Source organism: Streptomyces sp. NPDC014894 (genome assembly GCF_043080985.1).
Taxonomy (GTDB): domain Bacteria; phylum Actinomycetota; class Actinomycetes; order Streptomycetales; family Streptomycetaceae; genus Streptomyces.
Genome location: NZ_JBIBWD010000001.1, coordinates 228,979 through 324,582, shown reverse-complemented (window position 1 = coordinate 324,582; position 95,604 = coordinate 228,979). Strand labels below are relative to the sequence as shown.

The window sequence follows — 95,604 nt, the reverse complement described above, 5'->3', positions numbered from 1 at the left end:
CACGTATGTTGGCCGTCCTCATTTTTTTTTGGGAGGTCTATACCCCCCCCCGGGGCGGGGGGGGGGGGGGCGGGGCGGGGGCGGGGGGGGGGGGGGGGGGGGGGCCCCCCCCCCCCCCCCCCCCCCCCGGCCGGGGGGCGCGCGGCGCGGGCCGCCTTGGGCGCGACGGCGCGGGCGCGGGGTACGCCGCCCGGGGGCGGCGGGCGATCCGCGTGGGGTCCGGGTACGGACCGGGGGCGGCGGGCGTACCGCGCAAGGGCCGACTCGATGCCGTCCGGGGCCGGATGAGCCGGCCCCGGGCCGGCAGACCGCCCGGGCACCGGCCGGGCCGCCGGAACGGGATTGGGTTACGCACCCGGGGCGGTGGGCGATCCGCGTGGGGTCCGGGTACGCACCCGGGGCGGCGGGCGTACCGCCTGGCGGACGCCGCAAAGCACCGACTCCATGCCGTCCGGAGCCGGATGAGCCGGCCACAGACCCGGCCCCGGGCCGGCAGACCGCCCGGGCGCCGGCCGGGCCGCCGGAACGGGATCGAGCTACGCACCCGGGGCGACGGGCGATCCGCAGGGGGCCGGGATACGCACCCGGGCGTACCGCGTGGCGGAGGGCGCGATGAACTCGGCCGGGCCGGGCGGGCGGCGGTGAACTGGCGTACAGCGCGGGGATCCGGGCCGGGCGGGCGGGTCGCACGCGGCGCGGAGGCGACGGACTCCGAGTCCCGTACGACTCAGTGGTCCCCGCCGGGCGCGCCCGCCTCCGCGCCGGTCTCGTACACGGCGCGGAGGCGCGCAGCGGGCGGACGGACGGACGTCGAACTCGCTGACAGCTCAGTGGGCGTCGGCCTGCGGAGGCGGGAAGTCTCCTCGTACGGGCCGGTCCGCGCCCACCGCCGGGGCCGTGCCCGGCTCCGGCGGCGGCGACGAAGGCACCTGTGGAGCGGGGGTCAGAGGACGTCGCCGTCGCGCCAGTCGAATGCGAGGGGGGAGTCGGCGGGGTCGGGGGACGGGCCGAGGACGAAGGTGGAGTCCTCCTCGTCGGGGAAGCGCACCGGGCCGTCCGGGCCGAGCCCCTCGATCCGGCCCCGCCAGAGCCGCCAGCCGCGCGAGCGGTACAGCGCCGCGCCCTCGTCCGACGCGGAGAGCGCGCCGAAGGCGTAGGAGCGGACGATGATCTGCTCCAGCGCGTCCATCGCCCGGCCGCCCAGACCCTGGCGGCGGCGGTCGGCGCGGACGGCGAGGGCCTCGACGTATCCGATGCGGTACGACCGCCCTCCGTGCGTCACCCGGCGCATGATCACGCTGCCGTGCGCGACCAGCGCGTCCCCGGACTCGTTCGCGGAGCCGTTCTCGCTCTCGTGGAGAAGGACGTGCATCCCGCCGAGCGTGTGGTCCCAGTCCTCCTCCCCGAAGTCCCCGTCGAAGGCGTCGTGCAGGAGGGAGCGGATCGCGGCCAGGTCGGCCGGGGTGAGTTGGGAGGTGTGCAGGGTGCGGATCGACTCGGTCATACGCCTGAGCCTCTCCCCGCACGTACTCACGGGCCAATTGAGTATTCACTCCATGGTGGCGAATGAGCCACACGGCGAGAGTGAGCGCCATGAACGGCCTCTACGCTCTCAAGCCCTGGTACGCGGCCCGGCTCTCCGGAGTCCGGGGCGCGCTCGTCCGCCGTGAGGTGTCGCCCGACGCGCTCACGGCCGCGGGCGTGGTGTGCGCCGCCGGCGCGGCCGCCGCGCTCGCCTGGCTGCCCGCCCCGCTCGCCGCCCTCCCGGTCGCCGTTCTGCTGGCGGCCCGGCTCGCCTGCGCCAATCTCGACGGCGCGCTCGCCCGGGAGACCGGCCGCACCTCCCGGCGCGGCGCGCTGCTCAACGAACTCGGCGACCGCGCGGCCGATCTGGCGGTGCTCGCCGGTTTTCTGACCCTCGCGCCGCTGTGGCTGGTGGCGGTCGCCGCGCTGGCCGCGACCCTGCCGTCCTGGGTCTCGCTGGCGGGCGCGGCGGCCGGGGCCCGGCGGCTGAACGGAGGGCCGGCGGGCAAGACCGAGCGCTGTCTGCTGGCGGTGGTCGCGGCGGCGACCGGCTGGGCGGTCCCGGTGCTGATCGTGATCGCGGCCGGATCGCTGCTCACCGCGCTGCTGCGGCTGGGACGGCTCTGGAAGGAGACGGGCGCGTGAGCGGGGTCATGGTCGCGGGCGAGGCGGTCGGGCGGGCGATCCCGCTGGTGGCCGGGGCGCTCGGGGTGAGCGGAATCGCGGTCGCCGCGCTCCCCGCACGGCTGCGGATACGGGCCGAGCTGCGAAGACGCTGGCGTACATGGGCGATCGCCGCTCCGGTTTTTCTGGGGCCGCTGCTGCTCGGGCAGGGCGGGGCGTTCGCGCTGGCGGCCGCGCTCGGCGTGATCGGGGTGAGCGAGTACGCGCGGATGACGGCGCTGCCCCGGGCCGACCAGGCGGTGCTCACGGCGGCCTCGGTACTGCTGCCGGGGCTCGCGTGGCTGGCCCCGGGAGCCCTGGATCTGCGCACCGCGGGGCTGCTGCTGCTCGCGGCGGCGCTGCCGCCCCTGCTGGCGGGCGACGCCGGCGGGGGCTTCACCCGGGCCGCGCACTCGGTCTTCGCGCTGCTGTGGATCCCGGTGGCGCTCACCGGTCTGGTGACGCTCCAGGAGACCGCGATCGCGGTGGGGCTGGCCGTGGCGCTCGGCGATGTGGGCGCGTGGTGCGGCGGTACGGCGCTGGGCCGGCGCGGTCCGGGCGCGCGAAGGCTCTCGCCGCTGTCCCCGCACAAGACCTGGGCGGGCGTGGCCGGGGCGGCGGCCGCCACGGCGCTGACCCTGGCGGCGGTCGGCGCGTTCTCGCCGGTGCTGTGGGCCGCGGTGCTGGCCGGATGTGTGCTGGGCGATCTGCTGGAGTCGATGGTCAAGCGCGAGACGGGCGTCAAGGACGCGGGCTCCTGGCTGCCGGGGTTCGGCGGGCTCCTGGACCGGATCGACTCCCTGCTGCCGGCGCTGCTGCTGGCGACGGTGGTGACCGGGCGATGAGAGAGCGCGGGGAACACGACCCGGCCGCCGTGACACGCGTACCCGCGCCGGTATCCGTGAACGCGAGCGTGAGCGCGCCCGGCGGCTCCCGCTGGGCGGCGGTGCTGCGGCGGGCGCTGTGGTGGACGGTGCTCACCCTGACGGGCGGGGTGGAGCGGCGGGGCCGGCTGCCCCGGGGCGGCTGTGTGGTGGTCGCCAACCACTCCTCGCACGCCGACACGGCGGCCCTGCTCGCCGCCCTGGACGCCCGCCACAAGCCCGCCATCGGCGCGGCCGCGGACTACTGGTTCTCCTCGCCCTGGCGGAGCCGGATCTGCGGCCGGCTCGCCGCCGGGTTCCCGGTCCGGCGCACCGGCGGCGGGATGGACGATCTGCTGGCGATGACGGACGGACTGCGGGCCGGGCGGGCGGTCGTCCTCTTCCCCGAGGGCACGCGCGGCGGCGACGGGCCGGTGGGCTCCTTCCACCGGGGCGCTCTGGTGCTGGCCGAGCGGGCGGGCGTCCCCGTCGTCCCGGTCGGCATCGCGGGCACGGACCGGCTGCTGCCCAAGCACGGACGGCTGCGCTCCTCCCTGGTACGGGTGCGGATCGGCGCTCCCCTGCCCCCGTCGGCCACTCCCGAGGAGGCCCGCGCGGCCGTCTCGGCGCTGCACCGGCGCACCAGCGCCGAATCGCTGCGCGACTCACGGGCCCGCCGCCGGATCGCCTCCCTGGCCGCCTCGCGGGCGGGCCTGGCGATCGCCTTCGTCTGGGCCTTCGCGGAGGCGCTGAGCTGGCCGCTGATGCCGGAGCTGCTGCTCGCCGCCGCCTGCACGGCCGCCCCTCGGGCCGCGCTGCGGCTCTCGGCGACCGCGCTGGCGGGCAGTCTGGCCGGTTCGCTGCTGACGCTCCAGCTGACGGGCGCGGGTCTCGCCCCGCCCGCGCCGCTGACCACGGACCGGATGCGCGCGGAGGCCCGGCAGCAGGTGGCGGCCGAGTCCGCGGGCGCGGTACGGCATCAGCCGTGGAACGGGATCCCGTTCAAGGTGTACGCGGCCGAGGCGGGCCGGGCGGACGCGCCGTCCGGCGAGTGGCTGGCGTCCGCGGCGGCGGCCCGCGGCTCCCGCACCCTGACCACGGGTCTGTCGTTCGCCGCCCTCGCCCTGCTGCTGCGCCGCTTCCGGCGGTTCTACGGCGTCTTCCTGGCGCTGCTGACCGGCGGCTTCGCCGTCGCCCTGACCCTGATCGTCACCGCCTGGCGCTAGCGCTCCCGGCTCCCGGCCCGCCCGCGACCCTGCTCGTCACCGGCCGGCGCCGCCCCGGCCGCCGGGGTCGCGGACGCGTTCGACACGGCCGAGGCCGCACGGCCCCGGGCCGAACGGGGCCCGGCCGCCGGGCCGGCCGGGGAGCGAAACACCGCCGCCGGAACGGAACCGGTCCGCGGCGCTCGCCATCCATAGAGTTGGAACCGCCCCCGTTCCGGCGTGGGGGCCGGAACGGGGGCGGGTTCATAGGGGCGGGCCGTCGGGCCCGCCCGGTCGGGCGGCTCAGCCCATGTGCGGGTAGCCGTACTCCGTCGGCGCGACCAGCGTCTCCTTGATCGCGCGGGTCAGCGTCCAGCGCATCAGGTTCTGCGGGGCGCCCGCCTTGTCGTTGGTGCCCGAGGCACGGCCGCCGCCGAAGGGCTGCTGGCCGACGACGGCGCCGGTCGACTTGTCGTTGATGTAGAAGTTGCCCGCGGCGAAGCGGAGCTTCTCCATCGTGTGCGCGGCGGCGGCGCGGTCGTTGGAGATGACCGCACCGGTCAGCGCGTAGTCGGAGACCGACTCCATCTGGTCGAGCATGGCGTCGTACTGGTCATCCTCGTACACGTGGATCGCCAGGATCGGACCGAAGTACTCGGCCTTGAAGACCTCGTTCTCCGGGTCGTCGCACTCGATGACGGTCGGGCGGACGAAGTAGCCCACCGAGTCGTCGTAGGTGCCGCCCGCGATGATCGTGCAGGACGGGTCGGCCGCGGCACGGTCGATCGCGGCCTTGTTCTTGGCGAACGAGCGCTCGTCGATCACGGCGCCGATGAAGTTCGACAGATCGGTGACGTCACCCATGGTGATCCCGTCGACCTCGGCCGCGAACCGCTCCTTGAAGCCGTCGTTCCAGATGGACGCCGGGATGTACGCACGCGAGGACGCGGAGCACTTCTGGCCCTGGAACTCGAAGGAGCCGCGGGTCAGCGCGGTCTTCAGCACGGCGCGGTCGGCGCTGGGGTGCGCGACCACGAAGTCCTTGCCGCCGGTCTCGCCCACGATGCGCGGGTAGGAGCGGTACTTCGCGATGTTGTTGCCGACCGTCTTCCACAGGTGCTGGAAGGTGGGGGTCGAGCCGGTGAAGTGGATGCCGGCCAGATCGCGGTGGTTCAGGGCCACCTCGGAGACGGCGATGCCGTCGCCGGTCACCAGGTTGATGACGCCCTTGGGCAGCCCGGCCTCCTCCAGCAGCCGCATCAGCAGCACGGCGGAGTGGGTCTGCGTCGGGGACGGCTTCCACACCACGACATTGCCCATCAGGGCGGGCGCGGTGGGCAGGTTGCCCGCGATGGCGGTGAAGTTGAAGGGCGTGATCGCGTAGACGAAGCCCTCCAGCGGGCGGTGGTCCATGCGGTTCCACACGCCCGGCGCGTTGGCCGGGGGCTGCTCGGCCAGGATGTCGCGGGCGTAGGCGACATTGAAGCGCCAGAAGTCGATCAGCTCGCAGGGAGTGTCGATCTCCGCCTGCTGGGCGGTCTTGGACTGGCCCAGCATGGTGGAGGCGGCCAGCGTCTCGCGCCAGGGGCCGGAGAGCAGCTCGGCGGCGCGCAGGATGATCGCGGCGCGGTCGTCGAAGGACATCGCGCGCCAGGCGGGGGCCGCGGCCAGGGCGGCGTCGATCGCGTCCTGGGCGTCCTGCTGGGTGGCCCCGGCGAAGGTGCCGATCACCGCGCCGTGGTTGTGCGGCTGGACGACGTCGACCCGCTCGCCACCGCCCATCCGGCGCACTCCGCCGATGGTCATCGGCAGCTCGATCGGGTTCTCGGCCAGTTCCTTGAGCTTGGCCTCGAGGCGGGCGCGCTCCGGGGAGCCGGGGGCGTAGCCGTGCACCGGCTCGTTGACCGGCGCGGGGACCTTGGTCACAGCGTCCATGGGTGCCGCATCTCCTTAAAGCAGTGGGTCAGGTGTGGGGGTTCAGCCGCGGCTGACCAGCGAACGCAGGAAGAACGCCAGGTTCGCCGGACGCTCCGCCAGACGGCGCATGAAATATCCGTACCAGTCGGTGCCGTAGGCGATGTAGACCCGCACCCGGTGGCCCTCGGCGGCGAGGCGGTGCTGCTCGGCCTCGCGGATGCCGTACAGCATCTGGAACTCGTAGTCCTCCAGCTTACGGCCGGCCCGCCGGGCCAGCTCCTGGCTGATGGCGATGATCCGGGGGTCGTGGGACCCGATCATCGGGTAGCCCTCGCCCTCCATGAGGATCTTCAGGCAGCGGATGTACGCCTTGTCGACCTCGGCCTTGTCCTGGTACGCGACGGTCTCGGGCTCCTTGTAGGCGCCCTTCACCAGCCGGACCCGCGAGCCCGCCTCGGCGAGCGCGCGGCAGTCGTCCTCGGTGCGGAAGAGGTACGACTGGACGACCGCGCCCGTCTGGGGGAAGCGCTCGCGCAGCTCGGCGTGGATCGCGAGGGTCGAGTCGACGGTGGTGTGGTCCTCCATGTCGAGGGTGACCGTGGTGCCGATCTCGGCGGCCGCCTCGACGACGGGGGTGATGTTCCTCAGCGCCAGCTCGTGGCCGCCCGCGAGGGCCTGGCCGAAGGAGGAGAGCTTGACCGACATCTCGGCGCGGACGCCGAGGCCGAGCGGCGCGAGGGCCTCGATCAGCTCCAGATAGGCGTCCCGGGCGCGCAGCGCCTCGGCCGGGTCGGTGATGTCCTCGCCGAGGACGTCGAGCGTGATCTCCAGACCGCCGGCGGCGGTCTCCTGGACGACGGGGATCGTCTCCAGGACCGACTCACCGGCGATGAAACGGTTCACCACGGGCTTGGTGACCGGGGCGGCCGAAACGATGCGGCGCATCTGGTCGCTGCGCGAGGCGGCGAGGATCACGGGACCCAGCACGGGGACCTCCATCAGAAGTACGGGCGCCGGGCGGGACCCGTGGAACGGATCCGGAACGGCACGAAGAACCACCGTGAAATCTAAGGATCACCCCGGGGAGCGGCCATCGACAGCTGTCACGCATCCGTGGCCCGGATCTCAGACATATGTCTGAAGGGCGTGCCAGAATGTCCGGATGAAGGGCGATTACCAGGAACTGGTCGATGAGATCTCCGGCCTGCTGGCGGCCCCGGCCACGCTGGAGAACCGCGATTTCGGCCTGATCGCCTTCGGTGCGCACGACAGCGACGACGACAGCGCCATGGACCCGGTCAGGACCCGTTCGATCCTCACCCGGAAGTCCTCCCCCGCCGTCCGCGCCTGGTTCGAGGGCTTCGGCATCACCCGGGCGACGGGCCCGGTCCGCATCCCGGCCGCCCCGGACGCGGGGGTGTTCCGGGACCGGATCTGCCTGCCCGTACGGCATCGGGGCATCGCCCTCGGCTATGTCTGGCTGCTGGACACCAGCCCCGGCCCCACGGACGCCCAGCTGGCCGCCGCCATGGAGGTCGCGGCGCGGATCGGGGCGCTGCTCGCGGACGAGGAGCGGGCGGGCTCCGATCTCTCCCGGGAGCTGCGGGCGGTGCTGACCGCCGAGCGGGGCTGGCAGTACGACATGGCGGTGGCGGCGCTGCGCACCGCGCTGGGCGGCGACGAGCGCGGTGCGGAGGGGCCGCACGCGGTGGTCTGTGTGACGCCGTGGCCCTCGGCGGACCCGGCGTCGGCGCGGGCGCTGCCCGGGGTGGCGGCGGTGTGCACGGTGCCGGCGGCCCCGGCGGGCGCGGCGGACCCCGCCGCGCCGGGGGCTCCGGCCGCCGGGGCCGGGGAGCCCGGCGCTCCCCCGCCGGCTCGGCCGGCCGCCCCCGGCGACGGGGAGCACGCGCTCGCCGTGCTGGTGCGGCTGCGCGCCCCCGACGTCCCCGCCCCGGCGCTGACCGCGGCCGAGCGGCTGCGCGTCACGGCGGGGCCCTCGGCGACCGCCGGGGTGGGCGCGCCCCGGCGCGGTCTGACCGGTCTGAACGCCGCCTGGCAGGAGGCGGCCGCCGCCGCGCGGACGGCCCGGGCGCAGCCCCGGCTCGGCCCGGTCGCGCAGTGGGCGGACATCGGGCCGTATCGGATGCTGACCGCGCTGGCCGGCCCGTACGGGCGCGCCGTGCCCGATCTGGCCGTACGGGCCCTGCTGGACCGCTCCCACACCGAGCTGGCGCGTACCGCCGAGGTGTTCCTGGACTGCGCGGGGCAGGCGGGGCGCACCGCGTCGGCGCTGGGTGTGCACCGGCAGACGCTGTACTACCGGCTCTCCCGGGTGGAGCAGCTGACCGGGCTGGATCTGGCGGACGGCGAGGACCGGCTGCTGCTGCACATGGCGCTGAAGGCGGCCCGGCTCCAGCGGTGATCGGCGGCCCGGATCCGGCGGCCCCGGCGGAGATCCGGGGGGCCGCGGCTCGGGCGGTGATCGGGTGATCCGGCGATCGGGAGGAGTCCGTGGCCGGGGCGTCCACCCGGGTGAACCCGGCACGTCACGGGGTCGGTCGGCGAAGACGGTCTTGAAGGGCCGGAGAGCCTCGGGCTAGCATCTGATCTTGTGCCGGGCCGCTTTCGGCGGCCGTATCAGTACCCTCGCCCATTGCCCGTTGACCGACGACAGAAGGCAGGCCAGGAGGAGTGTCGGCACGTCACAAGGGTCGTTGACCCGTTCCCCGGCGCGGAGTGACTCCCGCCGTCGTGCCCGGCCGGCCTTCCCGGCGCGGACCGCCTTCCCACGACACCTCGCCCGGCCCGGACCGGCGAGGACGCGCATGTACCGCAGGCCACGATCCCGTTCGGCGAACGTATGAGAAGAGGCAGCGATGCTCGGTGAGACAGCCCGTAAGTGGTTGCGACGATGGGACGAACAGCAGGAGCGCTACAGCCCGGACCGGGACGAGCGGTTCGAGGTGGTACTCGATGTCACCCGGTGGGCCCTGGAACGGACCGCGCCTGCGGAACCCAGAATCGTCGATCTGGGGTGTGGGGCCGCGTCGCTCACGATCCGGCTCGCGCGCGCCCTGCCGCACGCGGATGTGGTCGGCGTGGACGGCGATCCGCTGATGCTGGGGCTGGCCGAGGAGGCCGTGGTCGGCACCGGCGCGCGGCTGCTGCTCGACGATCTCAACGCCCCCGGCTGGGCGGACCGGGCCTCGCAGGGCAAGCCGTGGCACGCGGCGGTCAGCTCGACGGCGCTGCACTGGCTGGACCCGGACGATCTGGCCGCCGTCTACCGCGATCTGGCGGCGAGGCTGGAGCCGGGCGGGGTCTTCGTGGACGCGAACAACCGTGAGCCGAACCGTTCGGAGACGGTGCGGGGGCTGGCCCGTCAGATTCGTGACGCGCGCGCCGAGCGGGTCGGCAGGGCGGACCGGGAGGACTGGGCGTCCTGGTGGAAGGCGTTTCTCGCCGAGCCCGAGCTGGCCGATCTGGTCGAGGCGCGGGCGCGGACGGCGGTGGGGCAGCGGGCCTTCGCCCCGCCGAACGATCTGAGCACCTCGGAGCAGACGGAGATGCTGCTGGCGGCGGGCTTCAGCACGGTCACCACGGTCTGGCAGTGCGGCGACGACAGCGTGCTGGTCGCCGTCCGCTGAGCGGCGGGCCCGCCCGGCGGACCGGGCGGGCGGATACGGGTGAGGGCCCGGCGTTCCGAAGCCTTGGGCTTCGGGGCGCCGGGCCCTCGCCGTCGCGAACAGCGGTGGATCAGTCGGTCAGATTCACCGAGCGCGCGGAGGTCGCGCCGATCTCCTCCGCGATCTCGTTGAGCACCGGCTGCGGCACATTCTCGTCCACGGTGAGGACGACGAGGGCCTCGCCGCCCTCCTCGGCGCGGGAGACCTGCATGCCCGCGATGTTCAGCCCGGCCTCGCCGAGGATCCGGCCGACCGTGCCGACGACGCCGGGACGGTCCTCGTAGCGCAGGACGGCCATGTGGTCGGCGAGGGCGAGGTCCACATCGTGGTCGCCGATGGCGACGATCTTCTGGAAGTTCTTGGGTCCGGCGAGCGTGCCGGAGACCGAGACCTCCTCGCCGCCGGAGAGGGTGCCGCGGACGGTGACGACATTGCGGTGGTCCGGGGACTCCGAGCTGGTCGTCAGCCGGACCTCGACACCGCGCTCCTGGGCGAAGAGCGGGGCGTTGACATAGGAGACCGTCTCGTCGACGACGTCCTCGAACACGCCCTTGAGCGCGGACAGTTCGAGCACCTTGACGTCGTGCTGGGTGATCTCTCCGTACACCTCGACGTCGAGCCGGACGGCGACCTCGCCCGCGAGGGCGGTGAAGATCCGGCCGAGGCGCTCGGCCAGCGGCAGTCCGGGCTTGACGTCCTCGGCGATCACGCCGCCCTGGACGTTGACCGCGTCGGGGACGAGTTCGCCGGCGAGGGCGAGCCGTACGGAACGGGCGACCGCGACGCCCGCCTTCTCCTGGGCCTCGTCGGTGGAGGCGCCGAGGTGCGGGGTGCAGACGACCTGGTCGAACTGGAAGAGCGGGGAGTCGGTGCAGGGCTCCTTGGCGTACACGTCGAGGCCCGCGCCCGCGACCCGGCCCTCCTTGAGCGCCGAGTACAGCGCCTCCTCGTCGACGATCCCGCCGCGCGCGGCGTTGACGATCCGGACGGTCGGCTTGACCTTGTGGAGGGCGTCGTCGCCGATGAGTCCGAGGGTCTCGGGCGTCTTGGGGAGGTGGACGGTGATGAAGTCGGCGACTTCGAGCAGCTCGTCGAGGGAGAGCAGCTTGACGCCCATCTGCGCGGCCCGCGCGGGCTGTACATAGGGGTCGTACGCGACGATCTTCATCCCGAAGGCGGACATCCGCTGGGCGACCAGGACGCCGATCCGGCCGAGGCCGACGACGCCGAGGACCTTCTCGCTCAGCTCGACGCCGGTGTACTTGGAGCGCTTCCACTCGCCGTTCTTCAGGGCGGTGTTGGCCTGGGGGATGTTGCGCGCGGTGGCGACCAGCAGGCCGCAGGCCAGCTCGGCCGCGGTGACGATGTTGGAGGTCGGGGCGTTGACCACCATCACGCCGGCCTTGGTGGCGGCGGAGACGTCGACATTGTCCAGACCGACGCCGGCGCGGGCGACGACGCGCAGCTTGCGGGCGGCGGCGATGGCCTCGGCGTCGACCTTGGTGGCGGAGCGCACGAGGATCGCGTCCACATCGGCGATGGCGGGGATCAGCTCCGCCCGGTCCGCCCCGTTGCAGTGGCGGATCTCGAAGTCGGGGCCGAGCGCGTCCACAGTGGCGGGCGACAGCTCTTCAGCGATGAGTACCACTGGCTTCTTGCTGGTTTTCGAGCTCACGTGAGTCCTCACATGTCCAGTGCGGACGGCCGTCCCGACGGCCGCAGGCGGTGGAGGGGGCAAGCCGCGTGGAAGACGCACGACACTGTGGGCCTGACGCGTATGTGTTGTTGAGAAGTGTAGTGGTGCCTCGGGCCATCTCTTACGCCTGAACGGCAGGATCACCCGTCCGTGGCTGGACGAAGTGGAGAAGCCGTACGATCCCGGGCACGGCGCCGCGGTCCGGCCGCCTCGGCGGCGGGCGGCGGGCGCCGATCGGCGCGCGATACGGCGAAGGGCCGGGACATCGGCGTCCCGGCCCTCGCCCACGACTCACGCGTCGTCGTTGTCGACCCAGCTCATGAGCTTGCGCAGCTCCTTGCCGGTGGTCTCCAGCAGGTGGTTCTCGTCCTGCGTCTTGTACTCGTTGTACTTCTTCAGACCGCCGTGGTACTCGTCCATCCAGTTGCGGGCGAAGGTGCCGTCCTGGATTTCGGCGAGAACCTTGCGCATCTCGGCCTTGGTCTGGTCCGTGATGATGCGGGGGCCGGTGATGTAGTCGCCCCACTCGGCGGTCTCGGAGACCGACCAGCGCATCTTCTCCAGGCCGCCCTCGTACATCAGGTCCACGATCAGCTTCAGCTCGTGGAGGCACTCGAAGTACGCGATCTCCGGCTGGTAGCCGGCCTCGACCAGGGTCTCGAAGCCCGCCTTGACCAGCGCCGAGGCACCGCCGCACAGCACGGCCTGCTCGCCGAAGAGGTCGGTCTCGGTCTCCTCGGTGAAGGTGGTCTTGATGACGCCGGCGCGGGTGCCGCCGATGCCCTTGGCGTACGACAGGGCCAGCGCGAAGCCGTTGCCCGTGGCGTCCTGCTCGACGGCGGCGATACACGGAACGCCGCGGCCCTCCTCGTACTGACGGCGGACCAGGTGGCCCGGGCCCTTCGGGGCGACCATGGCGACGTCGACGCCGGCCGGCGGCTTGATGAAGCCGTAGCGGATGTTGAGTCCGTGGCCGAAGAACAGCGCGTCGCCGTCCTTCAGGTTCGGGGCGATGGACTCCTCGTAGACCTGGCCCTGGATCGGGTCCGGCACCAGGATCATGATGACGTCGGCCTCGGCCGCGGCCTCGGCCGGGGTGACGACGCGCAGGCCCTGCTCCTCGGCCTTGGCCTTGGACTTGGAGCCCTCGTGCAGACCGACGCGGACGTCGACGCCCGAGTCGCGGAGCGACAGCGCGTGGGCGTGGCCCTGGCTGCCGTAGCCGATGACCGCGACCTTGCGGTTCTGGATGATGGACAGGTCGGCGTCGTCGTCGTAGAACAGCTCGGCCACTGGGTATCTCCTTGGTGTACAGGTGTGCGTCCCACCGTACGGCGGGGGTGGATGAGGAAGTCTTCCGGTCTCGCATAGCGAGCAGTCGCCGCGGGGCCGGGCCGGAGGCGGTCCGGCGGTCGGCACGGCCCCGGGCGGGGTCCGGGGTGCTAGGCGCTGCGGTCCAGCGCGCGCAGCGAGCGGTCGGTGATCGACCGGGCGCCGCGCCCTATGGCGATGGTGCCGGACTGGACCAGCTCCTTGATGCCGAAGGGCTCCAGCATCTTGAGCATGGCGTCCAGCTTGTCACCCGAACCGGTGGCCTCGATGGTGACGGCGTCGGGCGAGACGTCCACCGTCTTGGCGCGGAACAGCTGGACGATCTCGACGATCTGGGAGCGGGTCTCGTTGTCGGCGCGGACCTTCACCAGGACCAGTTCGCGCTGGATCGCGCCGCCGGGCTCCAGCTCGACGATCTTGAGGACGTTGACCAGCTTGTTGAGCTGCTTGGTCACCTGCTCCAGCGGGAGGTCCTCGACATTGACCACGATGGTGATGCGGGAGATGTCGGGGTGCTCGGTGACGCCGACGGCGAGCGAGTCGATGTTGAAGCCCCGGCGGGAGAACAGGGCGGCGATCCGGGCGAGGATGCCGGGGGTGTTCTCGACCAGGACGGAGAGCGTGTGCTTGGACATGGGTCGGTCTCTCGTCTCTCTCTGCTCGCTCAGTCGTCTTCGCCGTCGCCGAAGTCGGGGCGGACGCCCCGGGCGGCCATGACCTCGTCGTTGGAGGTGCCGGCGGCGACCATCGGCCACACCATGGCGTCCTCGTGGACGATGAAGTCGATCACGACGGGCCGGTCGTTGACGGCGTTGGCCTCGGCGATGACCTTGTCGAGGTCGTCCGGGGACTCGCAGCGCAGCGCGTAGCAGCCCATGGCCTCGGAGAGTTTGACGAAGTCGGGGACCCGGGTGCCGGCGCTGGGCTCCGTGCCGGAGGCGTCGGGACCGGAGTGCAGCACGGTGTTGGAGTAGCGCTGGTTGTAGAAGAGGGTCTGCCACTGGCGGACCATCCCGAGGGCGCCGTTGTTGATGATGGCGACCTTGATCGGGATGTTGTTGAGCGCGCAGGTGGTGAGTTCCTGGTTGGTCATCTGGAAGCAGCCGTCGCCGTCGATCGCCCAGACGGTGCGGTCCGGGGCGCCGGCCTTGGCGCCCATGGCCGCGGGGACCGCGTACCCCATCGTTCCGGCGCCGCCGGAGTTCAGCCAGGTGGCGGGCTGGTCGTAGGTGATGAAGTGGGCCGCCCACATCTGGTGCTGACCGACGCCGGCCGCGTAGATGGTGTCGGCGGGGGCGAGCTGTCCGATGCGCTGGATGACCTGCTGCGGGGAGAGGCTGCCGTTCTCGGGCTGGTCGTAGCCGAGGGGGTAGGTCTCGCGCCAGCGGTTGAGGTCCTTCCACCACAGGGCGTAGTCGCCGGTGCGGCCCTCGCTGTGCTCGGCCTGGACGGCCTGGACCAGATCGGCGATGACCTCGCGGGCGTCGCCGACGATCGGGACGTCGGCGAGGCGGTTCTTGCCGATCTCGGCCGGGTCGATATCGGCGTGGACGATCTTCGCGAAGGGGGCGAAGCTGTCGAGCTTTCCGGTGACGCGGTCATCGAAACGGGCTCCGAGGGCGACGATCAGGTCGGCCTTCTGGAGAGCGGTGACGGCGGTGACCGCACCGTGCATGCCCGGCATTCCGACGTGCAGCGGGTGGCTGTCGGGGAATGCGCCCAGCGCCATCAGGGTGGTGGTGACGGGGGCTCCGGTGAGTTCCGCGAGAACCTTCAGCTCGGCGGTGGCGTGGGCCTTGATGACCCCGCCGCCGACGTAGAGGACCGGGCGCCTGGCCTGGACGATCAGCTTGGCGGCCTCACGGATCTGCTTGGCGTGCGGCTTGGTGACCGGGCGGTAGCCGGGCAGATCCTGGGCGGGCGGCCAGCTGAAGGTGGTCCGGGCCTGGAGGGCGTCCTTGGCGATGTCGACCAGGACGGGTCCGGGGCGGCCGGTGGAGGCGATGTGGAAGGCCTCGGCGATGGTCCGCGGAATGTCCTCGGCCTTGGTGACCAGGAAGTTGTGCTTGGTGATCGGCATGGTGATGCCGACGATGTCCGCCTCCTGGAAGGCGTCGGTGCCGATCGCCTTGGAGGCGACCTGACCGGTGATCGCGACCAGCGGGACGGAGTCCATGTGGGCGTCGGCGATCGGGGTGACCAGATTGGTGGCGCCCGGGCCCGAGGTGGCCATACAGACCCCGACCTTGCCGGTGGCCTGGGCGTAGCCGGTGGCGGCGTGGCCCGCGCCCTGTTCGTGGCGGACGAGGATGTGACGGACCCGGGTGGAGTCCATCATCGGGTCGTACGCGGGGAGGATGGCGCCGCCGGGGATGCCGAAGACGGTGTCGGCGCCCACTTCCTCGAGAGAGCGGATGAGGGACTGCGCGCCCGTGACGTGCTCGACTGCGGAGGTCGGGTGTCCGCCGTTACGGGCCCGCGGCTGCGGATGGTGGGCCCCGGAGGCCTGCTCGGTCATCGGCATTCTCTTCTCGAAGCTGAGGGCTGAAGCTGAGGGTTCTGCGATGTCTGGCTGAGGGTTTCGCGTGGATTCTTGTGCTTGGGCACGGGCATCGGTGCAACAAAAAACCCCTCGTGCCGTGAGGCAGGCGAGGGGAGCGCGTCGGGAGGGAGTCAGCGGGGGCCTTGGTGTGAGGTCCCTGCTCAGCCGACGCGCTTTCCAAGTACGAGAATTCGGGTGCGCATGGCATTGACCCTCTCCCTGACCCGCCATCACTGTCAAGCGGGTGGGACGCGAGTCTCACTATGTGGTCCGTCGGTCATTTCGTCCACTGGGGATGCTCCACCCGCCAGCGGTGCGGGACGGGCATGGCGAGCCCGCCGGGCACCGGGAAGTCGTCCCGTACCAGGGCGCGGCGGAGCCGGTACTCGTCGAGCAGTCCGGAGAAGGCCATGCCCTGGCCGTGGGTGCACCCCATCGCGCGCAGGGCGATGACCTGCTCGGGGGCGTCCACGCCGTCGGCCACCGTCTGGAGGCCGAGATCGCCGGCGATTCTCAGCAGCCCATTGGTGATCTTGTGCAGCCGGGCGGACTCCACCACGCCCTCGACCAGACATCGGTCGAGTTTCAGTATGTCCACGGGGAGCCTGCGCAGGGCGGTGAAGGCGGCGTGGCCGGTGCCGAAGCCGTCGAGCGCGATCCGTACGCCGAGTCTGCGCAGGCTCACCAGACGCTGCTCCAGCTCGTCGAAGGAGATCCGCGGATCGCTGTCGGCCAGCTCCACGACGAGCGCCCCGGAGGGCAGCCCATGGCGGGTGAGCAGGGCCTCCACCGTGCCCATCGGCAGGGACCGGTCCAGCAGCCGGCGGGCCGAGAGCCGGACGGTGACGGGGACCCGGTGGCCGAGCCGATTCCGCTCGGCGGCCTGCTGGACGGCCTCCTCCAGCAGCCAGCGGCCCAGCTCGGCGGCGCGGTCGCTGTCGGCGGAGACCCGCAGATACTCGGCCGGGGTGAAGAGGATGCCCTGGGCGGAGCGCCAGCGGGCCTGGGCGGTGACGGACTCGATCCGGCCGGTGGTGAGACTGACCACCGGCTGGTGGAGGAGGGCGAACTCGCCCTCGTGGAGCGCGCTGCGCAGCCGGGCGGCCAGCTCGGTGCGGCGCACCACCTCGGCCTGCATCTGGGGCACGTACAGCTCGACGCGGTCCTTGCCGCCGGCCTTGGCCCGGTACATGGCGAGGTCCGCGTTGCGCATGAGGTCGGTGGGGGTGATGCCCTTCTCGGCGAAGGCGACCCCGATGGAGGCGGCGACCCGGACGTCGTTGCCGTCGATGCGGTAGGGCTGGGAGAGGGTGAGCCGCAGCCGGTCGGCGATCTCGACCACCTGGCTCTCGCGGTCGGTCTGGTCCCGGATGCCCTCGCCGAGGATGAGGGCGGCGAACTCGTCCCCGCCGAGCCGGGCGGCGGTGTCTCCGGAGCGTACGGAGTCCTCCAGCCGGTGCGCGGCCTGGATCAGCAGCTGGTCGCCGGCCTGATGGCCGAGGCGGTCGTTGACGGCCTTGAAGCCGTCGAGGTCGATGAAGAGCACGGCGGTGCCCGGATCGCCGGCGCGTCTGCCGGTGAGCGCCTGCCGCACCCGCTCGGTGAACAGCGCCCGGTTGGGGAGATCGGTGAGCGGGTCGTGCTCGGCGCTGTGCTGGAGCTGGGCCTGGAGCCGCACCCGGTCGGTGACGTCCCGGCTGTTGAAGATCAGTCCGCCCTGGTGGCGATTGACGGTGGACTCCACATTGAGCCAGTCGCCGGAGCCGGACTTGAAGCGGCACTCGATCCGGGTGGTCGGCTCGTCCGGGGCCGGGGCCGCCAGGAAGCGGCGCACCTCGTGCAGGACCCGGCCGAGGTCGTCGGGGTGGATGAGGGAGGAGAGCGGGGAGCCGACCAGCTCCTCCGCGTGCCGTCCGTAGACCCCGGAGGCGGCGGGGCTCACATAGTGCAGCGTGCCGCCGGGGGCGGCGATCATGATGACGTCGCTGGAGCCCTGGACCAGGGAGCGGAAGTGGTTCTCCTTCTGGGCCAGCTCATGGGTGAGGGCGACATTGTCCTGGAGCATGATGCCCTGCCGGACGACGAGGGCGAGCACCACCGTGCAGCCGGTGAGGACGACGACTCGGTCCACGGTGCGCCCCTCGACCACGTTGTAGAGGATCCCGAGAGTGCAGACGGCGGCGGCGAGATAGGGAGTGAGGGCGGCCAGCGAGCCGGCGACCGGGCGGCCGGGGGCGCGCGGGGCGGCGGGCCGTCGCGCCGTCTCCGCGCTGCGGCGCGCGCCCCAGGGGGCGTAGGCCAGCAGCAGGGATCCGGCGAACCAGCCCGCGTCGAGCAGCTGCCCGGAGCGGTAGGTCTCGCGCAGCAGCGGGGAGGTGAACAGGGCGTCGCAGACGACGGTCAGGGCCAGGGCGCCGATCGCGGTGTTGACCGCCGAGCGGTTGGTGGCCGAGCGCCGGAAGTGGAGGGCGAAGACCATGCTGACCAGGACGATGTCCAGCAGCGGATAGGCGAGCGCGAGCGCGGCGGGGGCCACGCTCTCGCCCTGCACCCGGGTGGTGTGGGCGAGCGCGAGGCTCCAGGAGAGGGTCAGCAGCGAGCCGCCGATCAGCCAGGCGTCGAGCGCGAGGCAGACCCAGCCGGCCCGGGTGACCGGGCGTTTGGCGAGGACGAGCAGGCCGACGATGGCGGGCGGGGCGAAGCAGAGGAAGAAGAGATCGGCGACGGACCGGCCGGGGACCTCGCGGTCCAGCACGATCTCGTACCAGCCCCATACGGCGTTTCCCGCGCAGGCCATGGCGGAGGAGAGGGCGAAGAGCAGCCAGGCGGGGCGGGCCCGGGGCGGGCTGATGCGGGCGTAGAGGAAGCAGGAGACGGCGGCGATCAGGGCGCCGGCGCTGAGGCCGAAATCGCCCATGATCAGTGCCAGTTCGCGCGAGCCCCAGCCGAGGGCGGCGCCCACGGCGTATCCGGCGCAGACGAGGGCGAGGAGCAGCTGGGTGAGGAGTCCGGTGCCGGCGGGGACCGACTCACGGGCCATCAGCGCCCCCGGGGCGCTCACCGGGCCGCTCCTCGCGGTGCGGCGGCGGCCCGGGAGGGGAACGCCGCGAGGTGGCGGTGGGAGAGGGAGACGGGCGAGGGTCGTCGTCGACGTCCTCGCCGTGTCGGATCTTGGGTCCATTGGCCGTGCATCGCCCGTCGCCCCCCTCGAAGTCTGATCGGCAGTCAGGTCGCCTCAGCGCACCGCCCCTTGTGTCCTGGTGCGGCCCCCAGGTCCGGACGATACACCAGGAATGTCACTCAGGGACATAGGCCCTCTACTCTCAGTGACCACCTCTCGCCACGCAGGCACGCGGAGCGATCGGATGACTTCGCAGAGTTTTCGCTTGTGACGACGGAGTGACGGGGCGTCGCTGTCATGGTGCCTGTGCACCGGGTGGCTGGGGAAGGCTGGGGCTATTCGGTGGTGAGTACGACATTCTCCAGCGGCTCGCCCGCGACGAACCGGCGGACCTGGCCCGCGAGGAGCCGCTTGGCGCGCGGCAGAAAGGCGGAAGTGGAACCTCCGACATGGGGACTGATCAGCACTCCAGGAGCGTGCCACAGCGGGTGTCCGGAGGGCAGCGGCTCGGGGTCGGTGACATCGAGGGCCGCCGTCAGCCGGCCGGTGGCGACCTCCGCGAGAAGCGCCTCGGTGTCCACCACCGCGCCGCGGGCGACATTGACCAGAAGTGCACCGTCCTTCATCCGGGCCAGGAACTCCGCGTTCACCAGGCCCTTCGTCCCGGCGGTCAGCGGGGTGGAGAGGATGACCACATCGGCGTCCGGGAGCAGAGCGGGCACATCGGCGATGGCGTGCACCTCCCCGCGCGCCGTGGTGCGGGCGGAGCGCGCGGCGCGCACCACCCGCGCGCACTCAAAGGGAACGAGCCGGTCCTCGATCGCCGCGCCGATCGAGCCGTAACCGATCACCAGGACGGTCTTGTCGGCGAGCGCAGGATAGAAGCCGGCCCGCCACTCCTGGGCCTCCTGGCCGCGGACGAAACCGGGGATGTCACGGAGCGAGGCGAGGGTGAGGGCGAGCGCCAGCTCGGCGGTGGAGGCCTCGTGCACGCCCTTGGCGTTGCAGAGGCGTACGCCGGAAGGCAACATTCCGAGGCCGGGTTCGACATGGTCGATGCCTGCGGAGAGTGTCTGAACGACCCGCAGAGAGCGCATCCCGGGCAGCGGGACCACAGCGATGTCCGGCTTGAAGTAGGGGACGGTGTAGAAGGCGCAGTCGGCCGGATCGGCGGGGAAGTCCGGGCCGCCGTCCCAGAAACGGTAGGCGAAATCCGTTCCGGAGAGCGCGGGGAGCCCGTCGATCTCGTCGGCCGCTATCGAGAGCCAGATGTCAGACGTCATGGTCAGCAGGCTAATTGGTTAGTTTGGGGGACGGCCGAGGGAGGGGTACGGGCAGGTGGAGCGCAGGACACTGGGTGCGGCGGCGCTGGAGGTGGGGGCGGTCGGCCTCGGCTGTATGCCGATGAGCTGGGCGTACACCGCCTCACAGCGGCACGGGGAGCGATCGCTGCGTACGGTGCACGCCGCGCTGGACGCGGGCTCGACCCTGCTGGACACCGCCGACATGTACGGGCCCTTCACCAATGAGCTGCTGCTCGGGCGGGCGTTGAAGGGGCGGCGGAAGGACGCGTTCGTCTCGACCAAGGTCGGACTGCTCGCCGGTGACCAGCATGTGGTGGCCAACGGACGGCCCGGCTACGTCAAGCGGGCCTGCGACGCCTCGCTGCGGCGGCTCCAGACCGATGTCATCGATCTCTATCAGCTGCACCGAGCCGATCCCGAGGTCCCGGTCGAGGAGACCTGGGGGGCGATGGCGGAGCTGGTGGGGGCCGGGAAGGTGCGGGCGCTCGGGGTCTCCGCGATGGGCGTGGGCTCGGTGGGCGTACGCACCGCACACAGATCCGCCGGAGATCTGTACGAGGGAACGATCCGGCAATTGGAACGGGTCCAGCAGGTCTTCCCCGTGAGCGCCGTGCAGGCGGAGCTGTCGGTCTGGTCGCAGCAGGCCCTGGAGCGGCTGCTGCCCTGGTGCGAGACGCGCGGGATCGGGTTCCTGGCGGCGATGCCGCTGGGGAACGGATATCTGAGCGGGACGCTGACGCCGGGGCAGGGCTTCGAGCCGGACGATCTGCGGGCCCGGCACCCGAGATTCACGGCGGAGATGATGGCGGCGAACCAGCCGCTGGTGTCGGGGCTGCGCCGGATCGCGGAACGGCACGGGCCGGGGACGACTCCGGCGCAGGTCGCGCTCGCGTGGGTGCTGGGACGCGGCCGGAACGTGGTCGTGGTGCCGGGGACGAAGCGGGTGGAGTGGGCGGTGCAGAACGCGGCGGCCGTACGGGTGGGGCTCTCGCCCCGGGACGTCTGGGAGATAGCGGGGCTGCCGCGGGCGCGGGGGTCGTGGGACTGAGCGGGGGCGGTCGCGGGGCGGGTGCGGGTCGCGAGGGCGGCGCGGGACCTCGGTCGGTGCGGGTCATGGGTCGATGCGGGTCGCGGGTCATGGACGGGCGGCGCGGGTCGCGGATCGGTTTCCGTGCGGGAGATCCGGCCGCTGGGGGGCGCCCGGCGGTGTAGGAAGGGTGGTGAGCAGCTCACACCGCCTTCGGAAGGATCGGAACTGTGCAGCAACGTCCCTGTGTGACGGCCGCGCTGGCCGCTGCCGTGGCCCTGCTGGCCACGGGGTGCGCCTCGGACGGCGGTGACGGGGAGTCGGGCGGACTGCCCGGACTGACGCCCTCCGCCTCGGCCCCCCGCTCCCCCGGCCCCGAGTCCTCGGGCCCCGCCGGCACGCCGGAGCCCTCGCCGCCGCCCGCGAAGGGCTCCGTGAGGACGGCCTCCACCCTGACCGAGGGGCTGAAGTCGCCGTGGGGCGTGGCCGTGCTGCCCGGCGGCGATCTGCTGGTCGCCTCGCGGGACGAGGGCACCGTGACCCGGGTCGGCGCGGAGGACGGGAAGAAGACGCCGGTCGGCTCGGTGCCGGGCGTCTCCCCCGGCGGCGAGGGCGGGCTGCTCGGGCTCGCGGTCTCCCCCGCGTTCGCCTCGGACCGGCAGGTGTACGCGTACTTCACCACCGAGTCGGACAACCGGATCGCCCGGATGCTCTTCGACGAGCGGAAACCGGCCGGTCAGCAGCTGGGCGCTCCCGACACCGTCCTGCGGGACATCCCCAAGGGGCTGACCCACAACGGCGGGCGGATCGCTTTCGGCCCCGACAAGATGCTGTACGCCGGGACCGGCGAGGTGGGCGAGACCGGACTGGCCCAGGACCCGGAGTCGCTCGGCGGGAAGATCCTCCGGATGACGCCCGACGGCCGGCCCGCGCCGGACAACCCGAAGCCCGATTCGCTGGTGTACTCGCTCGGCCACCGCAATGTGCAGGGTCTGGCCTGGGACTCCCGGGACCGGCTGTGGGCGGCTGAGTTCGGCCAGAACACCTGGGACGAGCTGAATCTGATCGAGCCGGGGAAGAACTACGGCTGGCCCGAGGTCGAGGGCAGGGGCGGGAAGGCCGGCTTCGTGGACCCGGTGGCCCAGTGGCCCACCGAGGAGGCCTCCCCCAGCGGGATCGCCTACGCCGAGGGCTCGATCTGGATGGCGGGGCTGCGCGGCGAGCGGCTGTGGCGCGTCCCGCTGGACGGCACGAAGCCGTCCGCCGATTCCGAGGCCTTCCTCAACGGGAAGCACGGCCGGCTCCGCACCGTCGTCGCCGCGGGCGGCTCCCGGCTCTGGCTGGTCACCAGCGAGACCGACACCCGCGGCACACCGGAGCGGGGGGACGACCGGATCCTCGGCCTGGAGGTGAGCTGACTGAAGGTGAGCCGAGCGGAGCCGAGCCGCCGGACGGTCCGCCGAAAACCCGGAGCGGGCCCGGGCCGGGGCGGCATGCGGCCCGGGCCCGCTCCGGGTGTCAGGCCGGGGCCGGACGGTCGTCGGCGGGGAAGAGGCGGAGGCGGTGGGCGAGGGCGGCCGCCTCGCCCCGGCCCGAGACCGAGAGCTTGGCGAGGATGTTGGAGACATGGACGCTCGCGGTCTTCGGCGAGATGTACAGCGCCGCCGCGATCTGCCGGTTGCTCCGGCCCGCCGCGACCAGACGGAGCACGTCCTCCTCGCGCGGGGTGAGCCCGAGCGCCGGACCCGGCCGGGTCGCGGGCGCGGGATCGGGCTCCGCGGGCGTCCCCTCCGTGAGCGGGACCCGGGCGCTCTGCGCGAGCAGGGCCGTCTCCTCCGACAGCCGGCGCGCGCCCAGCCGCCGCGCGGTGCCGTCGGCGCGGCGCAGCAGTTCGGCGGCGCGGGCGCGGTCCGAGGGGAGCAGGGCCTGCGCCCAGCGCAGCCGTACGACGGCGCGCTCGTAGGGGAAGCCGACGTCCTCGAAGGCCTCGGCGGCCTCCGCCCAGTCCGCTGCGGTGTCGCGGTCCTCCGCGCGCAGGAGTTCGGCGCGGACCCATCGCTCGTGGGCCGCCCAGACGGGGATCGAGGAGGCGAGCGGCCGGGCGGCCCGGCGGATCAGCTCCAGCGCCCCGGCGCGGCCCTCGTCCGCCGCGGGCAGTCCTCGGGTGTCGGCCTCCAGGGACGCGGCGGCGGCGAGCAGCGGCCAGGCGTACCGCTGGCTGCCGGGCGCGAGACCGGCCTCCGCCGCGCGGCGGAACTCGGCGCGGGCCTCGTCGACGCGCCCCTCCGCCGCGGCGACCCCGATCGCGACGGCGGCCATGGCGAGCAGGCTCTGCGGCATGGGGTCGTTCTCCCCGAAGTGGGCGCGGGCCGCCGCGAGCCGCCGGGCGGCCGCCTCGGCGTCGCCCCGGGCGAGGGCGAGGAGGGCGAGCCGAAGGGCCGCGTTCCCCCGGGGTTTGGGGCTCAGCCCGATGTGGAGGCCGCGCTCGGCGGCGGTGTGCGCCTCGTCCCAGCGGCCCAGGGCGTAGCAGGACTCGGCGAGATTGCCGAGGATCCACGCCTCGGAGTCCAGCAGTCCGTAGTGGTGGGTGAGATCGATCCCCTCGGCCATGACGTCCACGGCCTCCTGTGAGCGGCCGACGCTCTCCAGGACGGCCGGCAGGTTCACATGGATGCGTCCGATGAGCGTGGGCAGACCCCGGGCGACGACGCGGTCGCGGACCGCGCGCATCTCCGCGAGCCCGGCGTCGGTGTCGCCCGCCTCGACCATGAGGACGCCGAGGATGAACCGGGCGCGCAGCTCGATGTCCTCCGCGCCGACCATCCGGGCGTACTCCACGGCGCGCTCGGCGATGGGGAGGGTGTCGGGGCCGGGGGTGTGGAGCCGCCGCCAGCCGGCCGCCTCGGCGAGCACCTCCGCGTGGACGGCGGACGGCGGCAGTCCGCGCACCAGCTCCTGGGCCTCGGCCAGTTCGGCCCAGCCGTCGCCGCGGCCGAGCGCGGAGACCAGCCGGGAGCATTCGACGGAGAACCAGGCGGCGCGCAGCGGGTCGCCCTCGGCCACCGCCAGCTGCCGGCCGCGCTTGGTGATCTTCAGGGCGCGTTCCCGCTCGCTGCTGAGCCGGCCGGCGACGGCGGCCTCGGCCATCAGGTCCAGGAAGCGCAGGGGGGTGGTCTCGGGGTCGCAGCCGCAGGCGGGATACGCCTCGGCGTGGTCGAGGGGCCGCAGCCCGGCCCGTATCTCGTCGGGGACGGTGTCCCACAGCTCCATGGCCCTCTCCAGGAGGCGCAGCTGCTCGCTGTAGGCGTGGCGGAGCCGGGCGTCGACGGAGGCGCGGAGCACGGCGGGCAGGGCCTTGGCGGGGACGCTCGCGTGGTACCAGTACGCGGCGAGGCGGGTGGCGCGCTCGTCCCGGCGGACGAGGGCGGGGTCGGCCTCCAGCACCTCCGCGTACCGCCGGTTGATCCGGGAGCGCTCGCCGGGCAGCAGATCGTCGCTGACGGCCTCGCGGGCGAGGGAGTGGCGGAAGCGGTAGCCGTCGCCGTCCTGGGTGGCCAGCAGGATGTTGGCTCCGACGGCGGCCCGGAGGGCCTCGATGAGGTCGTCCTCGCCGAGCCGGACGACGGCGAGGAGCAGTCCGTACTCCACGGTGGAGCCGCCCTCGGCGACGACGCGGACGACCCGCTGGGCGTCGTCGGAGAGCGCCTCGACGCGGACGAGCAGGATGTCGCGGAGGGAGTCGGAGAGTCCGCAGGTGCTGCCCTCGGCCATGCTGCGGGCCAGCTCCTCGACGAAGAAGGCATTGCCGTCGGAGCGGTCGAAGACCCGGTCGACCACGGCCGGTTCCGGTTCGGCGTCGAGGATGCCGACGAGCTGGCTGCGGACCTCGCCCCGGGTGAACCGGGTCAGTTCGAGCCGCTGGACGGTGCGCAGCCGGTCCATCTCGGCGAGGAAGGGGCGCAGCGGATGGCGGCGGTGGACGTCGTCGGAGCGATAGGTGGCGACGCAGAGGAGCCGGCCCCGGCGCAGGGTGCGGAAGAGGTAAGAGAGGAGGTGCCGGGTGGAGGCGTCCGCCCAGTGGATGTCCTCCAGGACGAGGACGACCGTGCGCTCGGCGGCGATGCGCTCCAGGAGCCGTACGGTCAGCTCGAAGAGGCGGGCCGTGTCCTCCTCGTCGTACCGCCCGTGGCCGCTCCGGGGGTGGCGGCCCAGCTCCGGGAGGAGCCGGGCCAGCTCGTCCTCCTGGCCCTCGGCGGCCTCGGCGAGCCGGCCGGGCAGCCGGCGCTCCAGGGCGCGCAGGGCGGTGGAGAAGGGCGCGAACGGGAGTCCGTCCGCGCCGACCTCGACACAGCCGCCGACCGCGACGACCGCGTCCCGGCGGCCGGCCTCGGCGAGCAGTTCCTCGATGAGCCGGGTCTTGCCGACCCCGGCCTCGCCGCCGACGAGCAGCGTCTGCGGCGAGGCCGGGGCCAGGGCGCTCCCCGAGACGAGGCCGAGCGCGCCGGTGAGCGCGGACAGCTCGTCGGCGCGGCCCACGAACACGGGACTGACGGATCTGGTCTCCACACCGCCGAGCATCGCACAGTGCGCGGACAGTCCGGCGGGGCCGGCGAGCGGGGCCGGGACGCCGCTGAGCACGGTGTCCGCGGTCAGGCGGCTCGTACGTACCGTTCGCCGCCGGGCGGTCCTGGGCGGGGCTCGCGGTCGGTACGGGAACGGCGGGCCGCGCGGATCCGGCGGGCGAGCCGGAAGTCGTCGGCCTGCCGGACGAGTTCGGCCCTGCGGAGTTCCTGGAGTCGGTACTGGTACATGGGATGCCCCCTGGTGGATCGGTGTGCCGGCGGCGTTCGTCCGCCGTGCCTCCAATCTCGTCCGCCAGTGGGGGGCTCCGCATGGGGAGGGTGCCGGATCTTCCTCCGGGGAGGGTCCTTAGACGCCGGGTTCCCGCGGGGGCCGGGTCCGGGCGCGGTCTAAGGCCCTGAGCCGCTAGGGTCTTTCTTTTGGATCAGGCCGGATCAGGGAGCGGGGCCTGGTGACGTGCATCGCAAGGCGGAGGAATGAGTCCATGCGGAGCATCGGCGATTGACGACAACGCGGCGAGGTGCGGTGCCAGGGCACGCGAGCCCGGCAAGATCCGAAAGAGAGGCCCTAGGGCGCGCGGCGGGCGGCGGGGGCCGGGAGGAGATAGGGGGTGGTGGTGCTCAGGGCGGTGAAGCCGAGGCGTTCGAGGATGGGGCGGCTCTCGTCGGAGGCGTCGACCCTCAGGTGGCGGTGGTCCCGGGCGAGGGCGATCCGGGCGCGGTGGGCGACCATCGCGCGGTAGACGCCGCGGCCGCGCCAGTCGGGGACGGTGCCGCCGCCCCAGAGTCCGGCGAATCCGGACGCCGGGTCCAGCTCGGTCCGGGCCCCGCAGACCGGGCGGTCCCCGGCGAGGGCCACGGTCAGCACCGAGGTGTCCAGGCCCAGTTGTCCCAGCAGCTGTTCGCGCAGCCGGGGCGGGCTGTCCCCGAAGGCCTCGCCCTGGGCGCGGATCATCAGCTCGACGCCGGCCGCGTCGGTGACGTCGACGAGCCGGACGCCCTCGGGGGGCCGTGCCGAGGTGTCCAGGGCGGCGGCCTCGACGACCATGAGGGTCTCGGCGGGCTCGGCGGCGAAGCCCGCCGCCTCCAGACGTTCGCCCAGGTCGACGGGGAGGTCGTGGGAGTAGAGCTTCCACTCGATGTCCCGTCCCAGCGCGGCGAAGTGGGCGATCTGGGCGGCGATGGCGGCGTCGGCCGTGCCGGCGTCGAGATCCGACCAGAGGACGCCGTTCCAGTCGTTCGCGCCGCCGGTCTGGCGGACCACCGGGCCGACCCGCTCGACCCGGGCCCCGGGGCTGTCGGCGACGGCGTCCCGGCGGGTGAGGCGGTCGAACAGGGCGAGTGTCTCGTCGTGATCCATCCGCCCAGTGGAACACCGGCCGGGGGCCGGGCACCACCGGGATTCGCCGCGCGGGGCCGTACCGTGCCGCGCCGTGCGGGGCGCGGCGAGCGGTCGGCGTGCGTAGGGGTGTACGGGTGTGGGTGTACGGGCCTGAGGGCGCCGGGCGCTGGCGGTGCGCCTAGGGTCTTTCTTTTGGATCAGGCCGGATCAGGGAGCGGGGTCTGGTGCCGTGCATCGCGAGGCGGAGGAATGAGTCCATGCGGTGGGGGCGCCTCCCGCGCCGCTGGGCGCAGGGTGGGGGCACCTACCGCGCCGCCAGGCGCAGGGGGAGTGCGGTGCCAGGGCGCGCGAGCCCGGCAAGATCCGAAAGAGAGGCCCTAGTTGCCGCCGGTGCCGTCGGGCAGGGGCAGGATGTCGACGTACATGCCGATCGCGGCCAGGAGGCCGAGACCGCCGAGGGCGGCTCCGCCGGCGGCCACGGCGCGGACCCAGCCGGCCTGGCGCGGCAGGGCGAGGACGGCGAGGCCGATGATGACCGCGAGGGTGGCGAAGACGCCGTTGATCAGGGCGGTGGTGTGCCAGGCGTCGCCGTAGAGCGCGGAGATCTGCTCGGCCGGGGTGGCGCTCTGGGAGGTCTCGAAGCGGCCCACGAGGGACTGGCGCTCGGCGGCGATCGTGCCGACCCAGCTGCCGCTCAGACCGATGACGGACAGTCCGGCGGCGACGACGCCCGCGGCGGAGGCCAGCAGTCCGGAGGACTCGCGGGGGGCCTCGTCGGACTCGTCGAGATCCACCGTGTCCTCGTCGTTGCCGGCGTCCGCGGCGGCCTCGGCCTGCGCGCCCTCCTCGGGGGAGTTCGCGGGCGTCGCGTCCGCCGTGCTCCCGGCGTCGGCGGGGGCCTTCTCCGCGTCCTTGTCCTTGCTCAGTGTGGTGGTGGCGGCGGGGGCGGTGCCGGCAGCGGTGTCGTCGGTGGTCTTGTCGGTGTCCGTGGGGTTCATTGGGCGCACGGTAGGCGGCCTGTCTGAGAGTCCCCTTAACGGACGGGCCGGCCGGGGCGGGTCAGGCGTCCTGTTGACCCGCGCGGCGGGCGCGCCACTCGGGGGCCAGCACCGACCAGACCTCCATGTCGTGACGTACGCCCCGGTAGGGATAGGACTCCCGCAGCACGCCGTCCCGTCGCATGCCCAGGCGCTCGGCGACCCTGATGCTGGGGGCGTTCCCGGACGGGGTGACCCACTCGATCCGGTGAATTCCGCGCTCCTCGACCGCCCAGTCGATCAGCACTCCGGCGGCCCGGGTGATCAGTCCGCGGCCGACGGCGGCGGGCTCCAGCCAGCAGCCGACCTCGCAGCTGCCCGACTCGGCGTCGAAGAGGCGGAAGAGCACTCCGCCGACGAGGGTTCCGTCCAGCCAGATGCCGTGGATCCGTCCGCCGTCGGACGCCTGCTTGTCGGCGTACGACTGGAGATAGCCGCGGGCCGCGTCGAGGTCCCCGACGGCGTCCGGGAGGCCGATGTGCCGGCCGATGTGCTCCCGGCCCCGGTCGATGTGGGCGAGGAACTCGGCCGCCCGCCACGGCTCCAGAGGGCGCAGCTCCGCGTGCGCGCCGTCGGCGGATTCCAGGGGTGTCGCGAACATGATGGTCTTTCCTCCGGGCCGGTCTACGGCACGAGCCGGTCGTCCTCACTCGTGCGCCGCTGAGGAATCTTCGCATATTCGGATGAATGGGGCGGCTCGATGCTGAACCTCGGCAGCCGTCGCTCCAGTCCGCGCGGGAGCCACCAGTTCGCGCCGCCGAGCAGATGCATCAGGGCCGGGACGAGCAGCGTGCGGAGGACGAAGGCGTCCAGCGCGACGGCGGCGGCGAGGGCGATGCCGAACATGGCGATGACCCGGTCGCCGGTGAGCACGAAGGCGAGGAAGACCGAGATCATGATCACCGCGGCGGAGTTGATGACGCGGCCGGTCTCGGCGAGCCCGACCCGTACCGCCCGGCGGTTGTCGCCCGTGGCCAGCCACTCCTCGTACATCCGGCTGACCAGGAAGACCTGGTAGTCCATGGAGAGGCCGAAGAGCACCGAGACCATGACGACCGGCAGGAAGGGCTCTATCGGGCCCGCGCGGCCGAGGCCGAGCAGTTCGCTGCCCCAGCCCCACTGGAAGACCGCGACCACGACGCCGAAGGAGGCGGCGACGGCGGCCACGTTCATCACGGCCGCCTTGAGGGGGACGGCGATCGAGCGGAAGGCCAGCAGCAGAAGAAGGCAGCCGAGCGCGATGACGACGCCGACGAAGAGCGGGAGCTTGCCGACGACGACCTGGGCGAAGTCGTCGTAGCTCGCGGTCACCCCGCCGACGTGGACCGTCAGTCCGGAGCCCGCCGTGGCCGCCGGCAGCAGATCCGCGCGGAGCCGGTCGACGAGTTCGCTGGTCCGCTTGGACTGGGGCGCGGTCTCGGGGACGACGGTGAGCAGCGCCGTGTCCCCGGCCTCGTTGTAGGCGACCTGGCCGGTCGAGGCGATGCCCCGGGCGTCGCGCAGGGCGTCCGGCAGCCCGTCCATCGCCGCCCGGCCGGCCGGGTCGTCGACGCGGGCGACGAGGGTGAGCGGGCCGTTGACGCCGGGGCCGAAGCCCGCGCCCGAGGCGGCGTCGCCGCCGGGACCGCCGTGCGCCAGCAGGTCGTACGCCTGGCGGGCGGTGGAGCCGGCCGGGCCGTTGCCCTGGTCGGAGGTGCCGAGATGGAGCGAGAGGGTGGGCAGCGCGAGCACGATCATCAGGGCGGCGGCGACGGCCCCCAGCGTTCTGGGCCGCCTCTCCACCAGCGCCGACCAGCGGGCGGCGAGCCCGGTCCTGGTCTCGGGCCGCGGCCCGCGCTCCCGCAGCCGCCGCCGTTCGCGGCCGCTCAGCGCCCGGGCTCCGGCGTACGAGAGCAGGGCGGGCAGCAGGGTCACCGAGGCGGCGACGGTGAGGACGACCGTGAGACTGGCGGCGATCGCCACGCCGTTGAGGAAGTTCAGCCCCAGGATGAGCATCCCCAGCAGCGCGACGCAGACGGTGGCTCCGGCGAAGACCACCGCGCGCCCTGTGGTGGCGACGGCGGTGAGCGCGGCCTCCGGCACCGGCAGCCCGGCGCGCAGCCCCGTGCGGTGGCGGGTGACGATGAAGAGGGCGTAGTCGATGCCGACGCCGAGCCCGATGAGCAGTCCGAGCATCGGGGCGAAGTCGGCGACGGTCATGACATGGCCGAGCAGGACGGTGCCCGCGTACGCCGTGCCGACGGAGACGAGGGCGGTGGCGATGGGCAGCAGCCCCGCGACGACGGAGCCGAAGGCGAGGAAGAGGACGACGGCGGCGACGGACACGCCGACGGCCTCGGCGAGATGCCCCTCGGGGGCCTGGACGGCTCCGACGGCGGGGCCGCCCACCTCGACCTGGATCCGGTCGGTCGCGGCCGACCGCGCGAGGGACACCAGCTCCTCGACGCGGGGCGCGGGGACGTCCTCGGCCCGCTGGTCGAAGGTGACCGTGGCGTACGCGGTGCGCCCGTCGGGGCTGACGCGCGCGGCGGCCTCGGATCGCCGGGCGTCGTCGGGTCCGGTCTCGTAGGGGCCGCTGACAGCGGCCACCGGTTCGAGGCCGGCGACCGACGCGAGCATGCGCTCGACGGGCTCGCGGACGGCGTCGGCGCGGACGGTGCCGTCCTCGGTGTGCCAGACGACGGTGAGTCCCTCGGCGCCGCTGCCGGGGAAGCCCCGGTCGAGCAGCTGGGCGGCGCGGCCGGATTCGGTGCCCGGGGCGTCGTAGTCGTTGGAGTAGGCCGTTCCGGCGGCTCCGGCGGCGGCCGAGACGCCCGCGCAGGCGAGGATCCAGATCAGCACGGTGAGTCCTCGGTGCGCGATGCACCATCGGGCGATGGCTGCCAACGGACTCGCTCCCTGGGTGGTTCGTGGATCTTTGATCGTGAACAGCCCGAAAAGAACTCATGACCTGTGGTCGCTCACTCTGTCAGCCAATCGCCGCCTTGTACCTCTTTGCTGGTGTTTCGTGGGCTTATTCACAGGAAGCCCGGCGGGCGGAGCACCGACGCGCTCCCGTCGTTCGCCCATCGCGCTCCCGCCCGGTCCCGACAAACACCCGGGCGGGCGGCGGTCGTTGTCGGCGCGGGCTGGCACGATGGACGGCATGGAGACGACGGGGACCGACCAGCCGATCCTGCCGCCCGGCGAAGCCGGGGAGTACGCCCTGACCCTGTACGACGCGCCCTCGGCGACCGCCGGGCACGGATCCCTCCCGGTGCTCTCCCATGCCCCGGGAGCCCCGCTGCGGGAGCGGCGCGAGTCCTTCCGCCGGGTGTACGAGGCGGTCGTCGCCCGGATCGGCGAGCCGACGCTGTACGGCGGCTCCGCGCACGGCCCCAGCGTCCGCTGGCGCGACGCCAGGCGGATCGTGCTGCTGGCCGGCGATCTCCACCGGGCCCGGCTCTCCGTCCACGACACCGACGCGCTGGAGGCCGCGGAGGCGCGCACCTTCGACTGGGGCGGCGCGTGGTCGGCGGACGAGCCGCACGACTTCGATCTGCTGCCCTATCTGTGGCAGCTGGACCGCTCGGGTCCCGGCGAGCGCCCGGCGGAGCGGGTCGGCGGGCGGACGGCGTCCTCGCTGGAGCACTTCGCGAGCGCGCTGGAGCTGATGCTCGCCGCCTGGGTCGAGCAGCTGCCGGTGCAGGCCGGCGGGGACTGGGCGGGGTTCTCGCTGACGAGCGCGGCCGACCGGGGCCGGCGGCTCCAGATCTCCTACGCCCTGGCCGACGGGCTGCATGTCTCGGTGGACGACCGGGACGGCGCGGACACGCCCGAGCGCGCCGCGCTGATGCGCTCGCGCGGCTGGCATTCGCGCGACCGGGGGTGGTGGCAGGCGGAGTTCCCGGATCCGGAGCGGCCGGAGACGGCGGAGGCGGCCCGGCTGGCGCTGGCCGAGCTGAGAGCCCGGGGCACCACCGGGCCCAAGGAGCTGCGGGCACGGGACGTGAGCTGCAAGGACCGGGGCGAGCTGCTGCTCCCGGGGCTGGGCATCCGGCACTGAGCGGAGCCCGGGCGGGTGCGCCGTACGGGCGGATGCGGTCCCTCGGCGGCCGTGGGGGGCGCTCCTCCGGGTCGCGCGTACGGGCGGGAGGCGGGGGCGCTCAGGGGAGCCGGGGGGGGTGCGGTCGGGGCGCGCGGGAGCCCGGGGGTGCGCGCGGGGGCCGGGGCCGGGGCACGGGAGCCCCGGGGTGCGCGCGGGGGCCGGGGATACGTGTGGGGGCGGGGATACGTGTGGGGGCGGCCCGCACCGTGGTGGTGCGGGCCGCCCCCGTCCGCGCGTCGTGTACGGGAGAGGCTCAGCCCTCCGTCACGCCGAGCCGCTCAAGGATCAGCTCCTTGACGCGGGCGGCGTCCGCCTGACCGCGGGTGGCCTTCATGACCGCGCCCACGAGCGCGCCCACGGCCGCCACCTTGCCGCCGCGGATCTTGTCCGCGACAGCCGCGTTCCCGGCGATGGCCTCGTCCACGGCGGCGCCGAGCGCGCCCTCGTCGGAGACGACCTTCAGACCGCGCTTGTCGACGACCGCGTCCGGGTCGCCCTCGCCCGCGAGGACGCCCTCGATGACCTGGCGGGCCAGCTTGTCGTTGAGATCGCCGGAGGCGACCAGCGCGGTGACCCGGGCGACCTGCGCGGGGGTGATGGGCAGCTCGTCCAGCGCACGGCCGGACTCGTTCGCGTTACGGGCCAGCTCGCCCATCCACCACTTGCGCGCCTGGTCGGCCGGGGCGCCCGCCTCGATCGTGGCGGCGATCAGATCGACCGCGCCCGCGTTGAGGATCGACTGCATGTCGTGCTCGGACACGCCCCACTCCTCGCGGAGCCGGTTGCGGCGCACCCGGGGCAGCTCGGGCAGACCCGTCCGCAGCTCCTCGACCCACTCGCGGGAGGGGGCGACGGGGACGAGGTCGGGCTCCGGGAAGTACCGGTAGTCCTCCGCGTTGTCCTTGATCCGGCCGGAGGTGGTGGAGCCGTCGTCCTCGTGGAAGTGACGGGTCTCCTGGACGATCGTGCCGCCGGACTCCAGCACCGCGGCGTGCCGCTGGATCTCGAACCGGGCGGCGCGCTCGACGCTGCGCAGCGAGTTGACGTTCTTGGTCTCGCTGCGGGTGCCGAACTTCTCCGTGCCGTTCGGGCGCAGGGAGAGATTGACGTCGCAGCGCATCTGGCCCTTGTCCATCCGGGCCTCGGAGACGCCCAGCGCCTTGATCAGCTCGCGCAGCTCGGAGACGTACGCCTTGGCGACCTCGGGGGCCCGCGCGCCCGCGCCCTCGATCGGCTTGGTGACGATCTCGATGAGCGGGATGCCCGCGCGGTTGTAGTCCAGCAGGGAGTGGGACGCGCCGTGGATACGGCCGGTGGCGCCGCCGACGTGGGTCGACTTGCCGGTGTCCTCCTCCATGTGGGCGCGCTCGATCTCCACCCGGAAGACCTCGCCGTCCTCCAGCTGGACGTCCAGATAGCCGTTGAAGGCGATCGGCTCGTCGTACTGCGAGGTCTGGAAGTTCTTCGGCATGTCCGGATAGAAGTAGTTCTTCCGGGCGAAACGGCACCATTCGGCGATCTCGCAGTTCAGCGCGAGACCGATCTTGATGGCGGACTCGATGCCGATCGCGTTGACGACCGGGAGCGAGCCGGGCAGACCGAGACAGGTGGGGCAGGTCTGCGCGTTGGGCTCGGCGCCCAGCTCGGTGGAGCACCCGCAGAACATCTTGGTCTTGGTACCGAGTTCGACATGGACCTCGAGGCCCATGACGGGGTCGTAGCCGGCGAGGGCCGCCTCGTACGACACCAGTTCAGTGACGGTCACGGTGAAACTTTCCCTCTCAGCCGAACAGAACGTCGTCGTCGCCGAGGCGCTTCAGCTCGCGCACCAGCAGGGCGACGCCCGTGACGATGGCGGCGCCGGTGATCGCGGCATCGATCAGCCGGAGCGTGTCGTGTTCGCTGCGGGCCAGCTTCACCTGCTTCAGGACGCCGAGCGCGCCGAACGCGGTGGTGCCGATCGACAGATACGTGCCGGCCTTCGACTTCTTGAAGCCCTTGGCCTTGGTCAGTGCGCTCACAGTGACGGTGCCTCCTCCAGCAGCTGGTGACCCCACTGTTCCACGAAGGCGGCCTCGACGGCGGCACCGACCTTGTAGAGCCGGTCGTCCTTCATGGCGGGGGCGATGATCTGCAGTCCGACCGGGAGATCGTCCTCCGGAGCCAGGCCGCAGGGCAGCGACATCGCCGCGTTGCCGGCCAGGTTGGTCGGGATGGTGCACAGGTCGGCGAGGTACATCGCCATCGGGTCGTCGGCGCGCTCGCCGATGGGGAACGCGGTGGTCGGGGTCGTCGGCGAGACGATCACGTCCACCTGCTCGAAGGACCGGTCGAAGTCCTGCTTGATGAGCGTGCGGACCTTCTGGGCGCTGCCGTAGTACGCGTCGTAGTAGCCGGAGCTGAGCGCGTACGTGCCGAGGATGACCCGGCGCTTGACCTCGTCGCCGAAACCGGCCTCACGGGTGAGGGCGGTGACCTCCTCGGCCGACTTCGTACCGTCGTCGCCGACCCGCAGGCCGTAGCGCATGGCGTCGAAGCGGGCCAGGTTGGAGGAGCACTCCGAGGGCGCGATCAGGTAGTACGCCGAGAGACTCAGGTCGAAGGAGGGGCAGTCCAGCTCGACGATCTCGGCGCCGAGCCCCTTGAGCAGGGTGACGGCCTCGTCGAAGCGCTGCATCACGCCGGCCTGGTAGTGCTCGCCGCGGAACTGCTTGACCACGCCGACGCGCATGCCCTCCACGCTGCCGTTGCGGGCGGCCTCGACGACCGGCGGGACCGGGGCGTCGATGGAGGTGGAGTCGAGCGGGTCGTGACCGGCGATGACCTCGTGGAGCAGGGCCGCGTCCAGGACCGTACGGGCACAGGGGCCGCCCTGGTCCAGGGAGGACGAGAAGGCCACCATGCCGTAGCGGGAGACGCCGCCGTAGGTGGGCTTGACGCCGACCGTGCCGGTGACGGCCGCGGGCTGGCGGATGGAGCCGCCGGTGTCCGTGCCGATGGCGAGCGGGGCCTCGTAGGAGGCCAGGGCCGCGCTGGAGCCGCCGCCGGAGCCGCCGGGGATCCGGGTGAGGTCCCAGGGGTTGCCGGTGGGGCCGTACGCGCTGTTCTCGGTGGAGGACCCCATGGCGAACTCGTCCATGTTGGTCTTGCCGAGGATGACGACGCCGGCCTCCTTCAGCTTGCGCGTCAGGGTGGCGTCGTACGGCGGGATCCAGCCTTCGAGGATCTTGGAGCCGACCGTGGTGGGGACGCCCTCGGTGGTGAAGATGTCCTTCAGCGCGAGGGGGACGCCCGCGAGGGGGCCGAGCTTCTCGCCCGCGGCGCGCTTGGCGTCCACGGCGCGGGCCTGCGCGAGCGCGCCCTCCCGGTCGACGTGCAGGAAGGCGTGGACCTTCTCGTCGATCGCGTCGATACGGGCGAGGTGGGCCTCGGTGACCTCGACGGCCGTGAGGTCGCCCGCGGCGATCCGCGCGGCGATCTCGGCCGCGGTGAGCTTGATGATGTCCGTCATGATGTGGTTAGTCCTCCCCCAGGATCTGCGGCACCTTGAAACGCTGCTGCTCCTGGGCCGGGGCGCCGGAGAGCGCCTGCGCGGGGGTGAGCGACGGACGGACCTCGTCCGCGCGCATGACGTTGGTCAGCGGCAGCGGGTGGGAGGTCGGGGGTACGTCTTGGTCGGCGACTTCGGCGACGCGGGCGACCGCGCCGATGATGTCGCCGAGCTGACCGGCGAAATGGTCGAGTTCGTCGCCGGACAGCTCCAGACGCGCCAGCCGGGCGAGGTGGGCGACCTCCTCGCGCGTAATGCCAGGCATGCAGCGATCCTCTGGGGTGAGTGTGTGTGGTTTGAGTCAATCCTATGGGGCGAGGGGCGCTGACCACGAAACGGTTCGCCCCACGAGGCCGGGGACGGGGCGCGCACGGGCCGCGTAACGCCCGGGTGCGGACCGCGTACGGACGGGGTGCGGGCCGCGTAACGCGCGGGTGCGGACCTGGCGCGGCCTTCCGCGGTGGACGGCGCCGGGCTCGTCCGGGGCCGCGGGCGGGGTACGGCGGGGGCTGCGAGGACGCGGGACGCGGGAGCCGGCCGGGGCGGCGGGGCCGGGGCGCGGGAGGTCCGGCCGGGGCGGCGGCGCCCGGGGCGCGGGGCGGCGGTCCGCCCGGTCAGGGCACCGCCTGGCCGGAGGGCTCGTCGGCGCCGGAGGGGTGCGGGGGCGGCGGCTGGAGCTGGGGGCCGGGCTGGAGCTGGGGCGGCGACGGGGGCTGGGGCTCCGGCTCGGGCTGGGGGTGGCGGTGCCAGCCCCGTTCGCCGCGGGCGCGCAGCCAGGCGGTGGTCTCCTGCGGCGGCATGGCGGCGGCGACCAGCCAGCCCTGCACCGCGTCGCAGCCCAGATCGCGCAGCCGTTCCCAGGTCTCGTCGTCCTCGACTCCCTCGGCCACCACGAGCAGACCGAGGGAGTGCGCGAGGTCGACGGTGCAGCGGACGATCTCCGCGTCCTCGGTGTCCACGGCGAGCCGGGCGACGAAGGAACGGTCGATCTTCAGCTCGCTGACCGGAAGACGGCGCAGATGGACGAGGGAGGAGTAGCCCGTGCCGAAGTCGTCGAGGGACATCTTCACCCCGTGGTCGGTGAGACCGGCCAGGGTGTCGGCGGCCCGCTGCGGATCCTCCAGCAGGACGTGCTCGGTGATCTCCAGCTGGAGCGCTCCCGGCGGCACGCCGTGCCGGGCGAGCCGGGCGGCGACGGAGCCGGCGAAGCCGGGGGTGTGGACGTCGCGCGGGGACACGTTGACGGCGACGGGGACCTTCAGCCCCTGGGCCCGCCACTTGGCGACCTGGGCGAGGGCCGTGTCGAGGACGTACTCCGTGAGATGGGGCATCAGGCCGGAGGACTCGGCTATCGCGATGAACTCGTCGGGGGGCACCCGGCCGCGCTCCGGGTGGACCCAGCGGACCAGCGCCTCCAGCCCGGCGACCTGGCCGTCGAAGCGCACCTTGGGCTGGTAGTGCAGCTCCACCTCGCGGGCGTCCAGCGCCCGACGCAGATCGCCGAGGAGGCCGAGCCGGTCGGGGGTGTTGCTGTCGCGCTTGGACTCGTACACCTCGACGCCGGTGCGGTCCCGCTTGGCCTGGTACATCGCCACGTCCGCGCGGCGCAGCAGCCCCTCGGCGTCGAGCGCGTGCTCGGGGAAGACGGCGACGCCCGCGCTGGCCTCCAGGACGAGGGTGAGCCCGTCCAGGTCGAGCGGCGAGGAGAGTTCGACGGCGAGCCGGCGGGCGACGCGCTGGGCGCTGGTGATGGAGTCGGCCGTCGGCAGGAGGACGGCGAACTCGTCGCCGCCGAGTCTGGCGGCCTCGGCCCCGCGCGGCAGGGCGTGGCGCAGCCGCTGGGCGATCTGCAACAGCAGCCGGTCGCCCGCGAGATGGCCGAGGGTGTCGTTCACGGACCGGAAGCGGTCGAGGTCGATCAGTACGAGGGCGGCGCGGTCGCCGTTGGTCTCGGCCTCCTCCAGGGCGGCCCAGGTCCGCTCCAGCAGCCACTGCCGGTTGGGCAGCCCGGTGAGCGGGTCGCGCAATTGCTCCTCGGCCCGGGCGCGGGCGATCCAGAGGGTGGAGTCGAGGGCGATCAGGGGTATGGCGAACAGGGGCAGCAGCACCGGGAGCACGGCCGCGACGACGCAGATCAGCGGGGCGATGCCGAGCAGGGCCACCGCGACCAGGCCCTGCCGCAGCACGGCCGTCCGGGCGATGGTGGGCAGTCCGCTGCCCTGGGGGGCCATCACGTACCACAGAAGCAGCCGGGTCACCGCGAGATAGGCGGTGGCCGCGAGGATCACCTCGGGGGCGGCCTCGATGCCCCAGTCGAGTGGCTCCCAGGGGTGCTCGACGGTCGGGGACGCCCCGAAGGCGGCGAGGACCAGGGCCGCCGCGCCGATGCCGAGGATGTCGACGGAGCCGTGCAGCACGCCGTGCCGCCAGCGGTGTTTGCGGACCGTGCCGACCAGGGCGACGACGGCCAGGCTGACGAGTCCGGCGGGCACCCAGCCGTAGAGGAGGAGGGCGGCGATGGTCAGGGCGGCGCCGGAGCCCGTCCCGCCCCACCAGCGGTCGCGGCCCAGGGCCACCAGATGGCCGACGATGATCCCGGTGAGCACGGCGAACGCCCAGCCCACGGTGGAGCCGGGGAAGAGCGCGCGGTCCTCGCGCATCGCTCCGGAGATCCCGGTGGCGAGGACGAGCGCGGCTCCCGCGACGACGACGGTGTGCAGCCCGGGTGTCAGGCCCGCCAGACTCGCGAGGGCCGCGAGCCCACGCGGCCGCGGGACCGGGGCGGCGCTCTCGGTCGGTTCCATTCCCGTCCCTCTCACAGCCGGCGGTGCCGATGCCTGGCGATGGTCCATGTGTCATGCCACCACGACTGAGATCCCACCACGCGGCCGTGCACGACAGGCGCACGTCCCAACAGTAGGCCGCCAAAGGCTCTGAAGGGCATCGCTCTACTGCTCTTGCCCGAATGCGACCGGACCACCCTTATCCATCTGCTATGCGCCGAACGGGTGACGATGTACCAGTCGATTCCCGCCGCGGAAGGCGGCTGAATCCCGACCTCCGGAGCGCTTTCGGCCTCGCGCGGCCGTCGCCGCCGACGACCGCGCACGCCCCCTTTGTCACGCCTCCGCAGGCACAGCCGCCTCACGGGCCGCGTCCGGCCCCTGGGTGAGCAGAACGGCGAATCCCTCTTCGTTCAGCACAGGCACCTTCAGCTGCATCGCCTTGTCGTACTTGGACCCAGGGTTGTCACCGACCACAACGAACCCGGTTTTCTTGGAAACAGAACCGGTCACTTTCGCGCCGAGTCTCTGGAGGGCCTCTTTTGCGCCATCCCTGGTGTGGTTCTCCAGCGTCCCGGTGACGACGACGGTCAGCCCCTCCAGCGGCCGGGGCCCCGACTCCTCGCCCGCGCCCTCGTCCTCCATCCGGACTCCGGCGGCCCGCCACTTGCGCAGGATCTCCTGATGCCACTCCTCGGCGAACCACTGCTTGAGGGAGGCCGCGATGATCGCGCCGACGCCGTCGGTGGCGGCCAGCTCCTCCTCGCTCGCCTCCTCGATCCGCTGGATCGAGCGGAACTCCCGGGCCAGCGCCTCCGCCGCGACCGGGCCCACATGGCGGATGGAGAGCCCGGTGAGGATCCGGGCGAGCGGACGGGTCTTCGCGGCCGCGATGTTCTCCAGCATCGCGACGGCGTTCTTCCGGGCCTCGCCCTCCTGATTGGCGAAGACCGTGGCCGTCTTGTCCTCGCCCGTCTTCGGATCCCGCTTGGGCAGCTTGCTGTCGGGGTCGAGCACATAGGCCCGGATCGGCAGCAGCTGCTCCATCGTGAGGTCGAAGAGGTCGCCCTCGTCCGTCAGCGGCGGCTCGGCGGGCTCCAGCGGCTTGGTGAGCGCCGCCGCCGCCACATAGCCGAAGTGCTCGATGTCGAGCGATTTACGGCCGGCGAGATAGAACAGCCGCTCGCGCAACTGGGCCGGGCAGGACCGGGCGTTGGGGCAGCGCAGATCGACGTCGCCCTCCTTCATGGGCCGCAGCGCCGTGCCGCACTCGGGGCACTCGGCCGGCATCACGAACTCCCGCTCGGAGCCGTCCCGCAGATCGGCGACCGGGCCGAGGATCTCGGGGATGACGTCGCCCGCCTTGCGCAGCACCACCGTGTCGCCGATGAGCACGCCCTTGGCCCGGACCACGTCCTGATTGTGCAGCGTGGCGAACTCGACCTCGGAGCCCGCGACCTGGACCGGCTCGACCTGCGCGTACGGCGTGACCCGGCCGGTGCGGCCGACGCCGACCAGGATGTTCACCAGCTTGGTGTTGACCTCCTCCGGCGGATACTTCCAGGCGATGGCCCAGCGCGGGGCGCGCGCGGTGGAGCCCAGCCGCCCCTGGAGCGGGATCTCGTCGAGCTTGACGACCACGCCGTCGATCTCGTGCTCCATGGAGTGCCGGTTCTCGCCGAAGTGGGCGATGAACTCCCGCACCCCCTCCAGGGAGTCCACCACCCGATTGTGCCGGGCGGTGGGCAGACCCCAGGCCCGCAGCAGGTCGTAGGCGTGCGACAGACAGTCGATGGTGAAGCCCTCCCGGGCTCCGATGCCGTGCACCACCATATGGAGCGGCAGGGTCGCGGTGACCCGGGGATCCTTCTGCCGCAGCGAGCCCGAGGCGGAATTCCTCGGATTGGCGTACGGCTGCTCGCCGGCCGCCACCCGTCTCGCGTTCAGCTCCTGGAACTGGTCCATCGGGAAATAGACCTCGCCGCGGATCTCCACCAGATCCGGGACGTCGTCGCCGAGCAGCCGCTCGGGAATGTCGGCGATGGTGCGGACATTGGGGGTGATGTCCTCGCCGACCCGGCCGTCGCCGCGGGTCGCCGCCCTGGTCAGCCGGCCCTTCTCATAGGTCAGATTGACCGCGAGACCGTCGACCTTCAGCTCGCACAGGAAGTGGAAGTCCGGCGATCCGACCTCGCGCTCGACGCGCTCGGCCCAGGCCGTCAGCTCCTCCTCGTCGAAGGCGTTGTCCAGGGAGAGCATGCGCTCGCGGTGCTCGACCTTGGCGAGATCCGTCTCGTACTGCCCGGCGACCTTCTGGGTCGGCGAATCGGGCGTCCGCAGCGCCGGATACCGCTCCTCCAGCTCCTCCAGGGTGCGCAGCAGCCGGTCGAAGTCGCTGTCGCTGACGACCGGCTGCTCCTTCACGTAGTACCGGAAGCGGTGCTCCTCGATCTGTTCGGCCAGATCGGCATGGCGCTCCCGCGCCTCGGCGGGCAGCCCCGACTCGTCCCCCGCCGACAGATCCGTCCGCTCTTCGCCAGCCACCGTCTCGTCCTCCCGTGTCCCGGCGCCCATTACTCAGGGTTGTCCGCGAGCGATCTCGCGGCGGTGACGCAGTGGGCGAGCGCCGCCCGTGCGTACGCCGGAGACGCACCCGCCAGACCACAGCTCGGGGTGATCACCACGGACTCCGCGAGAGTCCCCGGATTCAGCCCCAACCTGCGCCACAGCGTCCTTACCCCCATGACGCTACCTGCCGGGTCCGACAATGGGGCGTCGGTGCACGGCACCACTCCCGCGAACAGCTGGGCGCCGGCCTCGACGGCCTCGCCGATGGCGTCGTCGTCACGCTCGGTGAGGAGTCCGAAGTCGAAGGAGATTCCGGCCGCGCCCGCCCGGCGCAGCAGCGCGAAGGGCACGTCCTGGGCGCAGGAGTGGACGACGGCCGTCTCCTCGCCGATCAGCTCCCGCAGCGCCGACTCCACGACCTGGCGGTCGGGGGCGCGGTGGGTGCGGTAGCCGCTGGCGCTGCGGATCTGTCCGCGCAGTACGGCGGTGAGCGACGGCTCGTCCAGCTGGAGCACCACCCGCGCGCCCGGGATCCGGCGGCGCACCTCGGTCAGATGGGCGCGGAGCCCCTCGGCGAGCGAGCCGGCGAGATCGCGGCAGGCGCCGGGGTCGGAGAGGACCGACTCGCCGTTGCGCAGCTCCAGCGCGGCGGCGAGCGTCCACGGGCCGACGGCCTGGACCTTCAGCGGACCCTCGTACCCCTGGGTGTACTCCTCCAGCGCGTCGAGGTCCTCGCCGAGCCAGGCGCGGGCGCGCCGGGTGTCGCGTCCCGGCCGGTCGCCGAGGCGCCAGCCGCTCGGTTCGACACGGGCGTACATCTCGACCAGCAGCCCGAGGCTCCGGCCGATCATGTCGGCGCCGGGGCCCCGGGCGGGCAGCTCGAACAGATGGGGAAAGGTCTCGAAGGAACCGGTGACGGTCTTCGCCGCTTCCCGCGCGTCGCCGCCGGGCATGGACCCGACACCGGTCGCGGGGCCCCAGCCGAACTTCTGCTTCTCGCTCTTGTCGCTCACCCGGGAAGGGTACGCGGCGTCCCGGCCGGTCCCTCCGGACGGGCGCGCGACCCGCCCGGGCCCGGCGGGGACGGCTGCGGACGGCCGGCGCGGGGAGTCGGCTCAGCGCCCCGGGCGCACGGTCATGTTCTCGATCACCGCGTCGCGCGGCAGATCCAGCGCGGTGACGATCGCGGTCGCGACCGACTCGGGGTCGATCCAGCGGGCGGGGTCGTACTCACGGCCCTCCTGCGAGTGCACCTTGGCCTGCATGGGGCTCGCGGTGCGCCCCGGGAAGACGGAGGTGACCCTGACCCCGTTGTCCCGCTCCTCCAGGCGCAGGGAGTCGGCGAGGGCCTTCAGACCGTGCTTGGCGGCGGCGTACGCGCCCCACTCGGCGTGGGCGACGAGCCCGGCGCCCGAGTTGACGAAGACGACCTGCCCGTGGGAGGCGCGCAGCTGCGGAAGGAGCAGCCGGGTGAGTTCGGCGGGGGCGATGAGATTGGTGTTGAGCTGCTGGTGCCAGGTCTTGGGCCGCAGATCGCCGACCGGGCCGAGGTCGACGATGCCCGCGATGTGCAGCAGCGAGTCGAGCCGGTCCGGCATCGGCTGCTTGGAGAAGGCCCAGGAGATGCGGTCGGGGTCGGCGAGGTCGGCGACGAGGGTGTGGGCGCCGGGGAAGACGGCCGCCAGCTGCTTGGCGCGCCCGGCGTCGCGCGCCAGCAGGATGAGCTCGTCGCCGCGCTCGTGCAGCCGGCGGGCGACCGCCGCGCCGATGCCGGAGCCGGAGCCGGTGATCAGGTGTGTTGCCATGGGGACCATGCTCGCACCCGGTCCGCGCCCGGGACCGCGCCGGACCCGCGCATCCCGCGGTCCCGGGCCGCCCCGGACCCGGATTACTGGATTCCGGCCTGCTCCTCCAGATACGCGAGGGCCGCGACGCCGTCCTCGGCGAAGAACACCAGCTCGGTGAGGGGAAGCGGCAGGAAGCCCTCCTCGTCCATCCGCCGCAGCTGCCGCTTCAGTCCGTCGTAGAACCCGGCGGTGTTGAGCAGGACGACCGGCTTCTGGTGCTTGCCGTGCTTCTTCAGCTCCAGGATCTCGGTGGCCTCGTCCAGCGTGCCCATGCCGCCGACCATCACGACGATCGCGTCGGACCTGGCCAGCAGGAGCGCCTTGCGCTCGGCCAGATCGGCGGCGACCACCAGTTCGTCGGCGTCCGCCCGGGCCACATGGGAGAGGAAGTCCACCGAGACGCCGACGAGCCGGCCGCCCGCCGCCCGCACGCCGTCCGCGACGACCTTCATCAGCCCGCTCTCGGAGCCGCCCCAGACCAGGGTGTGGCCGCCCTTCCCGAGAAGTTCGGCGAAGTCCCGGGCGGGTCCGGTGTACCGGTCGTCCAGATCGGCGGCGGAGAGAAAGACACAGATGTTCATGGGCTCACGGTAGGCGCGGCGGAGCCCCGTACGCAGGGGGTTTTCCCTCCGGGCCGAATCCGCGGAAAGAATCTCGCGCGGCGGCGATGAGTTCGGCGCGGAGCGCCGGTCAGCACTGCCATGGACAATATGAGCCGGACGCTCAGCAAGGCGCGGTCGGGGGACGGCACGCTCGTCGCGTACGAACAGCGGGGCGAGGGGCCGCCGCTGGTGCTGGTCGGCGGGGCGCTCTGCACGGCGGCGACGGACGCGCCGCTCGCCGCGCTGCTCGCCCCGCGCTTCCGTGTCGTCACCTACGACCGGCGCGGCCGGGGGGCGAGCGGGGACACCGCGCCCTACGCGGTGGAGCGGGAGATCGAGGATCTGACGGCCGTGCTGGAGGACGTCGGCGACGACGTCTCGGTGCACGGGATGTCCTCGGGCGGCGGGCTGGCGCTGCGGGCGGCGGCGGCCGGGGCGCCGATCGCCCAGCTGTCGGTGTACGAGCCGCCGTTCACCCCTTCGGTACAGGCCGGACCGCGCCCGGCCGCGTACGTCGCCCGGCTGCGGGAGCTGCTGGCGGCGGGCCGCCGCTCGGAGGCGCTCGCGGTCTTCCTCGGCGAGGCCGGGATGCCGACCGAGACCATGGGGCATCTGCGCGGCTCCCCCCTGTGGGCGGAGCTGGAGGCGGTGGCGCACACCCTTCCGTACGACCATGAGGTGATGGGCGACGGGTCGGTGCCCGTCGGGATGCTGCGGGGCGTCGGGATCCGGGTGATGGTGGTCGACGGCGGGGCCAGCCCGCCCTGGATGCGGGACGCGGCCCGGCTCGTCTCCCTCGCCCTGCCGCGCGGCCGGCACCGCACCCTGACGGGCCAGACGCACGAGGTGGCGCCCCATGTGCTGGCGCCGGTGCTGGAGGGGTTCTTCGCGGCGGAGGGGTGAATTCCGTACGGTGCGGGGGCCGGGCACGGGGCCGGCCTCCGCACTCCGGCCCGCCCGGACCCGCCCGGGCGGGTCGATCCGCCCGGGAGCGCCGCACGCGCGGGGCGGCCGCCGGAGGGCGCGGCCCCCGGCGCAGCACGGCGGGGCGGGTCGGCGGGGCGCGGTGTCGTGCGGCTCACCGGAACGAGTGGTCTGTGGCGGCCCGGGGGACGGCGGCCGCGCGCCGATCGGCAGACTGTGCGCGCGAGCGAGGAGTTGCCCCATGGCCCCCAGGCACAGCCCCACCGTCCGTCAGCGCCGGTTCGGCGCCGAACTGCGCAGGCTGCGGGAGAACGCCGGGCTCTCCGCGCCCGTCGCGGCCGGGCGCCTCGGCGCGGACCGCACGATGATCTCGAACATCGAGGCCGGCCGTTTCGGCATCAGCGAGGAGCGGCTGCGCCGGCTCGCGGACATCTACGGGTGCGCGGACGCCGGACTCGTCGACGCGCTGGCCGCGATGACCGGCGGGCGCGTCAAGGGCTGGTGGGACGAGTACCGGGGAAAGATCCCGCCGGACTTTCTCGACGTGGCGGAGCTGGAACACCACGCGTCGGCGCTGACGACGCTCCAGACGGCCCATATTCCAGGTCTGTTCCAGACCGAGGACCACGCCCGCGCGCTTTTCGGTCTGTTCGTTCCGGCGCTGCCCCGGCTGGAGATCGAATTGCGGATCGCGCACCGCCGGGCCCGGCATGAAGTGATCACCCGCGATCCGGCGCTGCCGTATCTGGGACTGATCCACGAGGCGGCGCTGCGCATGCGCGTGGGCGGCCGTCCGGTCGCCCGGGCCCAGTTGCTGCGGCTGCTGGAGGAGAGCGCTCGCCCGAATGTGCGGCTGCTGGTCATTCCTTTCGCGACAGAGGGATTTCCGATGGCCGGAGAGACGATGATCTACGCGTCGGCGGCGAATCCGCTTCTGGACACGGTGGAAGTCGATTCGCCGATCGGCGCGGTCTTCTTCGACTCCCCCGCGCAATTGGCCAACTTCCGTGCGCGCCTGGACGTGGTGGAGCGGGTCGCGTTGAATCCGGAGAAGTCGAGGGACCTCATCCTCGAAATCGCCGGGAGTCTCTAAGAGGTACCGCTTGTCCACCCTGCGCTGGTTCAAGTCCTCGTTCTCCGAAGCATCCGGCAACGCCTGTATCGAGGTGGCCGTCGACCCCGGGGAGGGGATAGCGATCAGGGACAGCCGGTGCCCGGCGCGGATGATCGTGACGGATCGTTCCGTCTTCGCCGTCTTCGTGACCTTCGCCGGGAGCGAGCCCGGGGCAGGGGGTCGCGGGGCAGGGGGACGCGGGACCGGGCGGAGAGCCGCACAGGGGACCGGGCGCGGGACGGGAGCCGGGCGCGGGACCGGACGCGCCGCCGACGGCTGACGCACCGGGTCCCGGGCCGCCGGAACCATCGGCTCCGGCGGCGCGGGGGTAGGACCGGAGAAGCTAGGCGACCCGGGCTTCCGTGCGCGAGGTCGTGGCGATCGTCGCCGAGCCGACCACGCGGGTGCCGTCGTAGAGGACGATCGCCTGGCCGGGGGCGACGCCGCGGACGGGCTCAGCGAAGTCGACCCGCAGCTCGCCGTCGGCCAGGGCGGCCGTGACCTCGGTCTCGCCGCCGTGGGCACGCAGCTGGGCCGTGTACGTGCCGGGGCCGGCCGGGGCGTTCCCGCACCAGCGGGGCCTGATCGCGGTCAGCGAGGTGACGTCCAGGGCCTCGACGGGGCCGACCGTGACCGTGTTGTTCACCGGGGAGATGTCGAGGACGTAGCGCGGCTTGCCGTCGGGGGCGGGGTGGCCGATCCGCAGGCCCTTGCGCTGGCCGATGGTGAAGCCGAAGGCCCCCTCGTGGGTGCCGACCTTGGCACCGGACTCGTCGACGATGTCGCCCTCGGCGGCGCCGAGGCGGGCGGCGAGGAAGCCCTGGGTGTCGCCGTCGGCGATGAAGCAGATGTCGTGGCTGTCGGGCTTCTTCGCGACCGCCAGACCGCGCCGCTCGGCCTCCGCGCGGATCTCGTCCTTGGTGGTGAGGGTGTCGCCGAGCGGGAACATGGCGTGGGCGAGCTGCCGCTCGTCCAGCACCCCGAGGACGTACGACTGGTCCTTGGCCATGTCCTCGGCGCGGTGCAGCTCCCGGCTGCCGTCCTCGCGGGTGATCACGGTCGCGTAGTGGCCGGTGCAGACCGCGTCGAAGCCCAGCGCGAGCGCCTTGTCCAGCAGCGCCGCGAATTTGATCTTCTCGTTGCAGCGGAGGCAGGGGTTCGGGGTGCGGCCGGCCTCGTACTCGGCGACGAAGTCCTCGACCACGTCCTCGCGGAAGCGTTCGGCGAGGTCCCACACGTAGAAGGGGATGCCGATCACATCGGCGGCGCGGCGGGCGTCGCGCGAGTCCTCGATGGTGCAGCAGCCGCGCGCGCCCGTGCGGAACGACTGCGGGTTCGCGGAGAGCGCCAGATGGACGCCGGTCACATCGTGCCCGGCCTCGGCGGCCCGGGCGGCGGCGACGGCGGAGTCGACACCGCCGGACATGGCGGCGAGCACGCGCAGGGGGCGCTGGGAAGTCTGAGTCATAGCCCTACCAGGGTACGGGCCCGGGGAACCGGGGAGGCTCGGATGCGCGTTGAACAGCTCATGGGAAGCAGAGCGAAGAGCGGGACCGGCGGCGGGAGCCGGAGCGGGGCCTCGAAGGGGGGCGGCCGCGGCGGGCCGCGGATCGGCAGACGGGGCGTGCTGATCGGGGGCGCGGCGGTCGTCGTGGGCGCCGGGGTGGTGGCGCGGGAGGAGCTGGGTCAGCTGTGGTGGCAGGTCCCCGGGGTGGCCAAGCCGCGCAAGGAGGGTGAGCTGGATCACCCGGGCGCGGAGTGGACGGCCGCCTCGACGGCGAACTGGCGGCTGGCCGACCGCCCGGACGACTTCCGGATCGACCGGGTGATCATCCATGTGGTGCAGGGCAGCTATCCGACGGCCCTGCGGGTCTTCAAGAACCCGGGGCACGGCGCGGCGACGCACTATGTCGTACGGAAGGACGGCCATGTCGCCCAGATGATCCGGGAGCTGGACGTGGGCTTCCACGCGGGGAACCGGTCGTTCAACGAGCGCAGCGTCGGCATAGAGCACGAGGGGTTCGTGGACCGGCCGCAGGATTTCACGGCCGCGATGTACGAGGGGTCGGCGCGGCTGACGGCGGGCATCTGCGCGCGCTATGAGCTGCCGGTGGACCGGGAGCACATCATCGGGCATGTGGAGGTCCCGGGCACGGATCACACCGACCCGGGGCCGCACTGGGACTGGGACCGCTATCTGAAGCTGGTGCGCGCGGCGATGCCCTCGGGGCGGCGGGCCGCCGAGTAGCGGGCGCGGCGCGGATCGGGTCGGGCCCGCGCCGATCCGGACCCGCTCCACGACGGGACCCGCGCCACGACCGGGCCCGGTTCAGCGCGGTCCGTACGGGCCCGCTCCCCGGCGGGGACCGGCCCGGAGCGAGCCGTACCGCCGGGCCGGGCTCAACTCAGCCCCGCCGTACGGGCGCGTTCCACCGCCGGGCCGATCGCCTCGGCGACCGCGCGCACATCGTCGCGGCCGGAGGTGTGGCCGAGGGTGAAGCGCAGGGTGCCCCGGGCCAGCTCCGGGTCGGTTCCGGTGGCGAGGAGGACATGGCTGGGCTGGGCGACGCCGGCCGTGCAGGCCGATCCGGTGGAGCATTCGATGCCCTGGGCGTCCAGCAGGAGGAGCAGCGAGTCGCCCTCGCAGCCGGGGAAGGCGAAGTGGGCGTTGGCGGGGAGCCGGTCGTGCGGGTCGCCGCCGAGGACGGCGTCGGGGACGGCCGCGAGGACGGCGGTCACCAGCTCGTCGCGGAGGGCCCCGACCTCGCGGGCGTACGTCTCGCGGCGCTCCGCGGCGAGCCGGCCCGCGACGGCGAAGGCGGCGATGGCGGGTGCGTCGAGGGTGCCGGAGCGCACATGCCGCTCCTGGCCGCCGCCGTGCAGCACCGGTACGGGGGTGTGCTCGCGGCCCAGCAGCAGCGCGCCGATGCCGTACGGTCCGCCGATCTTGTGGCCGGAGACGGTCATCGCGGCGAGTCCGGAGCCGGCGAAGCCGACCTCGGTCTGGCCGAAGGCCTGGACCGCGTCGGAGTGGAAGGGCACGTCGAACTCGCGCGCCACCGAGGCCAGCTCCGCGATCGGCATGATCGTGCCGATCTCGTTGTTGGCCCACATCACGGTGGCGAGCGCCACATCGGCGGGGTCGCGCTCGATGGCTTCGCGCAGCGCCTCGGGGTGGACCCGGCCGTAGCCGTCCACGGGGAGGTATTCGACGGTCGCGCCCTCGTGCTCGGCGAGCCAGTCGACGGCGTCGAGCACGGCGTGGTGCTCGACGGGGCTGGCCAGCACCCGGGTCCTGGCCGGGTCGGCGTCGCGCCGCTGCCAGTACAGCCCCTTCACGGCGAGATTGTCGGCCTCGGTGCCGCCGGAGGTGAAGACCACCTCGCTCGGCCGGGCCCCGAGCGCCTCGGCGAGCGTCTCGCGCGCCTCCTCGACGGTCCGGCGGGCCCGTCTGCCCGCGGCGTGCAGTGCCGACGCGTTGCCGGTGACGGTGAGCTGCGCGGTCATCGCCTCGACGGCCTCCGGCAGCATGGGAGTGGTCGCAGCGTGGTCCAGGTAAGCCATGGTGGCCCCGATTCTACGAGGCGGTACGGGGGCGCGGACGCGGCGCAGGGGGGTACGGGGGGTGCGGCCCGCCACACCCCCGTCCCGGGCCCGCCCCGCCGCGAGCCCCCGGCCCGCCCGCCGGAGGGTCGCGGGACCGTACGCCGGGGACGGTCGGCCCGTCCGCCGGGAGGTCGCCTGCCGGTACGGGGAGACCGGCCGGTACGGAGCGGCCGGCCTGCGCACGTACCGAGCCGGGCGGGGTCGCCGACGTGTGTCGGACGGTCGGACGGGGCCGCTCCGCACGCGTACCGGACGGTCAGACGGGGCCGTCGGCGGCGTACAGCGCGGTCACGGCCGCGGCCGCGCGGGCGAGTTCCGCGCGCGCGGACGGCGGGGCGAGGACTTCGAGGCTCTCGCCGAGGGAGAGGAGGGAGCGGACGGCGGCGGGCTCGTCGAAGCCGAGTCCGACCCGGGTCCAATCGCTGTCGCCGCCCTCCGGGACCGGCTCGCCGATGAGCCGGTCGCCGTGGATCCGGAGGAAGAGATCCAGCCGGTCGGCGTGGACGCGGGCGCTCACCCGGACGCCCGGCGGGCGGTCGCGCATCCGGCCGCGCAGGGTCCGCCAGATCTCGGGCAGCTCCAGACCGGCCCGGCGGCGCACCGGCTCGTCGAGGACCCGGGCGGCGACCACGCGGTCGACGCGGAAGGTCCGGGGCTCGCCCTCCTTGTCGGCGACGAGGTACCAGACGCCCGCCTTCACCACGAGGCCGTACGGGTCGAGGAGATAGTCGCGCGGCTCGCTCGTCACCCCGCGCCGGTAGCTCAGGCTCAGCCGCCGGTCGGTGAAGACGGCGGTGTTCAGCACGTCCAGATCGACGGCGGGCCCCGGCCGGGTGAGCCAGCGCTCGGGGTCCACCAGGATCCGGCGGCTGGTCAGCTCGGCGGCCGGGCGGTGCGGCTCGGGCAGCGCGGCCATGACCTTGCGCAGGGCGGAGCCGAGCGCCCGGTCGAGGCCGAGCGCCGTGTGCGCGCCCTGGGAGGCCAGGACGAACAGGGCGCGGGACTCGTCCTCGGTGAGGCCCGTGACATCGGTGCGGAAGCCGGGGAGCAGGGTGATGCCGCCGTGCCGGCCGCGTTCGGCGTAGACGGGGACCCCGGCGGCGGAGAGCGCCTCGACATCGCGGTAGATGGTGCGTACGGACACCTCCAGGCGCTCCGCCAGCTCGCCCGCGGCGACGAGGCCGCGGGTCTGGAGCAGCAGCAGGATCGACAGCAGCCGGTCGGATTTCACGGATCGGCCCCCGGTGCGCGGATCGCTTCCAAAACATGACGGTTGTTGTCAGGTTATCTCCGCAGAGTGATCCCCGTCAGCAACACACCGAGGGCCCGCACCGGGCCCCGACCCTGGGAGATGCCCCCGTGAACGACCCCCGCCCCCTTTTCGAGAGCGCCGCCGACCAGCTGGCGCGGGTGCTGAGGACCGTGACCGCCGACCGGCTGGGGGATCCGACGCCGTGTACGGAGTTCGACGTCCGGGCGCTGCTGATCCATGTGGTGGGCGGGACGCACGACATGGCCCTCGCCGCCGCGGAGCCCGGGGCGGAGCCGGCAGACGCCGGGGAACCCGCCGACGCGGCCGGCCCGCCCGATCTCTCGGGCCTCGTGGACGGCGGCGAGTGGAGCGCGGCGTACGACCGGGCGCGCCGCCGTTTCACCGCGGCCTGGGCGGAGGACGCCCGGCTGGGGCGGCCGAGCACGGTCCCGTGGGGCACGGTGCCGGGCGCGGCGGCGGTGACGGGCTTCGCGCTGGAGACGGCGGCCCACACCTGGGACCTCTCCCGGGCGCTCGGGCATCCGCTGGTCCTGGACCAGGGTCCGGCCTCGGCGATCCTGCCCGCGGCGCGGCAGGCGGTCCCGGCCGAGCCGCGCGGCGGCCCGGTCCCGTTCGCGGCGGTCCGCGAGGCGCGGCCCGGGGCGGAGGCGTACGAGCGGCTCGCGGCCTGGCTGGGGCGCGAGGTCCCGTGATCCGCGGCCCCTCTCCCCCGATCGCCGGCGGCCGATCGGACCGGTGATCGCCGACGGCCGGCCGGACCGGAGCGGCGCTGCTACAGCGCGCTGAGCCGGGCCGCGAGCCGGGCGACCCGGCCCTGCCAGGCGGCGAGGACGGGCTCCGGGGGTGTGAACGGCGGGCCGGTCTGGGTGAGGATCAGCCGGGGGCCGTGGCCGGTGCCCTCGGCGAGCTGCCAGCGGACCTCGCCGCCGCCGGCGGTGGCGTAGGCGAGCAGATGGGGCGGGCGCAGCGCGGTGATACGGCCGGGCGGGCTCTCGGGGATGGTGAATCCCCGGGGCGCGGGGCCCCCGAGCAGCGGGGTGGAGTGGGCGCGGAGTTCGGCCCACACGGTCTGGGCGGGGCGGACGAGCTGGCGCTCGACCCGGATCCGCCAGCCGTCGGCGGTGGTCTCGACGACGCCCTGTTCCAGGCCGAAGCGGGCGATGTACGACTCGTGGAGCGCGCCGCCGGTGTCGCGTTCGGGCCCGGCCCCGGGGCTCTCCGTACCGGCTCCGGCGCTCTTCGTACCCGCTCCGGCGCCGGCTCCGGGCTCAGGCTCTGGCTCGGGGCGGCCGTCGTCGTCCAGGAGCCGGGCGAGCGCGGCGAGGCAGAGCTGCCAGCCCGCGGCGTAGCTCGCCGCGCCGTACCGGTCGCCGAAGGTGTGGGTGAGGGTGAGGAGCGAGCCCTCGCCGTCGGGGGCGAGGTCGAAGCGGAGCAGGTCCTCGCCCCAGGTGAAGGCGAAGAGCGCGGGCTCGCGGGCGTCGGTGACCGTGCCGGTCGTCCCCGGCCCGGCCTCCCCGGGGAAGGTGAAGCCGATCCGGCCGCCGGGGCGCGGCTCCACGCTCACCTCGGCGGGGAACCACCGGGCGAGCGGGGCGGGCCGGGTGAGGGCCTCCCAGACCCGCCCCGGGGGCCGGTCGAGGCGGCGCTCCATCCTGAGCACGCTCCGGCCGTCGCCGGCGGTGGTGAGGGTGTCGGGGCTCGGATCGGTCGGATTCATGGGGAGCGGCCTCCATCGCGTCGCGATGATCCCCCCGGACGCAGTCTGAGGGAGCCGGCCCGCCCCGGCCACCGGTGACCGGCCCGGCCCGGCCCGGTCAGCGCGGGGCCGGGGCATGCGCGCGATGCGGCCGGGCGCCCGGGGCCGCCCGGTCAGCGCGGGGCCGGGGCCTTCGCCAGCTGGCGGGACTGGGCGACCAGCCGGTCGCGGCTGTCCCAGACCTCCGCGTCCTCCTCCAGGAAGCCGCCCGCAGCGTTGCGGGTGGTGAGCGCCACCCGCAGCGGCCCGGGCGCGGGACGGCAGCGGATGTGGACGGTCAGCTCCACCGTCGGGGTCCAGCCCTTGATGCCGAGGTCGAAGGCGGTGGGCGGCAGCGCGTCGACGGTCAGCAGCAGGGAGAGCGGATCGGCGTCCCGGCCGTCCGCGAGCGTGAACCAGCCCCGCATCTCGCCCTTCCCGGAGGGCGCGCCGATCGCCCAGCCCGCGGTGGCCGGGTCCAGCCGGACGTTCAGCCGGTCCAGGATCGCGGAGCTGCCGGGGAAGGGCGGCCTCGGCCCGTCGGACGCGCCGAGGCACTTCTCGTACGGGGGCATCGCGGGCGGGGTGGCCGAGGTGAGCACATCGGCGGGGAGCGCGTCCAGGTCTCCGTAGGTCGCGAGCACGCGGATGCGCTCGACCTCGGCGCCGTCCTTCTCGTACTGGACGAGGGAGGCCTGGCCGGTGGAGAGCGTGCGGCCGGTGCGGACGACCTCGGTGCGGACGATCGCCGGGCCCGGCTCGGAGGCGCTCAGATAGTGGGCCGAGACCGTGAACGGGTCCGGGTGCGGGAGGGCGTCGGCCAGCGCCCGGCCGAGGACGGCGAGGAGATAGCCGCCGTTGACGGCCCGGATGACGGTCCAGCCCGCCGACAGGTCCGCGTCGTAGACGCCCGGCTCGCGCGGGGTGAGGGCGGTGTCGCGGTCGAACTCGCTGTCACCGATGGATGCCTGAACTGCCTGTGCCATGGCCGTACCGTACAAGAATCGAATACTGAGCGGTAGCTTTTTGGCGGGCGTTCCCGGAAGGGGCGATCCCGTGCCGGGCGGTCCCGAGCCGGGCGGTCCCGAGCCGGGCGGTCCCGAGCCGGGCGATCCCGCGACGCGCCTCGGCCGGGCCCCGTCACTGACCGTCGTCTGCCGTGGCGGAGCTGCGGTTGAAGGCGCGCGGGGCCCGCCAGTGGAAGCGCATCGCCAGCAGCCGCAGGGTGAAGGCGGTCACGGCGGCCAGCCCGCTGGTGAAGGCGTTCAGGGTCTCGAACTGGATGCACAGGACCACGATGACCGCGCCGACGATCGCGGGCACGGCGTACAGATCGCGGTCCCAGCGCAGCAGCGAGGGGACCTCGTTGGCCAGCACGTCCCGCAGCACGCCGCCGCCGACCGCGGTGGCCAGGCCGAGCACCGCCGAGGAGGTGAGGCCGAGCCCGTACTCGTACGCCTTGGTCGTCCCCGTCACGCAGAACAGCCCGAGCCCCGCCGCGTCGAAGACGTTGACGCCGGTCTGGATGCGCTCCACATGGGGGTGGAGGAAGAAGACCAGGGCGGTGGCGACCAGGGGCATCAGGAAGTACCCGAGGTCGGTGAAGGCGGCCGGGGGCACGGCCCCGATGATCAGATCGCGGAACAGCCCGCCGCCCAGCGCGGTGACCTCGGCGAGCACCGCCATGCCGAAGACGTCGAAGTTCTTGCGAACGGCGAGCAGCGCGCCGGAGATCGCGAAGACGAAGATTCCGGCGAGGTCGAGCCCGTGCTGGACGGAGGGGGTGAACAATTCTTGAAGCACCGGACGATTGTGCCGGTATCGGGCCCCTGCCGGTGACGGTCCGCCCGGCCCGGGCCCGCCGGCCCGCCGGGCCTACTCCCGGCCCGCCGCCCCTTCCGCCTCCGAGTCCGGGCCCGCCTCCGGGGCGGTCTTCGCGCCCGGCTCCGGCTCCGGGCCCTTCCTGACGCCCGGCTCCGGGGCCACCGTCACGATCTCGACCGCCTCCCGGGCCGACGGCAGCGCCGTGTCGCCGGGCGCCCGGTCCTCGGCGTTCTCGGGGTGGTGACAGGCCACCTGGCGGCCCGGGGCCGGCGCGATCAGCGGCGGCTCCTTCTCCTTGCAGATCTCGGTCGCCTTCCAGCACCGGGTGTGGAAGCGGCAGCCGGCCGGCGGGGCGATCGGCGACGGCACGTCGCCCTTCAGCAGGATCCGCTCACTGCCGCCGCCGCGCCGCCGCGGATCCGGTACGGGCACCGCGGAGAGCAGCGCCTTGGTGTACGGGTGCATCGGCGACTCGTAGAGCGCGGTGCGGTCGGCCAGCTCCACGATCTTGCCGAGGTACATCACCGCGATCCGGTCCGAGACGTGCCGGATCACCGACAGGTCGTGGGCGATGATCACATAGGTGAGTCCCAGCTCGTCCTGGAGGTCGTCGAGGAGATTGACCACCTGGGCCTGGATGGAGACGTCCAGCGCGGAGACCGGCTCGTCCGCCACCACGAGCTTGGGCTTGAGCGCCAGGGCCCGGGCGATGCCGATGCGCTGGCGCTGGCCGCCGGAGAACTCGTGCGGATAGCGGTTGTAGTGCTCCGGATTGAGACCCACCAGCTCCAGCAGCCGCTGGACCTCCTTCTTCACCCCGCCCTCGGGAGTGATCCGCTGGAGCTTGAAGGGCGCGGAGACGATGGTGCCGATGGTGTGCCGGGGGTTCAGCGAGGAGTACGGGTCCTGGAAGATCATCTGGACGTCGCGGCGGAGCGGCCGCATCGCGCCGACGCCGAGATGGGTGATGTCGTGGCCCTGGAACTCGATCGTCCCGCCGGTCGGCTCGAGGAGCCGGGTGATCAGCCGGCCCATGGTCGACTTGCCGCAGCCGGACTCGCCGACCACGCCCAGCGTCTCCCCGGGGCGGACGTCGAAGGTCAGCCCGTCGACCGCCTGCACGGCCCCGGTCTGCCGCCGCAGCATCCCCTTCCTGATGGGGAAGTGCTTGACCAGGCCGTCGACCTTCAGCAGCGCCTCGGGAGCCGGCTGTGTCTGTCCGGGAATCTTCACAGTGTCACTCACAGCTTGGGCGCAATCTCTTCGGTCCAGATCCGCGTCCGCTCGTCCGCCGACATGTGGCAGGCGGAGAAGTGCCGGTCGCCCGCCGGGCGGAGGTCGGGCCGGACGGTCCGTGTCACGTTCTCCTCCGGCACGTCGGCGTAGGGGCACCGCGGGTTGAAGGCACAGCCGTCGGGGATGTTGATCAGGCTGGGCGGGGAGCCCTTGACCGGGATGAGCCGCTCGGTCTGGTCCCGGTCGATACGCGGCATCGAGCCGAGCAGACCCCAGGTGTAGGGGTGCTGGGGCTTGTAGAAGACCTGCTCGGCCGGGCCGCGCTCCACGCACCGGCCGCCGTACATCACGAGGATGTCGTCGGCCAGCTCGGCGACGACGCCGAGGTCGTGGGTGATGACGATGACCGCCGAGCCGAACTCCTTCTGGAGATCGCGGATCAGATCGAGGATCTGGGCCTGGACGGTGACGTCCAGCGCGGTGGTCGGCTCGTCGGCGATCAGCAGCTCGGGGTTGTTCACCAGCGCCATGGCGATCATCGCGCGCTGGCGCATCCCGCCGGAGAACTCGTGCGGATAGCTGTCCACCCGCTTGTCGGGCTGGGGGATGCCGACCCGGTCGAGCATCTCGACGGCCCGTTTGCGGGCGGTCTTCTTGTCGACCTTGTGGTGGACCCGGTAGGCCTCCACGATCTGCCGGCCGATCGTGTAGTACGGATGGAGCGCGGAGAGCGGGTCCTGGAAGATCATCGCCATGTTCCGCCCGCGCAGCCTGCGCACCTCGTCCGGGTCGGCGGCGAGCAGCTCCTGCCCGTCGAGCCAGACCTCGCCGGTGATCCGCGCCTTGCGGCGGCCGTGCCGGCCCGCGGTGTGCAGGCCCATGATGCCGAGCGAGGTGACGGACTTGCCCGAGCCGGACTCGCCGACGATGCCGAGGGTCTTGCCCTTCTCCAGCTGGAAGCTGAGGCCGTCGACGGATTTGACCAGACCGTCGTCGGTCGGGAAGTGCACGCGCAGATCGCGCACTTCGAGGAAGGCCGTGGGGGCGGCGGAGCCGGCCGCGGCGACCTCGCCGGGGACCAGGGCCGGTCCGGAGGGTCCGGTGGTGCCGAGGGTGCTCATCCGATCCTCACTCGCGGGTCGACGACGGCGTACAGAAGGTCCACGAGGAGGTTCGCGACACAGATGAAGAGGGCGGCGAAGAGGGTGACGCCGAGGATCAGCGGAAGGTCCTTGGTGTTGATGGACTCGATCGCGAGCCGGCCGAGGCCCGGCAGGTTGTACGTGGACTCGGTGAGCACCGCCCCGCCCAGCAGCGCCCCGATGTCGAGGCCGAGCAGGGTCAGCACCGGGGTCCAGGTGGAGCGCATCGCGTGCCGGCCGATGACGACCCGCTCGGTGAGGCCCTTGGCCCGGGCGGTGCGGATGTAGTCCTCGCCCATGACCTCCAGCATGGTCGCCCGGGTGAGCCGGGCGTACATCGCCGCGTAGAGGAAGGCGAGGGTGATCCAGGGCAGCACCAGGGTCTGGAACCACTGGGCGAAGTCCTCCTCCAGCGGCGCGTACTCACCGCCGACCCAGTCGAGCTGGTAGCTGAAGACCGCCAGGGAGAGCAGGCCGGTGAAGTAGATGGGGAGCGAGACGCCGGCCAGTGCGACGGTCATCGCGGCCCGGTCCCACAGGGTGCCCCGGCGCAGCGCGGAGACGACGCCGGCCGCGACGCCGCCGGCGACCCACAGCAGACAGGCTCCGGCGGCCAGCGAGAGGGTGACCGGGATCGCCTCGGTGAGCTGCGGCCACACGTCCTGCTCGGTGCGGAAGGAGTAGCCGAAGCAGGGGGCGGGGCAGTTGGTGACATCGGCGCCGTTGGCGTACTCCCGGCCGGCGAACAGGCCCTGGACGAAGTTCCAGAACTGCACCAGCAGCGGATCGGCGAGGCCCAGCTTCTGCCGGATGCCCTCGATCGCTGCCTCGTCGGTCTGCTTTCCGGCGAAGAGATAGGCCGGGTCGGTGCCGGCCCACTTGGGGAGCACGAAGAAGATGACGAAGGTCGTCAGGGTCACGACCAACAGCATCATGGCGACGGCGAACAAGCGCCGGATGACGTAAGCAAGCACTGTGCGCGGCCCGGCGGGGGCCCGGGGAGCCCGGATTACGGGCTCCCCGGGCCGCCGCCCGAGGCCATCACCTGCCCTTCGGGACTGGCGGGGTGGGCGATGGTGGGGTGTGACTCGTCACCGGGAGGGTTACTTGACGACGCCCAGGGAGGCGTAGTCGTAGCGGCCGTTGTACGCGGCGGAGGAGTACGCGTTCGTCAGCCGCGAGCTGCGCCAGGTGAAGTTCTTCTCGAAGACGATCGGCATCATGACGGCCAGGTCGGCGACGGCGTGGTTCATCTGCTGGTAGATCTGGCCGGCCTTCTCGGGGTCGGTCTCCCTGAGCGCGTCGTCGAAGAACTTGTTGATCTTCGGGTCGTTCGTCTCGGAGACGTTGTAGTTGCCGTTGGGGACGATGAAGCGGCCGTCGACCAGCGGCTGCGAGAAGCCCTGGCCGGTCGGGAAGTCCGGGCCCCAGCCGGTCATGACGAGGCCGAGGTTCCGCTTCTTCACCACGGCGGGGGAGCCGGTGATCGTGGAGGACTCGGCGCCGTCGATCGTCTCGACCTCGGTCTGGATGCCGACGGCCTTGAGGGACTCCTGGAGCGCCTCGGCGGTCGCGACCTCGCCCGGGTTGTTGCTGCGGGCGCTGATGTTGGTGGTGAATCCGTCGGGCTTGCCGCACTCCTTGAGGGCGGCCTTGGCCTTGGCGATGTCCGGCTTGCCGTCACGGGCGAGGACGCCGTACGGGTCGTAGTCGCTGGCGCCCTTGATGGCCTTGGGCAGCATGTTGGTGGCGATGTCGCCGCCGGCCTCCGGGCCGCCGCGGACCGTCTGCATCGACTTGTAGTCGGCCGCGTACATCACGGCCTTGCGGCACTCGATGTCGTCGAAGGGCTCGACCTTGGTCGCGATGTCGACATAGCGGATGAAGCTGGTCTCGATGTTGTCGACATTGCCCTTGTGCTGCTTGAGCGCCTTGGTGCGGCCCGCCTGGGACATGCCGGTGGCGTTCAGGTCGAGGTCGTACTCGCCCTTGATCAGCAGCTCGTCGATCGCCTCGATGTTGGAGTTGATCGTGACGGTGACCTTGTCCGGGAGCGCGGCGCGGATCGGGTCGGACGCCTTCTGCCACTTGTCGTTGCGGACGAGGACGATGCTCTTCTTCGGCGCGTACGACTCGAACTTGTACGGGCCCGAGGAGAACGGCTTCAGCTGGTACTTGCCGCCGGTGTCCTTCTCCTTCTTCACCGGGGAGCCGGAGGGCATCGCGAGCATCTGCTCGAAGTCGCCGTTGGGCTTGGGGAGATTGAAGACGATGGTCTTGGCGTCGGGCGTCTCGATGGCCTTCAGACCGAGCTTGTCCGGGCTCTTGTCCTTGTACGGGCCCTTGTACTCGGTCTTCGGGTCGAGGACCTGGCGCAGATACTGCGGGCCGCCGCTGATGACGTCGGTGGCCCAGACGCGCTGGATGCCGTACTTGACGTCCTGGGAGGTGATCGGCGAGCCGTCCTCCCAGGTGATGCCGTCCCGCAGCTGGTACGTGTAGGTCTTGCCGTCGTTGCTGACCACGCCCTTGGCCTTGGCCAGGTCCGGCGTCAGCTCGGCGCCCGCGGCGCCCGCCTTGGGGGCGTACGAGAGCAGCTGGCGCGCGTAGAACCGGGAGAAGTCCCAGGACATTCCGTAGTACTGCCGCTGCGGGTCGGTGGAGTCGAGGTCCTGCTTGCCGATGAACTTGAGCGTGCCGCCCTTCTTGGCGGACGCGTTGGCGATGCCCTTGGTGCCCGCGTTGTAGCCGGCGGCCTTCCCGTCGCCGCCCTCCTTCTTGGAACCGCCGCCGCACGCCGCGGTGGCCGTGAGGGCGGCCACGACGAGCGCCGCTCCGGCGATACGCCTGGTCCTCGACGAACGTTGGGGTGTCATTGTCCTGCAACCTCCGGGATAGCGCGGTTCCCGCCGTGGTGCCGGGGACCGTCGGTGTGCCGCCTGACCTGCTGTGGCAGGGGCGCGTTCAGTTGTGTGGCGTTCGGACGTGGGTCGGCGGGAGTCGGGGCCCGCGGGGTTCACCGGGGGGCCGCGGGGCTCACCGGGCGCCCTCGGGGCTCATCGCTCACCCCGGGGCTCATCGGGTGCCCTTGGGGTCCAGCGCGTCCCGCACACCGTCGCCGAAGAGGTTGAAGGCCAGCACCGTGATGAAGATCGCGACGCCGGGGACGATCATGAAGGTCGGATTGGACTCGTAGGTGTCCACGGCCGTGGAGAGCATCTGCCCCCAGGAGGCGGTGGGCGGCCGGACGCCGGCGCCCAGGAAGCTGAGCGCGGCCTCGGTGAGGATGTTGGTGGGGATCATCAGCGTGGCGTAGACGGTGATCGGGGCGACCAGGTTGGGCAGCAGCTCCTTGAAGAGCACATAGCGGCGGCCGGCGCCCAGGCTGCGGGCGGCCTCGACGTACTCCTTCTCCCGCAGCGAGAGGGTCTGGCCGCGCACGATCCGGCCGACGTAGGGCCAGCCGAAGAAGCCGATCACCCCGACCAGGATGGCGATGCGGACATTGCTGCCGGTCATGCCCAGCAGATCGTTGGGGAGGACGGAGACCAGCGAGATGATGAAGAGGAGCTGTGGGAAGGCCAGCAGCATGTCCATCACCCGGCTGATCGCCGAGTCGACCCAGCCGCCGAAGTATCCGGCGACGATGCCGAGCACGGTGCCGAGGAAGACGGCGACGACGGCGGCGAGGAAGGCCACCAGCAGCGAGATGCGCGCGCCGTAGACCACCCGGCTGAAGACGTCCCGGCCGTTGTTGGGCTCGACGCCGAGCAGATGCTCGGAGCTGATGCCGCCGAAGGAGCCGACGGGGGTGCCGAAGAGCGGGTCGATCTTGTCCTGGTGGAACTGGTTGGGCGGGTGGCCCAGCAGGCTGACGATGAGCGGGGCGAAGACCGCGACGATCACGAGGAGGAGGACCACGACGCCGCCGGTGAGCGCGAGCTTGTCCCGCTTCAGCCGGGTCCACGCGATCTGCCGCAGCGACCGCCCCTCGACCGGGGCGCCGCCATCGGCCGGCGGGACGCCGGCGGCCGCGGACTTCTCCGCGTCCACGCTCGTGTCGTGCAATGGTGCCGTCATCGTGGTGGGGACCCCTCTCGGCCGGAGGTGACCGGCCCGTACCCGCCGCTGTAGCGGCATTTCTCACAACATCGGGTGTACATAGGACACTTGGTACGAGATAGCGCCGTGAAGCCCGCCGCACACAGGGGCGATTCTTCCCTTGCTGCGGGAGTCTTCAATGGTCACGGGACCAGCCGCCAGACCTCGCCGGGAATGTTTGCTCGATCGTGATGCGCGTAGAGGGAATCCGTTATCCGGACCGGGCCGACGACTGAGCGGGACGCCATCTGCCGCATACGGGTGGGTAGTTGGGAGATTTCCCCTTCCGCGGACGCCGAGACGACTCTGCGTTTCCAAGGCCGCGAAGCGACTTGGACAGCGCTTTCACCGGGAGATCGGCACGATGGGCGTCAGGAACCTCGGAGCGGCGGGCGGGGGCGCCTATGGCGTACAGCAACGCGCCCCGAACTGACATACGTTCGAGGCGCGTTGGCCGATTTGCGATGGTGACCTTTCGGTCAGTGGCCGACGGTCGGCGGAAAGCCGTAGCCGGTCTGCTGCTCGGGGGCGGCGTGCGCGTCCCGGTCGTAGAACGGGCGGGCGTGGGCCCGCAGCCACATCGTCACCGGGTCGTACTCGTCCGACATCGCCACCGTCGACACGGGCAGCCCCTCGGGGACCGCGGCGATCGACTGCTGCATCATCGCGCGGGCCGCGTCCACGGACTGCGGTCCGGTGTCATAGAGGTCGAGCCCGATGACCAGGTAGGGAGCGCCCAGGGCGGGCTGGACCCAGGCCCGGCGCAGCGATCTGACCGGCGGGGTGCGATGGGCGTTCTGGGAGAGCAGGGCGTAGAAGTGCGGAATCTCGATGGCGGGCTCGGAGAGCCTCAGCGGTCCGGCGGGCATCCGCTCCAGACCGGTGGCGATCCGGCGCAGATCGGGCCAGGGGATGCCCACCCCGCCGCCGGGAGCATGTGGATTGAGCCAGATTCCCCAGCGCTCGGGGAAGAGGGTGCGGGCGATATCGGGTCCGGAGACCACCTCATGCGCACGGTTCCAGCCGGATACGGCCAGCTCCTGGGCGGAGGTGACACAGGGGGCGTACCCGATGCCGTCGATCTCCATGTTCCCGTACTGGGCGTCGGGGGAGCCCGGTCTGCCGTGCCAGAGCAGCATCCAGACCCTGCCGTTCGCCGGGTCGGCGAGCGCGTTCAGCAATGCCTCGTAGGCGTCGTACCGTCCGGGCGTGACCTGGCGCAGCATGTGCTCGACCTGCCCGGTCGCCGCGGTGCCTGACGCGCTCACCCTCGTTCCGCCCCTCTCCTGCTCCGTGTTCAGCACAGCCGTCGCACCGGTGGGAGGTCTGGCCGTGGAGCCAGCTTAATCGGCCGCCTTGACACCGACTTGACGCGCGGCGGCGGCCCCGGGTTCCCGGGGCGGGCTCTAGCGGTGATCCCGCTGGTAGAAGGGCCGGACCGTGGCGAGCATCCAGTCGGCGACCGGGTCCCGCGCCACATCGAGGAGGACGAGATTGACCGGCCAGGGCACCTGGACCCGGCCGAGCGCCCGGCCGAGCGCGTCGAGGGGGGCGGAGCCGCCGGGGCCCTCCCAGGAGGAGAGCTGGACGCCGATGAAGAGGGCGGGCGGGTCGCCCTCGACGGAGGCGAGCGCGCGGCGGGCGGTGAGGACGACGCGGGCCTCGTGGAACTCTCCCGCGGCGGCGGCGAGGAAGTCGACCGGCTCCTCCTGCCAGTCCGGCTCGAACATCCGTACCCGGCCGCCGGCGGCGGGTCCGTCGGGCGCGGCGGGCACTCCGGCCCGGCACAGCTCGGCCACGGCGGGCGGGGGGAGCGGCGCGCCGACCGCGCCGCCCGGGTTGACGGCGATGCCCAGCTGCGGGGGCAGCCCCCGGGCGAAGTCGCGGGCGGGGGCGACGGTGAAGGCCATATGGCCGCCGACGCAGCTCATGAACTGCTGTTCGGAGCTGAAGACGGGGACATAGGGAGCGCCGTCGATCTCCATGGTGGGCAGATCGAGATCGCGGCTGTCCGGGGAGCCGCCCCGGGGCAGCGGCACCCAGAGCGGGCTGCGGCCGAGGACTTCGACGAGCCGGGCGCCGGCGGAGGGGTCGCCGAGGGAGGCCGCGAGCGTCTCCTCCAGCTCGTTGGCGGGCCAGCCGCCGGTGTACGGGTATGGCTGTGCCTGCTCCGGAATGGTCATGTGCTGGCCCTCTCCCCCGGCTTGGCCGGTCGTCCCCTCGGCTTTCCCCCGACCCTAATGCCGCCCTCCGCCTCCTGAGCACCGCCCTCCGGGGGTGCGGGAGGCACGCCGGGGGCGGATCCGGCGCACGTAGCGGGGGGTGCGGGGGTGCGGGGCGGGAGCCCCGCGGGTGCGGGGGTGCGGCGGAGGGCCCGGGCGGCCGAGGGGCCCGGGCGGGACGGGCCGGGGCGAGGAAGCCGGGCCGGCCGGAGGTGCGGGGCAGGTCTCGGGCCGGTCACCGGTACGGGGGCGCCGGGACAGGCCGCGGGACAGGTCTCGGAAAGGGGGCGGGCGGCCTGGCGGCGGGACGGGCCTCGGGGCAGGCGGGCAGGACGAGTACCGGACGGCGGGGACGGGCGGCGTGGGCAGTCGGCGGGGACGGGTGGCGGGACGAACGGCGGGGGCAGGCGTCGAGTCAGGGCAGGCGTCAGGACGGATCGAAGCCGAGGCGGGTGAGGACGCTCGCGGAGTCGCGGTCGAGGAGCACCGCGGAGGAGCAGCCCGCCGGAAGACGGCCCGCCTCCGCGTCGGCGATCAGCCGGCCGACACCCCGGCGGTGCCGGGCGAAGGCGTACCCGGAGACGCCCCGGCCCCGCTCGCGCTGCCCCTGCCGGGCCACCGTCGGCGGGACGTCGAGCAGGATCAGATGGAGCGCCGTGCCCCGGCTCCGCGCCCGGCGGGCCAGCCAGCGCCGCACCCAGGCCTGCGTACCGCAGTCGTGGACGACCACGCTCTCGCCGGAGCGGAGCGCGCGCCGCAGCCCGGCGTAGTGCGCGAGCCGGACCAGGGGGCGGTAGACCGCGTAGGGGAGGAACGCCGGCGTGCGCGCGTCCCAGCGGTCCCGGGCGTCCTGCGAATCGATGCCCCGGCCTCTCGCGGCACGTCTGATCAGGGTCGACTTCCCGCTGCCCGGCAGCCCGGACACCACCACCAGATCCCCCGCGGCGAACATCAGCCGCCGCGGGCTGCGCCCGGCGCGGTCCCTGAGGTCCCGCAGCACGGGCCGGGCCCCCACTCCCCCGTGGAGCCCGCTGACCGCCGGCTGTGCCTGCGCGGGCACACCCGCGGTCGTGGCGTACGCACCGGAGTGCTGCAACGTCATCACACCCTCCCCCTTGTCAGGTCACCCACACACTTGCCCAAGAAGCGTAAAGAAATGGTAATGGGACACAACTGATTTGTGCCCGAGGCGCGTCCGGCGTGTGGCGCGCCGTCCGCGCTTTCGCGCGGACCGGCGCCGGGGCCCGCGCCGCCCCGCTCCCCGGCTCCGCCCGGCGCTCGCCCCCGCCCCGGCCCGGGGCGCTTCCCGGCCCGGCCCCGAACGGCCGGGACCACACCCCCACCAGCGCCGAATGCGTGCAATGATGTGCCCGCCAACTGCATACCGGCCGCTTGAATCCACGCGGGAGAGTCCCGGGCACCTCGGTGCCGGGCGCCGAAGGAGCAAGTTCCTCCCTTGAATCTCTCAGGCCCCGTACCGCGTGCGATGAGGCAGATCTGAAAAGCGGGCCGCCCTGCGCGGCTCCACCCAAGGTGCAAGTCACGGCCACCGGTACGTACGGTCACCCGTACATACGGTCGCGACGAACCTCTCAGGTTCCGATGACAGATGGGGAGGGTCGTCCTCGCCCGCATGCCCTTGGGAGCCCTATCCATGAGCAACGCCCATCGCCAGACAGCGCTCGACGCCCTTCATCGCTCGCTGGGCGCGACCATGACCGACTTCGCGGGCTGGGACATGCCGCTGCGGTACGGCAGCGAGCGCGACGAGCACCACGCCGTCCGCACCCGGGCGGGCCTCTTCGACCTCTCCCACATGGGCGAGATCACCGTCACCGGTCCCGCCGCCGCCGCGCTGCTGGACTACGCCCTGGTCGGGAACATCGGTTCGGTGGGTGTGGGCCGGGCCCGCTACACCATGATCTGCCGCGAGGACGGCGGGATCCTGGACGATCTGATCGTCTACCGGCTCGGCGAGACCGAGTACATGGTCGTCGCGAACGCCGGGAACGCCCAGACCGTGCTGGACGCGATCACCGAGCGGGCCGCCGGCTTCGACGCCGAGGTGCGCGACGACCGGGACGCGTACGCGCTGATCGCGATCCAGGGCCCGGAGTCCCCCGGCATCCTGAAGGCCGTCACCGACGCCGATCTGGACGGTCTGAAGTACTACGCCGGCCTGCCCGGCACGGTCGCCGGGGTCCCCGCGCTGATCGCCCGTACGGGCTACACCGGCGAGGACGGCTTCGAGCTGTTCGTCGAGCCCCGGCACGCAGAGGAGCTGTGGCGGGCGCTGACCGAGGCGGGCGCCGCCGCCGGTCTGGTCCCCTGCGGTCTGTCCTGCCGGGACACCCTGCGCCTGGAGGCGGGCATGCCGCTGTACGGGCATGAGCTGACCACCGGCCTCACCCCCTTCGACGCCGGTCTCGGCCGGGTCGTGAAGTTCGAGAAGGCGGGCGACTTCGTCGGCCGCGCGGCCCTGGCCGCGGCCGCCGAGCGCGCCGAGAGCGCTCCGCCGCGGAAGCTGGTCGGGCTGATCGCCGAGGGCCGGCGGGTCCCGCGCGCCGGGTATCCGGTGGTCGCGGGCGGCGCGGTGATCGGCGAGGTCACCTCGGGCGCGCCCTCGCCCACGCTGGGGAAGCCGATCGCCATCGCTTATGTGGACGCGGCGCACGCCGCCCCGGGCGCCGAGGGCGTCGGCGTCGACATCCGCGGGGCGCACGAGCCGTACGAGGTCGTCGCGCTGCCGTTCTACCAGCGCGCGAAGTGACGTCCGGCGCACCCGACGGCCTTCGGGCCGGCGCGCACGGCGACGTCCCGGCCTCGGCGCGCGACGGCGCTCCGGACGAGACGTACGGGCGCGTCCCGGCCTCGGCGCACCGCCCGCGCGGCGGCGCGACGGCCGACGCGTACGGCGCGCACGACCGCGTACCGGCGTCAGAAGTGACCAGCGGCACCCCGCCGTACCCCCAGCACGTACATCCGCCCTTCCCGCATACAGGAGAATTCAGGTCATGAGCAACCCCCAGCAGCTGCGCTACAGCAAGGAGCACGAGTGGCTGTCGGACGCCGAGGACGGCGTGTCGACGGTCGGGATCACGGAGTTCGCCGCCGGCGCGCTCGGTGATGTCGTCTACGCCCAGCTCCCCGTGGTGGGCGACACCGTGACCGCGGGCGAGACCTGCGGAGAGCTGGAGTCGACCAAGTCCGTCAGCGATCTGTACTCGCCCGTGTCCGGTGAGGTCACCGAGGCCAATCAGAACGTGGTGGACGACCCGTCGCTGGTGAACAGCGCGCCCTTCGAGGGCGGCTGGCTGTTCAAGGTGCGGGTGAGCGAGGAGCCGAAGGACCTGCTCTCCGCCGATGAGTACACCGCCTTTTCCGGTAACTGACCACGACTACGACAGGGACCCGAGATGTCGCTTCTCAACACCCCTCTCCACGAGCTGGACCCGGACGTCGCCGCCGCCGTCGACGCCGAGCTCCACCGTCAGCAGTCCACCCTGGAAATGATCGCCTCGGAGAACTTCGCTCCGGTCGCGGTGATGGAGGCACAGGGCTCGGTCCTCACCAACAAGTACGCCGAGGGTTATCCGGGTCGCCGCTACTACGGCGGCTGTGAGCATGTCGACGTCATCGAGCAGATCGCGATCGACCGGGTCAAGGAGCTGTTCGGCGCCGAGCACGCCAATGTGCAGCCGCACTCCGGGGCCCAGGCGAACGCGGCGGCGATGTTCGCCCTGCTGAAGCCCGGCGACACGATCATGGGTCTGAATCTCGCGCACGGCGGGCACCTGACCCATGGAATGAAGATCAACTTCTCTGGCAAGCTCTACAACGTGGTCGCCTACCACGTGGACGACGCCACCGGCCAGGTCGACATGGCCGAGGTCGAGAAGCTGGCCAAGGAGTCCCGTCCGAAGCTGATCGTGGCCGGCTGGTCGGCGTACCCGCGCCAGCTGGACTTCGCCGCGTTCCGCCGGATCGCGGACGAGGTCGGCGCTTATCTGATGGTCGACATGGCCCACTTCGCGGGCCTGGTCGCGGCCGGGCTGCACCCCAACCCGGTGCCGCACGCCCATGTGGTCACCACCACCACCCACAAGACCCTGGGCGGCCCCCGCGGCGGAGTGATCCTCTCCACCCAGGAGCTGGCCAAGAAGATCAACTCCGCGGTCTTCCCGGGTCAGCAGGGCGGCCCGCTGGAGCATGTCGTCGCGGCGAAGGCCGTCTCCTTCAAGGTCGCCGCCTCCGACGACTTCAAGGAGCGCCAGCAGCGCACCCTGGACGGCGCCCGCATCCTGGCCGAGCGCCTGGTGCGGAGCGACGTCACCGAGCACGGCGTCTCGGTGCTGTCGGGCGGTACGGACGTGCACCTGGTCCTGGTCGACCTGCGCGAGTCCGAGCTGGACGGCCAGCAGGCCGAGGACCGTCTCCACGAGGTCGGCATCACGGTCAACCGCAACGCCGTCCCGAACGACCCCAGGCCGCCGATGGTCACCTCGGGTCTGCGGATCGGCACCCCGGCGCTCGCCACCCGCGGCTTCCAGGAGGACGACTTCCGTGAGGTCGCCGACATCATCGCGGAGGTGCTGAAGCCGTCGTACGACACGGAGGCGCTGCGCACCCGGGTCTCCGCGCTGGCCGCGAAGCACCCGCTCTACCCCGGTCTGTAGAGATCGCCCGCGCGCGCGGGCGCACCTCACGGACGATTTCTTCGGGGCACCGCGCACACTGGGGAGTGAGCGCGGTGCCCCGCCCCGTTCTCCGGCGCCACCCGTACCGCCGGGCCGCCCCGTCCCTGCCCCGTCCCCTTCCTCACCCCGCCCCCCTTCCTCACCCCGTCCCGCTTTCTCGCCCGTCCCGCCCTCGCCCCGCTCTCGCACGAGGCGCTTCGCGCCGCTGAGTCACCTGGCAGACAACGGCGTCTGACAACGTCCAAGGAGTTACCCCGTGGCCCTCTCGGTATTCGACCTGTTCTCGGTCGGCATCGGCCCCTCCAGCTCCCACACGGTCGGCCCGATGCGCGCGGCCCGTATGTTCGCCCGGCGACTGAGGAACGAGGGCCTGCTGGAGCGCACCGCCACCGTCCGGGCCGAGCTGTACGGCTCCCTCGGCGCGACCGGCCACGGCCACGGCACCCCCAAGGCCGTCCTGCTCGGCCTCGCGGGCAGCTCCCCGCGCACCGTCGACGTGGAGACCGCCGACGAGCAGGTCGAGCGGATCAAGGAGTCCGGGCGGATCAGCCTGCTCGGCGAGCGGGAGATCGACTTCGACTTCGACGCCGATCTGGTGCTGCACCGCCGCAAGACGCTCCCGTACCACGCCAACGGCATGACGGTCTTCGCGTACGACGCCGAGGGCGCGAGCGTCCTGGAGAAGACGTACTACTCGGTCGGCGGCGGGTTCGTCGTCGACGAGGACGCGGTCGGCGAGGACCGGATCAAGCTCGACGACACCGTGCTGAAGTATCCTTTCCGCACCGGTGACGAGCTGCTCAGGCTGACCCGCGAGACCGGTCTGTCGATCTCCGCGCTGATGCTGGAGAACGAGAAGGCCTGGCGCACCGAGGACGAGATCCGGGCCGGCCTGCTGGAGATCTGGCGGGTCATGCAGGCCTGCGTCTCCCGCGGAATGGCCCGCGAGGGCATCCTCCCGGGCGGTCTGAAGGTCCGCCGCCGGGCCGCGAACTCCGCCCGCCAGCTGCGCGCCGAGGGCGATCCGCTGGCCCGCGCCATGGAGTGGATCACCCTCTACGCGATGGCCGTGAACGAGGAGAACGCGGCCGGCGGCCGTGTCGTGACCGCGCCCACCAACGGCGCGGCGGGCATCATCCCCGCCGTGCTGCACTACTACATGAACTTCGTCCCGGGCGCCGACGACGAGGGCGTCGTCCGCTTCATGCTCTCGGCCGGCGCGATCGGCATGCTCTTCAAGGAGAACGCCTCCATCTCCGGCGCCGAGGTCGGCTGCCAGGGCGAGGTCGGCTCCGCCTGCTCCATGGCGGCCGGCGCCCTCGCCGAGGTCCTCGGCGGCACCCCCGAGCAGGTCGAGAACGCCGCCGAGATCGGCATGGAACACAACCTCGGCCTCACCTGCGACCCCGTCGGCGGCCTGGTCCAGATCCCCTGCATCGAGCGCAACGGCATGGCCGCCGTGAAGGCCGTCACCGCCGCCAAGATGGCGATGCGCGGCGACGGCACCCACAAGGTCTCCCTCGACAAGGTCATCAAGACCATGAAGGACACCGGGGCGGACATGTCGGTCAAGTACAAGGAGACGGCGCGGGGCGGGCTGGCGGTGAACATCATCGAGTGCTGATGCCGGGAGCCGGGCACGGATGACGATCACCCAATAACAAGAGTTTTGTTAAAGTGGGTTCATGGTCACCTCTTCCGCTCCCGGCGAAGGCCCTGTCCGTCCGGTCTCCGTCTCCCTCCACGAAGGCACGATCGCCGCCCTCAAGGCACGGACCGGCAAGCGAGGCATGTCCGCCTACGTCGAAGCTCTCATCCAGCGCCAGCTCGAGCGGGACCTGCTGCGCGAACTCATCGAAGACGCCGAAGCGGAACACGGCCCGGTGGACCGGGCAGCGGTCGAGACCAAACGAGCGATCCTCCGCGGCGACACGGCCGGCTCGGCGACTTCCGGCTCGGCGGACGCGGCGTGAGCGGAACACTCGTCCTGGACTGTGAGGGTTTGTCCAAACTCGTACGGCGCTCACCCGAAGTCACCGAGTGGCTGGCCGCGGCCGAGGACGAGGACATCCGCGTGGTCACCAGTTCCGTCACTCTGGTCGAAGCACGCGACCCCAAGGTCAACCAGGCCCGCTTCGACTACGCCGTCTCCCGCGTGAACATCGTCCCGCCCACTGAAGCTATCGCCCGCCATGCCAGCAAGCTCCTCGCCAGCGCCGGCCTGCACGGCCACAAGTACGCCCTCGACGCCATCGTGGCCGCCACCGCACTCGCCTCGCCCGCCCCCGTGACCGTACTGACGTCGGACCCCGAGGATCTCCTGATGCTGTGCCGCCCCGGCGTCCGCGTCGTCAAGGTCTGACCCCGCGGGCCGAACGCGAAGAAGGATTACCGTCGCCCCGTTCCAACGATTGCCGCACCGCCGGGTCCCCGTGGAGCGCGACGGTGGCCGGTGCGAGCAGGAGGGCCAGGGCGGTCCAGCGCTGGGACGCGGACTGCCATCGCGGTGGGTCGGCCGGGTCGCTGAAGAGTTCGATGCCGGGCGGGAGAAACAGCAGGAGCAGGACGCAGGAGGCGAACAGGGCCGTGGCGGCCGGGCCGCTGCCGCGGCCCTGGGTAAAGCGGGTCGTGAGCATGGCGCATGTCATCGCGAGAAGGCTCAGTGCCAGGGCGGTGACGGCCAGATCGCCGTAGGGGAAGATCTCGCGGTCCTCGGCGGGGAGCGCCCGGCGGACCAGGGCGGCCTCGGACCACCAGGCGATGGAGAGGAACGAGAGCGCCGACGTGGTGCGCAGGCAGCGTCGGAGCCATCGGGGCGAGGGGCACAGACCGGTGGTCGGGGCGGACGGGTCCTCGAGGGCGAAGCCGACGCCGGCGACGCCCACGGCCGCCGAGAGGAACAGCAGTACGGCTGCGGCGCCGGGGCCGACGGGCACGTCGAACACAGCCGGGACGGCGCAGGTGACGACGCCCAGGGCCGATCCCCCGAGCAGCGGTGCGGTCCGGGCCGCCCGGTGCTCGTGGGGAAGGAGGGCGCGGGCCTGTGCCATGAGCCGACGCCGGTCTCCGGCGGCTCCAGGAACAGCCGGCGTGGGAGCGGACGCCGAGGTGGGCCGGGGATCGTTCACCGCGCGCATTCCCGAGTGGGGCGAGGAGGCGCGGGCACTCCCAGGAGTTCCGCGGCGCGCGCCGCGGTCGTGGTGGGCGAGGCGAGTTCTCGCCATGACGCGTGTACGGTACGGGCCACCGTGTCGCGGGGCCGGTCGAGCAGCGCCATGCCCAGATCCGCCTCCGCCCGGCCGAACTGGGCGGTGCTCATGACACTGGCGAAGCCGACGAAATCCCCGCCGGACCGGCGGAGGACGGAACTCAGGGCACGCCCCGTCGCCGGGGTCGCCTGCCCGGCGAGCCACACGGAGAGGACGGCGCGGGAGCCGCACACCCGGGATATCTCGTCGTCGGCGGCCGGTCCGGGGTCCGCGTCGTCGCCGACGACGGCGCGGTGGGCGAATTCGGCGGCGAATCCGGCGGTGGCGCTGGTGCTCAGGTCGTCGTGGTCCCCCCAGTGGGTGCCTACGACCACCGCGCCGGCGGTGCCCGCGCGCCGGTCGTCCTCCCGCCATGTCCGCAGCAGCCGGAAGGTTTCGATCATCACGACGGGACCGGTGATGGGCGTGATGCGCTGGCGCACGACGTACGGCTCGTCTCCGACGCCCTCCGGGAGGGCGTCGAGAATGCCGTGGACGACAGGGGCCCACTGGGCGCGCCGGTCCGCGAAGTCCGGAAAGGCGCAGTACCGGACTCCGCGCTCCTCGTCGCACCGCTGTTGCTCCGACGGTGTGTACAGGGCGCGCTCCTGGGCCGCGCCGTCCCGGGGATGCTGGAGTTGAACGGCTCCGAGGGCGATGGCTCCGGAGAGTGCGAGGACCGCGCCCGCCCTGACCGAGGTGGCTCTCAGACCGGCCCGCAGAAGGGTCCCGGAGGCGCAGATCGCGGCCAGGAGCACGAGATAGCCGAGGTGGAGGGCGGCCGGACGGTCCAGAAGATGAGCGGGCAGGGCGGTCCGCATGTCGTCTTCGTGGGCGACCGGCAGTAGCCAGCGCCAGGATTGGGAGTCGGCGATCCCGCCCACCACGGTGAGGACGGCCAGGAGGCCGAGGACGAGCGGACCCGCGGCGCCCGAGCGGAACAGCGTGCCGACCAGTACGGCGAGCGCTCCGGCGAGCAGGACGACGGCCGGGCCCGTGGCGAGTTCGGCGGCGGATGGAGTGCCGACGGCCCCGGGCAGGAGCGCCAGCCAGGCGATGCGTACGGAGGCCAGCAGGGCCGTGAGCACCACGACGGGCAGCACGGCCAGCAGATGGGCGGCGGCTCGCCGCCACCGCGGGAGGACCATGAGGGCGAACCACGGTTCCGTCTCGTCCCGGGTGGACCGCAGAACGGCGAGGTGCGAGGCGAGGAAGACACCGGCGGCGGGCAGCAGAAGCTGTGTCTGGAGAAATCTGTCCTGGTCGTGCAGGACGGGGAGGGCGACGGTCCCCGCGATCGAGGTCCGGTACGTCCACAGCAGCAGGCAGAGCGCCGTGCTGCCGAGGACGAGCGGATGCAGGAGCAGGCGGCGGGCCTCCACCGCAGCGAGGGATCGCACGGGCCGTGCGGCGGTGGCCGGGCGGGCGGGGGCGCTCGCGGGCGCCGGCCGGACGGCGCTCACGCGGTGCCGCCTTCCTGGGGAGCAGCCGGGAGGCCGTGGGCCGAATTGAGGAGCAGGTAGGCGTCCTCCATGGTGGGTTCTGCCAGTTCGGCGCCCGCTGGGGGAACGCCGATGTTGCGGTGGTCGCCGGTGCCGGTCCGCCAGCCCGCGATGGATCTGGGGTCGCGGTCGCGGCTGAACCAGACCGATCCCCGGGCGACCTCGCTCAGTTCGCGGGGGCTGGAGTCGTGGCGGACCCGGCCCCGTGCCAGGACCACGACCCGGTGGCACAGGGCGGCCACGTCCTCGGTCTGGTGTGTGGACAGGAGGACGGGGCGGCGGACGGCGAGTTCGGCGATCAGTTCGCGAAATCGCAGCCGTTGCTCGGGGTCGAGACCGACGGTCGGTTCGTCGAGGACGAGCAGTTCGGGGCTGCCGATCAGCGCCGCGGCCAGGGCGACGCGCTGGCGCATCCCGCCGGAGAGCGCCTTGATCTTCTTGCCGCGGTGTTCGCCCATGCCGACAGCTTCCAGGACCCGCCGCACCTCGTCGTGACGGGCGCGGCGCTCGGTGTGCTCCTTGAGGATCGCCACATAGTCCACGAACTCGAACGCGGTGAAATGCCGGTGAAATCCCGGCGCCTGCGGCAGATAGCCGAGGCGGCGGCGGATCTCCTGCCGCTGGGCGGGCGCCCTGGGGTCCCGCCCCAGCACTCTCACCTCCCCGCTCGTGGGGATCACGGCCGTCGCCAGTACGCGCATCAGCGTCGTCTTCCCCGCGCCGTTGGGGCCGAGCAGACCGGTGACCCCGTCGCTCAGCCGCAGGGTCACCTCTTCGAGCGCGAAGGTCTTGCGGTAGCGGACCGTCAGCCGGTGGACGGAGGCGCCGGCCCTGTCTCGGGGTGCGGTGGTCATACGTGGATCTCCTTGTCGACGTCGAAGTCGGCGCGCTTCAGCACCAGCAGGAGGCCGGCGGCGAGCAGCATCCCGGCGAGCGCGGCCTGTGCGGCCGGTGAGAACAGCAGGTCGGAGTGGCGAGTCAGGGTCACCGCGAAGAGCCATCCGCCCGTGCTGACGGCGACGGCGGGCACGGCCCCGGCGCGCGGCAGCAGCAGGAGACAGACGGCGGCGACCAGAAGGGAGGGAAGGACCCAGCTGAACGCCCGGAGCCCGGGACCGGGGAGGGCGAGTGCGGCGAGTGCGGTCAGCGACACGGTGGCGCCGAGCACGGCGGTCATCCGCAGCAGAACGAGCCGGAAACCGCTCGGGGCGGCGACCGTCCCCAGCTCGTGCGCAGGATCGCCGTGTCGGCCGATGGACACGGCGACTCCGACGGCGGGCAGCAGCGGGGCTGCGGCGAGGAAGGCCACCGACGCCATGGCGACCTCGGACCATGCCAGCAGGACGGCCGTGACCAGCGTCAACACGGTGCCGCAGAGCCAGTTCACCCGCAGCAGGGGGGTGGCGGCCAGCAGCCGTGCCGTGTGGTCGGGCGCCCCGGCCGCGAGCAGCAGCCTCTCGGCGCGCCCGGGAACCGGTGCGTCGAGCGTGTGGTCGAGACGCCGCCAGCCGCGTTCGACGGGGGCCGGGTCGGCGGTCGCGGCGAGCCGGGCCCGGCAGACGGCGCATCCGTCGACATGGGTCTCCACCGGGTGCAGTTCGCCGCGGTCGAGGGCGCCGAGGGCGTAGCGCTCCAGTACGTCCGGGACGGGGTGCCGGGCTCCCGTTTCCCTGCCTCTGTTCACGTCCCACACTCCCCGCTCGTTCGTTTCCGCCGGTCCGGTAAGGAGCCCGGGCGCCGGGCGCCGTCGTCTCCCCGGTCGTGGCCAATCTCGCCGGCGCCGGGCTCGCGGGCCGCTTCCGCGGCCCGGTCGTGGGCAAGTTCCTCGCGCAGACGTCTGCGGGCCCGCATGGCCCGGGTCTTGACCGTTCCGACGGGCAGGCTCAGCCGGTCGGAGGTCTGCCGGGTGGTCAGCCCGTCGATGAGGGTGGCCTGGACGACCTCGCGGAGATCGTCCGGGAGTCGCCGTACGGCCGCCTGGGCGCCGCTGAACTCGCCGGCCTCCAGGGCCTGCTCCTCCGCCGACGGGGTGCTCTGCCGGCGGAGGCCCGCGAGCAGCCTGTGCAGGCGGCCCTGGCGGCCCCGAGTGCGCGCGGCGTCCGCGAGCCGTCGCTCGGCTATGCGCCAGAGCCAGCCCGCGCAGTCCCTGACCTCGGGAGGGCGCTTCCGTGAGCACGTGTGCCACACGGAGAGGAAGGTCTCCTGGATCACGTCGTCGAGCTGGGCGGCGTCCGCGCAGCGGTATCGCAGCCGGGCCCTCAGCCAGGGGGCGTAGCGGCGGTACAGGGCCTCGAACGCTTCGCGGTCGGACTCGGCCAGGGCTGCCAGAAGTTCGCCATCGGGTTCCTCATCCATCGCCGGACTCACACTGCCTCGTCGGAACGGAGCAGCGGTTCGGTTCACCCATTCTCTATGGCGTGGGTCACAGAACCCCGGGCCCGCTCCCGGATTTCGGCGGGCGCGCCGGACACGTCGCCGGAGTCGTACCGCCGGCCGGCAGGGGCCCGCGGGCCGGGGGCTCTTCGGCGTGGGTCAGCGGAGCCCGAGGCGGGCGCTGATCCAGTGGGGGTCGGGGAGCACGGTGAGGAGGGCCGAGACGACGATGACGAGGGTGAGGAGGGCCAGTTCGGCGCGGGCGGGGTGCTGGGCGTCGAGGCGGGATTGGAGGAGGAGGCGGCGGGCGGTGAGGGCGAGGGCGCAGACGGCGGCGACGAGGAGGAGTTTGGCGATGAGGACTCGGCCGTAGGCGGAGGTGAGGATGACGTCGGGGGGCAGTTTGCGCAGTGTCGAGGCGGTGCCGGTGGCGGCGAGCAGGGCGAGGAGCCAGGCGGCGGGGCGGGCGTAGCGGCTCAGTACGGCGAGGGCGTCGGCGCGGTCGGCGCGGCGGAGCCACATCAGGCGCAGGGCGCAGAGGAGCCCGCCGGCCCAGAGGGAGGCGGCGGGCAGATGGACGGCGGTGAGCGCGGCGCCGATCTCGGGGGTGTACTGCTCGGGGTGGGCGCGCAGCGCCTCCGCGCCGATGACGAGGACGAGCGGGACGAGCGCGAGGGCCGGGCGGCGCAGGGCGGCGCAGCCCGCGGCGGCGAGGAAGCCGTTCGCCGTCAGCAGGAGGAGCCGGCCGTCGCGGGTGCCGTACGCGGTGGCCATGTCGATGTCGCTGACGGAGGCGAGCAGGGCGATCTGCCCGGCGGCCCCGGCGGCCCCGGCGAGCGCCGCGTACAGCGACCAGGGCCGGGGGCTCGGTCCGCCGACCGCCAGCCGCCGGCCGGCGAGTTCGCCGAGGTGGATCGCGAGGGCGGCGAAGACGACGGTGCGCAGCACGGTGGTGGCGCCGGCGGCGGGTACGCGCAGTTCGCCCGTGCCCCGGGCCGCGAGGGGGCCGCCGAGCAGGGCGACGGCGAGTGCCGCGACGGCGCCCGCGAAGGTCAGCGCGGCGAGGGTGCGCGTGGTGCGGCGAGCGGCTCTGCGGCGGGCGGCCCGGCCGGTCGCCAGGGCTCCGGGGGTGGTCACCCCATGATCGTCACCGGGGGTTGTTCTCATCGCAAATCGGACTGGTCCGGATATCCCGGGAGATCCGGGGCGGCTCCCCGGGTGTCCGCCGGGGAGCCGTTCCGGTCGTTCAGGCCTTCTTCTTGTTGAGCGAGGCCCAGAACTCCTCGAAGGTCAGCTGACCGTCGCCGTTGGCGTCCTTGGTCTTGATGATCGCCTCGGCGACCGTCTCAGTGACATAGAAGTCGCCCAGCTGCGCCATCACGCTCTTGTACTCCGCCGCCGTGATCAGGCCGTCCCGGTCCAGGTCGTACCGGTCGAACGCCCTGCGCGCCTCGTCGATGTCCGTCACTGCTTCCGCCCCTTCTTGATGCTTGACCCCACTACTGACGGAGATCAGATTATCGGCACGCCCGGCTGTTCCGTGCCGGGGGCGGTTCGGTGAGGATGTGCGGATGAGCGATGAACTGGCAGAGCTGCTGCGGGCCGCCGCACGGGGGGACTTCCCGCCGCCCGACGGCGGTACGCGGGTGATCGCGCAGCCGAACGGCCGGGACGCGGGGGTGTTTGCCTTCACCGCGCACTCGGTGGTCTGCGCCGACGAGGACCCGGCGTGGGTGCGCGAGCGGCTGGCGGCCACCGGGGCGGATCCGCTCGCCGCCGCGATGCATCCGGTGTTCCTGGCGGCGCTGCTGGCGCGCACCGGCCGGGTGATGGACTGCGTCGATCTGGTGTCGGTGGCGGACGCGCTGCCGGGCGTTCCCGGTCTGGCGCTGCGTGAGATCGAGGACCCGGACCATCCCCGGGTGGCGCGGGCCCGGGCGTACCGCGACGAGGTGCGGGTGTGGGAGGCGGGCGGCGGGCTGCTGGTGCTCGGCCGGGGTGTGGCAGGCCGCTGGGAGGCCGCGATCGAGGTGGACGAGGAGGCGCGCGGCCGGGGGCTGGGCCCCGCGCTGGCGCTGGCGGCCCGTCATCTGGCACCGGAATCAACGGTGTGGGCCCAGCAGTCGCCGGGCAACGCCCGCAGTGTGCGGGCCTTCCAGAAGGCGGGGTTCCGGCCGGTGGGCTCGGAGGCGCTGCTCTCGGCCGCGCCGCCCCCGCCGGTGCGCACATCCGGGCACGCCGGCTGAGTACGCGTACTCACGACCGCGGCCCGATCTCGGGTCACGATGCTGATCACCGTTGTGACCAGGAGGTCTCCTTCATGCTCAGCCGCCTCGCCGAAGCCCTGACGCCCGTCGTCGGACGGCTGACGGTGACCGTCGACGCGGGCGTCGACTTCGCCCCGGGCAGCGTCATCGCCGCCAACCACACCTCGCTCGCCGATCCGGCGGTCGTGCTCGCCGCGCTGCGCCGGCTCGGTGTGGAGCCGGTCGTGATGGCGACGGCCGGGCTGTGGCGTGTGCCCGTGCTCGGCCGGGCGCTCGTCCGCGAGGGGCACATACCCGTGCGCCGCGGCGACCGGCGGGCCGCCGAGGCGCTGAACGACGCCGCCGCCGCGCTCGGCCGGGGACGCCTCGTCCTGATCTACGCCGAGGGGCGGCTGCCGCTGCGCGCGGATGTCGCGGAGGCGGCCCCGGAGGCCTTCCGGAGCGGGCTGTCCCGGCTGGTGCACCTCACCGGCGCGCCCGTGATTCCCCTCGGGCAGGCCGGGTCCCGCCGTATCTCCTCCGGAAGCACCGTGAAGCAGCTCGCGGGAGCGGTCACCGCGCCTCTGCGCCGTCCCCCGCTCCATGTCCATGTCGGGACGCCGGTCGTGCTCGCGGACGAGCGGCGGCGTACGGCGGACGCGCGGGCGGCGGTGACCGCCGCGTGGCGAACGGCCGTCGGGCATCTGGACGGTACGCCCCGGTCCGGGCCCTCCCCCGCGCCGGCGCGGGCCGCCGGGGGCTGAGCGCACACCCCCCGGCTTCGTGTCGGACCGGCCGCCCGCCCCCACGGCCGGCCCGACGAGACGCGACGCGGTACGGGCGGGCTAGGCGACCGGGTAGGACGTGCGCCAGGGCCGGTAGTGCGGATTGTCCTGGCACTCGTTCATGATCTCGGTCTTGCGGACGCGGTCGACCGGGCAGACGCCGACGATGAACTCGCGCGCGACCCCGCCGGGGAAGGCCACCTCGACCTGGGAGGCGTACTTGTGGGCGTCGCCGATGGTCTTGTTGACGTCGACGCCGCCGGGGGCGTCCACGTAGTAGTTCCAGCCGCTCTTCCACGACTTGTACAGATCGTGGTCGTAGGTGGTGGAGACATAGGGGGACGCCTGGTTGACCAGGACGTACTTCTCGATGTCGTACTGGCCGTCGAGGGGGGCCTTGGGGTGGAAGCCCTCCTCGAAGACCACCTCGGGGCCGCGCCCGTCGGAGCGGTAGAGCTGACGGCAGTCGGTGCGCCAGACGGGGTCGGGGGTGATCCTGGCGGGGTCGACCCGGGCGTCGGCGGCGGCGAAGAGCCGGTTCTCGACCCGGGGACAGGAGTTCGCGGGGGCGGCCCGGAAGGCCGCCGTCCGGACGGCCGGGGCGGGTGCGGAGGCGGAGGCGGGGGCGACCGGGGCGGAGGAGGCGGCCGAGGTGGCGGCGGCCGGGAGCAGGGCGGCGGAGAAGGTGAGCGCGAGGACGACGGCCCGTCGTCGCAGTCGAGTTGTGATCATAGGGATCACCATCGCGGGCCTGCGAGGACGGGCCGGGCACCGTCGTCCGGCGGTGGGCGTGTCCGGGCGGCGGGTTGACGGGCCCTCCGGGCCGCTCTCCCTCGGTCGACCAGGACCAGGACCAGGACCAGGAGAACCGAAGCGGCCCGTCGGTCCGTGCGCCCGCCGACCCGCCGACCCGCCGACCCGCCGGCCCGCCGGCCCGTCAGCCCGTCAGAGCATGGGCCGGTCGGCCCATGAGCCCGTCGGGCTGTCAGCGGAAGACCCCGGTGTGACCGAGGGAGTACCGGCCCGGCTGGGGATAGACCGCCAGCCCGTGCGGACCGCCGCCCACCGGGATGCGCGCCAGCTGCTTCCCGGACCCGGTGTCGATCGCGTACACCTCGTCGTCGTACCGCCCCGACAGCCACAGCACCTTGCCGTCGGCCGAGACGCCGCCCATGTCGGGGCTGCCGCCGTCCGGCAGCCACCACTTCTTGGTGAGCTTGTCCTGGGCGAAGTCGAAGACGGAGATGGAGCCCTCGCCCCGGTTGGGGATGTACATCTCCCGGGAGTCGCGGCTGATGTAGAGGCCGTGGCAGCCCTCGCCGGTGGGCAGCAGCTTCGGGGTGGTGAACTTCTCGCCGTCGAGCACCCAGACGCCGTGGGCCATCATGTCCGCGACGTAGAAGGTCTTTCCGTCCGGCGAGATCTTCACATCCTGCGGCATCGCGCCCTTGAACGGCAGCTTCTGCTGGGCGACGACCTCCATCTTCTCCGTGTCGACCTTGAGCAGCTCGCCGGAGAACTCGCAGGAGACGACGAAGTACCGGCCGTCCGCCGAGAAGTCCGCGTGGTTGACGCCGTAGCAGGAGACCGGGGTGGTCTTCACCCGGTCCATGGTGTGCGGGTCGCGGAAGACGAGTTCGCGGTCGAGGGAGGCCATGACCACGGCGTACTTGCCGTTGGGGGTGAAGTAGAGGTTGTACGGGTCGTGCACCTCGACCGGTTCGCCCGCGTCGCCGGTCGCCGGGTCGATGGGGGTGAGGGTGTGGCCGCGGTTGTTGTTCACCCAGAGGGTCTTCAGGTCCCAGGAGGGGACGACGTGCTGGGGCTGGGTGCCGACCGGGATGGTCTCGATGACCTCGTACGTCTTGGGGTCGATGACGGAGACCGTGTCGGAGTTGGTGTTGGGGACGTACACCCGGGAGGGGAACTTCCGCACCACCGGGGAGAGCATCCCGGGCCGGTCGGCGGCGTAGATGTCCTTGGGGTCGAGGACCGGCGGCATGCCCGGCAGTCCGGCGGGGACGGCGGGCCTCGGTTTCTCGGGCGGCGCGGCGGCCCTGGTCGTCCGATCGCCGGAGGCCGGGGAGCCGTCCGCGGCGCAGCCCGCGAGCAGGGCGATCAGGGCCCCGGTGACCAGTGCGCCGGTCCGCCGGGTGAGTCTCAGGGGAGTGGTTCGTCGGTGCATCAGCTCAGCAGCTCCGTGGTGGTCACCGCGCGCAGTCCGCGGCGGTCGAGATCGTCGAGGAGGGCGGGCAGTGCGGCGACCGTGTCCGCATAGCCGAAGTGCAGGCTCACCACGGATCCGCGCTGGATCCGGCCGGTGACCGTACGGACGACGGCCGCGGCCCCGGGCGAGGTGAAGTCGAGGGAGTCGACGTCGTACGAGAGGACGTGCGGGTATCCGGCCCGCCGCGCCAGGCGCAGCAGCAGCGGGGTCGAGAACTGGGTGCGGGAGGGGCGGAACCAGGTGCCGATGGAGCCGGTGAGCCGGTGCAGCCGCCGGGCGCAGCCGGTGATCTCGGCGTAGGCGTCGGTCTCGGACATCTCCGTGATGGTCAGATGGCGCTGGGTGTGGTTGCCGAGGTCGTGGCCGCCGTCGAGGATCCGGCGGGCGAGCGCGGGGTGCTGGTCGAGCCAGCTGCCGACGGCGAGGACGGTGACGCGGGCGCCGGCGCGTTCGGCCTCGGCGAGGACGGCTCTGGCGGTGGCCGGGTCGCCGCCGCCGTGGAAGGTGAGGGCCACCCGGTCGCGGTCGCGGGGGCCGTGGGTGATCTGCGCGGGGCGGCCGGGGAAGCGGCGGGCGGCGGGGGCGGGCCCGCCGCCGGGGGGCGGTGCGCCGGCCGAGTGCGGCGGGGCGGCGGAGGGGGACGCGGGCCGGTCCGGGGCCGCCCGGTCCGTCCGGCCCGCCCGCGCCCGCGCGGGACCGCCGTCGGTGCAGCTCGTGAGGGAGACGCCCGCGGCGGCGGCCCCCGCCGCGGTGCGCAGGGCGCGGCGGCGGTCGATCGAGGTCACGGGTAGGCAGCGTAGGCGCGAACCGGGCGAATAAGGATGATTGCCGCATTGAATATAGTCTGCGGGTCGGGAAAGCTGACGCGAACAGATCAAGGAAACATTCAGTCCGGGTGAACTTTATGCACTAAATACGAGGTAGGTGGCCCACCTCACCTGTGATTCACCGGCAATCTATCGCTATTTGTCACATATGCCCGAGTAGCGGATTTTGGCCCGGAGGCCCCCGTCTGCCATAGTCGGAGGAACGACCCCCATTGACCCGGGCCAGGTCGTCGTAAGCGGCCGTGGGAACACCCCCCTATCCCATGGCCCTCCACAGAAGCCCCCGGCGCCGACACCCTCGGCCCCACGGGGGCTTCTGTGTGCCCGGAGACCGCCGCGCTCGGACGCGGGACAGACACCGGCCCGACGCCAGGACCCCGGGCAGGCGAGGTCGAGGGCGAGGGGCGCAGAGCCGGGGCCGGGGCTCCGGAAGGTCCAGGATGCCGGGGCCGGTGGTCCGGGGAGGTCAGGACGCCGGGGCGGCCTGCCGTTCGGCCACCCGCATCTCGAACCAGGTCGTCTTGCCGCGCGGCAGCAGATCCACGCCCCACCGGTCGGAGAGCTTGTCCACCAGGAAGAGCCCGCGCCCGCTGATGTCCATCGGCTGGACCGGCAGCAGACAGGGCAGCCCGCGCGACGGGTCGCGCACCTCGATCCGGATCCAGCCCCGGCGGCGGAGCATCCGCAGCCCGAAGACCCGGGCGCCGGTGTGCCGTACGGCGTTGCCCACCAGCTCCGAGACGAGCAGGACCGCGTACTCGGCGGTCTGCGCGGTGAGCGCCCACTGGTACAGCACCACACAGTGGGTCAGCCGGCGGGCGGTGGCGGCGGATTCCGGACGGGAGGGTAGCCGGACCTCCACCTCGGTGGGATTCCCGTACAACTCCAGGGCCCGCAGCGCCTGTTCGTCCTCGACGGCGGCCGTCCACCGGGCGCCGGCAGCGCTGTCGCACTGCCGTGGTTGTTCCACACCTTCGAGGCCCGCCATGCGTCCCATCATCGCCCGGGCCGGGGGCCTCCGTGGCCGTTCCGGGGGAACAGGGGGGTGGGGGCACCCCTGTCCGGGGGTGCCCCGGGGCATATGACGGGGGCCGGACGCGCACTCCTGTTCCCCTGCCGAGCCGCGTTGACACCCTGTCAACAGGGTGTCCGCCCGCGCGCCGGAGGCCCTCCGTCAGAAGCCCGGCGTCAGAGGAACCTGGCCTTGCCCGGGCCCTCCTCCACGAAGCTGCGCATCCCGCGCTCGCGGTCCTCGGTGGCGAAGAGGCCCGCGAACCATGTGCGCTCGATGGCGAGACCGGTCTCGATGTCGGTCTCCAGCCCGGAGTCGACGCACTCCTTGGCGGCGCGCAGCGCCAGCGCGGGCCCCCGCGCGAGCTGCGCGGCCCAGGCGCGGGCCTGCTCGTACACCTCGTCGGCGGGTACGACCCGGTCCACCAGGCCGAGGGCGAGGGCCTCGTCGGCGCGCACCTGGCGGCCGGTGAAGATCAGGTCCTTGGCCCGGGACGGGCCGATGAGCCGGGCGAGCCGCTGGGTGCCGCCCGCGCCCGGGATCAGTCCGAGCAGGATCTCCGGCTGGCCGAGCTTGGCGTTCTCCCCCGCGATCCGGAAGTCGGCGCAGAGCGCCAGCTCGCAGCCGCCGCCCAGCGCGTAGCCGGTGACGGCCGCGACGACGGGCTTGGGGATCCGGGCGATCGCGGTGAACGACTCCTGGAGTTCGCGGGAGCGCACCACCATCGCCGCGTGGTCCATCTCCCGCATCTCCTTGATGTCCGCGCCGGCCGCGAACACCTTCTCCCCGCCGTACAGGATCACCGCCCGCACATCGTCGCGGCGGGTCGCCTCGGCCGCCAGCTCGCGCAGCCGGTCCTGGACGGCGATGTCCAGGGCGTTCATCGGGGGGCGGTCCAGCCGGACGGTGGCGACGCCGTCCAGAACCTCGAAGTGCACAGTCGCAGTCGTCATGCAGGCAGGTTAACCGCCGCTAACGGCAGCGGTCCCGGTGCCGTGGGTCACAGCACCGGGACCGTACGGCGGGCGGCGCGGGACCGCGGGGACAGGCGGCGCGGGTCCGCACCGCGAGCGCCGGGGAGGCGCGGACCCGAGAGCCGGGAGACACCTCGCCGCGTGCCGGGAAGCAGGGCGGCCGGCGCTACTTCTTCCACTCCGACCAGGGCATGTTCCACCCGTTGAGCCCGTTGTCGGGCGCGATCAGCTCGTCCTTGGAGTTCTTCACGACGACCACGTCGCCGAGGAGCGACCGGTCGTAGAACCAGGCGGCCGGGGACTTCGCGTCTCTCCCGCCGCGCACATCGCGCAGCCCCACACAGCCGTGGCTGACATTGGCCGAGCCGAAGGTGGACGGGGCCGCCCAGTAGTTGCCGTGGATGAAGGTGCCCGAGGTGGACAGGCGCATCGCGTGCGGCACGTCCTTGATGTCGTACTCCCCGCCGAAGCCGACGGTGGCCCCGTTCATCCGGGTCACCTCGTACTTCTCGCTGATCACCATCTGGCCGTTGTAGGTGGTGGTCGCGGGGGCGCCGGCGGTGATCGGGAGGTCCTTGACCAGGCGGCCGTCACGGACGACTCTCATCCGCTGGGTCTTGGCGTCGACGGTGGATATCTGGCTGCGGCCTATGGTGAACGAGACCGTCTTGGCCTGCTTGCCGTAGACGCCCGGCCGGCCCTGCACCCCGTCCAGATTGAGCTTGACGGTGACCTTGGTGCCCGGGGCCCAGTACTTCTCGGGGCGGAAGTCGAGCCGGTCGTTGCCGAACCAGTGGCCCTCTATCGGCACGGACGGCTCGGCGGTCACCGTGACGGCCCGCTCGACGGCGGCGGGGTCGGTGATGCCCCGGGTGAAGTTGATGGAGACCGGCATGCCCACGCCGACGGTGGTCCGGTCCTCGGGGGTGTAGTGCCCGATGAAGGTGTTCTTCGGGACGAGGGTGGTGAAGGAGGTGTCCTTCGCGGACTCCCGGCCGTCCTCGTCGCGGGCGACGGCGTGCACCTTGTACCGGGTGGCCCCGGCGAGGTGGTGGAGCGGCTGCCAGGAGTCGCCGTCGGCGGCCAGCTCGCCCTCGATCTCGACGCCCTTGGAGTCGCGGACGGTCACCGTGGTCAGCCGGCCCCGGTCCGCGGTGACCTTGAGGGCCCCGCTGGTGGCGACCGCCTTGGCGCCGTCCCGGGGCGCGACGGTGACGACGGCCCGCGAGGCCTCGTCGGCCACCCGTCCCGAGTCCCGCGCGCCGCCCTTGCCGTCGGCGGAGCCGGACTCGGCGTCCCCGTCCCCTCCGCCGCACGCGGTCACCAGCACCAGCAGGGCCGCCGCGGCGGCGGCCCGCAGCGCGGAACCCCCGCGTCCGCGCACGGCGGCGGCCGTGGCCCCCGCTTTCGGGCGCTCCTTCAGCATGGTCTCTCCCCTCGCGCGGCCTGGCCCCGCCACGGTCCGCACACCCGTACGTCGTTACCGCACACGCGAACAGAGAACCACACAGCCGCATTTGGAGCCTTCTCGCGGATGTCACCGTTCAGTCCCAAGTTGTCCGGAAAACGTGCGCGGCAGAGGGGCGGAGAGCGCTGCTGGAGCGGGCGCGGGGCTCAGCCCAGGGCGGAGCCCGCCCGCCAGCGCCCCCAGTCCATGTTCCAGCCGCTGAGCCCGTTGTCGGGGGCGACCTCCTTGTCGGTCGAGTTGATCACCTCGACCACGTCGCCGACCAGGGTGCGATCGAAGAACCAGCCCGCCGGGGTGTCCCCGCTGCCCCCCTTCACATCGCGCAGCCCCACACAGCCATGGCTGACATTGGCCTGTCCGAAGGTCTCCGGGGCGGCCCAGTAGTTGCCGTGCAGAAACGTGCCGGACTTGGTGAGCCGCATCGCGTGCGGCACGTCCTTGATGTCGTACTCCCCGCCGAAGCCGACCGTCCTGCCGTCCATCCTGGTCATGTCGTGCATCTCGCTGACGACCATCTTCCCGTTGTACGTGGGCATCTTGACCGCGCCCACGGTGACGGGCACGGTCACCGGCGCGGCCCCCTCCCGCCGTACCCGCATCGTCTTCTCCTCGGCGTCCACCAGGGAGTGCTGGGAGCGGCCGATGGTGAAGGAGATCTTCCGCTGCTGGATGCCGTACGCGCCGGGGGCGGCCTCCACATCGCGCAGCCGGACGTCGACGGTGACCTCGGTGCCCGGCTCCCAGTACTTCTCGGGGCGGAAGTCGAGGCGGGTGTCGCCGAACCAGTGGCCCGCGACCGGCACCGGCGGGTCGGCGGTGACCTTGACGGCGCGCTGTACGGCGGCCCGGTCGGCGATCTTCTGGTTGAAGTCGAAGGAGACGATCATGCCGGTGCCGACGGTGGCGCGGTTCTCCGGTTTGAAGTAGCCGATGAAGCGGTGGTCGGGGACCTCGGTGGTGAAGGTGGTGTGGCGGGCCGAGCGGCGGCCGTGTCCGTCGAGGGCGACCACGTCGACGCTGTACTTGGCAGCGAGGTCCAGCCGGACGCCGTCCTTCGGCCGCCAGCGCAGCCCGTCCTCGGAGATCCCGCCCGGGACGCGGGCGGGCTTCTCGTTCTCGATCCGGGTGACGGCGACCCGTTCCAGCCGGCCGCTGGGCAGCCGCACCTCCAGCCGGCCGCCCGGGTCCACGTCCTTCGCGCCGTCGCCGGGGACGATCCGGATGGTCTCCTCGGGGGAACCGGCCTTGCCGCCCAGATCGAGGGCGCCGCCGGAGCAGCCGGAGAGCCCGGCGGCGATCAGTGCTGCCGACGCCAGGGCGAACGCGCCGCCCCGGCCTGCCCGTCTCAGTACATGTCTCACGGTCACGGTCACCCAACGACGGGGGCCCGCGACGGGAAACGTGGGCCCCCGACCGGGCGACGGCCGCTCGGCGGAGGGGCCCCGCGCGCGCCCCTCGCGGGACCGGGGACCGTGATCGCCCGGAAATTGGGGTGAGAGTCGTCAGGAACAAGTCATAAGGTCAGTCCTGATGCCCACTACACACAAATCCACCGAGGACCGCTCCGCCGTGCGGTCGCTGCTGCGGCTGTGGCCGTATGTACGGCCCGTCCGTACGCGCCTGTTCCTCGCGGCCGCGGTCGCGATCGTGGCCTCCTGCCTGAGCCTGGTCATTCCCCTCGTCCTGAAGTGGATGGTGGACGGGCCGATCGCCGGCCACGACCCCGGCGGGGTGTGGCTGGGGGCTCTTCTCCTGCTGCTGCTCGGCACGGCCGAGGCACTGCTCTTCGGCTTCCGGCGCTGGCTGGTGGCGCGTCCGCTGGCGGGCGTGGAGGCGGCGATGCGAGCCGCGCTCTACGGCCGTCTCCAGCGGCTGCCGGTCGCCTTCCACGACCGCTGGGCCTCGGGGCAGCTCCTGTCGCGCGGTACGACGGATCTCATGCTGGTACGGCTCTTTCTGGCCTTCCCGCTGACCTTCCTGGTCGTCAACGGCACCACGATCCTCGTGGGTTTCGTGATCCTGTTCGCGCAGCAGTGGCTGCTGGCGCTGGTGCTGCTGATACCGGTGGTGCCGCTGACGGTGCTGATGTCGTACTTCGAGTCGCGGTACGCCGTCGCCACCCGGCGGGCGCAGGACCAGGTGGGCGATCTGACCACGCTGGTCGAGGAGAGCGTGCTCGGGATCCGGGTCGTGAAGGGCTTCGGACGGCACCGCAGCCAGGCCCGCGCCTTCCGTGAGATGTCGCGGACGCTGCGCGGTACGGAGCTGGTCAAGGCGCGGCTGCTGGCGGGCATCTGGGCCGCGGTCACGGTGATCCCCGAGATCGCGGTCGGCGCCGCGCTGGTGCTGGGCTCGGTCCAGGTCGCGGACGGGGATCTGTCGGCGGGGACGCTGGTGGCGTTCCTGTCGATCGCGCTGGCGCTGCGGTGGCCGGTGGAGTCGATCGGCTTCCTGCTGGCGATGTGCCAGGAGGCGGCGAGCGCGACCGACCGGTTCTTCGAGGTGATGGACGAGGAGCCGGAGTCGGACGCTCCGGCGGGGTCCGGACCGTACGGGGACAAGGCGAAGGACAAGGACAAGGTCAAGGACGACAACGGGGACGGGGACGAGGGCGGGGACGGAGACCCGGACCGGGACCGGGACGGCGGGTCGCGGTCCGGGGGCGCGAACGGGAACGCGGGCGCGGGCGCGGGCGGGGGCGGGCTGCGGTTCGAGGGCGTCGGATTCCGCCACGCCGACGCGGACGAGGGCGCGCCCGGCATCCTCGGCCCGGTCGATCTGCACATCCGGCCCGGCGAGACGATGGCCCTGGTCGGCGGGACCGGCAGCGGGAAGACCACGCTGACCTCCCTCGTACCCCGGCTGCACGAGGTGACCTCGGGCCGGATCACGCTGGACGGCGAGGACATCGCCGCCATGCCCAGGGAGCGGCTGCGCTCCCTGGTGTCGGTGGCGTTCGAGGAGCCGACGCTCTTCTCCACCACGGTCGGCGAGAACGTCCTGATGGGCGCGGACGCCGGGGCCGAATCCGCCGCGGACGACCTGGAGCGGGCGCTGCGGGTGGCGCAGGCCGGATTCGTGCACTCGCTGCCGGACGGGGTGGACACGGAGGTCGGCGAGCAGGGCCTGAGCCTCTCCGGCGGTCAGCGCCAGCGGCTCGCGCTGGCCCGGGCGGTGGTCGGCAGACCCCGCTTCCTGGTCCTCGACGATCCGCTCTCGGCGCTCGACGTGCACACGGAGGCGCTGGTGGAGGCGGCCCTGCGGGAGGTGCTCCGGGAGACCACGGCCCTGGTGGTGGCCCACCGGCCGTCCACCGTGCTGCTCGCCGACCGGGTGGCGCTGCTGTCCGGGGGACGGATAGCGGCGGTGGGCACGCACCAGGAACTGCTGCGGACCAACGCGGAGTACGCCTGGCTGATGTCGGGCTCCGAACACCCCGACGGCTCCGACGGCTCCGGGGACGCCGACAGCCCCGCCGGCGCCGACGGCGCCGGCACCGGCCGCGCGCACGGCGCGGACCCGGGCGTACACATGGAAGGGGACCTGCGATGACCGCGGCCACGACGTCCGGCGCCACCGAGCGCGCGGACCGCGCCGACGGACCCGGGGAGACCGGCGGGCCCGGAGCCCCGGGCGTCCGGGGCCCGGCGGCCGTCGACCCCTTCGACCAGGACGACCTGCCCACCGCCGAGGGCGCCACCGGCACGCTGCTGCGGTCGCTGCTCTCCCCGCACCGGGCCCGGGTCGCCCGCCTCGCCCTGATCCTGCTCGTCCAGCAGGCCACCGTGCAGGCCGGGCCGCTGCTGGTCGCCTTCGCCATCGACCGGGGCGTGCCCGCCTTCCGCGACCGGGACTACGGGCCGCTGATCGCCGTGGCGATCGCCTACGCGCTCTGTTCGCTCGGCGCGGGGCTGTTCCAGTATCTGTTCATCAATGTCTCCGGCCGGCTCAACCAGGATGTGCTGCTCGATCTGCGCGGCCGGATCTTCCGGCACTCGCAGGCCCTGAGCGTCGACTTCCACGAGCGGTACACCTCCGGCCGGCTGATCTCCCGCTCCACCACGGACGTGGAGTCCCTGCGCGAGCTGCTCGAAGAGGGCCTCCAGGAACTCATCAACGTCGTCCTGGCCTTCGTCTACATCTCCGTGATGCTGCTCTGGCTGGACCTGGGGCTCGGCGGGGTCGCCATCGCCTCCTTCGTCCCGCTGTATCTGCTGATCCGGCTCTACCGGCGGCGCGCGGGAATGATCTACAGCGAGCGGTCGACCGCGATGGCCGGGGTGATCGTGAAGTTCACCGAGACGCTGAACGGCATCCGACCGGTGCGGGCGTTCCGGCGCGAGCGCGCCAACGACGAGGCGTTCCGGGCGCTCAACGAGCACCACGGCCGCAGCAACGGCGACACGCTGATCGAGATGGCGCGCTATGTCGTCGGCTCCCGGCTGGTCGCCAACACGACGGTCGCGGGCATCGTGCTGTGGGGCGCGTACCGGGTCGCGGACGGCACGCTGGCGCTGGGCGTGCTGGCGGCCTCGGTGCTCTATCTGCGGCGGCTGTTCGACCCGATCGACCGGCTGGCGATGTTCCTCAACTCGTACGAGAGCGCCGCCGCGTCGCTGAAGAAGATCGCCGGTCTGCTGGCCCAGACGCCGACCGTCCCGGAGGCCGTGGGTCCCCGGGAGCTGCCGCCGCGCCGGAGCGGGCTGCCGGGTCGCGCGGTGGTCTTCGAGGGCGTCCGCTTCGCGTATCGCACAGGCGGTGAGGTGCTGCCCCGCTTCGATCTGGACATTCCGGCGGGGCGGACGGTCGCGGTCGTCGGCTCGACCGGCGCGGGCAAGTCGACGCTGGCCAAGCTGCTGGCCCGGTTCTACGACCCGACCGAGGGCCGGGTGCTGCTCGACGGGGTCGACATCCGGGAGCTGGCCACGCCGGAGCTGCGGCGCGGGGTGGTGATGGTGACCCAGGAGGCGTTCCTGTTCTCGGGGACGGTCGCGGAGAACATCGCCATCGGGCGGCCGGACGCCACCCGGGAGGAGATCGAGAGCGCGGCGAAGGCGATCGGCGCGCACGATTTCATCAGCGGTCTGCCGGACGGGTACGACACGGACGTACGGAAGCGGGGCGGCCGGATCTCCGCCGGGCAGCGGCAGCTGGTCGCCTTCGCCCGGGCGCTGCTGGCGGACCCGGCGGTGCTGATCCTGGACGAGGCCACCAGCTCGCTGGACATCCCCGGCGAGCGGGCGGTGCAGCGGGCGATGGACACCGTGCTGCGCGGCCGTACGGCGGTGGTGATCGCCCACCGGCTCTCCACGGTGGAGGTCGCGGACCGGGTGCTGGTGATGGAGCGGGGCCGGATCGTGGAGGACGGCACGCCCGCCGAACTCATCGCGGGGACCGGGCGCTTCGCCGATCTGCACAAGGCGTGGCGGGACAGCCTGGTCTGAACGGCGGGCCGGGCGCGCTCGGGGGCCGGCGGTCCCGGAGCGGTCCCGGCCCGTGCGGGGTCCGGTCGGGGGCCGGCGGTCCCGGAGCGGTCCCGGCCCGTGCGGGGGCCGTCGGGGGGGCCGTCGGGGCGTCAGGAGCGGTCGGCGGAGAGGGCGCAGGAGCCAGAGCCGATGAAGTCGGGGAGCCCGTTGTTGCCTCCGTACAGCACGACGGACCAGCGCTGGTAGTTCCAGTCGCGGTCGCCGTCCTGCTCGGCCAGCAGCTTCCGGCAGACGGTGGTCTCGGCGACTTCCCGCAGGTGGGACTGTTGGGCGCGGCCTCCGAGCCCTCCGGAGTCGTCCTGGACCCAGAGGTACACGGCGTCCTCGACGGGGTCGAAGCCGAGGTCGAGGGAGCCGGGTCCGTCCAGCGGGGAGAGCCCGTGGCCCTCCGCGACCCGGGCGTCCCAGGCGGCGCGGAGTGCCTCGACGGTGGCTTCGGCGACCCGGACCTCGTCCCGGTCGGCGCTGGGGTGACCTGCGGTCGCCAGGCCCTCCTCGCTGCCCCGCCACTCCCCCGCGACCTCGCCGTAGCAGCCCGAGGCGGCCTGTCCGTAGCCGAGGAAGGGGGCCTCCGTCTGGTCGGCGGACTCCTTCCAGTGGACGTGGTAGCGGCCGTAGGGCCAGTCGGCGGGGGCCGCCTCGAGGCGGCGGGCGAGGGCGACGCAGGCGGCCGTCCGCCCGGCTCTGCCGAAGACCGCCCTGGTCTCGTCGGGCAGGGTGTTGACGGGTCCGCCGGTCACCAGCACGGTCTGGGCGCGCTCGTTGAAGGTGACGGTGGGCTCCATGTAGGCCATGTCCTTGGTGGCGAGCATGGCGGTCATGTGCTTCCGGATCGCCTTCGCGGCGTCCTTCTCCTCCCGGGTGGCCGGGGCGACGCTCGCCGTCCAGGTGTCGAGCGTCGGCTGACTCAGGTCGTCGGCGCGGGTGAAGGCGGGGCGGGCCACTCCGGCGAGCGGGTCGGTCGGCACGGCGGCCGTGCGCGGATCGGCCGGCTTCCCCGCCGCTCCCCCGTCGGCCTTCCCGTCCGCTGTCCCGTCCGCCCCCGTGTCCGCTCCGCCGTCCGCTCCGCCGTCCGCTCCGCCGTCCGGTGCGCCGTCCGCCGTTCGGCGGGCCGGGGCGGCCGGGCTCGTGGCGGGCCCGGCGGTGATCGACCTGTCCGCGCCGCCGGAGGAGTCCTTCCGCTCGTCGGGGAAGGCGTGGAAGCTCGCGGCCGCCCCGCCCGCGACGGCCGCCGTGACCAGGACGGCCGCGAGGACGCGCCGTCGCCGGGCGCGGGACGGCGCGTGCCAGTCGGGGTCGTCCCGCGCCGGCAGCTCCCACTGGTCCGCGAGGAGTTCGGCGATCCGGGCGGGCTCGGGGGCCGGGTCGCCCTCCGGCAGGATCTGGGTGGCCTGGGCGGCGAGCAGCGGCGCGCAGGCGCGGGCCGCCGCCTCGGCGGCGGGCCGGTCGGCCGGGTCCTTGGCGAGGGCCCGCTCCAGGATCGTCCGCAGCTCGCCGGGGACGCCGTCGAGGTCGGGTTCGCCGGACAGGACGCGGAAGGCGACCACGTCCGGGGCCCCGGAGCCGAAGGGGAGCCGGCCGGTGGCGGCGTGGGCGACGAGCGCGCCCCAGGCGAACACGTCGCCCTCGGTTCCGGCGGCGCCGGTGCGGTAGTGCTCGGGGCTGATCCAGCCCGGGGTCCCGGTCATCACTCCGGTGCGGGTCACGCTGGTGCCGTCGGCGGCGTGGGCGATGCCGAAGTCGAGGACGCGGGGTCCGGCGGGCGTGAGGATGATGTTCTGCGGCTTCACGTCCCGGTGGACGACCCCGGCGGCGTGGACGGCGGCGAGGGCCTGGGCGGTTCCGGTGGCGAAGGCGTACAGCGTGCCGCCGGTGAGGGGGCCGTGGGCGGCCAGATGGGCGCCGAGGGTGGGGCCGGGGGCGTATTCGGTGGCCAGCCAGGGCGCGTCGGCCTCGGGGTCGGCGGCGAGCAGGGGTATCAGACAGGGGCCCTGCACCCGGGTGGAGAGCCGTACCTCGCGGCGGAACCGGGCCAGGAACTCCGGGTCCCCGGAGTGCGCCGGGTGGATCACCTTGACCGCGACCCGCAGCCCGTCGGGGGCGAGTCCGGCGTGCACGGTGCCCATGCCGCCCGCGCCGAGCCGGCCGATGATCCGGTACGGGCCGATACGGGCGGGGTCACCGGGGCGGGCGGGCTGGACCCGCCCCTCGGAGCCGACAGCGCTCACAGGAAGTCCGTTTCTCGGGAGTGGTGCAGGTTGCGGGGAAGGCGGCTGGGGCTCTCGGAGCGGTCGGGGTCCGGGGCCTCGGAGCCTCGGGGCCCTGGGGCCCTGGGGCCCTGGGGCCCTGGGGCCCTGGGGCCCTGGGGCCCTGGGGCCCTGGGGCCCTGGGGCCCTGGGGCCCTGGGGCCCTGGGGTCCTGGGGTCCTGGGGTCCTGGGACGGTCGGGCGTCGGGGGCGGTCGGGCGTCGGGAGCGTTCCGGATCCGAGGGCGGTCGGCGCGATCGGATCTGACCGGACCGCGTTCTGACGGGTGATCGGGGGCGGACGGAAGCGACCGGGCCGGTACGGGACACGGTCGATCGGCCTTCGGATGTGATCGGTCGGCCGAAGGCTGGATGCTAACCGCGACGAGCCCCGTTCAACGAGCCGTATCACGCGGGAGCGACCCCGGGAGCGGTCCCGGGCAGCGGTCCGCCCGGGACCGGCGGCGCCCCCGGAGCCCCCGCGCCCCCGACGCCGGGCCCGCCCCGAACACCCCACGCCGCCAGGGCCGTTGGCCGGATCCCGCACCCGGAGCGGGCGGCCCCGGTCCGTCCGGCGCGACATACGGCGGCAATCGGCCCGGCAGCCGGGAACCCTTCCGGGCGGGGCGGCGGCACGCCCCGTACACCGTGGCAACACCGCCGAAACGTCCGCTCAACGAACACGAAAGCTCGGACAACGGACGAGTTCTGGCCAATCCTTGACGCGCTCCTGACAGAAACTGGTTACTCCTGCCACTCTTCCCCCGTTCCGCGCACCACAAGCTCCGCACGCCCACCCGGCGGCCTGCCCGGCCGTCCGGCACCGCCTTCGCAGAAGGAGTTCGCGTGAGATCCACGCCACGACGTCGCACCACCGCGACCGGCGCGTTCATCGCCACGGCCGCGCTCATGGCCGTAGCCCTCCAGGCCGGAGTCCCGGCGGCGGCGGCCCCGGCGGCGCCCACCGCGGCACAGGCGGGGAAGGCCGACCCGGGCGCCCTGCCGCTGAGCCTCACCCCCGCCCAGCGGGCGGCGCTGATACGCGGGCAGAGCGCCACGACGGCGGCGACCGCGAAGGAACTGGGCCTCGGCGCCCAGGAGAAGCTCGTCGTCCGCGACGTCACCAAGGACCGTGACGGCACCACCCACACCCGGTACGAGCGGACCTACGGCGGCCTTCCGGTGCTCGGCGGCGATCTGGTGGTCTCCGAGACGAAGGCGGGCGCGACCGAGTCGGTCGTCAAGGCGTCCAGGACCGCGCTCAAGGGCGTCCGCACCGCCGCCCGGATCGCCCCGGCGGCGGCCGAGAAGCAGGCGCTGGCCCGGGCGAAGGCGGAGGGCTCCACCCGCACCGACGCCGAGCGCGCCCCGCGCAAGGTGGTCTGGCTGGCGCAGCAGGACAGGCCGGTCCTCGCGTACGAGACGGTCGTCGGCGGTCTCCAGCACGACGGCACCCCCAATGAGCTGCATGTCGTCACCGACGCCGCCACCGGCGAGAAGCTCTACGAGTGGCAGGCGGTGCACAACGGCACCGGCAACACCCAGTACAGCGGCCAGGTGACCCTGGGCAGCACGCAGTCGGGGTCCTCGTACAACCTCACCGACGCCGGGCGCGGCAGTCACCGGACGAACAATCTGAACCGGGCCACCTCCGGCGCCGGCACCCTGTTCTCCGGCTCCGACGACGTCTGGGGCAACGGCCAGCCGGCCAACGCCGAGACGGCGGGCGCGGACGCCGCCTACGGCGCCGGGGTGACCTGGGACTACTTCAAGAACGTGCACGGCCGCAGCGGCATCCGGGGCGACGGGGTCGGCGCGTACTCCCGCGTGCACTACGGCAACAACTACTCCAACGCCTTCTGGACCGACAGCTGCTTCTGCATGACCTACGGCGACGGCGCGGGCAACGCCAAGCCGCTGACCTCGATCGACGTGGCCGCGCACGAGATGACGCACGGCATCACCTCGGCGACGGCGGGGCTCGTCTACAGCGGCGAGTCCGGCGGACTCAACGAGGCGACGTCCGACATCTTCGCGGCGGCGGTGGAGTTCCACGCCAACAACCCCCAGGACCTGGGCGACTATCTGGTCGGCGAGAAGATCGACATCCGGGGCAACGGCACCCCGCTGCGCTACATGGACCGGCCCAGCCGTGACGGCGCGTCCAAGGACGCCTGGTACTCGGGCATCGGCGGGGTCGACGTCCACTACTCCTCGGGCCCGGCGAACCACTGGTTCTATCTCGCCTCCGAGGGCAGCGGCGCGAAGACCGTCAACGGCGTCGCCTACGACTCGCCGACCTCGGACGGGCTCCCGGTGACCGCCATCGGCCGGGAGAAGGCCGCGCTGATCTGGTATAAGGCGCTGACCACCAAGTTCACCTCCACCAGCAACTACGCCGCCGCGCGCACCGGCACCATCGCGGTGGCCACCGAGCTGTACGGGGCGAACAGCGCCGAGGTCGCGGGCGTCACCAACGCGTGGGCCGGGGTCAACGTCGGCGCCCGTCCCGGCGGCGGCAACCCCGACCCGGGCACCAGCTTCGAGAACACCGCCGACGTCTCCATCCCGGACAACGGCGCGGCCGTCACCTCCCCGGTGACCGTCTCCGGCGTCGCGGGCAACGCCCCGTCCAATCTGCGCGCGGCCGTGGACATCGTCCACACCTGGCGCGGCGACCTGGTGGTGGACCTGATCGCGCCGGACGGGACGGTGTACTCGCTGAAGCCGTTCAGCGCGGGCGACTCGGCGGACAACGTCCAGGAGACCTATGTCGTCAACGCCTCCTCGGAGACCGCGAACGGGGTCTGGAGGCTGCGGGTCCAGGACCGGGCGGCGCAGGACACCGGCTATGTGAACAACTTCAAGCTCACCTTCTAGAACCGCGTGCCCGCGCCCGGGCGGAGCCTCGCTCCGCCCGGGCGAAAGGGCGTGCGGGCCTCGGCGGGCGCGTGCGAGACTCCGGGCGCATGGACCCCGATCCCGTACCCGCCGCGCCGCCGCGCCCGCTCCCCGGCCCGCACCCGGCCGTCGGCCCCGAGAGCCAGGCCGAGGCCGAGGGAGCGGACGACGGTACGCACTATCCGTACCGGGTCGCCGGCGGGGGCGCGGAGCTGACGCTGCTCTGGTGGCGCGGGGACGGCGACCGCACCGAGTCGTTCGCCGTGGACGGCGCGGGGCGGCTGCTCGCCTTCCGCGACCGCGCCGCCCTGCGGGAGCACTGCGGGCGCGCGGGGCTGTCCCTGGTGGACGAGGACGACTCCGTGCTCGATCTGCGCCCGGTCGGCCGATGGGTCCGCCGGGGCGGCACACCGCCGGACCAGTCGCTGCTGGAGGCGTGGAACGCCTTCGAGGACCTCGCCCGCAGCCTGCCGGACGGGCCGCCGCTGCCCGCGCAGGGCCCCCTCCACGACAGCGCGTACGAGAAGCTCTTCGGCGGCACGGCCCTCGAACCGGACGCCGGGGACGAGTCCTGGACGCCCGAGGAGACCGCGGCCGCGCGCGGCTTCCTGGCCGCGGGGCTGCGGCTGTGGGAGGCGGGCGCGCGGGAGGCCGTGCTCCGGTGACCGCACCCGGGCAGGACAGCACGCGGCACAGGCGCGGACGCGGGGACGGGCGCGGGCACAGGCGCGGGCGCGGGGCGGCGGTCAGGCCGGGCGGTAGCCGCGGTCGCGCACCACGTCCTCGACGAGCCGGGTGAAGGCCCGGGCCGCGGCGCTGCGGTAGCCGCTCTCGCGCCGCAGCAGGACGACCGTACGGGCGGGCAGCGCCGGTTCGAGGGGGATCGGGCTCAGCAGCGGATGGTCGTGGGTGACGGCGTCCGGCAGCACCGTGGCGAGCGGGGTGCGGCGGACGATCTCGATCAGCGCCTGGATGGAATTGGCCTCCACCACGATCCTCGGGGTGACGCCGTGGCGGGCGAAGTAGGCGTCCGTGTGGCCTCGGGTGGCGAAATTTCCGCTGAGCAGGGCGAGCCGGCGGTCGGCCAGCTCCTTCACGGGCAGCGGCAGCTCCCGGCCGGCCTCCGGGCGGTCCGCGCCGACGACCAGTCCGAGCGTCTC

The 95,604-nt window shown here is 73.0% G+C and carries 78 protein-coding genes, 1 pseudogene and 1 riboswitch (1 of these 80 only partly in view); of the genes and pseudogenes, 25 read left to right on the top strand and 54 right to left on the bottom strand.

Annotated features, from left to right (window positions below):
- Nucleotides 1-943: 943 nt before the first annotated feature.
- On the bottom strand, nucleotides 944-1,504 hold the full coding sequence (locus tag ACF089_RS01355; RefSeq protein WP_392020229.1) for a GNAT family N-acetyltransferase: 561 nt from the start codon (nucleotides 1,502-1,504) through the stop codon (nucleotides 944-946).
- 89 nt (nucleotides 1,505-1,593) lie between these two features.
- Here ACF089_RS01355 and ACF089_RS01350 point away from each other — a divergent pair, with 89 nt between their 5' ends.
- Genes ACF089_RS01350 through ACF089_RS01340 form a run of 3 tightly spaced genes read left to right on the top strand, consistent with a single transcriptional unit; the run spans nucleotide 1,594 to nucleotide 4,276 of the window.
- Nucleotides 1,594-2,169 (top strand): CDP-alcohol phosphatidyltransferase family protein, encoded by a 576-nt coding sequence (locus tag ACF089_RS01350; protein WP_392020226.1) that lies wholly within the window; start codon nucleotides 1,594-1,596, stop codon nucleotides 2,167-2,169.
- Nucleotides 2,166-3,032, top strand: a complete 867-nt coding sequence (locus tag ACF089_RS01345; protein WP_392020224.1) for a phosphatidate cytidylyltransferase — start codon at nucleotides 2,166-2,168, stop codon at nucleotides 3,030-3,032. Before ACF089_RS01350 ends, ACF089_RS01345 begins: the two co-directional genes overlap by 4 nt.
- Before the next feature lie 56 nt (nucleotides 3,033-3,088).
- Nucleotides 3,089-4,276 carry a lysophospholipid acyltransferase family protein gene (locus ACF089_RS01340; RefSeq protein WP_392020221.1) on the top strand — a complete coding sequence of 396 codons (1,188 nt, stop codon included), beginning with the start codon at nucleotides 3,089-3,091 and terminating at the stop codon, nucleotides 4,274-4,276.
- A gap of 282 nt (nucleotides 4,277-4,558) precedes the next feature.
- Here the strand turns inward: ACF089_RS01340 and pruA are convergent, their stop codons facing one another.
- Complete coding sequence (gene pruA / locus ACF089_RS01335) at nucleotides 4,559-6,190, bottom strand: L-glutamate gamma-semialdehyde dehydrogenase (RefSeq protein ID WP_392020218.1); 1,632 nt, start codon at nucleotides 6,188-6,190, stop codon at nucleotides 4,559-4,561.
- A gap of 42 nt (nucleotides 6,191-6,232) precedes the next feature.
- Nucleotides 6,233-7,159 (bottom strand): proline dehydrogenase family protein, encoded by a 927-nt coding sequence (locus ACF089_RS01330; RefSeq protein WP_392020216.1) that lies wholly within the window; start codon nucleotides 7,157-7,159, stop codon nucleotides 6,233-6,235.
- Nucleotides 7,160-7,334: 175 nt separating this feature from the next.
- Here ACF089_RS01330 and ACF089_RS01325 point away from each other — a divergent pair, with 175 nt between their 5' ends.
- Together ACF089_RS01325 and ACF089_RS01320 are read left to right on the top strand one after the other, a co-directional pair.
- On the top strand, nucleotides 7,335-8,594 hold the full coding sequence (locus ACF089_RS01325) for a PucR family transcriptional regulator (protein WP_392020213.1): 1,260 nt from the start codon (nucleotides 7,335-7,337) through the stop codon (nucleotides 8,592-8,594).
- A 454-nt stretch (nucleotides 8,595-9,048) separates the two neighbouring features.
- Complete coding sequence (locus ACF089_RS01320) at nucleotides 9,049-9,819, top strand: class I SAM-dependent methyltransferase (protein ID WP_392020211.1); 771 nt, start codon at nucleotides 9,049-9,051, stop codon at nucleotides 9,817-9,819.
- A 109-nt stretch (nucleotides 9,820-9,928) separates the two neighbouring features.
- On the opposite strand, the gene serA is transcribed toward ACF089_RS01320, so the two are convergent.
- The 6 genes from serA to ACF089_RS01290 form a co-directional block, all read right to left on the bottom strand.
- Nucleotides 9,929-11,545 carry a phosphoglycerate dehydrogenase gene (gene serA / locus ACF089_RS01315; RefSeq protein WP_392020208.1) on the bottom strand — a complete coding sequence of 539 codons (1,617 nt, stop codon included), beginning with the start codon at nucleotides 11,543-11,545 and terminating at the stop codon, nucleotides 9,929-9,931.
- A 300-nt stretch (nucleotides 11,546-11,845) separates the two neighbouring features.
- Nucleotides 11,846-12,847 carry a ketol-acid reductoisomerase gene (gene ilvC / locus ACF089_RS01310; protein ID WP_392020207.1) on the bottom strand — a complete coding sequence of 334 codons (1,002 nt, stop codon included), beginning with the start codon at nucleotides 12,845-12,847 and terminating at the stop codon, nucleotides 11,846-11,848.
- A 149-nt stretch (nucleotides 12,848-12,996) separates the two neighbouring features.
- Nucleotides 12,997-13,521: an acetolactate synthase small subunit gene (gene ilvN / locus ACF089_RS01305; RefSeq protein WP_392020204.1), complete on the bottom strand. Its 525-nt coding sequence runs from the start codon at nucleotides 13,519-13,521 to the stop codon at nucleotides 12,997-12,999.
- A 29-nt stretch (nucleotides 13,522-13,550) separates the two neighbouring features.
- Nucleotides 13,551-15,410: an acetolactate synthase large subunit gene (locus ACF089_RS01300; protein WP_392020201.1), complete on the bottom strand. Its 1,860-nt coding sequence runs from the start codon at nucleotides 15,408-15,410 to the stop codon at nucleotides 13,551-13,553.
- A 295-nt stretch (nucleotides 15,411-15,705) separates the two neighbouring features.
- A complete protein-coding gene (locus ACF089_RS01295) occupies nucleotides 15,706-18,609 on the bottom strand; it encodes a putative bifunctional diguanylate cyclase/phosphodiesterase (protein ID WP_392020197.1) in 2,904 nt (967 codons plus the stop codon).
- Nucleotides 18,610-18,884: 275 nt separating this feature from the next.
- Nucleotides 18,885-19,832 (bottom strand): 2-hydroxyacid dehydrogenase, encoded by a 948-nt coding sequence (locus ACF089_RS01290; protein ID WP_392020194.1) that lies wholly within the window; start codon nucleotides 19,830-19,832, stop codon nucleotides 18,885-18,887.
- 55 nt (nucleotides 19,833-19,887) lie between these two features.
- On the opposite strand from ACF089_RS01290, the gene ACF089_RS01285 reads away from it, so the two are divergent.
- On the top strand, nucleotides 19,888-20,901 hold the full coding sequence (locus tag ACF089_RS01285) for an aldo/keto reductase (protein WP_392020191.1): 1,014 nt from the start codon (nucleotides 19,888-19,890) through the stop codon (nucleotides 20,899-20,901).
- 227 nt (nucleotides 20,902-21,128) lie between these two features.
- Entirely contained in the window at nucleotides 21,129-22,298 is a 1,170-nt protein-coding gene (locus ACF089_RS01280; RefSeq protein WP_392021546.1) for a PQQ-dependent sugar dehydrogenase, read from the top strand.
- Nucleotides 22,299-22,398: 100 nt separating this feature from the next.
- Here the strand turns inward: ACF089_RS01280 and ACF089_RS01275 are convergent, their stop codons facing one another.
- The 6 genes from ACF089_RS01275 to ACF089_RS01250 all read right to left on the bottom strand — a co-directional run bounded on the left by ACF089_RS01275 (nucleotide 22,399) and on the right by ACF089_RS01250 (nucleotide 30,725).
- A complete protein-coding gene (locus tag ACF089_RS01275; RefSeq protein ID WP_392021544.1) occupies nucleotides 22,399-25,458 on the bottom strand; it encodes an AAA family ATPase in 3,060 nt (1,019 codons plus the stop codon).
- Nucleotides 25,459-25,529: 71 nt separating this feature from the next.
- On the bottom strand, nucleotides 25,530-25,691 hold the full coding sequence (locus ACF089_RS01270; protein WP_392020188.1) for a hypothetical protein: 162 nt from the start codon (nucleotides 25,689-25,691) through the stop codon (nucleotides 25,530-25,532).
- Between the two features lie 337 nt (nucleotides 25,692-26,028).
- Nucleotides 26,029-26,820, bottom strand: coding sequence for a GNAT family N-acetyltransferase (locus ACF089_RS01265; RefSeq protein ID WP_392020185.1), 792 nt, complete (start codon nucleotides 26,818-26,820; stop codon nucleotides 26,029-26,031).
- A 359-nt stretch (nucleotides 26,821-27,179) separates the two neighbouring features.
- Entirely contained in the window at nucleotides 27,180-27,800 is a 621-nt protein-coding gene (locus ACF089_RS01260) for a hypothetical protein (RefSeq protein ID WP_392020183.1), read from the bottom strand.
- A 61-nt stretch (nucleotides 27,801-27,861) separates the two neighbouring features.
- Nucleotides 27,862-28,440, bottom strand: coding sequence for a GNAT family N-acetyltransferase (locus ACF089_RS01255; protein WP_392020180.1), 579 nt, complete (start codon nucleotides 28,438-28,440; stop codon nucleotides 27,862-27,864).
- Nucleotides 28,441-28,463: 23 nt separating this feature from the next.
- Nucleotides 28,464-30,725: an MMPL family transporter gene (locus ACF089_RS01250; RefSeq protein ID WP_392020178.1), complete on the bottom strand. Its 2,262-nt coding sequence runs from the start codon at nucleotides 30,723-30,725 to the stop codon at nucleotides 28,464-28,466.
- A 259-nt stretch (nucleotides 30,726-30,984) separates the two neighbouring features.
- Here ACF089_RS01250 and ACF089_RS01245 point away from each other — a divergent pair, with 259 nt between their 5' ends.
- Nucleotides 30,985-31,884: a hypothetical protein gene (locus tag ACF089_RS01245; protein ID WP_392020175.1), complete on the top strand. Its 900-nt coding sequence runs from the start codon at nucleotides 30,985-30,987 to the stop codon at nucleotides 31,882-31,884.
- Nucleotides 31,885-32,179: 295 nt separating this feature from the next.
- On the opposite strand, the gene gatB is transcribed toward ACF089_RS01245, so the two are convergent.
- From gatB to ACF089_RS01200, 9 genes are all read right to left on the bottom strand, one after another.
- Nucleotides 32,180-33,691 (bottom strand): Asp-tRNA(Asn)/Glu-tRNA(Gln) amidotransferase subunit GatB, encoded by a 1,512-nt coding sequence (gene gatB, locus ACF089_RS01240; RefSeq protein WP_392020174.1) that lies wholly within the window; start codon nucleotides 33,689-33,691, stop codon nucleotides 32,180-32,182.
- A 16-nt stretch (nucleotides 33,692-33,707) separates the two neighbouring features.
- The gene (locus ACF089_RS01235) at nucleotides 33,708-33,947 is read right to left on the bottom strand and encodes a hypothetical protein (protein WP_392020171.1); all 240 of its coding nucleotides are present in this window, start codon (nucleotides 33,945-33,947) and stop codon (nucleotides 33,708-33,710) included.
- Entirely contained in the window at nucleotides 33,944-35,437 is a 1,494-nt protein-coding gene (gene gatA / locus ACF089_RS01230; protein ID WP_392020169.1) for an Asp-tRNA(Asn)/Glu-tRNA(Gln) amidotransferase subunit GatA, read from the bottom strand. The genes ACF089_RS01235 and gatA overlap by 4 nt, the downstream gene beginning before the upstream one ends.
- A gap of 7 nt (nucleotides 35,438-35,444) precedes the next feature.
- Nucleotides 35,445-35,741: an Asp-tRNA(Asn)/Glu-tRNA(Gln) amidotransferase subunit GatC gene (gene gatC, locus ACF089_RS01225; protein ID WP_392020168.1), complete on the bottom strand. Its 297-nt coding sequence runs from the start codon at nucleotides 35,739-35,741 to the stop codon at nucleotides 35,445-35,447.
- A 349-nt stretch (nucleotides 35,742-36,090) separates the two neighbouring features.
- Nucleotides 36,091-38,280, bottom strand: coding sequence for a putative bifunctional diguanylate cyclase/phosphodiesterase (locus ACF089_RS01220; protein ID WP_392020166.1), 2,190 nt, complete (start codon nucleotides 38,278-38,280; stop codon nucleotides 36,091-36,093).
- A 315-nt stretch (nucleotides 38,281-38,595) separates the two neighbouring features.
- Nucleotides 38,596-40,833, bottom strand: a complete 2,238-nt coding sequence (ligA, locus tag ACF089_RS01215) for an NAD-dependent DNA ligase LigA (protein WP_392020165.1) — start codon at nucleotides 40,831-40,833, stop codon at nucleotides 38,596-38,598.
- Nucleotides 40,833-41,840, bottom strand: coding sequence for a methionine synthase (locus tag ACF089_RS01210; RefSeq protein WP_392020163.1), 1,008 nt, complete (start codon nucleotides 41,838-41,840; stop codon nucleotides 40,833-40,835). The genes ligA and ACF089_RS01210 overlap by 1 nt, the downstream gene beginning before the upstream one ends.
- Nucleotides 41,841-41,942: 102 nt before the next feature.
- A complete protein-coding gene (locus ACF089_RS01205; RefSeq protein ID WP_392020161.1) occupies nucleotides 41,943-42,632 on the bottom strand; it encodes an SDR family oxidoreductase in 690 nt (229 codons plus the stop codon).
- Between the two features lie 83 nt (nucleotides 42,633-42,715).
- Complete coding sequence (locus tag ACF089_RS01200) at nucleotides 42,716-43,255, bottom strand: TIGR00730 family Rossman fold protein (RefSeq protein WP_392020160.1); 540 nt, start codon at nucleotides 43,253-43,255, stop codon at nucleotides 42,716-42,718.
- Nucleotides 43,256-43,375: 120 nt separating this feature from the next.
- Between ACF089_RS01200 and ACF089_RS01195 the strand changes: the two genes are divergently transcribed.
- The 3 genes from ACF089_RS01195 to ACF089_RS01185 all read left to right on the top strand — a co-directional run bounded on the left by ACF089_RS01195 (nucleotide 43,376) and on the right by ACF089_RS01185 (nucleotide 45,594).
- Nucleotides 43,376-44,179, top strand: coding sequence for an alpha/beta fold hydrolase (locus tag ACF089_RS01195; protein WP_392020158.1), 804 nt, complete (start codon nucleotides 43,376-43,378; stop codon nucleotides 44,177-44,179).
- Nucleotides 44,180-44,441: 262 nt separating this feature from the next.
- Nucleotides 44,442-45,293, top strand: a complete 852-nt coding sequence (locus ACF089_RS01190) for a helix-turn-helix domain-containing protein (RefSeq protein ID WP_392020156.1) — start codon at nucleotides 44,442-44,444, stop codon at nucleotides 45,291-45,293.
- Nucleotides 45,294-45,303: 10 nt separating this feature from the next.
- Nucleotides 45,304-45,594 carry a DUF397 domain-containing protein gene (locus ACF089_RS01185; RefSeq protein ID WP_392020154.1) on the top strand — a complete coding sequence of 97 codons (291 nt, stop codon included), beginning with the start codon at nucleotides 45,304-45,306 and terminating at the stop codon, nucleotides 45,592-45,594.
- Between the two features lie 63 nt (nucleotides 45,595-45,657).
- Here the strand turns inward: ACF089_RS01185 and mnmA are convergent, their stop codons facing one another.
- The gene (mnmA, locus tag ACF089_RS01180) at nucleotides 45,658-46,782 is read right to left on the bottom strand and encodes a tRNA 2-thiouridine(34) synthase MnmA (protein WP_392020151.1); all 1,125 of its coding nucleotides are present in this window, start codon (nucleotides 46,780-46,782) and stop codon (nucleotides 45,658-45,660) included.
- Between the two features lie 60 nt (nucleotides 46,783-46,842).
- Between mnmA and ACF089_RS01175 the strand changes: the two genes are divergently transcribed.
- Nucleotides 46,843-47,562: an N-acetylmuramoyl-L-alanine amidase gene (locus ACF089_RS01175; RefSeq protein ID WP_392021541.1), complete on the top strand. Its 720-nt coding sequence runs from the start codon at nucleotides 46,843-46,845 to the stop codon at nucleotides 47,560-47,562.
- A gap of 152 nt (nucleotides 47,563-47,714) precedes the next feature.
- On the opposite strand, the gene ACF089_RS01170 is transcribed toward ACF089_RS01175, so the two are convergent.
- The gene (locus ACF089_RS01170; RefSeq protein WP_392020148.1) at nucleotides 47,715-48,878 is read right to left on the bottom strand and encodes a cysteine desulfurase family protein; all 1,164 of its coding nucleotides are present in this window, start codon (nucleotides 48,876-48,878) and stop codon (nucleotides 47,715-47,717) included.
- Nucleotides 48,879-49,176: 298 nt separating this feature from the next.
- A complete protein-coding gene (locus tag ACF089_RS01165; RefSeq protein ID WP_392020147.1) occupies nucleotides 49,177-50,151 on the bottom strand; it encodes a helix-turn-helix transcriptional regulator in 975 nt (324 codons plus the stop codon).
- Nucleotides 50,152-50,279: 128 nt separating this feature from the next.
- Between ACF089_RS01165 and ACF089_RS01160 the strand changes: the two genes are divergently transcribed.
- Entirely contained in the window at nucleotides 50,280-50,885 is a 606-nt protein-coding gene (locus tag ACF089_RS01160; RefSeq protein WP_392020145.1) for a TIGR03086 family metal-binding protein, read from the top strand.
- Nucleotides 50,886-50,965: 80 nt separating this feature from the next.
- On the opposite strand, the gene ACF089_RS01155 is transcribed toward ACF089_RS01160, so the two are convergent.
- The 11 genes from ACF089_RS01155 to ACF089_RS01105 all read right to left on the bottom strand — a co-directional run bounded on the left by ACF089_RS01155 (nucleotide 50,966) and on the right by ACF089_RS01105 (nucleotide 63,555).
- Nucleotides 50,966-51,910, bottom strand: a complete 945-nt coding sequence (locus ACF089_RS01155) for an SRPBCC family protein (RefSeq protein ID WP_392020143.1) — start codon at nucleotides 51,908-51,910, stop codon at nucleotides 50,966-50,968.
- 152 nt (nucleotides 51,911-52,062) lie between these two features.
- Nucleotides 52,063-52,914 carry a thioesterase family protein gene (locus ACF089_RS01150; protein ID WP_392020139.1) on the bottom strand — a complete coding sequence of 284 codons (852 nt, stop codon included), beginning with the start codon at nucleotides 52,912-52,914 and terminating at the stop codon, nucleotides 52,063-52,065.
- Nucleotides 52,915-53,068: 154 nt separating this feature from the next.
- Nucleotides 53,069-53,731: a trimeric intracellular cation channel family protein gene (locus tag ACF089_RS01145; RefSeq protein ID WP_392020136.1), complete on the bottom strand. Its 663-nt coding sequence runs from the start codon at nucleotides 53,729-53,731 to the stop codon at nucleotides 53,069-53,071.
- A 72-nt stretch (nucleotides 53,732-53,803) separates the two neighbouring features.
- Nucleotides 53,804-54,997 carry an ABC transporter ATP-binding protein gene (locus ACF089_RS01140; protein WP_392020133.1) on the bottom strand — a complete coding sequence of 398 codons (1,194 nt, stop codon included), beginning with the start codon at nucleotides 54,995-54,997 and terminating at the stop codon, nucleotides 53,804-53,806.
- A complete protein-coding gene (locus tag ACF089_RS01135) occupies nucleotides 54,994-56,109 on the bottom strand; it encodes an ABC transporter ATP-binding protein (RefSeq protein ID WP_392020131.1) in 1,116 nt (371 codons plus the stop codon). The genes ACF089_RS01140 and ACF089_RS01135 overlap by 4 nt, the downstream gene beginning before the upstream one ends.
- Nucleotides 56,106-57,104 (bottom strand): ABC transporter permease, encoded by a 999-nt coding sequence (locus tag ACF089_RS01130; protein WP_392020129.1) that lies wholly within the window; start codon nucleotides 57,102-57,104, stop codon nucleotides 56,106-56,108. The genes ACF089_RS01135 and ACF089_RS01130 overlap by 4 nt, the downstream gene beginning before the upstream one ends.
- A gap of 129 nt (nucleotides 57,105-57,233) precedes the next feature.
- A complete protein-coding gene (locus ACF089_RS01125; RefSeq protein WP_392020126.1) occupies nucleotides 57,234-59,006 on the bottom strand; it encodes an ABC transporter substrate-binding protein in 1,773 nt (590 codons plus the stop codon).
- Between the two features lie 199 nt (nucleotides 59,007-59,205).
- Complete coding sequence (locus ACF089_RS01120; protein ID WP_392020124.1) at nucleotides 59,206-60,210, bottom strand: ABC transporter permease; 1,005 nt, start codon at nucleotides 60,208-60,210, stop codon at nucleotides 59,206-59,208.
- A 500-nt stretch (nucleotides 60,211-60,710) separates the two neighbouring features.
- Nucleotides 60,711-61,499: an enhanced serine sensitivity protein SseB C-terminal domain-containing protein gene (locus ACF089_RS01115; RefSeq protein WP_392020121.1), complete on the bottom strand. Its 789-nt coding sequence runs from the start codon at nucleotides 61,497-61,499 to the stop codon at nucleotides 60,711-60,713.
- Nucleotides 61,500-61,637: 138 nt separating this feature from the next.
- The gene (locus ACF089_RS01110; protein ID WP_392020119.1) at nucleotides 61,638-62,414 is read right to left on the bottom strand and encodes an enhanced serine sensitivity protein SseB; all 777 of its coding nucleotides are present in this window, start codon (nucleotides 62,412-62,414) and stop codon (nucleotides 61,638-61,640) included.
- 466 nt (nucleotides 62,415-62,880) lie between these two features.
- A complete protein-coding gene (locus ACF089_RS01105) occupies nucleotides 62,881-63,555 on the bottom strand; it encodes an AAA family ATPase (RefSeq protein WP_392020117.1) in 675 nt (224 codons plus the stop codon).
- Nucleotides 63,556-63,846: 291 nt separating this feature from the next.
- Nucleotides 63,847-63,943: riboswitch (glycine riboswitch) on the top strand.
- A 164-nt stretch (nucleotides 63,944-64,107) separates the two neighbouring features.
- Here ACF089_RS01105 and gcvT point away from each other — a divergent pair.
- The 6 genes from gcvT (at nucleotide 64,108) to ACF089_RS01075 (ending at nucleotide 69,512) form a co-directional block, all read left to right on the top strand.
- Nucleotides 64,108-65,223 carry a glycine cleavage system aminomethyltransferase GcvT gene (gene gcvT / locus ACF089_RS01100; RefSeq protein WP_392020115.1) on the top strand — a complete coding sequence of 372 codons (1,116 nt, stop codon included), beginning with the start codon at nucleotides 64,108-64,110 and terminating at the stop codon, nucleotides 65,221-65,223.
- Nucleotides 65,224-65,467: 244 nt separating this feature from the next.
- The gene (gene gcvH / locus ACF089_RS01095; RefSeq protein ID WP_392020113.1) at nucleotides 65,468-65,845 is read left to right on the top strand and encodes a glycine cleavage system protein GcvH; all 378 of its coding nucleotides are present in this window, start codon (nucleotides 65,468-65,470) and stop codon (nucleotides 65,843-65,845) included.
- A gap of 24 nt (nucleotides 65,846-65,869) precedes the next feature.
- The gene (gene glyA, locus ACF089_RS01090; RefSeq protein ID WP_392020110.1) at nucleotides 65,870-67,129 is read left to right on the top strand and encodes a serine hydroxymethyltransferase; all 1,260 of its coding nucleotides are present in this window, start codon (nucleotides 65,870-65,872) and stop codon (nucleotides 67,127-67,129) included.
- Nucleotides 67,130-67,406: 277 nt separating this feature from the next.
- Nucleotides 67,407-68,774, top strand: a complete 1,368-nt coding sequence (locus tag ACF089_RS01085; RefSeq protein ID WP_392020109.1) for an L-serine ammonia-lyase — start codon at nucleotides 67,407-67,409, stop codon at nucleotides 68,772-68,774.
- 61 nt (nucleotides 68,775-68,835) lie between these two features.
- Nucleotides 68,836-69,123 (top strand): hypothetical protein, encoded by a 288-nt coding sequence (locus ACF089_RS01080; protein ID WP_392020107.1) that lies wholly within the window; start codon nucleotides 68,836-68,838, stop codon nucleotides 69,121-69,123.
- Nucleotides 69,120-69,512: a type II toxin-antitoxin system VapC family toxin gene (locus ACF089_RS01075; RefSeq protein ID WP_392020103.1), complete on the top strand. Its 393-nt coding sequence runs from the start codon at nucleotides 69,120-69,122 to the stop codon at nucleotides 69,510-69,512. The genes ACF089_RS01080 and ACF089_RS01075 overlap by 4 nt, the downstream gene beginning before the upstream one ends.
- Here ACF089_RS01075 and ACF089_RS01070 read toward each other — a convergent pair.
- The 7 genes and pseudogenes from ACF089_RS01070 to ACF089_RS01040 all read right to left on the bottom strand — a co-directional run bounded on the left by ACF089_RS01070 (nucleotide 69,502) and on the right by ACF089_RS01040 (nucleotide 75,741).
- Nucleotides 69,502-70,200: a hypothetical protein gene (locus ACF089_RS01070; RefSeq protein ID WP_392020101.1), complete on the bottom strand. Its 699-nt coding sequence runs from the start codon at nucleotides 70,198-70,200 to the stop codon at nucleotides 69,502-69,504. The two genes, ACF089_RS01075 and ACF089_RS01070, sit on opposite strands and share 11 nt — an antisense overlap.
- A 74-nt stretch (nucleotides 70,201-70,274) precedes the next feature.
- Nucleotides 70,275-71,798, bottom strand: coding sequence for an ABC transporter permease (locus ACF089_RS01065; protein ID WP_392020098.1), 1,524 nt, complete (start codon nucleotides 71,796-71,798; stop codon nucleotides 70,275-70,277).
- Between the two features lie 59 nt (nucleotides 71,799-71,857).
- A complete protein-coding gene (locus tag ACF089_RS01060) occupies nucleotides 71,858-72,754 on the bottom strand; it encodes an ABC transporter ATP-binding protein (RefSeq protein ID WP_392020095.1) in 897 nt (298 codons plus the stop codon).
- On the bottom strand, nucleotides 72,751-73,584 hold the full coding sequence (locus ACF089_RS01055; protein ID WP_392020093.1) for a hypothetical protein: 834 nt from the start codon (nucleotides 73,582-73,584) through the stop codon (nucleotides 72,751-72,753). The genes ACF089_RS01060 and ACF089_RS01055 overlap by 4 nt, the downstream gene beginning before the upstream one ends.
- Before the next feature lie 131 nt (nucleotides 73,585-73,715).
- A pseudogene (locus ACF089_RS01050) lies at nucleotides 73,716-74,255 on the bottom strand (RNA polymerase sigma factor); the annotation flags it as partial.
- A 177-nt stretch (nucleotides 74,256-74,432) separates the two neighbouring features.
- A complete protein-coding gene (locus ACF089_RS01045) occupies nucleotides 74,433-75,440 on the bottom strand; it encodes a CopD family protein (protein WP_392020091.1) in 1,008 nt (335 codons plus the stop codon).
- Nucleotides 75,441-75,519: 79 nt separating this feature from the next.
- Nucleotides 75,520-75,741, bottom strand: a complete 222-nt coding sequence (locus tag ACF089_RS01040) for an EF-hand domain-containing protein (protein ID WP_392020089.1) — start codon at nucleotides 75,739-75,741, stop codon at nucleotides 75,520-75,522.
- Between the two features lie 103 nt (nucleotides 75,742-75,844).
- On the opposite strand from ACF089_RS01040, the gene ACF089_RS01035 reads away from it, so the two are divergent.
- Together ACF089_RS01035 and ACF089_RS01030 are read left to right on the top strand one after the other, a co-directional pair.
- Entirely contained in the window at nucleotides 75,845-76,519 is a 675-nt protein-coding gene (locus ACF089_RS01035; protein WP_392020086.1) for a GNAT family N-acetyltransferase, read from the top strand.
- A gap of 74 nt (nucleotides 76,520-76,593) precedes the next feature.
- On the top strand, nucleotides 76,594-77,283 hold the full coding sequence (locus tag ACF089_RS01030; protein ID WP_392020083.1) for a lysophospholipid acyltransferase family protein: 690 nt from the start codon (nucleotides 76,594-76,596) through the stop codon (nucleotides 77,281-77,283).
- Between the two features lie 81 nt (nucleotides 77,284-77,364).
- Here ACF089_RS01030 and ACF089_RS01025 read toward each other — a convergent pair whose 3' ends face one another.
- The 7 genes from ACF089_RS01025 to ACF089_RS00995 all read right to left on the bottom strand — a co-directional run bounded on the left by ACF089_RS01025 (nucleotide 77,365) and on the right by ACF089_RS00995 (nucleotide 85,173).
- Complete coding sequence (locus ACF089_RS01025) at nucleotides 77,365-78,036, bottom strand: ADP-ribosyltransferase (RefSeq protein WP_392020080.1); 672 nt, start codon at nucleotides 78,034-78,036, stop codon at nucleotides 77,365-77,367.
- Between the two features lie 253 nt (nucleotides 78,037-78,289).
- Complete coding sequence (locus ACF089_RS01020) at nucleotides 78,290-79,489, bottom strand: YncE family protein (protein WP_392020079.1); 1,200 nt, start codon at nucleotides 79,487-79,489, stop codon at nucleotides 78,290-78,292.
- Nucleotides 79,489-80,316 (bottom strand): polysaccharide deacetylase family protein, encoded by an 828-nt coding sequence (locus ACF089_RS01015; protein ID WP_392020077.1) that lies wholly within the window; start codon nucleotides 80,314-80,316, stop codon nucleotides 79,489-79,491. Before ACF089_RS01015 ends, ACF089_RS01020 begins: the two co-directional genes overlap by 1 nt.
- 508 nt (nucleotides 80,317-80,824) lie before the next feature.
- A complete protein-coding gene (locus ACF089_RS01010) occupies nucleotides 80,825-81,358 on the bottom strand; it encodes an ATP-binding protein (RefSeq protein WP_392020075.1) in 534 nt (177 codons plus the stop codon).
- 188 nt (nucleotides 81,359-81,546) lie between these two features.
- On the bottom strand, nucleotides 81,547-82,323 hold the full coding sequence (locus ACF089_RS01005; RefSeq protein ID WP_392020073.1) for an enoyl-CoA hydratase/isomerase family protein: 777 nt from the start codon (nucleotides 82,321-82,323) through the stop codon (nucleotides 81,547-81,549).
- A gap of 187 nt (nucleotides 82,324-82,510) precedes the next feature.
- Complete coding sequence (locus ACF089_RS01000) at nucleotides 82,511-83,770, bottom strand: Ig-like domain-containing protein (RefSeq protein ID WP_392020071.1); 1,260 nt, start codon at nucleotides 83,768-83,770, stop codon at nucleotides 82,511-82,513.
- Nucleotides 83,771-83,958: 188 nt separating this feature from the next.
- Nucleotides 83,959-85,173, bottom strand: coding sequence for an Ig-like domain-containing protein (locus ACF089_RS00995; protein ID WP_392020069.1), 1,215 nt, complete (start codon nucleotides 85,171-85,173; stop codon nucleotides 83,959-83,961).
- Nucleotides 85,174-85,342: 169 nt separating this feature from the next.
- Between ACF089_RS00995 and ACF089_RS00990 the strand changes: the two genes are divergently transcribed.
- A complete protein-coding gene (locus tag ACF089_RS00990; RefSeq protein ID WP_392020066.1) occupies nucleotides 85,343-87,364 on the top strand; it encodes an ABC transporter ATP-binding protein in 2,022 nt (673 codons plus the stop codon).
- A complete protein-coding gene (locus ACF089_RS00985) occupies nucleotides 87,361-89,256 on the top strand; it encodes an ABC transporter ATP-binding protein (protein ID WP_392020063.1) in 1,896 nt (631 codons plus the stop codon). Before ACF089_RS00990 ends, ACF089_RS00985 begins: the two co-directional genes overlap by 4 nt.
- A gap of 131 nt (nucleotides 89,257-89,387) precedes the next feature.
- On the opposite strand, the gene ACF089_RS00980 is transcribed toward ACF089_RS00985, so the two are convergent.
- Complete coding sequence (locus ACF089_RS00980; protein WP_392020061.1) at nucleotides 89,388-91,526, bottom strand: serine/threonine-protein kinase; 2,139 nt, start codon at nucleotides 91,524-91,526, stop codon at nucleotides 89,388-89,390.
- Nucleotides 91,527-92,389: 863 nt separating this feature from the next.
- Here ACF089_RS00980 and ACF089_RS00975 point away from each other — a divergent pair.
- Both ACF089_RS00975 and ACF089_RS00970 read left to right on the top strand, forming a co-directional pair.
- Entirely contained in the window at nucleotides 92,390-94,423 is a 2,034-nt protein-coding gene (locus ACF089_RS00975) for a M4 family metallopeptidase (protein WP_392020058.1), read from the top strand.
- Nucleotides 94,424-94,512: 89 nt separating this feature from the next.
- The gene (locus tag ACF089_RS00970; RefSeq protein ID WP_392020056.1) at nucleotides 94,513-95,109 is read left to right on the top strand and encodes a hypothetical protein; all 597 of its coding nucleotides are present in this window, start codon (nucleotides 94,513-94,515) and stop codon (nucleotides 95,107-95,109) included.
- 81 nt (nucleotides 95,110-95,190) lie between these two features.
- Here the strand turns inward: ACF089_RS00970 and cynR are convergent, their stop codons facing one another.
- Nucleotides 95,191-95,604, bottom strand: partial view of a transcriptional regulator CynR gene (gene cynR / locus ACF089_RS00965; protein WP_392020052.1) — the 3' portion only. 492 nt of this gene lie beyond the right edge of the window; only the last 414 of its 906 coding nucleotides appear in the window; its start codon lies off the right edge, out of view; its stop codon occupies nucleotides 95,191-95,193.

What these genes read in the sequence shown, in the direction of transcription:
- ACF089_RS01190 (WP_392020156.1), top strand. Translation starts at nt 44,442, where the DNA reads ATGGCCCCCAGGCACAGCCCCACCGTCCGTCAGCGCCGGTTCGGCGCC.
- pruA (WP_392020218.1), bottom strand. Translation starts at nt 6,190, where the DNA reads ATGGACGCTGTGACCAAGGTCCCCGCGCCGGTCAACGAGCCGGTGCAC.
- ACF089_RS01195 (WP_392020158.1), top strand. Translation starts at nt 43,376, where the DNA reads ATGGACAATATGAGCCGGACGCTCAGCAAGGCGCGGTCGGGGGACGGC.
- ACF089_RS01060 (WP_392020095.1), bottom strand. Translation starts at nt 72,754, where the DNA reads ATGACCACCGCACCCCGAGACAGGGCCGGCGCCTCCGTCCACCGGCTG.
- ACF089_RS01300 (WP_392020201.1), bottom strand. Translation starts at nt 15,410, where the DNA reads ATGCCGATGACCGAGCAGGCCTCCGGGGCCCACCATCCGCAGCCGCGG.
- ACF089_RS01155 (WP_392020143.1), bottom strand. Translation starts at nt 51,910, where the DNA reads ATGAATCCGACCGATCCGAGCCCCGACACCCTCACCACCGCCGGCGAC.
- ACF089_RS00990 (WP_392020066.1), top strand. Translation starts at nt 85,343, where the DNA reads ATGCCCACTACACACAAATCCACCGAGGACCGCTCCGCCGTGCGGTCG.
- ACF089_RS01355 (WP_392020229.1), bottom strand. Translation starts at nt 1,504, where the DNA reads ATGACCGAGTCGATCCGCACCCTGCACACCTCCCAACTCACCCCGGCC.
- ACF089_RS01045 (WP_392020091.1), bottom strand. Translation starts at nt 75,440, where the DNA reads ATGAGAACAACCCCCGGTGACGATCATGGGGTGACCACCCCCGGAGCC.
- ACF089_RS01265 (WP_392020185.1), bottom strand. Translation starts at nt 26,820, where the DNA reads ATGGATCACGACGAGACACTCGCCCTGTTCGACCGCCTCACCCGCCGG.
- ACF089_RS00970 (WP_392020056.1), top strand. Translation starts at nt 94,513, where the DNA reads ATGGACCCCGATCCCGTACCCGCCGCGCCGCCGCGCCCGCTCCCCGGC.
- ACF089_RS01290 (WP_392020194.1), bottom strand. Translation starts at nt 19,832, where the DNA reads ATGACGTCTGACATCTGGCTCTCGATAGCGGCCGACGAGATCGACGGG.
- ACF089_RS00985 (WP_392020063.1), top strand. Translation starts at nt 87,361, where the DNA reads ATGACCGCGGCCACGACGTCCGGCGCCACCGAGCGCGCGGACCGCGCC.
- ACF089_RS01070 (WP_392020101.1), bottom strand. Translation starts at nt 70,200, where the DNA reads ATGGCACAGGCCCGCGCCCTCCTTCCCCACGAGCACCGGGCGGCCCGG.
- ACF089_RS01030 (WP_392020083.1), top strand. Translation starts at nt 76,594, where the DNA reads ATGCTCAGCCGCCTCGCCGAAGCCCTGACGCCCGTCGTCGGACGGCTG.
- gcvH (WP_392020113.1), top strand. Translation starts at nt 65,468, where the DNA reads ATGAGCAACCCCCAGCAGCTGCGCTACAGCAAGGAGCACGAGTGGCTG.
- ACF089_RS01025 (WP_392020080.1), bottom strand. Translation starts at nt 78,036, where the DNA reads ATGATCACAACTCGACTGCGACGACGGGCCGTCGTCCTCGCGCTCACC.
- gcvT (WP_392020115.1), top strand. Translation starts at nt 64,108, where the DNA reads ATGAGCAACGCCCATCGCCAGACAGCGCTCGACGCCCTTCATCGCTCG.
- ACF089_RS01005 (WP_392020073.1), bottom strand. Translation starts at nt 82,323, where the DNA reads ATGACGACTGCGACTGTGCACTTCGAGGTTCTGGACGGCGTCGCCACC.
- ACF089_RS01135 (WP_392020131.1), bottom strand. Translation starts at nt 56,109, where the DNA reads ATGAGCACCCTCGGCACCACCGGACCCTCCGGACCGGCCCTGGTCCCC.
- ACF089_RS01325 (WP_392020213.1), top strand. Translation starts at nt 7,335, where the DNA reads ATGAAGGGCGATTACCAGGAACTGGTCGATGAGATCTCCGGCCTGCTG.
- ACF089_RS01035 (WP_392020086.1), top strand. Translation starts at nt 75,845, where the DNA reads ATGAGCGATGAACTGGCAGAGCTGCTGCGGGCCGCCGCACGGGGGGAC.
- ACF089_RS01220 (WP_392020166.1), bottom strand. Translation starts at nt 38,280, where the DNA reads ATGGAACCGACCGAGAGCGCCGCCCCGGTCCCGCGGCCGCGTGGGCTC.
- mnmA (WP_392020151.1), bottom strand. Translation starts at nt 46,782, where the DNA reads ATGACTCAGACTTCCCAGCGCCCCCTGCGCGTGCTCGCCGCCATGTCC.
- ACF089_RS01270 (WP_392020188.1), bottom strand. Translation starts at nt 25,691, where the DNA reads ATGTACCAGTACCGACTCCAGGAACTCCGCAGGGCCGAACTCGTCCGG.
- ACF089_RS01080 (WP_392020107.1), top strand. Translation starts at nt 68,836, where the DNA reads ATGGTCACCTCTTCCGCTCCCGGCGAAGGCCCTGTCCGTCCGGTCTCC.
- ACF089_RS01150 (WP_392020139.1), bottom strand. Translation starts at nt 52,914, where the DNA reads ATGGCACAGGCAGTTCAGGCATCCATCGGTGACAGCGAGTTCGACCGC.
- ACF089_RS01105 (WP_392020117.1), bottom strand. Translation starts at nt 63,555, where the DNA reads ATGACGTTGCAGCACTCCGGTGCGTACGCCACGACCGCGGGTGTGCCC.
- ACF089_RS01245 (WP_392020175.1), top strand. Translation starts at nt 30,985, where the DNA reads ATGGAGACGACGGGGACCGACCAGCCGATCCTGCCGCCCGGCGAAGCC.
- ACF089_RS01350 (WP_392020226.1), top strand. Translation starts at nt 1,594, where the DNA reads ATGAACGGCCTCTACGCTCTCAAGCCCTGGTACGCGGCCCGGCTCTCC.
- ACF089_RS01120 (WP_392020124.1), bottom strand. Translation starts at nt 60,210, where the DNA reads ATGACGGCACCATTGCACGACACGAGCGTGGACGCGGAGAAGTCCGCG.
- ACF089_RS01010 (WP_392020075.1), bottom strand. Translation starts at nt 81,358, where the DNA reads ATGATGGGACGCATGGCGGGCCTCGAAGGTGTGGAACAACCACGGCAG.
- gatC (WP_392020168.1), bottom strand. Translation starts at nt 35,741, where the DNA reads ATGCCTGGCATTACGCGCGAGGAGGTCGCCCACCTCGCCCGGCTGGCG.
- ACF089_RS01260 (WP_392020183.1), bottom strand. Translation starts at nt 27,800, where the DNA reads ATGAACCCCACGGACACCGACAAGACCACCGACGACACCGCTGCCGGC.
- ACF089_RS01170 (WP_392020148.1), bottom strand. Translation starts at nt 48,878, where the DNA reads ATGGCTTACCTGGACCACGCTGCGACCACTCCCATGCTGCCGGAGGCC.
- ACF089_RS01255 (WP_392020180.1), bottom strand. Translation starts at nt 28,440, where the DNA reads ATGTTCGCGACACCCCTGGAATCCGCCGACGGCGCGCACGCGGAGCTG.
- ACF089_RS01110 (WP_392020119.1), bottom strand. Translation starts at nt 62,414, where the DNA reads ATGACCATTCCGGAGCAGGCACAGCCATACCCGTACACCGGCGGCTGG.
- ACF089_RS01320 (WP_392020211.1), top strand. Translation starts at nt 9,049, where the DNA reads ATGCTCGGTGAGACAGCCCGTAAGTGGTTGCGACGATGGGACGAACAG.
- ACF089_RS01000 (WP_392020071.1), bottom strand. Translation starts at nt 83,770, where the DNA reads ATGCTGAAGGAGCGCCCGAAAGCGGGGGCCACGGCCGCCGCCGTGCGC.
- ACF089_RS01275 (WP_392021544.1), bottom strand. Translation starts at nt 25,458, where the DNA reads ATGCTCGGCGGTGTGGAGACCAGATCCGTCAGTCCCGTGTTCGTGGGC.
- ACF089_RS01175 (WP_392021541.1), top strand. Translation starts at nt 46,843, where the DNA reads ATGGGAAGCAGAGCGAAGAGCGGGACCGGCGGCGGGAGCCGGAGCGGG.
- ACF089_RS01125 (WP_392020126.1), bottom strand. Translation starts at nt 59,006, where the DNA reads ATGACACCCCAACGTTCGTCGAGGACCAGGCGTATCGCCGGAGCGGCG.
- gatA (WP_392020169.1), bottom strand. Translation starts at nt 35,437, where the DNA reads ATGACGGACATCATCAAGCTCACCGCGGCCGAGATCGCCGCGCGGATC.
- ACF089_RS01295 (WP_392020197.1), bottom strand. Translation starts at nt 18,609, where the DNA reads ATGGACCCAAGATCCGACACGGCGAGGACGTCGACGACGACCCTCGCC.
- ACF089_RS01020 (WP_392020079.1), bottom strand. Translation starts at nt 79,489, where the DNA reads ATGCACCGACGAACCACTCCCCTGAGACTCACCCGGCGGACCGGCGCA.
- ilvN (WP_392020204.1), bottom strand. Translation starts at nt 13,521, where the DNA reads ATGTCCAAGCACACGCTCTCCGTCCTGGTCGAGAACACCCCCGGCATC.
- ligA (WP_392020165.1), bottom strand. Translation starts at nt 40,833, where the DNA reads ATGGGCGCCGGGACACGGGAGGACGAGACGGTGGCTGGCGAAGAGCGG.
- ACF089_RS01205 (WP_392020161.1), bottom strand. Translation starts at nt 42,632, where the DNA reads ATGGCAACACACCTGATCACCGGCTCCGGCTCCGGCATCGGCGCGGCG.
- glyA (WP_392020110.1), top strand. Translation starts at nt 65,870, where the DNA reads ATGTCGCTTCTCAACACCCCTCTCCACGAGCTGGACCCGGACGTCGCC.
- ACF089_RS01200 (WP_392020160.1), bottom strand. Translation starts at nt 43,255, where the DNA reads ATGAACATCTGTGTCTTTCTCTCCGCCGCCGATCTGGACGACCGGTAC.